Source organism: Arsukibacterium sp. UBA5043, from assembly GCA_002415085.1.
Classification (GTDB): Bacteria; Pseudomonadota; Gammaproteobacteria; order Enterobacterales; family Alteromonadaceae; genus Alishewanella.
In genome coordinates this window covers 57,672-153,465 of sequence record DIBV01000011.1, presented here as the reverse complement: position 1 = coordinate 153,465, position 95,794 = coordinate 57,672, and the positions used below count along the sequence as shown (strand labels likewise).

Genomic DNA, 95,794 nt, shown 5'->3' with positions numbered 1-95,794 from the left:
TCAAACTCAGTGTCTGCGGCTAAGTCGCTACCAGCGACATCGACAGACCAACTGCCATCGGCCTGCACGGTAGTGGTGTAAGTGGTGCCGTTGATGATCATGCTCACCACATCACCCGGGGCAATATCGCCGCCAGTGGCTGTGCCAGTAACCGTGATGGTGCCAGCTACTTCTGCGGCATTAACGATATCATCCGCGGTGATGTTATTGACATTAATGGTGCCGGCTTCAGCAGCTAAATCAACGGTATGCGTTGAGTTTGTGGTTGATTCAACGGTATTACCCAAAGCATCAGATGAGCTGACGACCACATCAAATTCGGTATCAGCGGCTAAGTCGCTCCCAGCGACATCCACACTCCAGCTGCCATCGGCTTGCACGGTAGTGGTGTAAGTAGTGCCATTAATGATCATGGTGACCACATCGCCCGGGGCAATGTCGCCGCCAGTGGCTGAGCCAGTAACCGCGATGGTACCGGCCGCTTCAGTCGCGTTGACGATATCGTCGGCGGTAATATTATTCACCGTCACGGTGCCGGCATCGGCAATAACATCAACAGTATGGCTTGACGAGCTTGTTGTATTAACAGGATTGCCAGAGCCATCGTTAGACGTCACCACCACATCAAAATCAGTATCAGCGGCTAAGTCGCTACCAGCGACATCCACAGACCAGCTGCCATCGGCCTGTACGGTAGTGATATAAGTGGTGCCATTGATCACCAGGGTGACCAGATCACCAGCAACAATAATACTGCCGCTGGCTGTGCCCGTAACGGTAATGGTTGCTGCCGCTTCTGCAGCATTAATAATGTCATCTGCCGTAATGTTATCGACCTGAACAATGGCTGGCTGCACCACAGCTGCATCGTCAGCAGCAATGGCTGCGGCTACTGGGGCCTCGGCAAGTGGTTCAGTTGCGGCAAAGGTGCCAGGTGCCAGCAAAGTGGCATCATTTAGCTCAACAACACGGGTTAGCCTGACAAAGCTGTTGCCGCTATTTTCAGTCGAGCCGCCACCACCTGCAGCAGTGGCTTCTAATTGCTCCAGTAAATCGCCTTCTTCATCTAATATAGCCAGAATCCCTTCAGCCGAATTCAGATCAACAACCGAGTCTTCTGCTGCAACGTCGGTTTGTAACCAGCTGTCAGAAATGACAATGGTCTGATTTTCAGCGATTACCGTGGTTTCATTAAGGTATGCCAATACCACCGAGCCGTCTTCACTGGTAATAAGGGTATCACCAGGCATCAGAATATCGCCTTGCTGCAGAATCTTTACTTCACCATCAGCAGATTTTACTTCAACAATACCTTCAACAACTTGAGCTACGATTTTTGACATAATAAGCAATATCCATAAATTAACCACTTCAACGGCTATTTTAAGGAATCAGGTGAACTAAAACTATTGGACCTGGGTACAGTTTATAAGAATAAAGATGAATCGGGATTGTTAACAGCAGTAGCCAGCATACTTCGCAATAGGATATAATTTGCACACTTTAGCAGTTTGTTATTTAAAGGACACAAATAGAGTGAAAGCTGTACTTACCTTGAAGGGATTTCAATTTTTTGTTTTGATGTTGCTCATCACCATTTCAACACCTGTTTATTCTGCTGCAACCGTGCAGGAAGCAGCAAAAACAGCGATTGAAAAAAATCCTGATGTGCTGGCGAAGTGGCATGAGTTTCTGGCCTCGGGTCAAAATGTTAATGCCGCACGTGCAGGTTACAAGCCAACGGTTGATGGCACCGTGGGATACCAATATCAAAAACAGAATTACGGTTTTGTCAGAGAATATGAAGGTGCCTATGCCAGGCTTTCTCTCACCCAGATGCTTTATGACGGTAGTCGCACCCGCTCAGAAGTAAATCGATTCACTAACTTTCAGTTAGTTGCCTATTTTAATTTGCTGGAAACGGCTGAAATTGTTGCGTTAGAGGCCTATCGTGCTTATCAGGATGTGTTAGCTCAGCGCAAGCTGGTTGCTCTGGCTCAGGACAATTTAAATAAACATTTTGAAGTGTATCGTCAAATCGAAAGCAGTGCTAAAGCGGGTGTAGCGAAACTGGCTGATTTAGAACAAATAAGCGGTCGCGTCTCGTTAGCGCAAAGTAATGTTATTACCGAAACTTCAAACCTGCATGACGTTACCACCCGTTATTTAAGAGTGGTGGGACAGTTACCTGCCGACGTAATGAGCGAGGTGGTGATAGCTGATGTTCTGCCAGATTCAGTAACCCAGACATTACGCCAGGCCTATCAGGGTAGCCCTGCCTACCACGCTGCCCTTAGAAATATTAAAGCGGCGGAGTTTGCAGCAAAAGCTGAGAAATCTAATTTCAAGCCGTCTGTTAATCTGGTGGGTAGCTATGGTTATCAAAACTACTCAGATATTGGGCTCAGAACGGATGAGAACGAAGCCCGGGTGGGTATCGAAATTAAGTACAACTTTTATAATGGTGGCCGTGACTCTGCAACGTTAAAACGTGCTTATTCTGAAATCAACCTTGCTCAGGAATTGCGAGATCAAGCCTGTTTAAATATCCGGCAAACCATTCAGATTTCTTACAATGACAGTAACAAGTTGTTCGAACAGTTACCGCTGTTAAATCAACACCGTTTATCGTCCGACAAAGTACGAACGGCTTACAAACAACAATTTGATATTGGGCAGCGATCGCTGCTGGATGTGCTGGATTCTGAAAACGAATATTTCCAGGCCAGCAGAGCGTACCTTGCGGCCAGTTTTAGCTTAAGTGTTGCCAAAGCCAGAACATTGGCTGGCATGGGAACCCTACTCAACACCCTGGGGTTAACGTCAGATAGCTGGCCGTCGTTAACTGAGCTTGGCGCTGAAAAGCTTACCGTTGACCCAGATACTGCGTGTCCGGCAATTAATGTTTATGACAGCCTGCAAATGCACAACGATGCCGATAACGACTCGGTAAAAGATACCGCAGATTATTGTCCTAACACGCCACAAACCGATAAAGTGGACGCCAGAGGCTGTTCAATTTTCACTGAAAAAATGGTGAATTTTACTTTAGAGATAAAGTTTGATCACGACTCCAGTGTTATTAACACCGAAAGCATGTCTGACCTTGCCGACTTTGCTACTTTTTTGCAGCGCTACCCAAATACTACTACTGAAATTCACGGCCATACTTCAGCGCAGGGTGCGGTATGGTATAACAATATATTATCGCAACAGCGCGCTGATGCCGTAAAAGCAATGCTGGTAGCACAATTTAATATTGATGAGGCGCGTATTGCTACTAAAGGTTTTGGCTCGAGCAGAAGATTGTCAGAAGCAGACACCGACACTGCTCATAATTTAAATCGCCGGATAGAGGCCGTCGTACGCGCAAAGGATGAGAGTCCAGTGCTGCGAGATGAGTAATACACCACGGATACAGGAAGCAGCCCATTGATACCAGATAACCAACATACCGGTGGGCCGCTTTTTGAAGCATTACTTTATATATGTGAGTTTCACCAGCATCCGGTTAGTCCGGCGGCGTTGATCAGTGGTTTACCACTGACAGATAACATGCTCACCCCAGCCGTGTTTAACCGCGCGGCCGAGCGGGCTAAATTCGCTTCTACCATTTTGCAGCGACCGTTACAGCAGCTTAATGCTGCTTTGTTGCCGGCCATTATAACATTGCACGACAACAAAGCCTGTATCGTTCACCAGATAGACCACAATACAAAACAGGCGGCAATCAGCTACCCCGAGCTGCCTAATAGTGTGATAACCGTCAGCCTTGAACAACTTAATGCAGACTATGCCGGTTCAGTATTTTATGTGCGGCCAAAAACAGATGCCGAGCAGAAAACCAACCATTTTAAATTGCCGGCTCATTTGCATTGGTTCTGGGGAGTAATTCAGCAAAATCGGGCACTGTACCGCGATGTATTGCTTGCTGCTATTCTGATCAATCTGTTTGCGCTGTCGATGCCGATGTTTGTGATGAACGTGTATGACAGAGTGGTGCCTAACCTGGCGACTCATACCTTGTGGGTATTGGCATCAGGCATTATCTTAGTGCTGCTGGCAGATTTAGTCTTAAAATTACTCCGACATCATTTTGTCGATTTAGCCGCTAGTAAAACCGATGTCATGATGTCCTCAGCTATTATGGACAAAGTGTTGTCGATGAAGCTGAAAAACCGGCCACAGTCTACCGGTGCTTTTGCTTCTATTGTGCAGTCTTTTGAAGCCGTAAGAAGTTTTATCGGCTCGCTAACCATTGTTGCGCTGGCCGATTTACCCTTTGTATTATTGTACTGTGTGGTCATTGCCATTATTAGCCCGCCTTTGCTGTTACCGATTATTGCCGGTGCGTTAATTTCTCTTGTTTACGCTTACTTTTCCCAGCGCAAGCTCAAGTTTCTGTCAGACGAGTCAGCCAGGTCGGCGGCCGAGCGCAATAGCACTTTAATTGAAGCCATAGGTTCACTGGAAACGGCCAAATCCAGCAACGTTAAAACTAACATTCAGTATAAGTGGGAGCAACTCTCGTTAAGTTGTGCCCACAATAGTGCGAAAATGCGCGCCGTATCGGCATCGGTCAGTAATTTCACGGCCTTTATTCAGCAATTAGTTGGCGTTGCGGTCATTATTACCGGGGTATATTTGCTAATTGATGGCAACCTGACCCAGGGTAGTCTGATTGCGGTTTTTTTACTGTCATCACGCGCACTGGCGCCGGTTAGTCAGGCAGCCGGACTGTTAGCCCAATTTCACTACGCCTCATCGGCTTATGACAATCTTGACATATTGATGCAGTATCCATCAGAGCAGGATGCCAGTCAGAACACCATCAGCAAGCCACTGCTGCAGGGTAAAATAGAATTTAAGCGGGTTAGCTTCAGTTATCAGGATGACGATTTACCGTCGTTAAATAATGTCAGCTTCTGCATCGAGCCCGGCGAGCATGTCGCAATACTGGGCCGCAATGGTTCAGGTAAATCAACCTTAGAAAAACTGATTCTGGGCCTGCACGAGCCAACAGAAGGTCAGGTACTGCTGGATGATATCGATATCAGTCAGTTAGATGTTCATCAGGTGAGAAACAATATCGGTTATGTGCCGCAGGACATTTCTCTGTTCAGTGGTACGCTGCGTCATAACATCGAATTGGCGTCCCCGCCAAAAAGTGCCGAACATTTTCTGAATATTTGTAATATCTCCGGCCTGAGCCAATTGCTTAATCAACACCCGGCTGGCTTTGAAATGCAGGTAGGCGAAAGAGGCCAGAATCTGTCGGGCGGCCAGAAGCAAATCGTCTCTATTGCCCGCGCGTTATATAACGACCCGCCAATACTGCTGCTGGATGAACCCACCGCAGCACTAGATCACAGCAGTGAAGAAGCGTTTCGTAAGCATTTAGGCAGCTATGCGCAGGGAAAAACCATGCTACTGATAACGCACCGCAGCCCGCTGTTATCCCTGGCAAACCGGATTATCGTTATTGATAACGGTAAAATTATTGCAGATGGCCCGAAAGACACTGTAATGGAAGCGCTGCGCCAGGGCAGAATCAAGGGTAGCAGCGTATGAGCAACACTGGCCTGAAATATTCTAAAGACTGGGTAACCGAGGCTGAATGGGCTCGTATTGCGCAATCCCCCTTATCGGCACGTCGGCTGTTGTACGCTATCGCTTTGGCGGTGGTGCTGTTGTTGGTCTGGGCTGGATTTGCCCCGCTGGACGAAATAGCCAGAGGTGATGGTAAGGTGGTTACCTCACAGCAGTTGCAAACCATCCAGTCGCTGGACGGTGGTCTGGTTACCCAAATTATGGTGCAGGAGGGGCAGGTTGTCGAAGCCGGTCAGGTGCTGTTAACTGTCGATGCCACCCGCTCATCGTCTAATCTGGCCGAAAACAGAGCGCAGTTTTATGCGCTGGAGGCGGAAGTGGTCAGACTGATTGCCCTGACCAATGAAACCGAGCCGCAGTTTCCTGAGCATCTGCAAACACAGGCGCCGGAGCGCTTAGCGCATGAAATACAGCTATACCGGAATAGTCTGGCGGAATTAAACGAGCAACTGGCGGTACAGGCAGAACAACAGCAGCAACGGCAACAGGAAGTATTGGAAGCCCGGGCGGCGCTCTTGCAATACAGCCAAACCTTAGCGCTAACCAATCAGGAACTGACTGTCACCAAGCCGTTACTTGCCTCTGGTGCGGTCTCAGATATCGACATATTGCGTCTGGAGCGTGATGTAGCCAGGGCCCGCGGCGAAATGAAGCGGGCAGAAGCCAATGTAGCCAGAGCAGAGTCTGCGTTGCAGGAAGCCCGGAATAAACTGAAAGAAATTAAGCTGACGGTGCTTAACCGCTGGCGCAATCAGTTATCGGAGTCGCGGGCCAGATTGGCTGCTCTGGCAGAGTTACAAACCGGGCTGGTGGACATGGTGCAGCAAGCCGAGGTTAAATCACCGATGCGCGGCACTATTCAGCGGCTGCACATTAACACGGTAGGCGGGGTATTAACGCCGGGGCGGGATATTATGGATATCGTGCCGCTGAATGATACCTTACTGATTGAGGCCCGGATTTCGCCAAGAGACATTGCCTTTATTCAGCGCGGCCAGCAAGCTACTATCCGGATAAGTGCCTATGATTTTGCCATTTTTGGCGGCTTGCAAGCGACGGTCAGTCATATCAGTGCTGACACCGTTACCGATGAAAAAGACAACACCTATTACGTGGTCAGGTTAAGCACGGCCAGTCAGAAACTGGACGACAAACTCACCATTATACCCGGGATGACGGTGCAGGTAGATATTGTTACCGGTAAGCGCACAGTATTGTCGTATTTACTTAAACCTTTGCTCAGAGCAAAAAGCAACGCGATGACAGAGAGGTAGCAGACAGATGACACAGGTGGTTATTTATACTGCGCCCGGTTTTACCGCATCCAGCTGGCATTCGGCATTTGGTCAGGCTGTAATTTATACGTTTCCGGCTGTTGCCAGCAGCACCATGCAGCCGGGTGCTGTGGTGTTAATCCATAGTGGCCGTAGCGATTGGCAATCTCTGGTGCAACAACATAGCGCCAGTAAGCTGGTTATTGTGATTAGCCAGCACGTTACCATTACCGAATTGCAGCTCGCGTTAACCTTAGGTGGCAAAGGCTATATGGATGCCGGCAGCAGCAGTATTAACTTTGTGCAGGCTGTAAATACGGTAAACAGTGGTGCGCTGTGGATCCCGGCTTCGTTGCTTAATCAGTTAAATCAATTTTTATCCAAAGTTATTCCATCGCAGCATAGCTGGCAATCTTTTGAAAGCCGGCTGTCGAAACGGGAGTATGAGGTAGCCAGCCTTGCCCGCCGTGGGCTGAGTAATAAAACGATCGCCGAAAATTTGTTTATTACAGAAAGAACAGTGAAGCAACACCTTACCGCAACCTTTGCTAAGCTGGGTATTAAAGACAGATTACAACTGATAATGCTTCTTTAGAGGATGGCTCTGATGTACGTTAAACGCGCCAGTGATAATGAAATAGTGGCTTTAAGCACCGAGCAATCTGCAGATTATCCAGAGTTTATATCAAATAATGATCCGGGGTTACTGCGTTTTATGCAGCAAAATATTCCGGCGTACGAACTGGCTAACAAAGAGCTGAGCCACAGCAAAAAACTGCAACATTCCGATGCCGAGTTAGCGCGGGTGCTGGAAGATTTGGTGGAGCTGCTTACCGCCAGTGGTACGATAAAATTTACCGAATTACCCATGGCGGCGCAGATGAAGTTGTTAAACCGGAAAACCTTACGCCATGACATGAAAACATTGAACTTGCTGGATGAAGACGCCGACGACAGCATCATGCCCTGAGCCCTTCTCAGGCGATGCCGGGGCCGGTCAGACCATCGAATCCCAGTTGATGCAAGCCTGTAATGTCTTTTGGTGACACCACACCCTCGGCAATCACCAATAAACCCAAGGTATGGGCCAGTTTAATTAAACCCGCCAATAGCTTAGCCGCCTCGTTAGTCTGGTAACGCAGCACAATGGCAGAATCAATTTTCAGATAATCAATGCCTAACTTTTCCAGGTCCTGAATATCGTTGATAGCATAACCACATTTTTGCAGGCCAACACTCACTGCCAGTGCTTTTAACGCTGAGCCGAAACTCATAAACAGCAGCTGATGCTTAACCACCAGCCGCTCATCAAATTCCAGTGACAAGCGCTGACACACCGTTTTTGGCACCGTCTGCAATAAAGTAAGCAGCTGATAATGCACGGCGACATTGGTCAGGGTCTGATCCGATATATTCAGCGCCAGGTGCAAGCTTGGATCCGCGGTTAGCTGAGTCAGGGCGCGGCTAAGCATAATGCTGTCTAACTGGCTGGTAAACTGGTATCGCCTTGCCCAGCCCAGGATCTGGCCTGCCGATAACCATTGTTGATTAATATTTACCCGTAACATGGCTTCCTGGTGCAATAAGCTGCCATCACGCCGTAACACCGGGTACAGCTTTGGCATAATACGGTCTGTATCGATGGCTTGTTTAATGGCTTTAAGCCAGGCTGTGGCGTCGGCCAGGGTGTCATATGGCTGAGGTTGTTGCAGGGTTTTACTTTGCGTTGGTGGCGTCGATTCCACTTCAACCAGCATCGCGTCTAGTTGCGACAACGTTTGCTGGCGGCTGCTCACCGCATCCAGCGACAGGCCTACCAGTAATACCGGGGCAGTAGTATGGCTGCTATCCAGCGGGCATTCTGCATTCAGCTGGTCTACCAGCTGCTGACACATCGTTGCGGTAGTGGTTATCTGTTCTGATACCACAAAAAAGTCGCTACCGTTTAACCTGCTGACTAAACGGACCCCTTGGTATTGCTGGACAACGGTAACCAGCTGTTTTAGCCAGTTGTCAGTTTCGTTGCGGCCAAATTGCAGATTAATGCCTTGCAGGTTGGTTACCCTAAGCAAAAATACATTGCTTATTTCGCTACGCTCGGTGTTATTAAAGTAACCTTCCAGCCAGCTGGCACAGTAGGCCCGGTTAAAGGCGCCGGTTACCGGGTCAAGCTCATACTGGCGTTGCAGCTGATCAAGTTGCTTTTGCTCCTGCTCCAGCATCGAGCGCACCCGGCCGGTCAGGCGGTTCATTGCGGCAACCAGCCGTTTCAGCTCAAACGTCGCCGGTTCGTCACTGGTAATAAATTGGCGGTTACCCAGTGCCTCGGCATGAGTTACGGCCTGGTTAAGAGGCCGGCGAACCCGGTTTAGTAAAATACTGCCGGCAACCCCACAGCCGATGGCAATAATCAGAAAGCCCAACGCCAGATCTTTGGTTATTTGCCACAATGCCACCAGGCTATAATCGGTCTGGCTTTCCAGCTCTATGCTGCCAAACCGCTGCCAGCCATCCTGAATTTGGGCAATACCGGGTTTTATCTCAAAATTCAGCAGGCTGATAAACCATTGCGGCGCTTTTACCGGTTGCGCCGTTAAACTGAATTCAGCCAGGATATTGCCGGTCACATCCCTAACGGCAATACGCCGGTAATAACCGGTGTCGAACTGGGCAGCGAGCATCAGCTCAATGGTCGTCAGATCTTTTTCCATCTGCGACAACGTCAACGCCATGCCGGTGGCATTATCGATGTTTTTTACCTGTAGCTGCTCGGCCAGATAACTTTTAGTCTGGTAGGCACTGATAAAAAAACTACTGCCAAAGGCCAGTAACACGATAACAATAATTGCAATCCACAATTGCTTAATCAGCGACATTCGCTACCCCTTAACCCTGTTATTGCAGGCATCATAATATCACTCCCTGCCGTTCTAATCGTTGCACAAGATCACGCCATCTGGATAACCGCGCGGTCGCACTTTGTCTGGATTTCTGATTACCACTGCCAGCCCATAACCCGGTAGAGTTAAAACTAAATACCGGGGTAAGGTCGGTTCGGGCAGAGGCTGGCAAAATATTCTGAATTAAACTATCTATAATAAGCGGTTCAGCATCGGTATCCGGGTAGTACGCAAGCACCATATGCGCCTGGCTTAAACCACTATTTTCAGGGCCAACCCGCGCCCGCACATACACCAGCCGCAACTGGGCATCGGGTATGCCCAGCGCCCGCAAACTGATATAGCTGGTAATGGCCCAGTCTTCGCAGTCACCCTGCTGGCGGCTGAACAGTTCGGCCGGGCTGGCCCAATAATCCTCAACACCATACAACGTGCTGTCCGGCATATAAGTTAAAGACTGGTGCAAAAATGTATTTACGGCGCTAAGCTGACCATTGATGTCCAGCGATGAGGCTGAAATTAACAGTGCTTGCCATTGAGAAGACACGGAAACCGGCGCAGCAGCTTGCTGTCCGATGTAGCGCTCGAACAGATTAAAGTTTATCAGAAGCGCCTTTTCGACAGCATAAATGTGCTGCATAACTGCAATCAATACGATGCACCAAAAAGGCCATGCAAATTTTTTTAGTGCCCGCAATGGCATTTAGCAATCAGCCCAGTACCCGTTAACAATGCTCAAGATAAGTGAAAAGCCCTGCCAGCTCAACGAATTTATCAGCTTAGTTAAGCGGTGTGTCACCCGGTGGAGGCGAGAGAATGTTGCGGCCAGCTGATGGTGCTGATATCGGCGATAAAAAAAGCGAAATAATCAGGGGTACCAAAGTGATTACCGGCTTCAACATGAGTGGGCAGGCGGTAGCCGCCAAAGTCACGAAAATTAGATACATAGCCGCCAAAAGGTTGCAGGGTATAACGACGCTGCGGGTTGGCATTGCTCCAGCGCATAAAGCTTACCTGCAGTGGCTGGCCATTCTCAGCTACAGTTAAATCTACCAACTGCTCCAGCCCCAGATGGGTTACCGTTAAGCGGGCACTGTGTTCAGTCAGGTGCGCCCATTTCACTCCCGGCCCGGGCAGTACTGCAGCGGGGGTCCAGAATATGGCCTCTGCCACATAGCGACCAAATGCCGAACGGCGCTGGTCCAGGTTGGCACCCACCCGCGCCACGGGCAGCAATTCCTGCAACCAGAACCGGCTCCAGCTGGCACTGTCGGAGCCGGATATTCTAAGCAGCTGACGCCTTGCCTGCATTTGCCAGACAAAGCCGCCCGGAAACGCCAAGGTTTGTCTGGCCTGCATATTCAGATAGTCAGGCCGCTTGCCATTGCCCAGACTAAACTGGCCGGTCATAGCAATATTGGCCACAGTATACAGCGGGGTACCCGGTGTTATGCTAAATTGGAAAAAGCGTTTCGCAGCCTCTGGTAAGTCTTGCAGCATCACCGGGTGAAAATGGCCAGGGTGGGGTGGATGCTGAGCAATAAGTTTTTGGATCAGTTGTTTATCTGCCCGATAGTCAAGCAGCCGCAGGCATAGTAACCCGGCAATAAATAAAATGATAACAACCGCCGTTGCTATCACTATGAGATCAGATATCGAAGCCATATCAGCTAACCTTGATGCCGTAGGTTCTGGCGGTGGGTTGTATATAAGTTGCCGTTATACATCAGGATGCTTAAGCATAGCAGAGGTTAACGACATCAGCTTGATCCAGCGCAGTAATGAGGCTTAATCAATAGCTAATGTCTGCTGGTTGTCGGTTGGGAAGCCTTTGCTGGCCAGCCATTCGAAAGCCTGGTCAGGGTGCTCAAATTTCTGCACCTTAAACCGACCTGCAATATCCTTTATCATTCGGTCCAGCTGGAATTCTTTCACGATACTTGGCCAGTAAACATGGGCGGAATAGCGCAAGCCACGCTCAATCTTCCAGCTAACCAGGTCTTTTATAACTGGTTCAATGCCAGGCACCCCTAACTGCCAGCTATCAAGCAGAATAATACTCGCCCAGTCTTCGCCCAGTAGCGGTTTGGCAACCGCTTTCAGCTCCCGGGCAAAATCTTCCGCGTTCTGTTGGCTCCAGCTGCCTTGTACCTTGGCAATTAATACTTTGTTATCCAGCCAGATTTTAAATTTAGGGTTATATTTCATTGCAACCGCACTCTCTGCTAAAGACAGTAGCTATTAAAGACAGTATCTTTTAAAGATAGTTATAGCGTAGCAGGCATTGCTTAGTCACGTATGGCATTTGCTGGCTTTACCCGCGTGTCATACAAATACTGCAACGCTTCGGATATGGTCATATCGTCGTTTTCAGAAAGGTAACGCTCAACCTGCTTATGGACAAATATCACGGCCTGCTTATGCTGCCTGGCAAAATCGGTGCACTGTTTTTTCAGTTGCTGATTAAATTCTTTCTCGGCAACGTCTTTATGTATGGCCTGAATGGCCAGCTCAAAGTTATTGTCGTTCTCGGCAAAGCGTTCTTTTAAGCTGTTTTTTGGTACGCGGTAGGCTCTACTGGCAAATTCCAGCGCTTCGCGAAAGGTGCTGAATCGCTCACCAAATACATCAAAGTAGCGGGGAGCAGTGTGTTGCACATTGTGTTCTATACCCGCCGCTTCAAAGTCGAAACCCGGGTAGCTAAGCCGCTCGGTAGTTTCCGCGCCTAGCTTCAAGCCTGCCTCAATACTATGGCGCAGGCTAAAATCCAGCGCCGCCAACTCCGCTTCGGTCCACATTTCATAAATCGTTAGCGCTTTGGCATATTTTTTAGCCAGCTTGTCGGCGGCATATCTGCGCCGCTCATCCAGCGTACCGGCCTTGCAGGCTTTCAGGTGGTCATTGCACTCAGTACAGCACGGCACCTGTAAAAACTCACTCGGCTCGCGGGTAGCCAGGTAAAACTCCAGGTATTGCGGCGGCGGCGCATAGTCATGCGTGCTGGCAATACAACCGCAGTAAAAGCAGGTATTAAAGTCGTTGCGGTAGGTGGGAACCAGCAGGTGGTAGTGGGGGGCGGCAGTCATAGTACAATACTTAGTTAATTTTGCTTCAGGGATTTAAATATCAAAATTGGCGGTAGTCTGCGCTAAAAAGGCTGGCGTGTAAACGCCATGCGTTTTGTCTGTGATATTACCGATGATGGCGGCGGTCGAACAGGTGTTAGAGTGGCAAAGTCAGGTGCTTGAACAGCCGTGATGTTGATGAGGTATCCATTTCATTAAGTCATGTCTGTTTACTGGTGGTTGAAATGTGGACAATTCCGGGCAGATGAAAGCCGCCAGCCAGTGCAACATATTCCGATGAATTGTAATTACTATAGCGAAAAACGGTAGCAATATAAAAATATTGATATAAATCATGCATTTAATTTTGGTCCGGTTTTTGCTGTAGTTAAGGCTGGTAAAGCGGTAACTGCAAATGCTGGGCAGTTACGGTAATTTTTATTTGTTTAATCAGCAAGGAGAACCCCATGGAAAATAAAACACCCCGTTGGTTAACGTTGGTAATGGTTGCACTGTTTAGTACCGCTGTGGCGTCTTGTGCCACTATGGAAGGTGCCGGCGAAGATATTGAAAGTGCTGGTGAGGCGATTCAGGACGAAGCTGAAGAGAATAATTAAGATTATTACCCTGCTCAGCCGGTTTAGACATTGGTCTAAGCCGGCTTATTACTGTTGAGAAGTGATTTTTTTACTTGGTGCCACTTGCCACTATTTTTGCTAAATCCTCAGCCAGCGACTGCGTTGGTTTCTCTATTATCCTACCGAGTTCCTGGCCATGTTGGTCGAGTACAATAATAGTGGAGGTGTAGCGCAAGTTGTATTGGCTGTGCAACTGCTGCGGGTGTTGTTTTTGCTGGTTTACTGCCTCTAGCTGCAAACTGCTAAGCTCGACTTCTGATTGCTGCAGCAATTTAAGCAGGCGCGGTATTTCCCGTTCGCTGTCATGACACCAACTACCAAATAGTGCCACTACTTGTAAGCCCTCAAGGCTTTGCATCTGAGCCAGTTCGCCAGCCGACGGCTGATAAGCGGCATATTCGCTGGCGAATAACGGATAGCGCGCCAGTAACAGCTCGCTGTGGATACTGCCATAGGCATCGCTGGCTCGCGCCGGGCTGGGCGGTGTTGCCGGGCTTGGCGCCAGGCCCGGCACTGCACCCTGAGTACTAAGCGGGGCAAGGGCCAGCAGGGCAATAATTATAATGGCATAGTTCATTGAGGATGCGCTTAGAGCAGAGAATAATCAGTTGCTTATAGTAGTGAACCGCAGCGACTTATACAATGATTGGTTTACAACACGCCTACAACCATGCAACTGCCCAGGATCCGCTTTGCCAATTTAAAAAACAGATTTTGTTCAAAAAAAATACGTAACATATGTTCCTATATTTCTTTAGTACTGGTATGATGTGCTCGTTTAGTAAGCGCTAATTATCATAATGTTTGAGGGATCAAGATGTCATTAGTTTCTGTACGTACTTTATTAGGCGCTGCCACCTTGTTGGCTGCCAGTTTTAGCAGCCATGCCACGTTAATTGTGAACGGCGACTTTGAACAAAATTTTGTTACCAGCAATAATTGGGCTAATTTTGCCAGCACTGCGGTAGCGGGTTGGCAGGGTAGTGATATTGAAATATGGAACGCTTTTAACTCAGTCACCGCGCCCAGTGGTAATAATTTTATTGAATTAAATTCTAATGACAAAAGCAAAATAAATGGTAAATGGACTATTTTCCAGACCTTTGCTACTGAAGTTGGCCGTGAATATAATCTGAGCTTTTTCTACCGCGCACGCAGCAAAGATACCGAAGCGTTTTCAGTATCGGTAGCTGATGTAAGCTGGAATATGACTGACCATGTCGTTGCTGGCTGGAGTTATTTCTTCAATAGCTTTACTGCTACCGCCAACACGTCTACGTTGAGTTTTACCGCTACAAGTGGTGGAACTGTGGGTAACTTTATTGATGATGTAGCCGTTACTGCTGCACCTGGCCGCGACATCGCAGTTGATGTACCGGCACCGGCAACGCTGGCTGCTTTTGGGTTTGGTTTGCTGGCGTTAGTGGGTGGCCGCCGGTTACGCCGCAATAAAACTAAAGCAAGTTAATTACCAGCCGTGCTGGATAAAAACGCCAACCTTCGGGTTGGCGTTTTGCATTGTGGCTACCGGCTACTTTCATTGTCATAAGGCTGCAATAATTATTACTTATTCTGCCAAGCTGCAAGGATGTCATACACTGCCATGGACAAGGTTGGTTATAGTAGTTAGCTAACGCAAAGAGTATCCAGCTTGGGTTTAAGTGATTATCATCGTGACGAGTTACGTCATATTCTGGCCAATAAGCGGCTAACACCATTATTTCAGCCCATTGTGCGTTTAAGTGACGGCAAAAACCTCGGTTTTGAAGCCTTGATCCGCGGCCCGTCGAACAGTGCGCTGCACTCACCTGGCAACCTGTTTAAAACTGCCATTAGCTATAATCTGCTGGAGCCGCTTGAGTTGCTATGTCGCGAGTTGAGCATTAATGCCTTTGCCAAAGCCGGCGCAGAGGGCCTGCTGTTTCTGAATGTAAACCCGCTTTTGCTGTTGACCTCTGATCATCCATCAGGCCTGACCAAAAAAATGATTGAAGCGGCCGGCCTGGCACCAGAGCAAATTGTTATTGAGTTGTCCGAGCAGTTTCAGGTTGAAGACACCGAATTGTTTATCAATGCGGTAAAGCATTATCGTGAGTTTGGATTTAAAATAGCCATTGATGATTTAGGCAGCGGTTTCTCTGGTTTGAGGCTGTGGTCAGAGTTGCAGCCGGATATTGTTAAAATTGATCGCTACTTCATCGATCAGCTGCATCAGGACCCGATAAAAAAAGCCTTCGTAAAAAATATTATTGAAATTGCCAAAGACACTGGCTCAAGCATCATTGCCGAGGGCATTGAAACCAGCGAAGAACTGCAGATGTGTCGTGAGTTGGGTGCTGAGTATGGTCAGGGCTATTTGCTCGGCAGGCCGCACAGTGAATTTCAGGATAGCCCGATGGCACTGGCGCCTCTGTTGCAAAGTAATCCGCTTAAGTTAAACCAGGCGCTGGATCCGGTTATTACTTTGACCCCTGCAGTAGCAATGAGTACCCTGGCGGTCGATGTTGCTGAGCTCTTTGCCAACGATAGAAATCTCAACTGTATTGCAGTGGTAGATAACCAGCAATTTCCTGTGGGGGTAGTAAGCCGCAGCGTACTTAACGAGAAGTTTTCCCACACTTTTGGCCGGGCCTTGTATCAGCGTAAGGCCATTAGTTACTGTATGGAAAAAGTGCCATTGTTGGTTGAAAAAACCATGTCAATTGATGATGTTAGCAGTTTAATTAGCGAAGATGCTGATGACGCTGGCCTGCATTTCCTGGTGACTGATAATGAACGCTATTACGGTTTTGGATCGGTGCGCAAAGTACTGAAACAAATCAGTGAAAACAAAGTGTTTTTTGCCCGCTACACTAACCCGCTTACCTTACTGCCCGGTAATGTGCCGCTGAACCTGCATATCGACACCCTGTTGCAACAGAACAAGATGTTTAGTGTGGCATATATTGATATCGATTTTTTTAAACCCTACAACGATATTTATGGTTACAGCAAAGGCGATTTAGTTATTGAGCTGCTGGCAAAAATTATTCAGGCTGAAGTACCGCCGGGCGAGGCCTTTATTTATCACATTGGCGGGGACGATTTTATTGTGGTGTTTTCCGCCGCCAGTAAGCTGGAGGTGCTGGCCCGGATCCAGGCCAGCTTTAATGAAAGAATTCAGTACTACTACAGCAGTGAGCACCTTACCGCTGGGGGCTGCAGCGCAGTCGACCGGCTGGGTCAGCCACTGTTTTATCCACTTATATCGTTGTCGATTGGCCTAGTAGAGCCAGATCCACAGCTGTGCTCCAGCCAGCATGATGTATCAGAACTGGCCAGCAGCGCCAAACGCGAAGCCAAAAAAATCAGTGGCTCCAGTATTTTTCATAGCCGCCGCCGTGGCCCTGTTCAGCTTTGCCAGCACCAGTCAGGGACTTAATTCGGTCCATTTGTGCAGCAGTGATTGCTGAATGGTGGCAGAGGTTAATATTTGGCATAAATACGCCAGAAAATCCTCGTCGGGGTCCCGTTTGGGCTCAATTGTTTCGTAGTTGGGAATAGCAGCCCACCATGCCGGGTATTCGACACTGAAATTACCTTCGGCAGAGGTAATTTCAAACTGAGTGGTACGATTTTCAGGGTTGTGCTGATAACAGATATTCAGCTTATCGGCGCCAAAATGCCATATTTTGCTGTCGATCTGCAATTTAAGCTGCTTATCTTCGGCATATAACGCAATATTGTGCCCGGCGACATGATGCAGAATGCCCGTGGTCAGAGCATCATCAATTTCAGCAGTAATATTACCGGTTAAAGGTTCAAAATTAACCTGGGTGTTTTTATTAAAAGGCATTGTCAGGATCATTGCTGAGTCCATTCTTTAACTGACATGCCTTAGAGCTTAAACCGAAAAGAAGCCAAGGGGTAGTTTACGAAATAAATAACTGCCGCTTTATGGCTATATTATCTCGCTGTTTTTTGCTCACTGATGTCATTAAAAAAAGCGGCATAAGCCAATAGCTGTTGCTGCGGATTGTAAATAGCGTTGATGGTTAACCGCTGTGGGTATATTTCACCCGTTTTTCGCTTGTTCCATATTTCCCCCTGCCAAAAGCCATTGAGTATTAATGGTTGCCACATTGCGTGATAAAAGCTCGCGCTATGCACACCTGAACTAAGTATTTTTGGCGTTTTGCCAATGGCTTCGCTGGCAGTGTAGCCGGTCAGGCTGGTAAAACGCGGATTAACCCACCGAATAATACCCTGACAATCGGTTACCATTACGGCATCTAATGCCGGGTTCAGCAATTCGGGGGCCAGCGTGGCAATAGTTAAAGGGGGCATGTCAGCTATTTTTTTTACCGGCTATTTTGTTCTGGTTGGTTACTACTGTAAGGTAAAATCAGGGGCGGAGTTTTGATCTGACGCATATGCAAGTTATGAAAAAGGCCGGTATTGCCGGCCTTTGATTTCGGTTAGGTTACAGCTTGAGCCTGTTAGCCGTTGTAGCTGATGTGCTGATGAAAACGTACTGTTAAATCCTGCTTTTCCGGGTTTACATGCAGTTTTTCAGCAAAACTTCTCAGCCCCGCTTCTACCTGATTCATAAAGCGACCATAGCCAGTTTCTGTCATGTCGTCATTGCCGGCCACTATTAAAATATGTACCGCTTCTACCAGATTATCGCCTTGCCAGTCGCTGATGAACTGTTGAGCATTATTGGCGGGGTCAAAGCCCAGTAATTGCAGCTCAGGTGTGGTTTCCGGTTTATCAAATTTACTGTTGCGCACCAGCGGAGTTAAGCCGTTACCGATAATGGCTACCCGGTTTAAATCTTTTGCCTGAATCGACGCTTTCAGATGCTGCTCCAGTTGCTGGTACAGCGGGCTGTAGTCAAGGCTATCATTCGCGACATACTGCTGTTTCAGCGCCCGGCTTAGCGGCAGGGTAAGGTGGACATAGGTCAGGGCACTGTGCTCTGGCAGGCTAAGCTTGCGGGTGGCATAGCGTCCGGCGATAGCCCGTAACTTGAAGCCATAGCTTTCCCGATCGCCTTTTTGTTTTGCCAGCAAATCGTACGACAAATGCTGGTGATCACGAATTTTAATCTTCAGGTTTTGCTCAGGTAACTGCGGTTGTAATTGTTGCAATAGCTGTAACACCCGGCCATGAAAATCTGCTGCATTGGCGCGGATATCGTTACCGGTAGCTAAAAACAATAAGCGGATTTTTCGCGCCTGATAACCCTGGCGGCTAAACAGGTTTTGCGCTTCGTGATAGGCCGGATTATAGAAAAACAGAATTTGCTCAGCAGTCTGAAATACATGAGCTTCGGTGTGAAAGCGCACCACGGGTAATTTGTCAGTGGCAATCAAATGGACGTTATGCAGATTCAGACTATCAGCCAGGCTAAACAGTTGCTGGCTTAACTGCTGATAGCACGCCTGCTCGCTGCTGTAATGCTGGTAAAATTCCGGAGTCGCTTTTATCTCAGCCAGAATATACTGGTTAGATTTCGCCGTGGCCGGAAGGTACACTTTATGTTGGGTGCTGATTGGCATGAAAACTCCTGTTATGTCTGCAACGTGCGCATTATACCCTGATACGCTGTAATAAACCGAATAATGGCAGATATTGTGCGCATTTTTTGCGTCAGATCAATGGCTATGGTGCCACTTCAGCGCAGAACGAATAGCGGCGCGGCTTGCCGCCGCAGTGTCGGGCCTTTGCTCAGTTACAACACACCGGGATTTAGCTGCCAGATACTGAAATTAAGCACCGCGGCAAAACTTACCCAGAGCAGATAGGGCACCAATAACAAGCCGGCCAGCTTGTTATAGCGCCAGAAACATAATGCGGTTGCAATAATAAGCGCCAGCAGAACCAGTATATTGGCAAACGCCAATGCCCCCAGGTACCAGGCAAAAAACAGCCAGCTCCATAACGCATTCACCACCAGCTGAATGAAATACAGCCATAAAACAGCTTTGCTATGAGGGCTGCTGCGCCAAACCAGCCAGGCAGCAATGGCCATCAGGGTATACAGCGCGGTCCATACCGGGCCAAATAACCAGGCGGGCGGTGCGAAGCCGGGTAGTTGCAGTTCGCGGTAAAAGGTAGCTGCATTTATTGAGCCCAGGGCGCCAATGCCGGCGGCCAGATAGGTTAAGGCCAGAATTGCCAGCAGCATCAGGGTTTGACGCAATACTATTGTCAGGTGCATGGTGGCGATCTCCACATAATTGCAGTTAATGGCCAGATTTACGCGCAACACTAAGTTTAGATCAGCCTGCAGGCTTTGCATTAGCTTGAGCGGGCGCCAAGTTAGTGGCGGGCGGCCGCCTGCTGACAGAGCTGACGCAACACCTGTAATGCAGCGCTGTCCTGATTGCGGCTATGAGCCAGCACCAGAGTGCGCTCGAGTTGCAGACCATGGATCGGGCGCAGACTAACGTCTGTTCGTTGGCGCAGACTGTCCAGATCGGGTACCAGGGCGCAGCCAACGCCGGCAGAAACTAAGCCAAGCGCATATTCAATGGTTTGAATGTCGGCCCGGATATCAGGTTGAATATCCCGTTGCACTAATTCAGGATAAAACGCGGCCCAGGCATCACAGGGGAGACGTTTAATCAGCGGCAAGCCGGCGAAATCCTCGAGCGCTATCTGCAGTTGCAGGCTTAGCGGCCAGGCGGGCGGTAAAGCCAGCAGATAACGGTCTTGCCAGATAGGTTGCAGCACTTCGCCGGTTTTAAGCTGTTGCGGCGTAATAATCCGGGCGTCACAGGGTTGGTCGGGCTCGACCAGATGCAGCTCCAGCCCTTCTACCTGCTGACTGAACTCACGCAGCAGCGCACTCATTCGCTCCACACCCAATGCTTTAATTAAGCCAAGCCGGAATTGCACCCGGTTAACCGGAGCATGAAACGATGCCTTCAGTGATTTTAGCTGGCTGAGCAGTTTGCCAGCGTGGCCATACAGCTTATCGCCATCCTCTGTCGGGGTTACTCCTTTTGATAAGCGGATAAATAACTTCACGCCCAGCTCCAGCTCCAGCTGGCGCAGGGCTGCTGACAGGGATGGCTGCGCCACACAACACTGGCGGGCGGCGCCGCTGATACTGCCTTGTTCATATACTGCGACAAAGTAGCTAAGTTGGCGTATATCCATAGTTTTAAGCTATATCAGATACAGGATTAATATATTTTAACTTTATATCAGGCCGCAGTAGAGTGAGCAACAGACATTAATTTACAACGTCAGACTATTTGACCCGCATGAGGTAACGCTATGGCCCGCCCTGTATTTGATTGGCAAGATCCGTTTCAATTGTCGGCAATGTTAAGCGAAGAAGAACGGATGATCCGCGATACGGCTCACCAGTATTGTCAGCAAAAATTACAGCCGCGGGTATTGCTGGCTAATCGCAACGAACATTTTCACCGCGAAATTATGACCGAACTGGGCGAACTGGGTCTGCTGGGCGCCACCTTGCCGGAAAAATATGGCTGTTCGGCAGTGAACTATGTTTGCTATGGCCTGGTGGCACGCGAAGTGGAGCGGGTAGACAGCGGCTATCGCAGCGCAATGAGTGTGCAGTCATCCCTGGTGATGCATCCTATTTATGAATATGGCACCGAAGCGCAGCGCCAGAAATATCTACCAAAACTGGCGACCGGCGAATGGGTAGGTTGTTTTGGTTTAACCGAGCCTGATGCCGGCTCTGATCCGGCCGGTATGCGCACCGTGGCGAAGAAAACTGCCAATGGTTATATTCTCAACGGCAGCAAAATGTGGATCACCAACTCACCGATTGCCGACGTGTTTGTGGTATGGGCCAAGCTGGACGGTGAAATTCGCGGCTTTGTGCTGGAAAAAGGCATGAAAGGCTTAAGCGCGCCGAAAATTGACGGTAAATTTTCGCTAAGGGCGTCGATTACCGGCGAAATTGTAATGGACAATGTGGAAGTGCCTGAGGATGCGATTTTTCCGGAGATCCGTGGTTTAAAAGGCCCCTTTGGCTGTCTGAATAAAGCCCGGTATGGCATTGCCTGGGGAGCGCTGGGCGCTGCTGAGTTCTGCTGGCATGCCGCACGCCAGTATACCCTTGACCGCAGCCAGTTTGGCCGGCCGTTGGCGCAAACCCAGCTTATTCAGAAAAAACTGGCTGATATGCAAACCGAAATCAGTATTGGCTTGCTGGGCTGTCTGCAGGCGGGGCGGTTAATGGATGCCGGCCAGCTGGCGCCGGAAACCATTTCACTGATTAAACGTAATTCCTGCGGTAAGGCACTGGATATTGCGCGCATGTCCCGCGATATGCATGGCGGTAATGGTATCGCCGATGAGTATCATGTTATCCGCCATCTGATGAACTTAGAGGCTGTGAACACCTACGAGGGTACTCATGACGTGCATGCCCTGATCCTGGGGCGGGCGCAAACCGGTTTACAGGCTTTCAGTTAATCGTGGCCGGGGATTTTCACCCGTGGTTGCAGCAGTTTCTACAGCAGATAGACAGCGCCACTGTTGCTGATAACCGCCTGCCACCCGCCAGTAGTTTACAGCAGGGGCTGAGCGACACTGAACTGCACCGACTATGGCACAGCCAATTAAGCAGTCGCTTACTGGATTTACAGTCACGCCTGTTGCAGGCAAAAGGCCAGAGCTTTTATACCATTGGTAGCGCCGGGCACGAGGGCAATGCCGCTGTGGCAGCCGCGCTGCGTCTAACCGACCCGGCTTTTTTGCATTATCGCAGTGGTGCTTTTTTTATCGAGCGGAGTAAGCAGTTGCCGGGCAGCACGCCGCTGTACGATATGTTGTTGTCGTTTTGCGCGTCGAGCGACGATCCGATTTCCGGAGGCCGGCACAAGGTGCTGGGCAGTCTGGCGCTGAATATTCCGCCGCAAACCAGTACCATTGCTTCGCAACTGCCAAAAGCCGTGGGCGCAGCCTTTGCCATCGATTTAAGTAGACGGCTGGGCCAGAGCGGCAACTGGCCAGCCGATGCGATTGTGATGTGCAGTTTTGGTGATGCCTCGGTAAACCACTCTACGGCTCAGGGTGCTATTAATGCGGCCTGTTGGGCGGCCTATCAGCAAGTGCCATTGCCGATGTTATTTGTCTGCGAAGATAATGGCCTGGGTATTTCCACCCCTACGCCGCAGGGCTGGATAGAGCAAAGTCTGGCCGACAGGTCTGAGCTGCGTTATTTTGCTGCTGATGGCCGCGATTTGGCGCAAACTTTCGCCGTTGCACGCAAAGCCGCACATTATGTACGCAGCAAGCGCCGGCCGGCACTGCTGCATTTATCTACCGTAAGGTTATTTGGCCACGCTGGCGCCGATACTGAAACGGCCTATCGCAATAAAAACCTGATCGCAACTGAGCTGACCCTGGACCCGCTGCTGGCCAGCACTGCCACTGTGCTGGCGCGCGGTATTTTAAACCGCAAGCAACTGTATGATGCGGTAACAACGCTTGCTCACCAGATAAGCCGGGTTGCGGCTGTGGCCAGCAGTAAACCCAAACTGCAAACCGCCGCCGGGGTAATGGCAGCGATAGCACCGCTACGGCCGGCTTTACCTGCGCCGCCGCTGCCAGCAAGTGCGATTCGCAGCGCGTTGTTCGATTTTGACAAACATAATCTGGCCAAACCGCAACATCTGGCAAAACTGCTGAACTGGACCTTGCATGATTTATTCGCGCAATATAGCAATACTCTGCTTTTTGGCGAAGATGTCGCTAAAAAGGGTGGTGTTTATGGTGTTTCGCAGCACCTGATTCAGGCATTTGGTGGCAATCGGGTGATTAACACCCTGCTGGATGAGCAAAGTATTCTGGGGATGGCGATTGGCTTAGCGCAACAAGGCTTTTTACCGATAGCCGAAATTCAGTTTCTGGCGTATGTGCATAATGCCGAAGATCAAATACGCGGGGAAGCCGCCACTCTGCCTTTTTTCTCTAATGGCCAGTATCACAACGCGATGGTGATCCGGATCGCCGGCCTGGCTTATCAACGAGGTTTTGGCGGTCATTTTCATAACGATAATTCGTTTGCAGTATTTCGGGATATTCCGGGCATTGTTGTGCTATGCCCGTCAAACGGGGCTGATGCTGCCCTGCTGTTACGTCAGGCAGTACAACTGGCGTATGAGCAAAAACGGCTGGTGATATTTTTAGAACCTATCGCCTTGTACATGACCCGCGATTTACTTGCCCCGGGTGATGGCCGCTGGCTGAACGATTACCCACCGCCCGACACGCCCTTACCGGCACTGGGTGAGCCGGCCGTCTTTAACCAGGGGCCTAGCCAGACCCCGGCAACCAAACCGCAGCTGACGATTATCAGCTATGGCAACGGCTATTACTTAAGCCGGCAGGCCGCAGCAGAGCTGGAACACGCCGGCTATACCCTGCGGCTGCTTGATATCCGCTGTCTGGTCCCATTACACCTTGACGCTATTATTGCCGCGCTGGCTGATTGTGAGCAGGTATTAATTGTCGATGAGTGCCGCAAACGCGGCTCGCTCAGCGAAGAGCTGTATACCGGATTGTCCGAGGCGCGTCCGGGTTACTATAAGTTGAGCCGGATTGCCGCAGAAGACAGCTTTATTCCGCTGGGCGCCGCTGCCTATGCGGTTTTGCCGTCGAAGCAGCAGATTGTCGATAAAGTGCAGCAGTTGCTAAGCGGAGAACATCCAAGATGAGCCAAAAAAAAACCGCGTTGGTAGTGTGCCCGGGTCGCGGCAGTTATAACCGGGCGGAGCTGGGCTATATTCAGCAGCATATGACCGCCAATAGTCCGTTTTTGTCCCAGCTGACCGGCTTCGATGCGCTACGCAGCGAGTTGGGTTTGCCAACGGTTACTGAGCTCGATACTGCCAGCAATTTCAGCAGTGGCCTGCACCTGAAAGCAGAAAACGCTGCCGCGTTAATTTTTGCCGCCGGCCTGGCAGATTTTTCCCGGATCAACCGCGATAAATTCGATATTGTGGCGGTTACCGGTAACTCCATGGGCTGGTACACGGCACTCGGTTGTGCCGGAGTATGGCAAGGGCCTGACAGCATGCAACTGGTAACCGCTATGGCGCAACTGACTGCCAGTGCCGCCGGGGCCCAGTTTATCTATCCGTTGATAAACAGCGACTGGCAACCTGACCTTGATAAGCAAGCACAGTTGGCTGAGCAATTGTATCGGCATCAGGGCGCGTTGTTTATGTCGATAGCCTATGGCGGTTACGCTGTGCTGGCCGGCACCCAGAGTGCTGTGCAGCAAGCCATGCAGGCACTGCCACCATGCGACGACAGGTTTCCATTATTATTGCCTGGCCATGCGGCATTTCACAGCCCGTTGATGCAGCCGGCGGCAGATCAGGCACTAACCCGGTTTGGCGAGCAATCCTTTGCTGTACCGCAGCTGCCATTGGTGGATGGGCGGGGCGTTATCTGGCATCGACAACTGGCTCAGTCGGCGGCACTGAAAACTTATACCTTAAACCAGCAGGTGTGCGACACTTTTTATTTCAATCGTGCTGTGCAGGTGGCGGTGAAAGAATTTGCTCCTGAGCACATTATATTGCTCGGGCCGGGCAATGGTCTTGGCAGCGCCGTCGCGCAGAGCCTGATTGGCATAAACTGGCAGGGCCTGGCCAGCAAACAGGACTTTAGCGTCACTCAGCAAACTGCGCTGCCCTATGTGCTTAGCATGGGCCTGCCGGAACAACGCCAGCTGGTGGTGTAACGCCACTATCCACTCCCATCACGCTCTACCAGCACGCTTCGCCGTTAAAACAGCGCGTTTTAGCGCAATGCGTTATTTTTCACTTGATAACATACACTGGTGTATGTATATTGCCAGGCTAATCTGGCCAGCATGCCCGGCGACTAAAAATGTCGTCAGCTTCAGCCAAGTAAAAATACAGGATACGCAATGCAAGTAATAAAACCGTGGGCAAAATCACTGGCCATGTTGGCGGCCGGTACCGTGTTAGTGCTAACCGGCTGCAGCGAGCCGCCTGCAGCGTCAGGCCCGGGCCAGCAGATACCTGAAGTCGCGGTCGTTACTCTGAATACCAGTACAGTGGCGCTTAGTACAGAGCTGCCTGGCCGCACGACCGATTTTCGGCAAGCTGAAATCCGGCCCCAGGTTAGTGGTATTTTACAACAGCGCTTGTTTACTGAAGGACAGCAGGTAGAAGCCGGTCAGTTACTGTATAAAATTGACCCTGCAACCTATCAGGCGGCACTTAATAGTGCTGAGGCAGCGGTTAGTAGTGCAAAAGCTTTGCAGCATAACGCCCGCTTAAAGGCCGACAGAATAAACGGCTTGCTTGGCAGTAAGGTGATTAGCCAACAGGATGCCGATGACGCCAATGCGTTACTGATGCAGGCGGATGCAGCGGTTGCCAGTGCAGAGGCGGCAAGGTTAACGGCGCAGATAAATTTAAATTACACCGATATTAAAGCGCCGATAGCCGGCCAGATTGGCCGCTCTATGGTCACCGAAGGCGCGTTGCTTACTGCGAATCAGGCACAGGGCCTGGCAACGATTCGCCAGCTCGACCCCATTTATGTTGATTTAACCCAGTCGAGCAACGAGCTGATAAAACTGAAGCGCCAGATACGGGCCAGTGGTGACAGAGAGCAGGTTACCGCAGAGCTACTGCTTGATGACGGCAGCAGCTATAGTCAGCCAGGCAGCTTGCAATTTTCTGAAGTAAACGTTGACCCGGGCACCGGCATGGTGACTTTACGGGCGGTATTTCCTAATAACAACGGTGATTTGCTGCCAGGCATGTTTGTGCGGGCTCGCTTGCACCATGGCAACAATACTCAGGCGATATTAGTACCACAAAAGGCAGTAAGCCGCACACCCAAAGGTGATGCCACGGTAATGCTGGTAAATAAAGATAACCAGGTAGAGCTGCGGCCAATTACCTTAGGCGGCAGCTTCGATCAGCACTGGCTGGTAACCAGTGGCCTGACTATTGGTGAGCAGGTTATTGTAGCGGGTTTGCAAAAGATCCGGCCGGGTGCGACGGTTAGTGTGGTTAGCGCTACGGACGAGGAGTAACCCATGGCTAATTTTTTTATCAGCAGGCCTATTTTTGCCTGGGTTATCGCCATTGTTATTATGCTGGCCGGTTTACTGGCGATTAAACAACTGCCGGTTGAGCAGTACCCGCGGATAGCGCCACCGGCAATCAGTATCAGTGCCTCATATCGGGGCGCCTCGGCCCAGACGGCAGAATTTGCGGTTACTCAGGTGATTGAGCAGGCGATGAATGGCCTGGATAACCTGATGTATATGTCGGCGAATTCTGACTCGTCCGGCAATGTCAGCCTGACCCTGACCTTTGAGACCGGCACCGATGCCGATATTGCTCAGGTGCAGGTACAAAATAAACTGCAACAAGCGCTGCCGTTGCTACCACAGGAAGTACAGCAAAATGGCGTGCGGGTAGCAAAGTCCAGTGGTGGCTTTCTGATGGTTGTAGGCTTTATCTCAGAAGATGGCAGCCTGGCCCGGGATGATATTGCCGATTTTGTGGTGGCCAATATTAAAGACCCGTTAAGCCGTACCAACGGTGTAGGTAATGTGCAGGTATTTGGCAGCCAATATGCAATGCGGATCTGGCTCGATGCCGATAAACTAAACCAGTTTCAGTTAACCCCGGCTGATGTGACGGCGGCATTACAAGTACAGAATAATCAGGTTACGGCAGGCCAGTTAGGTGGCGCGCCGGCATTGCCCGGCCAGCAGTACAATGCGGCGATCCTGGCTCAGACCCGGCTGACCTCGGCTGAAGAGTTCGGCCAGATATTGCTGAAAGTAAACAGCGACGGTGCCATGGTTAAGCTGCGCGATGTGGCGCGGGTTGAACTGGGCGGCGAAGATTATTCTATTATTGCCCGCTACAACGGCAAAATGGCCACCGGCTTAGCGATAGAGCTGGCCACCGGCGCCAACGCATTGGATACTGCAGCAGCAGTAAAAACCAAACTGGCCGAGTTAGAGCCGTATTTTCCACAGGGCTTAACCGCCGTTATTCCTTATGACACCACGCCCTTTGTTGAAGTATCAATAAGCTCAGTGGTGCAAACCCTGATTGAAGCCATTATTCTGGTATTTCTGGTGATGTACTTGTTTTTACAGAACTTCCGGGCGACGTTAATACCGACCCTGGCGGTGCCGGTAGTGCTGCTGGGGACCTTTGGCGTGATGGCCGCCTTTGGTTTTACCATTAATACCCTGACCATGTTTGGTATGGTGCTGGCCATCGGCCTGCTGGTAGATGATGCCATAGTCGTGGTAGAAAACGTTGAGCGGGTAATGAGTGAGGAAAGCCTGGGCCCGGTTGAAGCAACCCGTAAATCAATGGGTCAGATCACCGGCGCCCTGGTGGGCATTGGCCTGGTATTATCGGCGGTATTTGTGCCAATGGCTTTTTTTGGTGGCGCCACCGGTGCTATCTATCAGCAGTTTTCCATTACCATCGTTACCGCAATGGCGCTGTCGGTGCTGGTAGCGGTTATTTTTACCCCGGCTTTGTGTGCCACCATGCTGAAACCTGTTGCTGGCGATCACCAGGCAAAACGCGGCTTTTTTGGCTGGTTTAACCGCGGCTTTGAGCGCAGTAACCAAAGCTACCAGCGCGGTGTGGCCGGTATGCTGGCCCGACCGAAACGCTCGATGCTGGTGTACGGTGTTATTGTGCTGGTAATGGCACTGATGTTTATCCGCCTGCCGACCTCGTTTTTGCCGGAAGAAGATCAGGGTGTATTTTTAAGTATGGTCCAGTTGCCCACCGGTGCCAGCCAAGAGCGGACCGAGGCGGTAATGGATAAAGTCGCTGCCCACTATGCCACTGAACAGGCTGTGGAATCGGTCTTTACCGTGTCGGGTTTCAGCTTTGCCGGTAGCGGCCAGAATATGGGCCTGGCGTTTGTCCGGTTAAAGGACTGGGACCAGCGTGGCCCGGCTGATAGCGTGCAGGCGGTAATAGGCCGGGCCTGGGGCTTTTTCGGTACGGTAAAAGAGGCGCAGATTTTTGCCTTTAACCTGCCACCGATTGCCGAGCTTGGCCGGGCAACCGGCTTTTCATTGTTTTTACAGGATCGCGGCGGCCTGGGCCATGAGGCGCTGTTAAATGCCCGCAACCAGTTGCTGGGAATGGCGGCACAGCAACCCAACCTGCTTGGCGTGCGGCCCAACGGCATGGAAGATGCGCCCCAACTGCAAATTAATGTTGATCAGTTAAAAGCCCAGGCACTGGGTGTGGCGCTGAGCGATATCAACCAGACATTGTCGATTGGCTGGGGCTCGACCTATGTTAATGACTTTACTGATCGCGGCCGGGTGAAAAAGGTGTTTGTGCAGGCAGAACCTGAGTTTCGGATGACCCCGGAAGATATTCAGCGCTGGCATGTCCGCAACCGCGATGGCGAGATGGTTAGTTTCAGCTCTTTCGCCAGCAGTGACTGGGTATACGGGCCGCAGCGGCTGGAACGCTATAATGGCGTGTCGGCGATGGAAATTCAGGGTGAGCCGGCGCCCGGCACCAGCTCGGGTGATGCCATGGCAACCATGGAGCAACTAATTAGTCAGCTCCCCGCTGGTATCGGCTTTGAGTGGACCGCAACCTCTTATCAGGAAAAACTGTCTGGCTCACAAGCCCCGGCGCTGTATGCCCTGTCTATTCTGGTGGTGTTTTTATGTCTGGCGGCGCTGTATGAAAGCTGGAGTGTGCCTTTTGCGGTTATTTTAGTGGTGCCATTGGGGATTATCGGCGCCCTTACGGCTGCTTATCTGCGCGGTATGGGCAACGATGTCTATTTTCAGGTCGGGCTGTTGACAACGATGGGCCTGGCCTCGAAAAACGCGATTTTAATTGTTGAGTTCGCCCGTGAGCTGCAGCAGCAGGGTAAAGAGCTCACCGCGGCAATTCTGGAAGCGGTGCGCCTGCGCTTGCGGCCGATAATTATGACGTCGATGGCGTTTTCACTGGGGGTATTGCCGCTGGCAATCAGCTCCGGTGCTGGCTCGGCCAGTCGCAATGCCATTGGTACCGGCGTGCTCGGTGGCATGATCTCGGCCACAGTGCTGGCGGTGTTCTTAGTGCCGGTATTTTATCTGGTGATAATGAAAGTGTTTGCCAAAAAGACTACAGCGGTTAGCTGAGTCAGGCTTGAAATGTTAGTACCTTTGCCAGCTGAACCGTTTTGCAATTACGGCCAGCTGGTTTTTTTATGCCTTTTTCAGGCCCTGCAACATAGTATCAATCAGCGCCGGGGCATGTTGCATCAGGTCACACTGCTGCGGTTTTAACAAGAAATGGCTGATGATACCGCCGACATACATATGCATGGCATTAGCGGCCAGCCGAGGAGTAATACCGTCGCGCAAGGTGCCTGCGGCCGCAGCCCGCTCAAATGCCCGCTGCATCACGGCGACGGTCTGGGTATCTAATTCATCTTGTTTGGTTACCGCGGGGTTTAACTCATCAATATATTCGCAGCGGTGAAAAATAATCGTCAGAACCCGCCGTTTCTGCTCACTACTGGCAATCAGCTGTAAGCCATTGCTAAACAGCTGCTGTAGCTGACTGAACGGATCAGCGGCAAGGTTATTATCTATTTCCGTTAGCATTGTTTGAAACGGCAGCCGGACCCGCTCCATCATGGCATTAAATAAATCGGCTTTATTCTGAAAATGCCAGTAAATTGCGCCGCGGGTGACATTAGCTGCTACCGCAATTTTTTCCAGCGTAGTGCGGGACACTCCCTGCTCAAAAAACAGCAGTTCTGCAGCATCAAGAATGGCAGCGCGGGTGCTTTCTGCTTCGGCTTTAGTACGTCTGGGCATAGTTAATTTACTGTCAGAAGTTTAAAAAATAGCGTTTGCGAATTCTAACAGATCTGGCGCAGATGGGGGCAGTTTTATGCCTGCAGCGGCAGGGTTACATAGAATGTTGTTCCCTTGCCAGGTTCAGAGACAAAGGAAATATCGCCGTCCATTGCGTGCATTAATTCCTGTGACAAGGCCAGCCCCAGCCCCGTGCCGCCTTGCTCTCTGGTATTGCTGGCATTTTCCTGGGCAAAACGCTGAAATATCCGTTGCTGAAATGCAACCGTAATACCCGGGCCGTTATCGCTAATAACAATGGCTATATCGGTGTTTTGCTGTTGCAGGCTGATGTTCACCTCGTCCTGTTCGGGCGAAAATTTAATGGCGTTAGACAGCACATTCGCTAAAACCTGCAGTAAGCGGTTTTCATCGACCAGGGCGATGGTGGCCATATTTTCGGCTGGCGGTATATAGCGTAAGCTTATCTGCCGCTTAAGGCCATAGGGAGAGTTCTCTGTAACAGCACGCTGAGTAATGACCGCAATATCATGCGGTTGCATGGACAAGACCATCTGGCTGGCTGCCAGCTTTTCCAAATCCAGTAAATCGTTAATCAGCAGGGTCAGCCGCTGGCTGTTACTGTTAGCAATTTGCAATAAGTGCTGTTTTTTAGCCGGTTTGGCGTCAAGGGCGCCAGACAATGCCAGATTGAGGGCACCGCTGATTGAAGTAAGGGGGGTGCGTAATTCATGGCTGACAGTAGAGATAAACTGGTCTTTCATTAAATCAAGCTGTTGCAGTTCCTGATAGGCCTGTTGTTGTTTTTTTAAACTGTGTTCAAGCTCAGTGGTCCGTTCTGCAACGGCTTCTTCCAGCAGCGCATTAACCTGATGTACCTTGTTGATATGAGATTTGATGATATAACTTAACAGGCCGATAATGACCAGTGCAAATAGCAGCTGAACTGTTTTGCGCTGCCACCAGTGAGGTTGCACCTCAATTTTTAACCGGGTTATTTCGCCACTGAAAAGTTGCTGATTATTACTTGCTTGCATAAACAGGGTATAGGTACCTGGTGCCAGCTTAGTAAAGGACGCAACATTGCCGTTGTTAAGTTGTTGCCAGCTTTCGTCATAACCACTGAGTTTATATAAATAACGATTGCGGACGGGGTTATTAAAATCGAAACTGGCGAAGTGAAATGCTATTCTGGAGACCTCAGCAGGTACAGATATTGACTCAATAGGGCTTAACAGACCACTGGCAGTAGCCGGTTTTTGATCAAAGGTTACTCTGGTTATGGCCTGGGCAACCGCTGACAGTGGTGGCAGCAGCCTGCTGGGTGTCACTAATTCTAAACCTGCGTCAGAACCAAAATAAAGCTGGTTGTCGTCTTCCGCCACAGCAGCAAACATCATTTCATTGCTGTTTAAACCATCAATCTGGTCAAAATAAGCAATAGTGCCATCAGGCTTAATCAAATCAAGGCCGACGGTGCTCATTACCCAGATATTATTCAGTTTGTCGGTATGCGCACCAACCAGCGATTTACCCGAAAGACCACTAGTGGTAGCAATGAGCTGAACGGCACCGTTATTTTGGTTAACGCGTAGTAAACCCTGTTCAGAGCATATCACAACACTATTGTCGGGAGCATGAGCAAGACAGGTGAGCTGACCGGTAAAGTCTGGCGACAGTAGCGACGAGTTGCTTAATGTTTTTATTGGTACAATTGACAGAGTTTGCCGGTCTATTAAATACAAACCGCTAAGCCGGCTTGCCAGCCAGATATAATCGGGGGTAACCAACATCGCCTGGATGGCGTCGCCTATCATAGTCTGGCTTATATCGGCTAAAAAATGACTGACCGCCCCGGTCTGGTTATCAAACAATAAAACACCATTGTTCCAAATGTTAATAATGGTTTTATTGTCATCGGTAAATTGGATATCTCGGGCATTTTGCTGTGCCATGCCTGATGCGGTGTATGGGGTGGCAAAGCGGATAAACTGGCCACTGATATCGCTGATGGCATTGCCGCTGGTATCGTCGCTGGTTTCATAATACCGGAAAATACCATTGTCGCTGCCGACCCAGATAACATCGTCAGGGGCGCGCCGAATTACATTTACTCTGCCAGGCAGGTCATATTGTTGTACCTGCTTTGACCTATGAGAATAACGACTGACGCTGCCATGCTGACCAAACCAAAGTTGGTCTGCTTCCGCCAGCAAACTTAATACCGGGGCCGTAATGCTGTTTTGCAGTGTTGCCAGTGCCGCATCGGCGGTATTCTGAAACGCATTGCGCTGGCGTGTTTTAAAAAATAGGCCACTTTCCCGGGTACCAACCCAGGTGACCTGACTTTTATCAATAAAAAAAGTCCGGACATTAATATGCTCCAGCTCAACATAATCTTGCAGACGTTTTACAAAAGTTCGCTTTACCGGATCAACTGAATAAATGCCATTGAAAGTACCAATCAGTAAATTACCTTCAACGCTGGTGCTTAGCGCATTAATTACCGGCAGTATTTGCTGATCAGGTAACCTTACCCGCATAAAGCGCTGCTGTGCGGGCTGGTAGACAAATAAGCCGCGGCTGGTGCCAAGCCATACCTCATTACCTACCACCTGTAATGCCCGGATTTCGTTATCAGTACCGCTATTGCCATGTGGATACAACGGTTTGCCAAACCCTTTGTCATCCTGCCAGCTTAGTAAACCAGCGGAGGTGGCAATCCATAGCGTTTGATCGGGGGTCTGGGCAAAATCCCAAATTCGTCTGCTGGGTAAGTTATCACTTGTCTGATCGATGCGGCTAAAACCATTTTTTTCATCATAACGGTTTATTCCCTTGGTGGTGCCAACCCATACGCGCTGCTGCTGATCAGTAAATAACTTCTGCACAAATGGGCTGGCCAGGGCATCAGATGCGCCGTCAAACAGCTCAATGGTACCGCTATCAGCATGAATTTTAGCCAGGCCATAACCCCAGCTGCCTGCCCACAAGTTGTTCTGGCTGTCGAAGGTAATGGCATCAATATCCGGTACTGATTTCAGCTTGGTCAGGGTTTTGTTTAACAGTGGCTGTTGCTGAAACTGATAACCGTCAAATTGCATTAAACCGGTATTGGTTGATGCCAGCCAGAGGTAACCGTTACGGTCCTGGGTAATACTGTAAATACCTACATTGGGTAAGTTATTGTCTATTAATATTTTTTCAAAATAAGTGGCAGCAGCCGCCCCGGTAGTTAACCAATAGCAACCGAGGCAAATATAGACCAGAGCTGTGATAAGTCGCTTCAGAATTACAGATAACAAACTGTACTACCGCTGAACCTGAGATAGTCTCAGTGTGTTTGATGGAACAGCTGAAAGCAAGGTTGAAAATGCAAAATCAGGGTGCTGTTGGATAATTAAGCAGTAGCGACGCTGAAATGGGGGATTTAAACGGTGAACCCGCCAGGGCGCTGGCGGGCTATATTTATCGGTAACAGTGCAACCTAAAACGTATAGTTCAGGCCGACAGTCATTAATGACACATCAGACTCAACCAGGCCGTCGTCTTCATCTTCCAGATCGGGCAGTACATTGTACTCGGCTACCAGACTTAAACTGTTGGTCAGGTGAAAGTTGGCGCCTGCGCCATAAATAAAGCCACTTTCGGTGGTCGACTCTGAGCCGGTTAAACCGGGAATATCGTAGGCGAAATTGTATTTGGTTTCACCATAACCTGCGGTGGCAAACAGGGAGAAACGATCTCCCAATGGTATAGAGCCTTTAGCCATCAATGCCATATGGCGGTCTATTTCATAACGGGCTGAATCGTCGTTATCAAAAATTTCTTCATCTTCTACGCCAATAGCATAGCGGGCTTCCAGCGCCAGAAAACTGGTAAGTTGCAAACCAGCATTGACTCCGGCTACCCCAAATTTAACATCGGTATCGGCAAAATCGGATTCCAGTTCTACTTTATGCTGACCGTAGTGGCCGCCCAGATAAAAGCCCTTGTCGTAGCTTTGGGCAGCGGCAGCTGCGGAGAAGAAGGTCCCTGCGAGTAGGGTGGTTGCTAGTAGTTTACGCATAGTGACTCCTTAATTGCGATTAAGACGAGTAAAGTCACTAACAGGTATAGCAAGGACCAGATGAATCAAATATTAATCCTATGTAATCGTTTGTAATTATTTGCCGCTTATTTAATGACGAAATCAAAATACTGATCAGTATATACCGGCGGCTGATGAGTAAAATGCCACCATTCCATGCTGTACACCTTAAAACCGGCCTGCAGCATAATGGTTTCAAGCAGCTGGCGGTTAGCCTGCTGGGCGTTGCTGATGGTAGGGTGGCCGACATTGGATACCGGGTCAAACATATCAAACGGTGAGCCCATATCCAGCGGCTGCCAGTTGCCCGCTTCATCTTTGGCTGCCAGGGTTAAATCAAGGGTACTGCCGCGGCTATGGCCGGACTTTTGTGCAATATATTCGCCAATCAGCTGATCTTTGCCAAGGTTAGGGTAATATTCGGCTTTGGTGCTGGTATCGGCTAAATCGTTGGCCCAGCGCATAAAGTGGTTAACCGCCCGTTGTGGTCGGTAACAGTCATAAATGTACAGGGTTAAACCTTTAGCCGCGGCCAATTGCTGGGCTGTTACCAGCGCATTAGCCGCGTTTTGCTGCAAATAGCATTTATTGGCCTGATAGCCATCCACCTGACTACCAACAAAGTTGTTACTGCCAAGGTACGCCATATGAATTTGGGCATCGGGTATCAGCGATGAAACCTCGGTAAAGTCGGCTGGTACTGATGGCTCAGCAGCAAGCGGTAACGGGCTGGTCAGAGCCAGCAGGGTGGTAAGCAGAGCCATTTTCATCATCGTTATCCTCGTTAGATCATTAGTACACCGGCAACCAAAAAGCTGAGTAAGGCGATAGCACCACACACCAGCGCATAGGGCAGCTGGGTTTTCACATGTTCCAGTAAATCACAGCCAGCAGCAACCGAGCTTACTGCGGTGCTGTCGGAAATAGGCGAGCAGTGATCGCCAAACACCCCACCGCTTAATATCGCCGCCAGAATAAGTTGTGGCGGTAGGCCGAGCAGGCTGACCATTGGCATACCAATCGGAATAAGAATGGCAAAGGTGCCCCAGCTGGTACCGGTGGTAAAGGAGATTAATGCACCGGCTAAAAACAGCAGCGCCGGAATAAGCACCTGCGGCAGGTTCTGATCAACTATGCTGGCAATAAAGGTACCGGTGCCCAGCAGTTTTAAGCTGGACCCGAGCGACAACGATAACAACACGATGGTTACCAGCGGCAGGAGTTCACTAATGCCCTTAAAGCCGATATCCACCAGTTGCTGATGTTTAAAACGGCGGCTTAGCAGCATCATGGCATACACCACCACGCAGGCCAGTGCGGTGGCATATAACACCGACTTAGAACCTGAGCCCTGCACCAGCTGGCCATTGCCGGTTAACAGCATAAAGCCCAGCATGGCACCGACCAGGGTTACCAGTGGCACTAACATATAAGATGGATGGCTGGGTGCAGTCTCAATTTCGCTGTGGTGCGATAAGGTATGCAGCTGCTGCTCTGAGGTACGCATCGGCCCGTATACCTTGCCACTGATAATGGTGTACAGCACTACCACTAAGGTGATCAGGGCATAGAAATTAAGCGGGATAGTGCCAATTAAAATAGCCACCGGGCTCTCTGGTAAATCATAGGTGCTAAGCAGCCCCAGAATATAAGCGCCCCAGCCATTGAGTAAAATAATAATGCAAATCGGCGCACTGGTGCTGTCGATAATATAGGCCAGCCGGGCCCGGCTCATTTTAAATTTATCAAACAGGCCACGCGAGCTAATACCGGCAGTCAGCGAGCTTAAATTCGATTCAATAAAGGTGACACTACTGATGAAAAAAGTCAGTAAGCCGGCCTGGCGGCCATTGCGGGCAATACCTTTATTAACCAGCATCGCCACCGTGGCCGACACCCCGCCAGAGTAGCGCATATAGGCCAGTAAGCCGCCAACTAAGAGCGAAAACATTAAAATGCGGGCGTTGTCACTATCGCCGGTAACGGCAATAATCCGCTCCAGAGTCTGAATACTGCCATCCAGCAGTAAACCAGCGCCAAAGCTCTGGCCATTTTGCAGAAAAATCAGCAGCTCTGAGGTACATAGTGATAACATCAAGGCCAGAATCACTTCTTTGCGCCACAGTACCACGGCAATGGCGACAAGCGCCGGAAGCAGGGTTAACCAGTCAGCCACCTTAGGCTCCTTTTTATTATTTTTATACAACTAATTTATACAGTTACTTTTATACAGATAAGCATGCCAGCGGGCAAGCCGGCTACTGGCGTTTTGGCCGTTTTCTGCTTTACTTAGCTAACTTTAAAATAAGTCGAATCTAAATTATCTGATTATCAATTTTTATTAACCTGAAGTTTGCCTTCGTGGTTCGGTAAGCAGTAAGCCGGTGAATAGCAGCATCAATAACAGGGAGTGTCGGTTATGCGTTTTGTTAAATATGCGGTGGTGCTGTTGCTATTTTGCAGTTTTGTGGCTGAGGCTACCTTAGTTCGCCGTGGTGGTCGGGGAGCTGAAACCTCGACCAACCCGCAGAGTTATGGTTTGTACGATAACAGTTACCTCAGTACCGGTTATTTAGTGCAAGGTGCACCTGCTATAAACACTGTTAACTTTACCATCGGGGATTTAGAGTTATTAGCGGTGCCGCGGGATTGCTGGCTGATTACCGACTTATTGCCACCACCTGAGTTCTGGCAGGAAGACCCTTGTTACTATGAGTTTGAACTTGGCGAGCAGCTGGATTTTGAAGGTGCGTTGCTGTGGGATTTTCCGGCGGCTTATGCCGCTGAATTTCGCTGGACTTTACGCCAGGGCGAACAAAGCTGGGATTTTATTAGCGATCGCAGCGATAGCTTTAGCCCGGCTGCGCTGATGCCAGCTGAGCTAATGCCTGGTCAATACTGGCTGACCTTTACCAGTACCTTTTACTCAGGAGCTGATCAGGACTTTTATTACCGTCAGGCACGTGATGAATGTTATCCGGTTTTTATCGATGATGGTGATGACAACTGTTACTACTATCTTGGTCGCAAGGCAGATGTTCTGAGCTTTAGTTCGCCGGAAGAGTGGGTATTTATTCTTGAGCCCACAGCTGTGCAAGTTCCCGTGCCGGCAACGCTTAGCTTATTTGCCGGTCTGCTGTGGTTTTGCCGCCGCCAGATCCTTTTCGGCTTGCGCGAGCGCTAACTGGCGCTGTTCAGCCAGTTCCGCTTCCAGTCGCTGGCGCAGTGGCGCCAGCAGTTTTTCTGAGATTGTGTTAAAAATAGGGTCATCAAAAGTCCACCATTCACGCCAGCCATAGGCCATGGCTTGCTGCAGTTGTTCCACTGCCAGTTCATTATTGCCCTGCAACGCCGCTAGTCGCGCTGCTAGATGATTTAGTTCACTTTCCCTTAAGTCGTTCTGCATGGCTTTACGCAGTAGTAGCTGGCAGCGGGCAAGCAATAACTCGGTCAGCTGCTGTTCATGTTGTTGCTGCAAGGCCCAGGCTATCTCAATCGCCGGGCTGCACATTGGCATACTGTAAAGCTCTTCATCGCTAAACATTGTGTTAATTTGAATCAGTAGATCAATGGCAATATGCTGCTCGCCAACTAACATTTGGTACCAGGCGGCCGAAAAAGTTAGCCAGTAGTCATTTGGTTGGGCAGCCATACGAAACTCCATTTCGCTGAATAAAGCTTGATAATTTCCCTGACGGAGCATGTTATTGGGATCATTCTTCAGCTCGGGGTGGCCAGCTGCCAAATTGAGAGTTAGCAATAAAGATTGATAATTTTGCTTATAAAAAAGGTTATCTGAAGATAACTGCCAGGCCTGCTGCCAATGGTGCAGACTGTCAGCCAAATGCCCCTGATGAAAGGCTGTGAGTGCGAGACCAGCATGGCCCAATGGTGATTCAGGGAAGTCCTGTAATAACTGATTAAAGGTTCCACCAGCCTTAGCAAACTGGCCGCGGATTGCCTGTTCATAGCCGCGGTTATACAGCACCGCCACCGATACAGGATCTAATTCATAAGCCCGCTGCAGCGCATGCAACGATTCGGCATAACGGCCCTGCTGTTTTAACAATAGATACTGCCACATATGCGCTATTGCCAGGTTAGGGTTAAGCGCTATGGCCTGCTGATAAGCGGCCAGCGCTGGCTCCAATTGTTGCTGTAACTCCAGCATTTTGCCTTTAATCGTAAAGGCTTCGGCCAGCTGCGGCGCGCGGGTAAGTGCTTTATCGAGATACTCAGCAGCCAATTCTGTGGCAATATCCACTTTTAAAATACCAAATTCCTTTTTACCATCGCTTAGCAGCAACAAGGTATCAGCCAGGCCGACATAGGCCAGCGCGTATTCCGGATCCTGGCCGATGGCTTGCTCAAATAACTGGCGGGCCTGTTGCATCGCTTCACTGGTTTGCAGCCGGTATTGCTCGCGGGCTTTTAAATAGCTGATATAGGCATCGGCACTCTGGGTGCTGGCATTGGCCGATAAATCTTTTAGCGATGAGGCGTCAGTTAAGCTTGCCTGCAGCGCATTAGCGACGGTGCGGGCGACTTCAGTTTCCAGCGAAAATATATTTTTCAGCTCGCGGCTAAGCTGCTGGGTCCATAAAGTCTGGCCGTTTTGGCCATCGAGCAGCTGCAAGCGAATGTGCAGTTGCTGGCCGGTAGTACTGATAGTGCCGGTCAGCAATGCAGCGACCTGCAGTCGGCTGGCAATGTCGGTTGGGCTTAATTGCTGGCGGCTGAGTACCTGGCCGGAGCTGGCTGCGGCTACCGTTAAACCGGGGCTGCGGGCAAGCTGGCTGCTGATTTCTTCGGCCAGGCTGTTAGCCAATAATGCCAGCTCAGGGCTCTTTACCAACGGCGCCAGTTCAGGGCTGTTTTCAGTTGGATTTATAGCGGTAAAAGGCAGCACGGCAATCGAGTTGGTCATCAGGCTCAGTGGCTCGGGTATCGCTGCCGGCCGGCTAAGTAAATAATACTGATACCCGAGCAGGGCGCTGCAAAGAGCAATTAGCAGAAGGCTGCTAAGCTGCTTAGCGCCAAAAGCCGGCGGCGGGCCATCAGTAGCGGCAATTAACTGCAGCCGGCCGTGCTGAACCTGATAAAACCAGGCCAGATAGCACACTAACGGCACTGCCACGACCAGACTAATGGCGATAATACGACCGGGCAGCGGCGGCAGCTGCAGCAGCTGAGAAACCACTGCCACCACCTGCAGCGCCAGCCAGACAATAATCAGGTACGCCAGTACGGTGGTTAACACCTTACGCTGGCGCAATTGCTGATAACACTGGCGGGGACTGAACACTGATATTATCCGGGTTAATTTAGCATTGGCTAAGCTTAGCTTACTGTCGCTAAATATGCCCTGTACGGCCGGCTATGTTATGGTTAACATTTGGCCCCAGTCACTTTGTGAAAAAAGAGGATGCCATGTTAAAGCACGTATCATTATGGTTAGCATTAACTGCTGTGTTATCAGGCCTGGCCAGCGCAGCGGATTACAGCAAATTTACCACGCCGGGCCTGGCCAAAGCACAGATAACTCATAGCGATATCGCGCCGCTAATTAGTTATTATCAGCAACAAAACTGGCTGGAGGTGACCGAGCTTGGCCGCTCGGTGGAGCAGCGGCCGGTTTATCTGCTGAAAATTGGCCACGGTGAGCGCAAAGTATTGGCCTGGTCACAAATGCATGGTGATGAGCCAACCGCCACAGCCGCCATTTTTGATTTGCTGGCCATTATTGATGCCCAGCAGCAACAACATGCGGCAACCGGTAAAGGCGGCCCGGCCTGGCTGGATGAGATTAGTTTGTATCTGATCCCGATGCTTAACCCGGATGGCGCTGAGCGCAACAGCCGCTATAACGCGCTGGGCATTGACGTTAACCGTGATGCGCTGGCGCTGCAGACCCCGGAAGGCCAGTTACTGATGCAGGCAGCCAAAAAAATCAAACCACATTATGGCTTTAACCTGCATGATCAGAATCGCTACCACGGCGCCGGGGATAATAAAAAGCCCGCCACCATCTCTTTACTGGCACCGGCTTATAACGAGGCCCGGCAGATTAACCCCAGCCGCCATGCGGCAATGCAGCTGATAAGCGCGGTAAAGCCACTGCTGGATAAGGCGATACCTGAGCAGCTGGGCCGCTATGATGATGAGTATTCAATGCGCTCGTTCGGTGATACGTTTTCCGGCATGGGGATCAGTACCGTGCTGGTGGAAGCAGGGGGTAATTACAATGATCCGTTTCGCCAGCTGGCCCGTCAGCTAAATGTGCAGTTGTATTTACGCTGGCTGGAATTGATTAGCAGTGGCAGCTACCGTGATTACGATTTAAGCGGTTATAACAGCATACCGATGAACAACAGTGGCGGTATGAAAGATTTAATTATCAGCAATATCAATTTGCCCAAGGTTGATGGCAAAGGTGTGCTGGCGCGGGTCGATTTAGCCTTTACTGCCGGTGGCAATGGCCGCGGTAGTGCGGGCCTGGATGAAATAGGTGACGCCCGTATTTATGGCGCATATCACAGCCTGGATGCCAGTGGTATGGCGTACCAAGCCGGTAAGGCGTATCCGCTGGTTAAACCGCTACAGTTAACTACCGATAATTACCTTAAGCTGCTGGCTGACGGCTACAGCCATTTCAGCGGCGATGCAGGCCTGCTCAGCAATAACTCCGGCCTGCCGGTGGCAATAAATCCGCGCGGTGTAAACGGACCATGGCCGCAGCGGCATGCCAGCACGACCTTTTTACTCAGTAAAGATAACAAGGTGCAGCTTGCGGTGATTAATGGCCGGCTGATCAGGCTGGCGGATGGCAGCCTGATCGATCCGTTTGGCGGCAATTAAATCTGCACGACTGTTTAAGTTTTTCTGGTTCAGCATTGCTGGTTCAGCTTTTCTGACCATTTAAACGCTGCTGCCAGGCCAGTAGCGCGGCCAGCAATTTGCGGACATTGCCCTGAATTTTCTCGTCAATTAAATCGCCGTCGGTATCAAAGGCGCCGCTGAAGGCATTGGCAAATACCTCGGGTTGATTCAGCGGGTGCAGGTTCAGATAAACACAGACCTGACGTAAGTGATACTGAGCGCGGCTGGAGCCCATACCGGCGGCTGAACCCATAATGGCGACCGGTTTGCCGCTTAATAAATGATTGTCAGGCTCGCGTGAGGCCCAGTCCAGCGCATTTTTCAGTGCCGGTGCCAGCGAATAGTTGTATTCGGGGCAGGCCAGTAATAAGGCATCAGCCTCTGCCATTTGCTGCTGCAGGGTTTGCACTGCCGGCGGTTTTGCACCAAGGTCAGCATTATAAAATGGCACCTCCATTAAATCGGCCAGGTGGATTTTCATGCCGTCCGGGCAGTTAGCCATCGCGTAGCGCACCAGCCCCCGGTTAGTTGATTTCGCCCGCAGGCTGCCGCAAATGGCTAACACATTTATACTCATCTTCACTCCTTTTTATGCATACCGGTTTTTATACAGGCCGGCTTTCAGTGTAGTTCATCCGGGCCGGATGTCTGTTTTAAGTTCAGGCTGGGTAAAGTTGGCGGCGCGAAAATGGCCGCGATACCGTCGCTTTCCGATACTACTATCTATTGCTACTATTTTTCGACACGGAGCTTGTTATGCGTTACTCAGTTAGTCTGCCTGGCAGCAGATACCATTTTAAAAATATGTTTTACCTGTTTTGTGCCGCGACAGGCATGTTTATGCTGACCGCTTGCCAGCCAGAATCAACCCGCCCGGCCAGTGAGCCGGCCCGGCAACAGTCGCCAACGCCGGCCGATACCAGTCAGAATGCGCTGGACTGGCCTGGTAGCTATCAGGGGGTGATCCCTTGTGCCGATTGCCCAGGAATTAAACTGACGTTGCAACTGCAGGCCGATCAGCGTTATCAGTTGGCGCGGTATTATCAGGAGCGGGCCGATGAGCCGGAGCAGACAGAAGGCGAGTTTAGCTGGAGCAGCGATGGCCGGCAGATCACGCTGGACGATGCCGCCGGTACGCAATTTCTGGTCGGTGAAAACCGGCTACTACTGCTGGACCCGCAGGGGCAAAAAATTGAAGGCGAGCTGGCGGCACAGTACTGGCTGGATAAGCAGGATGACACTACGCCGGCAGATGCTGACAGCGTAATTATTGCTGGCAAATGGCAACTGACTGAACTGCAGCAACAGCAGGTAGATACCGATAACAAGGTGTTTTTACAGTTTGATCCGGCTGGCCGGGTAACCGGCTATACCGGTTGCAACAGCCTGACCGGCCCCTATCAGTTGCATGGCAGTCAGCTGAGTTTCGGGCCGCTGGCGACAACGCGCAAAGCCTGTCTGGAAGAGACCGTTGAACCGCAACTACTGGATGCATTAAGCAAGGTAGATAACATCAGCATTGCCGCTGATGAGCTGAGACTGAACCGGGCCAGAATGGCGCCGCTGGCCCGTTTTAGCCGGGTGCCGACAGCCGCTGAGTAGTGACTGCTCAGTCTGCCGCAGCCAGTTTATCAGGGGTAGAGCAAATAAGGCTGGCGTTTGGCCGCGAACTCGTGAAGTGCGCTTTGCCAGCTGGCGCGGATTTGCTGCTCGGTCAGCCCCTGCTCAATTTGCTGGCGTAAGGAATCACCGCCAGCCAGTTTATCCATAAAGCCGGGCGAGCTGAAAAATGTCACATTATTGGCCGCAAATAAGTTGTGCCAGGTAATTAAATAACTTAAATCCAAGCCGCCGGCATTCACCTGGCTTAGGTCCTGGCCTTGGCTGGGTGTGTCTTTTAATGGCGGGTTCATCGCCGCGCCAGGAGTGGCTACCGGGGTAAAGCTGAAATCGCCGATGCTGAACTTATCATAGCCCAGCACCTGAAACGGCATAGCGGTGCCACGACCAACACTTAGCGGGGTGGCTTCAAAAAACCCAAGTGACGGATACAGGGCAATGGCCTGGTCATTGGGCAAATTCGGGCTGGGCGGTACCGGCAGACTGTAGGCTATATCGCGTTGATAATTCGCCACCGGGATCACGGTCAGCTGCAGCTGTTCAGCCTGGTTAATCCAGCGCTCGCCTTTAATCATCATTGCCAGCTCACCAACGGTCATACCGTGTAGTAACGGTATCGGGTGCATACCAACAAAAGACTGAAAGGCTAAATCCAGCACCGGGCCATCCAGATAGCGGCCATTCGGGTTGGGGCGGTCGAGTACCAGCATGGCGACATTATGCTCAGCAGCGGCCTGCATCAGGTAATGCATTGAGCTGATATAAGTGTAATAACGCACACCAACATCCTGAATATCGAAAATAACCAGATCCAGCGCCTGCATTTGTGCTGCGCTCGGCGCCTTGCTGGCGCCATACAGCGATAGCAGCGGAATACCGGTTTTGCTGTCGATGCCAGAGCTGACTTTTGCCCCGGCATCATGATCGCCCCGAAAGCCATGCTCGGGCGCAAAAATGCTGACTATGTTCACGTTATTGGCCAGCAGCACGTCTACCAGATGCTCGCTACCGATACGTGAGGTCTGATTTACCAGCAGGCCCACTCTTTTGCCCTGCAACAACGGCAGATAGGCTGCCAGTTGCTCTGCGCCGGGGGTGATCCTGGCCGGTGTTTCGGGGGCTGCGGCAGTCGACGGTTCAGCGGCAGAGAGCACAGCCGGATTCGGCTGACACCCGGCCAGCCACAGCATTGCCAGTGCAGTTAGCAGACGCCTCATTTTGCTGTCTCCAGCGCTTTACTAACAAAACCGTTGTTATCGGCCAGGGCCTGCTGGCAGCTGGCTAAATCCTGGCCGGTCAGGATCAGTAAAATAGCCAGCTTGGCACTCATCCCGGCCTGCAGCAACGCAGCGTTGGCCGTTGCGCTGTCACAGTCAGTGGCCTGCATCACAATCCGTACGGCGCGGGTTTCCAATTTCTGATTGCTGGCATGTAAATCAACCATCAGGTTCTGATACACCTTGCCGCTGCGCACCATGGCGGCGGTGCTTAGCATATTCAGCAGCATTTTCTGGGCGGTGCCGGCTTTCATCCGGGTAGAGCCGGTTAGCACTTCCGGGCCTACTTCGGCACAAATGGCAATATCTGCTGCGGCCAGAATGGGGCCGCTGGCATTACAGCTGATGGCAACGGAAGTGGCACCCAGCTTGCGGCCATAAGCCAGTGCACCCAGCACATAGGGTGTGCGACCACTGGCGGCAATGCCCACCAGTACATCATCCGGACCAAAGTTAATGGCAGCCAGTTCTTCCACTGCCAGCTGTGGGCTGTCTTCTGCGCCTTCTACAGCCTGCTGAATAGCTTTGCTGCCACCGGCAATCAGGCCGATTACCTGGTTAGCCGGTACGCTGAAGGTTGGCGGGCATTCTGCGGCGTCCAGAATACCCAGCCGGCCACTGGTGCCGGCACCAACATAGATTAAGCGGCCGCCAACGGAAAATGCCTGCACTATGGCATCAACTGCCCGGGCGACCTGCGGTAAACAGGGGGTAATGGCGGAAGCAATAGTCTGATCGGCCTGATTAATCAGGCTGACGATGGCCAGGCTGTTCAGCTTATCCAGCTCGGCGGAAGCGGGGTTACGTGCCTCGGTACTCATGCCGGCCAGCTGTTGCAGTAATTCAGATTGACTCATCAGACACTCACTTTGAAAATTCAGGATTATAAATCAGACCGGACTGATCCGGGCCAGTTGCCTGGCTGCCAGAATAAGGCCGCCGTCCAGTGCATCACCGCGAGGAGCTTGTAACAGCTTGCCGATATCTGCGCTTAGCAGCGACTGACTGCTGGCGGCCAGGCCGCCGAGCATTACTACCGGTAACTGGCGTTCGCCACGGCAACAATGAATAAGTTTACTAATGGCAGCCGCTTGCTGGCGTAGGATCTGTTGGGCCAGCGGGCAGCTTTGGTGGCTGAACACCAGCGGCGCCAGCGCGGCAAAATCTGTAGCAAGGGCCTGCTTTAACCAGGGCAGCACCGTACTGACATTATCGCCACAATGCTGGCTAAGGGCCCGGGTGAGCGGGCTGGTCAGGCCCTCGTCACTGTCCAGTTGCCAGAGCAGCTGGCGCACGGCCAGTTTACCCAGCCAGGCACCACCGCCTTCATCGCCGATATTAAAACCCCAGCCGCCGGTCTGCTGCTCGCTGCCATTCTGGTCCAGCCGCATCGCTACCGAGCCAGTACCCAGTGCCACCATCACCACCGGCTGGCCGTTGTTGGCGCCATACAAGGAGGTGCGGGCGTCGGTAGTCAGTTGCCAGGCGGCGAAATCAAGCTGCAATTGCTGGCAAAAGGCGCTGTGCAATTGCGGATTACCGGCACCGGCCAGACCAATACAGGCCATGACCTGATGCAGGCCAATACCGGCCTGCTGGCATAATTGTAAACTCAGCTGGCGTACCGTGCTGATGGCCAGCTCCAGGTTATTGGACAACTGGGCAGGGCCGCCGGCAGCCTGCCACTGCTGGTCACTGAGTGAATGCTGCAGTCTGGCCAGGGTTTTACTGCCGCCACCATCTACCGCCAGTAAATACATTTAATGCTCCGGATTATTAGCTAGTGTTGTTGACACCGTGGGACGGGGCGCACCACTCAGGCAAACCAGCCAGGCAACCAGGGTGCCCAGGCACAATTGCCAGGTAAAGCCCAGATCCCAGGCTGCCAGCGTCGGACTGATCAACCGTAAAAGGTACGGCTGCATTAACAGGGTAACCGTGAACCCGGCCAGTAGGGCCGCGGTAACACTTATGCTGTTGCCTCTGTTGCTGAACAGCGCGGTAAAAAATACTCCCAGCAACCCACTGTATGAAAATACCATTACACTCAACGCAAACGCCAGTAACGGCATAGCAGAATACTGCTGCCAGTAAAAACACAAAATGGCCATCGCCGACAAGGTTACTGCGGTTAATAACATGGCCCACTGACCTGCGCGCACATAATGCCGCTCTGTGATTGCAGCCTGGCGCTGCTGGCGCCAGGGCTTATAAATATCCGCCACCAGTACCGATGCCATCGAATTTAGACCGGAGGTGATAGTTGATAACGCTGCGGCAATCACGCCCACCACTACCAGGCCACGCAAACCGGATGGCATCTCGTTTAATACATAATACATAAAGACGGTAATTTGTTCACCGCTAAAGCTGCCGTTGTAACTGGTGCTATTGGCGAAGACATCGGGCCGCTGATAATAAATATACAGCAGTAAACCAATCACAATAAATACCAGCATTACCGGGATCACCAGCAGTGCCGAGGATAGCAGGGCTTTGGCGCCACCGGCAGCCGTTTTACAGGTTAGCACCCGCTGAGTCATATCCTGATCCAGACCAAAGGCGGCAATATTTAACAGCACAAAACCAGTTAGCGCCGACCAGACCGTAAACACGCCGCTGCTGCTAAAATCGGGTCTGAAATCAAATAGTAATAATTTAGAGGTGCCGTCGGCCAGTGGCTCACTGAGTACAGAATATAAGCTGGCCAGATCCAGTTGCAGGCTGCTATACAGATAGCCGAGCACCACCAGTGCCGCTGTGACATAAACCGCGCATTGCATCGCATCAGTATAAATAACCGAGCGAATACCACCGGCCATGGTACAAGCCAGACCTACCATGGCCAGCAGGATGATGGCGATGATTACACTGCTGGCATCGATATTACTGAATAACAGCATGGCAACCGCCAGTGCCGCCATGTACAGCCGGGCGCCACTGGCGAAAACCCGGCCAAATAAATACATTTTACCGGCATGGTTTTTAGCGGTGGCATTAAAGCGGCTTTCCAGCAGTTCGTATACAGTGGTGACTTTTAGCTGATAATAACGAGGGATCAGCCATTTTATTACCAGTAAACTGGCAATAATGGCGCCGATGTTGGTGGCCAGATAGGTTAAATTACCCCGAAAACCCATGTCGGGGCCGCCCAGAAAGGTTGCCGCAGATTGCGAGGTCGCCAACACCGAAATTGCTACCAGAAAAGGCGGCATATTGTTACCACCGAGAAAGTAGTCACTGCTGGTATCGGCCCGGCGCCGGTTTACCCAGACCGCCAGTGTCGCCAGTAGCAGAAAATACCCAAAAAATACCGTCCAGTCTAACAACGTCAGTTGCATGGCAGAATTCCCAAAGCCTGATTTTATTTTTAATTTTGCTACCTGCCGCTACTGGCGGGCAGGTTGTTTTTTTGTTTTACTGCAAGCCCATAGCTGGACAAGTATTACCTTAACATAAGCGGAGTAAACAGTGTGTCAGATCAGCAAAATTGGTGGCAACGGTTACGGTGGGGAAAATGGATGTTATCGGGCGTGCTATCAGGAGTGCTGGTAATGAGCAGCCAGGCGCAGCCAAAGGCTGACCATGCAACCGCAGCGACGGTACGCCAGATGCTCGGCCAGAAGCTGATGCTCGATTTGCGCTATTACTGCACGGAGCCTGTGGCTGCTGGCAAATGTCGTACGCCGCTAACCAGTCTGCCACCACAGTTGGCCAAGCTGATTAGCCAGTATGATATTGGTGGGGTAATTTTATTTGCTGAAAACCTGCAGCACACACAGCAGATTATTGGTCTGAACCGGCAGTTGCAGCAAGCCGCAGCCCAATCTGCGTTAAAACAGCCGTTATTTATCAGTATTGATCAGGAAGGCGGCCGGGTCGCCCGCCTGCCGCGGCAACTGGCCACGTCGTTCAGTGGCAATATGGCTATCGGCGCCACCTATCCTGAACATGGTAATCATTTTGCCGAACTGGCCGGCACGGTAATGGCCGACGAGCTGCTGGCTCTGGGCATTAATGTTAACTTTGCACCTACCGTTGATGTCAATGTTAACCCGGATAACCCGGTGATTAATGTCCGGGCTTTTGCCGAAAACCCCGCTGTCGTGGCAGAGCTGGGCGGCGCCATGACTGCAGCCATGCAGCAACGTGGGGTTATTGCGGCGCTGAAACATTTTCCGGGCCATGGTGATACCCATGTCGACAGTCATTTAGGCCTGCCAAGAGTAGAGCATAGCCGCGAGCAGATTGATCAGGTCGATTTACTGCCGTTTACTGACATCATTAACAAGCAACAGCCGGGCATGATTATGACCGCCCATATTCAGTACCCTGCGCTCGACAGCAGTACCTTTACTGCCAAAGATGGCCAGCAGATGCTGAAGCCGGCTACCTTATCGCGGGCAATCCTGCAAGATTTACTGCGAGAACAGCTCGGTTACCAGGGCCTTATTGTTACCGATGCGCTGGATATGGCCGGCATCAGCCATTTTTTCAGCCCGCATGACGCCGTTATTGCTACCTTTGCCGCCGGCGCGGATATCGCGCTGATGCCGGTGAAACTGCAAAACCCGGCGGAACTGGCAAACTTAGCCGCATTACTGGATGCGCTGGAGCAAGCGGTATTCAGTGGCCAGCTCGACCGTGCCGAGCTGAGCGCTTCCTATCAGCGGATTATCAGGCTGAAACAGCAGTATCCGCTATTGCCAGAGGGTTCTGCCAAGCAGCAGCTGGCAAAGGCAGATAATGTGCTCGGCAGCCCGGCACATCGTCAGGCTGAACTGGCACTGGCTCAGGCAGCGATTACCCGTATTGCACTGATGGGCAAGACTGAACAAGCCAGCATGCCATTGCTTACGGATAAGCAAGTATTGCTGATTATGCCAGACGCTAATAAAGCTGCAGCGCTAAGCCTGGCGCTGCAGCAGCAAAGCCCGCAGCCGCTGACCATTACCAGCCTGAGTTTACTGCAGGACGATTTGACCGGCGCAGCGGCTCTGTTGGCACAGGCCGAGGTAGTGATCAGTGGCTTTATCACGCCAATGCCGTCGCTGGCAGAAATTGGCGGCATGGACGATGTCAGTGCGCTTGGGCCATTAGCGGCCCGTTATCAGCGCCAGCAACAGGATTTTCTGGCGTTGCTGCGCCAGCTGGCGCAGTTACAAACCCCGCATGTGTTTATCAGCCTGCGCGCGCCTTATGATGCCGCCAGTTATGGCCAGTATGCCGATGTCAGCCTGGCCAGCTATGCCTATAACAGCGATGATAGCGCCATTGCCGCTGGTGATCCTGGGGCGACGTATACCGCGCTGGCCCGGGTATTGCTCGGTCAGGTTAAGCCAACCGGTCAGTTACCGGTAACCGTGAAACCGCTCGCAGCTGAGCGGCCTGAAGCCGATAAACAGCACCAAACCCCCTGATGATAAGCTGGCTGAAAGCCCATTGCGATGCCATATTGGCCAGTGTGCCTGCACAACGATTGCTGGCGCTGGATGCGCTGCGGGGCTTAACCATTACCGGGATGATTCTGGTTAATAACCCGGGCAGCTGGAATTATGTGTACGGGCCGCTGCGCCATGCGCAGTGGCACGGCTGGACGGTGACGGATCTGATTTTCCCCTTTTTTATCGTGATTGTTGGCATGTCGTTGCAGTTCAGCCTGCAGCGGCAACACAATCAGGGTAAAAACAGCCTGCCCAAATCGCAGCTGATCCGCCATGCTGCCACGCGAAGCCTTAAACTGTTTGGCCTGGGGCTGTTTCTGGCTTTGTTTTATTTTAATTTTGCTGATCCGGCTTACAGTTATATTGAACAGAAACTGCTGAACCTGCGCTGGCTTGGCGTGCTACAGCGGATTGGCCTGGTGTACTTCGCTACGATGCTGATTGTGCTGTACTGTGGTACCCGGGGCCGGCTGGCCTGGCTGGGCGGGCTTTGTCTGGTGTACCTGCTGGCCATGTGGTACCTGCCTTATCAGGACAGCCAGGGTAATACTTTCAGTGGCCTGCTGTTATCTGGCAATAGTTTTGCCGCCTGGCTTGATCATACTGTGCTGGGGGTTAACCATTTGTATTACCGGACGGCGACGCCGTTTGCTTTTGACCCTGAGGGTATCTGGTCAACGTTGCCTGCTACAGCCAGTTGTTTAAGCGGGGTGTTGCTGGCGCAGTGGCTTCAGACCGACCGCAGCCTGGCGCACAAAGTCCGTGGTTTACTGCTGGCCGGTGTGATAGCGGTATGGCTGGCCGAATTGTGGCATTTTTCCCTGCCAATTAATAAAAGCTTATGGACCCCTAGTTTTGTGCTGCTAAGCAGCGGTTATTGCGCGATTGCGCTCTCGGCATGTATCTGGTTGTGTGATATTAAACGCTGGCGACGCTGGAGCGCGCCTTTCGTGGTGTTTGGTGCCAATGCGATTTTGTTCTTTATGCTGGCCGGGATAATAGCGCGGGCCTTGGTCATGATCCCGGTAGGGGATGGTTTGCTCAAAGGTTGGCTATTCAGCCGGCTTTTTCAGCCGTTATTGGGTAATTTAAATGGCTCTCTGGCCTTTGCGCTGGTGTTTCTGGGGCTATCTTATTTGTTAATGCACTGGTGTTATCGGCGGGGCCTGATTTTCAGGGTGTGACAGCAGCGAACGGTGATGCCCGGGCATGTGCCGGCCTTGCATGGCATTTGCAATTTGCGGCCCCTGCAGTAAGCTCAATAGCAGAATAGTAACTAAGTGAAGGATTTATGCCTCGTATTACCCTGTTGCTGACTTTGCTGATGTTAACTGTGCAAGGCTTTCTGCCAACAATGGTTACCGCTGCTGAAACCAGTCAGCTGAACAACCGGCAACTGGTAGTGGGTATTTACCAGAACCCACCGAAAATAACGGTAAGCGCCGGTGGCATGCCAACCGGTATTTTTGGCGATTTGCTGACGCAAATTGCCATGCAGGAGAAATGGCAGTTAAAGCCGGTGAGTTGTGACTGGGCATACTGCCTTGAATTGCTGAATAGTGGCGATATCGATATTTTGCCTGACGTCGCGTTCAGTAAGGAGCGGGCGCAGGTAATGAGTTTTCATCAAACGCCTGCGCTATATAGCTGGTCGCGCTTATACAGCCTGGCCGACAACCAAATAGCAAACTTGTCAGATTTAGCCGGCCAGCAGGTTGCGGTGCTGCAGGGCAGTTCCCAGTATCTTTTTCTGCAAAATTACAGCCAGCAGCATCAGCTGGACATTAAATTACAGGGGGTTAAATCGTTACAGGCAGCGTTTAATCTGGTTGCTGCCGGCCAGGCCGATGTGGCGGTAGCAAATCATTTATTCGGTGAGGTTCGCGCTGCTGAATTTGAACTGCAGGCTAATCCGCTGCGTTTCGATCCGGTTGAATTGTTTTATGCTTCGGCTCATGGCCGTAATTTGCAGACCTTAGCTACTATCGATCGATATTTGCGACAATGGCAGGCTGAACCTCAGTCGTATTATTTTCAAACGATCAATCGCTGGAGCAAGCCCGGCCTTGCCGCAAACGCCAACGTTTCCAGGTTGTTGCTATGGTCGGGAATCAGTGGCGTATTATTCATACTGATTATTGCAGCACTGTTTTGGTATCAACGCCGCAGTATCTTGCAACTGAACCGGCTTCGGCTCAGTGAGGATCGGCTGACAACTATCCTCAATAGTGTTGACGCTCATATTTATATTAAAGACAAACGGTCACGCTATCAGTATGTTAATCATAAAATTGCAGCATTATTTGGCCGCTCGCCTGAGCAAATTGTCGGACATACCGACGATATGTTTTTTGATGCGAAAACGGTCAGCCGCTTGCAGGTTAACGATGAGCGGGTGCTTAGCGGCGGCGAACGGATTGTTGAAGAAGAGGCCAATACCACGATAAATGACAATAAAGAGCGGGTTTTTTTGTCAGTAAAATTACCGCTGCGCCATGCCAATGGTGAAATTTATGCTTTATGCGGTATTTCCACTGACGTGACCGAACATAAACAAAATCAGGCGGCGATTCACCAACTGGCGTTTTATGATGCGCTAACCTCTTTGCCCAACCGCCGCTTATTGCTGGAACGGCTGGAACAAGCGTTTAGTCTGGCAGGCAGGGTGTCTTCGCAGGGGGCCGTGCTGTTTATCGATTTGGACCATTTTAAAGATTTAAATGATACCCTGGGCCACGCCGTAGGTGATGAGTTGCTAAGCCAGGCTGCCAGACGGCTTAGCGATCAGCTACGTAAAAGCGATACCCTGGCGCGGTTTGGGGGTGATGAATTTGTTATTTTGCTACCAGAGTTGCAGCCCCGGGCCGATTTAGCCGGGCAACGGGTAGAATTACTGGCGATGAAACTGATGGATATATTAAGCCAGCCGTTTCAATTGGCTGAGCACGCTTACACGATCAGCGCCAGTATCGGCATTGCCATGTTCAGCGATGCCGACACCGTAAACGAACTACTGCAACGGGCAGATTTGGCCATGTATGATGCCAAAAACCAGGGCCGCTGCCGTTATTCTTTTTATAACAGTAAATTACAAGCCAGGGTACTTGCGCGTTCTGCAATGCTTAATGGTTTGCGCCAGGCGCTGACTGAGCAACAGTTTAGTCTGCATTTTCAACTGCAATATCACCGCGAAGGGCACGTAGTCGGAGCTGAAGTGCTGCTGCGCTGGAATGATCCTGAGTTGGGTTCGGTATCGCCGGCTGAATTTATTCCACTGGCCGAAGATTGTGGCTTAATTTTACCGATCGGCGCCTGGGTATTGCAGCAAAGTTGCCAGCAACTGGCCGACTGGCAACATGATGAGCAACGATCAGGCTGGCATCTGGCGGTAAATCTAAGTGTGCGCCAGCTGCATGATCCGAATTTTGTTGAACTGGTACGCGACACCTTATATCACAGTGGCGCTAATCCAAAAAACCTGGTACTGGAACTGACAGAAACCCAGTTATTACAGGATATCGAGGCGGTCATTCTGAAAATGCAGCAATTGGGTGCGCTTGGCATACGATTTTCACTGGATGATTTTGGAACCGGCTATTCATCACTGAGTTATTTAAAACGACTGCCACTTAACCAGTTGAAAATAGATGGCAGCTTTGTCCGGGATTTACTGGTTGACCCCAGTGATGTCGCCATTATCAGAACTATTCTGGCACTGGGCAATAGTCTGGAACTGGAGGTTATTGCCGAAGGCGTGGAGACGGTTGCACAATACCAGGCGTTATGTAAATTGGGATGCCAACAGTTTCAGGGGTATTTACTGGGCCGACCGGCGCCCGTTGCCCAGTTAAGCGGCCAAGCACAGCGGCCAGGCTGAAAAGAGAACCAATACCAGGCGTAGTTATTGCGGCCTCACGTTAAGACCAGAGCGCCAACCTTCCCAGAAACAGCTGGCCATGTTGCGATAATAACCAGATAAGTAAAATGCCATTGCCGACAATCACCAGTAAAAACTCTCTCTGGAATAAAAACTTACGCTTTTTATGTGACAATTTTTTCTGAGCCAGCAGGGCGCCGGGCCAGCCACCTATCAAACTGAACAGCTGTAAACTTTGTTCCGGTAAACGCTGACGCTGGCGGGCTTTAGCAGCAGCTTTATCGGCACGATACAGCCAGTAAGTAAACAGGCTTGCTTCAATATACAAAATTGGCAGCACATAAGGCAGGGTGCCGAACAACAGCGCAATAACCACCAGTACCAGAAAAGCGCAACGAAAATACAATGCCACATCCTGGGTATAATCCAGATCAACAACTTCATGTTCTGGCAACGGTGGCGATGAGGCTGAGGCACTGATAACCTCAAGCTTGACGGCAAGTGGCCGGCCTTGTTTATCCTGACTCAGGTCGAATTGCAGGCGACAGCCCTCCGCCGGGCGGATTTTGCTGTCGGTAAAATCACGAATATGGAAAAACACTTGTCGGGTGTCATGATCAGGTACGACGAAGCCGAAACCTTTATCGTCGCGCCAGTGCACTACTTTTCCTGTCAGCGGCATGGCCAGTCACCAAACTACATGTGTTGCGATTAACCGAGTGTATCAGAAGTTTGCTTAACGGTGGTTTAACTGGCCTGCAAAGTTTGGCGTTGCTTAGCGGGCAATGCTAAGGCGCATAGATAAATCGATTGCCTGCACATGCTTGGTCAGGGCACCGCTGGAAATAAAATCGACGCCGCTGGCTGCCAGTTCACTTAATCGCCCGGCAGTAATATTACCCGACACTTCAAGCTTTGCCTGGCCATTATTCATCAATACTGCCTGGTTAATATCAGCCAAACTAAAGTTATCCAGCATAATAATGTCGGCTTCAGCGTTTAACGCCTGCTGTAACTCATCCAGGTTTTCAGTTTCAACTTCAACCGGCTTACCCGGGAAATTCTGGCGGGCATGAGCCACTGCAGCATCAATAGAGCCGGCGGCAGCAATATGATTCTCTTTGATAAGAAACGCATCAAATAACCCCAGACGATGATTTACTCCGCCGCCGCACTGTACTGCATATTTTTGAGCAAACCGCAGCCCCGGCAGAGTTTTCCGGGTATCGAGTAACCTGGTGCGGCTGTTAGCCAGCAAGCTCGCGTAGTGGGCAGTGACGGTTGCCGTGCCGCTGAGTAACTGTAAAAAGTTCAGCGCGCTGCGCTCGCCCGTTAACAGTAACCGGGCCGGGCCTGTCAGCTGGCACAATAAACTGTCAGGCGCCACGTGGTCGCCATCGGCGACCTGCCAACGGATGCTGACCTGGCCAGCGCCTTCTCCTTGGGTTGTAGCCACCCGGTTAAGCTGGGCAAACACTTCATCAACCCAGGCGGTACCGCATACTACACAAGGTTCGCGGCTGATAATGGTAGCGGTAGCCTGTTGCGAGGCTGGGATCAGGCTGGCGGTGATATCGCCTTCGTCCAGCGGTAGAAACCCCAGGTCTTCGGCCAGCGCGGCTTGTACGGTGCGGGTGATTTCCATGGCCAGAAGTGGATGATGGCTTACTGCTGTGGCTTGGTCTGTCATATTAATTTCGCTGAATTAGGGTCAATTGGTTACCTTGCTGGCGGAATTCTAACTGGTTTAACGCACTCATGCCTAATAAAATCTCGGTACCGCCAAGGTTAGGTACTACGCTGGCACTTACCTGTTGCAGGACGATATCACCCAGTTGCAGTGATGCGATCTCGCTTAAGTAGGCGATGGTGATGCCATTGGCAGTGGCTACCTGTATTTGCCTGCCGCGGGGCAAGCCCAGTTTCTCAGCCGTACTTTGAGCAATGGCGACGGTAGTGGCACCCGTATCGAGCATAAAGTCGACTGGTTGGCCATTAAGCAGCGCGGTACCAATATAGTGGCCGGCCCGGTTACGGAGTAACACTGTGCTGATTTCGCCACCACTGCCCTGAATGCTTTGTAATTGCTGGTTTGGGTTACGTTTGCCGGCCAGATAATCCTGAAAAAACAAGAACAGCATGACCAGCAGTAATAGCCAGGCCAGCCAGCTAAACGCTTTAGCAAAAGGGGTTCGTTGTTCGGGTGCTTGCATTCGCGCTCCTCAACCTTGACAATAGCGTTCTAGCTTAATCACAGTACAGGCTAAAGGCAAAAATTCTGATGAAAACCCTTGCTCTGCCCGTTTGCCCCCCGATGCATCAACGCCCGTGTACTCATTTTGATGATCGCCCGCATGCTGAGGAAGTAAGCTTATTAGTTATTCACAATATCAGTTTGCCGGCAGGTAACTTTGCCACGGCACCGCAGCAGGGGTGCCCGGTTGATAGCTTATTTTGCGGCACTCTTGATTGCAGCATTGACCCAAGCTTCAGCTCGTTACAGGAGGTACGGGTAGCGGCCCATTGCGTGATCTGGCGCGATGGCACAATTTTTCAGTATGTGCCCTTTGCGAACAGAGCCTGGCATGCCGGCAAAAGTGAATTTGCTGGTCGGGCCAACTGCAACGACTTTTCGATTGGGATAGAGTTAGAAGGCAGCGATGATTTACCGTATACTGAGCAGCAGTACCAAAGCCTGATAGCCCTGAGCCATTATTTGCTGGCGCGCTATAAGGATATAACACCGGAGCGGGTTGTTGGCCATTGTGACATCGCTCCCGGTCGCAAAACGGATCCGGGGCCGGCGTTTGACTGGCCGTATTATCGGGCCGCAATTCTAGCCGCAATAAAGGAGAGCAGGGAATGACGTTAATCAGCATGTTGTTGGCACTAATTATTGAGCGGCTGGCCGTGCGCCACGATGCCTGGCAGGCCCACCGTTACGTCAGAGCATATTTAAGGTTTAGTTTAAAAACCCCGCTGGCGGGTTTAGCCCGGCATCAACTGGGCCAGTACCTTTGGCTGGTGCTGCCTGGGGCTGTGGTTGCGCTGTTATTATGTTTAATTGATAACCGTCTGCTAAGCCTTATTGTCAACACTCTGGTATTGCTGATAGGTATCGGCTGCTGGCATTATCGGCAATTGTACAAACAGTATCTGAACGCGCAGGAGCGGGGCGACGACGAGGCCGCTTATCTGGTGATGCAGCAAATTCGTACTGAATCAGGTAGTGATATTGAGCAAAACAGTTATGGTCAAACTCTGATTTGGCTCAATTTTCGTTACTATGCGGCTACCGTATTCTGGTTTTTATTGCTCGGCGCCTTTGGGGTGATCACTTATGCTTTGGTGCGTCAGTTGCAGGAGCCAAGAACCCTGAATGAAAGCACCACAGCAGCTGACAGCGAACAAAACGCGACAGCCTATAGCAAATTGCAAACCGATACCGATGGACCTGACGCTGTATATTACCTGACGTTTTGGGCACAATGGTTTCCTACCCGATTATTTGGTTTAGGTTTTGCGCTGGTCGGCTATTTCTCCCGGGCATCGAATGCATTACTGGCTTACTTTATGGACTTTACCACCAATAACGAACAGGTACTGACCGAAGTGGCTATGGCAGCCGAACCGCAGGAGGCGGAGCAATTGAATACGCTGGACGAAAGTAGTGCCTTGGTGCAGTTGGGTAAGCGCAATATGTTATTTTTTCTGGCACTGGTTGCGATATTGACTTTAAGCGGCTGGTTGCACTGAGATGGCCCAGTCTGCTGAACAGCTGCTGCCCTATATCGCGGCAACCTTTGATCAAATGCCCTTTAACCGCTTACTCGGCTTGCAGGTAAGTCGCTTTGCTGACGATGAAGTTGAGGTACGGTTCCCATGGGCGGAGCAACTGGTTGGCAACCCTATCCAACAGATTTTGCATGGCGGTGTCATTGCCACGGTGCTGGATGTCGCCGGCGGTATGATGGCGGTGGCGAGCGCCCTGGGACGGTTTAGCGAAATAGAGCAAGCTGAATTGGTACAACGGTTTGGTAAAATGAGTACCATCGATATTCGCACTGATTACTTAAGACCGGGCCGTGGCGCAGAATTTATTGCTACGGCCCGGGTAATCCGCGCCGGCAATAAAGTGGCAGTATGCCGGATGGAATTGCACAACGAACAAGGCGTGCATATTGCACTGGGCACCGGTACATATCTGGTTGGTTAACCAGCCGTTTTTGGGATTAAACAATGTCGTTAAGCAGGGAGCAAAAACTCGGTGGTGCTTTCGCTGCCAGCGCTTACAGCCTTTGGGGCATTGCCCCGCTTTATTTTAAGCAAATTGATTTTATTGCCGCCACTGAAATTCTGGTGCACCGGGTTGTCTGGTCGTGTCTGTTGTTGCTATTGGTACTGTTGGCCCTGAAGCAAGGCGCGCAGCTAATCAGACTGTTGCGTCAGCCAAAGCTGTTGTTATGGCTGTTATTTACCGCGTTAATTCTGGGAGTGAACTGGGGCTTATTTATCTGGGCAGTAAACAGTGATCATATGCTTGATGCCAGCCTCGGCTATTACATTAACCCTTTACTGAATGTGCTGCTGGGTATGTTATTTCTGGGGGAACGGCTAAGAGTACTGCAGTGGCTGGCGCTGGGTCTGGCGGCAACCGGCGTGATAATACAGCTGGTTATTTTTGGCTCAATTCCCTGGTTGGCGCTGGCGCTGGCTGGTTCATTTGCGGTGTATGGATTACTGCGTAAAAAACTGGCGGTAGAGGCATTAACGGGCTTGTTTGTTGAGTCATTGTTGTTGCTGCCAGTGGCATTGCTATACTGGTGGCACTATGCCGACAGTAGCGCGGCAAATATGCTGAATAATTCTACTGCGCTTAACCTTTTGCTGGTGGCGGCTGCCTTTGTGACCACGATTCCGTTACTGTGTTTTATTGCCGGAGCCCGCCGATTGCAGTTATCGACTATGGGGTTTTTTCAGTATATTGGCCCCAGTTTGATGTTTGTATTTGGTGTCTGGCTTTATCATGAGCCATTGCAAATGGCCAATATAATTACCTTTGGTTTTATCTGGCTGGCTTTGTTTATTTACAGCGTAGATGCCTGGCGGCATCTTCGCTACCAGCGCAAGCTGTTGCGCAGTGCAGTATGTTAAATCCGCTTATACGTAATCTTTGGTTCAGTTGCAGGAGCATAATATGCCAGGCCCGCTAGACTTAATTGCTGTTATCTGGTTTTTTATCTTGTGGATAGGCTATACCCTGTTTGCCAAACGTAAAGCCAAAAAAGTGAGTTGTTTGTCGTTTGAACTGCGACGTAAACGGACTGACTGGATGCAGAAAATGTTAACCCGCGACAACAAAATGGCTGACGTCGGACTGATTTCTACCCTGGAACGTAACGTCACGTTTTTTGCCTCAAGTTCGTTGCTTATTTTAGCCGGTTTACTGACCGCAATGTCATCAGCTGAAAAACTCAGTGTAATGTTGTCAAATCTGGTGCCCTGGGCAAATTATACCGAGGGTTCGGTACAGCTGAAGCTATTACTGATGACCTTTATTTTCGTTTTTGCTTTTTTTCAGTTCACCTGGTCGTTGCGCCAGTACGGTTTTTGCGGCGTGTTAATCGGCGCGGCGCCAGACGGCCGTAACTTAAATGAAGAGGATCAGGCGTTGTATGCAAACCGGGCGGCTAAAGTAATAGACCAGGCAGGTCATTCGTTTAATTATGGCCTGCGCTCGATTTATTTTTCGCTATCCGCACTGTCGTGGTTTATCGACCCGGTTTTATTTATGATAACTTCAGTGGTAGTTATGATAGTGATGAAGCAGCGCGAATTTCATTCTAAAGTGCTAAAAGCACTGCAGGAATGTTAAACCCTGAGAGCTGAAACTAGAAAAAGGGGTCGGAGTGAATAAATTATTCACTCCGACCCCTTTTTATGCTTTTTGGGCTTAGCGCCGTTCAAAGGCTTTGACTACCCGGGATACGCCCTCGACATGGCGGGCAATTTCTACCGCTTTATCTGCTTCCGGGCCCTGCACCAGGCCCATCAGAAACACTTCAGCATTTTCAGTTACCACCTTAATATTCAAGCCAGCCACATCGTCATCGGTTAGTAGTTGGGTTTTCACTTTGGTGGTGATCCAGCCATCGCGGGTACGGGTGGTTAACGAGGTACTGTTACCCAGCCGGATCTGATTATGAATATCCCGTACCCCCGGGGTGTCTTTAATCAGTTGTTCAGCCTGCTGTTTTATCGTTGCGTTACTGACCTGGCCGGTTAACAAAACAACGCCATTGTAGCTGGTAACATTAATATTGCTGGTATCCGGTATGCTTTCCGCGGTGCCTAATGTTCTTCTGGCACGAATGACAATACTGTTGTCGTCGAGCTGGGAACCAAGGGTACGACGGTCGTTCGCGGCGCTGGCCGCAGTAGCACCACCTGCAACGACAGCCGCCGCACAGCCCTGAAGCATAATCACGGTGGCAGTCAGTGCAACAAGTTTACTGATGTTCATAGTTCTCCCTGCTGTGGAAACAGCGTAGTGTCGATAAGCTCGCAAATACAATGTAGTAAAAAGGTATAGCATTCGAATACTCTGGCCGGCCGGTGGGCGGGTACTTTTAACTCGACATCCTGCTGATTTAACAAGCCAGCAAGATCACTGTCGTTATCAATCGTCAGCGCCACGACTTTCATATCACTGGTTACCGCTGCTTCGACCGCTTTAATTAAGCTTTGTTCGGAACCGGTCAGTGAAATAACCAGCAGCACATCTGCGGCGTTGCCAATGGCCCGTACCTGGCGCGCCAGAAAATCCTGGTTAATATGGTTGTTCGGATGCAGGCTCGAAATATCGTCCTGCAGCGCCAAAGCAGGCAAACAGGGGCGCTCTGTTTCAAACTGATCCAATAGCAGCTGGGCAAAGTGGCAGGCCAGAGACTGGCTGGCACCCGCTCCGCAGCATAACACTTTGCCGCCGCTGATCAGGCTATTAACGATAACCAGCGCGCTGTTTTCAATCGGTTCGGCCAGCGCTTCACTGGTGGCGATCATCGTTTGAATATTTTCACTGAAAAGTTGTCGGATATGTTCCTGCATTACCCTGTCCTGTTAACTGAATGCATTTTGCAGCCAGTTGTAATGAAACGGCTCACGCCCTTCAATTGCTAATACATCAATCCGGCATGGCTGATTCTGGCCACCATGCTGCTGCAAATACCAGCGCACAGCCCTGAGCAGTTTCTGCTGCTTGGCAACTGTTACTGCGGCGAGGGCACCGCCGTATGCATTGCTGGCGCGGTATTTTACTTCAATAAACACCAGTTGCTTATCCTGGCGCATCACTAAATCTATTTCGCCGGCTTTGCACTGAAAATTACAGCAAACCAGACTCAGCCCCTGCTGCTGCAAGTAGTCCAGCGCCAGTTGCTCGTAATATTGCCCTTTATCGTTCATGATAAGTGGCTCATGCTCAGGGTTCCTGCACGGAAATCAGCCGGTTATTGCGGTAACTGGCCCAGCTTAATCGCCGCACAATACTGCCATTTTGGTCCAGGCTAAGCTGGCCGGTCAACCCGGGAAATACCAGTGCTGGTAAATGCTGTTGTTGTTTTAATCTGGCAATAAGCGCGTAAGCGTCATGGCCCATGGCGAACAACCGTTGCAATATTTCGTCCTGATCGGTAAATAACTGCTGATATTGCTCGCGCAATTTTACGCTGCTTTGTTCGCCAAGCATCCACGGCATTTCGGTAAAGGTCAGGCCGTTTAGATCGCGTTGTTCATTGCTATCGAGGCTGGCACTAAAACTACGTGAACTGGCGTACACCGGCAAACGTGGTGCGATCTGGTTAACGGATACATCTACATAAGGCTTAAACAACCGGGTTTGTATCGGGTCAGCCAGCAAATAGATAGCATCGATATCCAGCCGGCTATGCGGCTCAGCTTCCAGTTTGATTTTGCTGCTGACTAAACTGCTGATGCTACGAATACGGTTCTGGCTGATATCGGTTTCCAGCAGGTCATTGATAATGGTCTCCAGCTCTGCTTTAGCGCTAAACTGATAAAGCTCGGGGGCAGGATGGCCCATCGCCTGCCACTGCCCGGCAAAATGCTGTTGCATCCGCTGGCTGATATTGTTTCTGGCACTAATCACAACAGGGCGTTGGTAATTTTTTTGCTGGAAAAGTTCTGCCATCTGACTCGCTTCATCTTCCAGACTTAACGCGTAAAAGAAATGATTGTCCCGCTTGGGTTGTGCCGGATCACGGCTGTTTAAAAACAAGGTGGGCCAGGGCCAGTCAGCTTGCTGGCTGATGAGATCAACCTGATCCCGCAGCAATGGGCCGATCACAAAATCGACCATCTGTTGTTTTAAGCGTAAGGTTATTTGCTCCGGGCTCTGCTGACTATCAATAAATATCAGCTGAGTTGAAGCTTGCTGTGCACTGGCGGCACTGATTAAGCCATATTGCAATGCTTTGGCATGGGCCCGGAAGTTACCGGTTAACGGCAGCAGCACGCCAATCCGGCTGGGTTGATAGGGTGTTAAAGAGAGCAGTTGCTGCAATGCCTCGGGCAAGGCATCAGGGCCAGGCATTTGAGGGTAGCGCTGATGCCACGCAGCCAGTGCCTGCTGCAATGCGTCTTGCTGACCAATATGCTGCCGGCTAAGCTCAGCCAGGTTAAGCCAGGCTTGCTGGCGGTTTGTGGCATTGGTCCGCAAAGTGGCAAGGTTGGCGGGGCTTAGCGCCGTAAGTTGCTGCCAGAGTAAATTCCACAGTTCCGGATAATTGGTGGTACTTTGCTGTTGCTGGTCCAGTTGCAACAACCAGCGACTGGCAGCCAGGCTGCGCTGTTGTTTGGCGTAAAACTGTGCACCATGCCATAAATATTCGCTTAAATCTGCCGTGGGAAGTGCATCAAGCGGGGTCTGATCAAGTAATACACTGGCGCGCTCCAGTTCGTTATTGGCCAGATAGGCTTGCAGCAGCAGCACGATATTGCGCTGACGCACTACAGAGTATTCACTATTGGCCAGCGTATGCGTTATTGCCAGCGCCAGAGGGTACTGTTGCTGTATTAATGCAGCCCTGGCCGCCCGCAGTAAATGTATTTGTCTGGCTTCACCCTGATAATCACGTGCTTTCTGATACAAATCTGCGGCAGATTCAATTTTTGTTGCCGGCACTTGCTGCTGTGGCGCATCAGCAGGGCGCTCGATGGTGGTTTGAGGTTGCTGGGCACAGCTGGCTAACAGGCCGCACAGACTTAAAAATAGCAGTGGCTTTAATTTGCTGGAATTCACGTTGCACAGTACCATTAGGCTTTTAATAGGGCTATCTTACTTAGACTGTCCGCCAAGCTCAATTAAATAGCGAAATATGACGAAACAAACCGGAATTTTATACGTTGTTGCGACCCCGATAGGCAATTTAGCAGATATCAGCGAGCGCGCTGTCGCTACCTTAAAGCAGGTTAGCTGTATCGCGGCTGAAGATACCCGCCATACTGGCAAATTGCTGGCGCATTTAGGGGTGCAAACCCGTACCCTGGCGCTGCATGACCATAATGAAAAGCAACGTGCAGCCAGCATTATCGCCCGTTGTCAGGCCGGAGAGGACTTAGCGCTGGTATCCGATGCCGGAACACCGCTAATCAGCGACCCCGGTTATAGTTTAGTCAGGCAATGTCGCGAGGCGGGAGTAAAGGTGGTGCCAATACCCGGGCCCTGCGCTGTTATCACCGCATTGTGTGCGGCAGGTCTGCCAACCGACAAATTTTTGTTTATTGGTTTTCTGGCGGCGAAAAGCACACAGCGTCAGGCCCAGCTTGCTGCCTTACCGGCCGATGTCGGCACTATAGTGTGTTATGAGACGGCGCGGCGTATTCAGGCATGTCTGGATGATGTTGCGCTAATACTCGGCGCCGATCGCGAGCTGGTACTGGCCAAAGAACTGACCAAAACCTTTGAAGCCTTTTGCCATGGCAACGCAGCAACTATTCAGGCCTGGCTGAACGAAGATCCGCAGCGTTGTCAGGGTGAAATGGTATTGATGATCGCATCAGCACCTGCCAGAGCTGCCAGCGATATTAGTGAGCAGGTGCAGCAAACCTTAAAAACTCTGCTGGCTGAGTTGCCGGTTAAACAAGCCGCGGCACTGACTGCGCAAATTCACAATGAAAAGAAAAACGCCCTTTATAAGCTGGCATTGGAATGGGCTGGTGAAAGTTGACGATTCGGGTATAATCCGCGCTGAGTTGGCCAAGACAATCGCTGCTTGCGTAAGCAAGGGGAGGAAAGTCCGGGCTCCACAGGGCAGGGTGCCAGGTAACGCCTGGGGGGCGTGAGCCTACGACCAGTGCAACAGAGAGCAAACCGCCGATGGCCCGCGCAAGTGGGATCAGGTAAGGGTGAAAGGGTGCGGTAAGAGCGCACCGCGCGACTGGCAACAGTTCGTGGCACGGTAAACTCCACCCGGAGCAAGATCAAATAGGCCCTCTATGGCGCGGCCCGCGTTGAGGGCGGGTAGATTGCTTGAGGCTTAGGGTGACCTAAGCCCTAGAGGAATGATTGTCACTCTGGCAACAGAGCACAGAACCCGGCTTAATGGCTAACTCACCTAATGAATAAAAAACCGCGCTAAGGTCAGGCCTTCAGCGCGGTTTTTTTATAGATATTTTTTAATCACAGTAACTGCCGGAAAAAAGCCCGCGCAAGGCGGGCAAAAGGTACCAGGAACAACGTGGGTTAGAAATCGATACCGACAGACAACTGAATTCGACGTGGGTTGTAGTAACGGGTCGGTTCACCATAGGTAGTCGAGGACGCCACCTGCTGAATGCGGTAACCCGTTTGACGATCAAACACGTTGAAGATATCTGCCCGGAATTTAAGCAGATATTTTTCGGCAAAGGTAAAGTTTTGGGTGTAGCTTAAGTCTAACTGCCAATGACTTGCGCTACGCCGGCTGCCAGCAGGTTCGCTGTACCGGATTGTACTGCTGCTGTAACCATAGTAAGAGCCATCCCAGGTTTCCCACGGTTGGCCAGACTGGTACACAAAGTAGGCACCAATATTGGCGTTCCAGTCAGTGGTGTAGTAGCCAAACGCTTTTAGTAAATGCGGTTTATCACCGGCCAGTTTACCTTGCTTCAGATCCCATGAATAGCGACCCGGGCCATCACCATAGTTAGATGAGCCTATAAAAATATTTTGATCGGTATTGCCGGTGGTGTTGTCCTGGTCAAAGTTACCGGTATACTGGCTCCATACATAAGAAGCGTTGAAATAGGTCCGGTCGCCGAAGTATTCCGCCTCTACGCTGACTTCCCAGTATTCAGTTTTGCCTTCGTCCACTTCAGCTATTACATAGGTGCCGCCTGAGGCATTGCCAATTCCGTCCATCCGTTCTGCTAAATCAGGAATAAACAAGCCCTTGGCCGCAATGTGCGCCGGTACCCCGGCTGCCTGGCTGCTATCCGGGTAAGCCGCAATCCGACCATTGTTAGGCATATCCTCCCAGAAATTTTTACCTTCCCGGTAGCGGGTATGTCCACGTAGCTGGAAGCGGTCAGTTATTGCTTTAGTGGTACCTATGGTGATTTCATCAATCCGATGCGGATCCATGTTATCAGCAAACAGTTTGCCGGATGAGCCACTGGCTGCGCCGGCGTCCAGGAAGTTACCATCTTCGTCAAAATATACCCTCAGAGATTGCTGGGTATTGCGATCCCACGACGCTGCGCGGGCCAACGAACTGGCTTCAGGGTTGTAACTGGCAAAATTAGCAAATACGGTGTTCTGACCATCATATTTCCAGTTGACACCGAGGCGCGGTTGAATCATGTCCTGCCAGTCAACTTTGTACATTTGGTACTTCTCGCCCCTGGCTAACTCCCAGCCGGAACCATTGGCAGAATTTGGGCTCAAGCCTTGGCCAAAATAGGTATCCTGACTGATTAACACACCAATGTTGTAAGTAAAGTCACCGTGTTCGATGGTATCGTTAATTTCCAGGTTCCAGGATTCTGAAGAGGAATTGATAGCAGAAACTGTTTCACCTGTTTCATTAACAAAGCTCATTTGCTCTGTGGTTGCAATGTAATATACCGAGGTCGGATCTAAATCAGCCACTGCACTTTCAAGGGCTAAATCGCGGCCGCCGTTATAGCTGATTAACCCCCAGCCATTTGATAAACGACTCAGTTCTTCTTCTGCCTCAGAGTATTTCAGTCCAATATGAATTGAATGGACTAACTCATCGCCAATGATCTGATGATCCAGCGCAATTTCAAAACTATCCCTGAAGAAGTTCTGATTGTTATATTGATAGTACGCTCCTACCGCTCCGCCACCTGTTGCCACGCCATTTTCCTGATAACCATACTGATCTATCAATTGTTGTGCACCGCTATTGAAGCGTGCTGCATCGGGATCGGTTGCAGGCAATAAATCCGGCACATTGAAATAACCCATCTGATCCAGATTAGCCACATCAAGATTGCCGCCCAGTTCCGGCACAACGGCTAATTCAACATCGGGTTTACCGCCGGTTTTGTAATCAAATTTGTTGATATTGAAACTAACTGTGGTGTAGTCACCTAAAATATAGGAACCGTCAAAGGTAAAGATTTTTTGAGTAGCCTGCGAGCCGGCTGACACACTGTCGCTTTCAAATTCACCGATACTCTCGCCACTGCCTTCGCGATCTGAATCACGGTAACTTGCGTTTAACAGCCAGTCTGCTGTCGGTGCCCAGGTTAACTTGCCAAAATATTCATCCCGGACACTTTTAAAGTTTTTGGCTGGTCCATAAGCCGTAACTTTACTGTCGCCGGTTACTTCAGGGCGATAATAAGAACCATAAAAAAACAATTGATCCTGAACTATTGGCCCTGCCAGACTGGCGGTAATCCAGCTGCGGTCTGTATCCTGTATGGTGCCGGCTTCAGGTGAGGCCGAAAAATTACTATTTTGTAGTTTGTACTCCAGGCTGCCTTTAAACTCGTTGGTACCTGATTTTGACTGGGTATTGATGGCAAAACCGCCTGAACGGTTAAAACCTATTGCTTTAGCGCCGCCCCGCTCCATCGACACCATTTCTATATCATGTGTTGAGGGTTCGGATGCCAGATTACCAAACAGCGGCATAGAAACATCGACCCCATCGAAGCCGTATTTGTTATGCGCACCTGAACCACCAGCAGAGGGACCCAGAGTCCCGTTCTCGGTATATTGCACGCCAGGAATTACTTTTAGCAGGTCACGAAAGGTTTGCCCTACCGGTAGCGCTTCTACGACGTCAGCTCCCAGAGTATTACTTAGTGAAGAGTTACCAACCTGCGCGAAGAATGGTGAACCAACAATCTGGATAACTTCAACACCGGATGAAGAAGACAACGCCACATTTACAGTGGACAACTGATCAAGTAATACTTCAACTTCCATGGTTTTGACCGCGCCATCAGCAGCAGTTATTGTCAGGGTATAACGCCCTGGTACCAGTGATGGCAGATTAAAACTGCCATCGGCGCGTGTTTCCACGGTTCGGGGTTTTGGCATTACCGGGCTCGTTGCAACGACGGTAACACCGGAGACTGAACTGGTGCTCTGTTCCGCAGTAACTTTACCGCGAATACCGCCCACTTGCTGCGCTGCGACAGGGGCACAAGTCAGGATACCTGCCAGTACAACAGCTGTAACCGAAGCGGGGGAGCGAAAAGCGAATTGGGTGGCTTGCGCCAGTCTGTTTTTTATAAATGTAAGCTCGTTATACTTCATCAGTATCTCTCCTGGAGTTGCGTATTGTAGCTGTCCGTAACAGGGTTCTGCTTGCCCTTTTTAATACCCGTTTATTTTTATAGTGCGAGGTGTTTGTTTTCTGCACAAAATTAACATAGCAATAATTTTTTGGTTTTGAAAATAATTTATGCTAAAAATTACTAATAATTGGAATATTTGATTCTATTTGCAGCTATTATAAAAGTCAGTCAGCATTTTTTCACGGCTGATAAGAGGGAAAAATGAAGCTACGCCATTGTTTAATAGTACTTTTATATTTAGGTAGCGGGTGTTTTCAAGGAACCACGTATGCTGAGTCAGATATTCCTATGTTAAAAACCGATCATCTTACAGCTGACTACTGGCTGACAAAGGTTGCCGATGCCAACAGGCTGTTGCTAACGCAAAGCGAGATCAGTGCCAGAAATAAAAATACGTTTGCCAGCCAGCCAGAAATGACCGAGCTGGCCAGCCTGCCCGCTAGCCTAAATGCCGCCGCCTTAAATGCCATTATTCGTCAAGCCAGCGCCAGCCCGGCCCAGCCACGATTTTATGCTGATGGCACTGCGGTTAGCGCTGAGCAATGGCGGGCCTACCAGCACAACCTGAATACCGATTCAGTGCAGCCGGACAATCCGGTCAGATTTGCGCTGGTAGTAAAGCGTACCGATTTACGCAGTTTGCCCACAGCAGATCGGGTGCATAACGAAACCATGGCACTGGATTTAGACCGCTTTCAGGAAACGGCGCTGTTTCCTGGAGAAGCAGTAGGGGTGCTGCACCAAAGCCAGGACAAAAACTGGCTGTTGGTTCAAAATTATCATTATACTGGTTGGGTGCAGGCCCGGGATATTGCGCTGGGTACCCGGCAACAGGTATTAGATTACGGTACGCTGCAGCCATTTCTGGTAGTGACCGGCGCCCGGGTTTTTACCAGTTTTACCCCTGAGAACCCTGCAATATCTCAGTTGCTGCTGGATATGGGCATCCGCTTACCACTCCTAAGCACAGCTGAAACCGGTCATAACGTACATGGCCAGAACCCGCATGCCAGCCATATCGTTCAACTGCCAGTCAGAAACCTTGATGGCAGCCTTAGTTTTACGCCAGCCCTTATTGCCCGCCAGCAGGATGTCAGTGTCGGATATCTGCCTTACACCACCGCTAATATTCTGCAACAGGCTTTTAAGTTTCTGGGTGATCGCTACGGCTGGGGTCATGATTATGACAGTCGCGATTGTACAGGCTTCATTATTGAAATTTATCGTAGCTTTGGCTTACTGATGCCAAGAAACTCCGGCCAGCAGGGTGAAGGTAGCTATGGTCAGAACATTCGCTTTTCCAGCCAAAGCAGCCATGCTGACAAACTGGCGGCGATTGATAACGCGCAGGTGGGGGATTTAATTTACCGGCCGGGCCACGTGATGTTGTATTTAGGCGATGACAATGGCGAGCCTTTTGTGATCCATTCAGTACATGAGCTGGCGTATTTTACTCACCGCAAAAATTCTGACGCGGATAGTAGTGCAGCTGCAACTCAGCCTGCGTTATACCAGGGTATTTTAAATGGGGTGGCGGTAACGCCGTTAACCCCGCTGCAGCTAACGGCTGACAGCAGTTATCTGGATAAAATATACGCGATTAAATCGTTGCGTTAACCGAGGCATCTATGAAAATTACCGATATCCGGCTGGGCATGTTAACCATACCTTTGAAAACACCGTTTAAAACGGCGCTGCGCACCGTGCAGCAAATTGAAGATGTGGTGGTCATGATAGAAACCGATACCGGCCATACCGGCTACGGTGAAGCTCCGGCCACTGCGGTGATTACCGGCGATATACATGGCTCAATCATAGATGCCATTAACAGCGTACTAAAACCTAAGCTGATAGGGCAGCAGATTGCCGATTTAAACCATATTATCCGGCTGATTCAGGGTGCGATAATGAAAAATTATAGCGCCAAAGCCGCGGTAGAAATGGCGGTTTACGATTTATTCGCGCAGCTGTATAAAGCACCTTTATATAAAATACTGGGCGGTGGCGTACCAAAAATAACTACTGACATTACCATCAGTGTCGATTACATCGACAAAATGGTCGCTGACTCGTTAAGTGCTATTGACCGTGGTTTCGAAACCCTTAAGGTTAAAGTAGGTAAAGATATCGGGGTAGATATAGAGCGGGTTAAAGCCATTTATGCCGCTGTGGCCGGCAAAGCTTTAATCCGACTCGATGCCAATCAGGGCTGGACCGCTAAAGAAGCGGTATATGCACTACGCAAGCTGGAAGATGCCGGCGTTCGGCTTGAATTGGTAGAGCAACCAGTAAAAGCCTACGATTTAGAAGGATTAAAATATATTACTGAGCGGGTACATACCCCGGTAATGGCAGATGAGAGCAGTTTTGGTCCGCGAGAAGTGATTGAACTGATTAAAATGCGCGCCGCCGATATTATCAATATTAAACTGATGAAAACCGGCGGTATCGCCAATGCCATCAAAATTGCTGATATTTGCTCGTTCTACGATATGCAGTGCATGATAGGTTGTATGCTGGAGGGCAGTATCAGTGTCGCGGCCGCGGTGCATGTGGCGGTGGCAAAATCCGACGTTATTACCAAAATTGATTTAGATGGTCCGTCGCTTTGTGCCTTTGACCCGGTGCGCAGCAGCGTGAATTTTAATGATGCTGACATCACCATAGGCAATGCACCGGGCTTAGGTATCACCGCGATTGAAGGCCTGAAAATGCTACCCTGATTACACTGTTATCTGAACAAAATGGCGTTGACCCATGCCAGTTCAGTAGTCAGGGCTTTTCCAGCAAGCCTAATAACTCTGTGCTTTCGGTCAGCGCTAAATCATTGTTCTGCCAGTGGCAAAGCTGCAAATACAGCATATGACATAAATGCTGCTGCGCCAGCTGGGTTAACAGCGGGTTTAAGCGAATGTCTTCCTCAGCACTGAGGGTAAATAAGGTAATATCGGCGGCCAGGCTTTGAGCATTGGTTTTATAGCTGGTCAGTGAAATAATTTTCAGCTGGCGGCTTTTGGCATAATGCTCCAGTTTCAGCAAGTCACTGTTCTGGCCGGAATCGGACACCAGCAACAACACACTGGTGTCGGTTAAACTGCGGGCCAGCTGCAATGCTAACGCCGGATCGGCATGATGCAGCGCCAGCTTACCCAGCTGCAACAACCGAAATTGCATATCTGCTACCACTATGGCTGACTTGGCAAAACCGGCCAGCAATATTTTATCAGCACTTTGTAATAAACGGGCCGCCTGCAACAGGGTTTTCTCATCATTAATGGTTAGTAAGGTGCGCAAATGTTGCTGCAGACTAAACTGCAGCTGCTCGCCAATGCCCAGTAAACTGCCATCTTCATTATTTTTATCTGCCTGATCCCGGTTCATGGTGCTGGCAGTAACCACCGCTTCATTTATTGCCAGCTTTAGATCAGGGTAGCCTTTGTAGCCCAGTTTCTGACAAAACTTCACCACACTGGATTGACTGATCCCTACCGCATCGGCCAGTTGCTGCGATGAGTAGTCGCGCAGCATATGGGCATTATCCAGAATAAATTCGGCCAGCTTGCGCTCAATAACCGACATCTGATCAAGCATGCCACGGATCTTCAGTAAACTCAGCATAGGCGATGGTCTTAGGCTCAGCTGGCACCGTTGCCAGCTATAAAAAAATAATTATGCGATATGTAAATTTATATTGAATAATTTATTCAGCAATAGCAAGTTTTCCGGTAAAAAAGCCGGCGGTGCAGAATATATTTTCATTTCACTGCCAGGTTGTTAAAAGCTACTCCAGCACTTTTCCCCACCAAAATCATCAACTTCAACCGGGCATCTGTTTTTAGCGGATCTATATCGATCAGCCACGGCTGTTTTTACCTTGACATTGGTTAAAGCTGAGCCCTAAACTGTATCGTTGTGGGGATTTGTGGGTAATTGTGGATCATTTTGGGATTTTCCAACCGATTCATGCTGGCGCTGCGCTGAAATTCGCAGCCAGATTAACCAGGCAGATAATAAGTTATGTTTCGTGGCTCGTTTACACTGACATTGGACGATAAGGGACGGTTAGCGCTACCTGCGCGGTACCGGGAGATCCTGCTGTCTGAAAATCAGGGCCATCTGATCTGTACCATCGACCTGCATGATCCCTGCTTATTATTGTATCCGCTGGCTGACTGGGAAGAAATAGAAGAAAAATTGAAGTCCCTGTCCAGTCTTAACCCTCAGGAGCGTCGCTTGCAGCGGTTATTACTGGGAAATGCCACTGACTGCGATATGGATAAAAATGGCCGTATATTAGTGCCGGCGCCGCTGCGCCAGCATGCTGGGCTGTCGAAAAATATCCGGCTGGTAGGGCAGTTAAACAAATTCGAAATCTGGGACGAAGCCGCCTGGCATGAACGCTTAAATGCGGATATTGAGCTGGAACAAGCTCAGGCTGGCACCGTTGAATTATCTGAACGATTACAGGACTTTGTACTGTAAATGACAAGCCAAGCCCATATCTCTGTCTTGCTTAAAGAAGCAATCGATGGACTCGCCATTAAAACCGACGGAATTTACCTGGACGGCACCTTTGGTCGTGGCGGTCACAGCAGAGAAATACTTAATTTACTTGGTCCGAACGGCCGCTTATTCGCCATAGACCGCGATCCCTCCGCCATTGCAGCTGCAGCCCCACTGCAAGCCGATGCGCGTTTTCACATCACCCATACCCCCTTTGCCGCCCTGGCAACCGTAGCTGAGCAACAACAGCTCAGCGGTAAATTAGATGGTATTTTGCTGGATTTAGGTGTGTCTTCGCCACAACTGGATGATGCTGACCGTGGCTTTAGCTTTATGCGTGACGGCCCGCTCGACATGCGAATGGACCCCAGTAGCGGCATGTCTGCAGCACAGTGGCTGGCCACTGCTGATGTTGAAGATATCAGCTTTGTGCTGCGGGAGTATGGCGAAGAGCGCTTTGCCTGGCGGATTGCTCAGGCCATAGTGGCGGCCAGAGTGGAAACCCCCTTCACCCGTACCGCGCAGCTGGCAAAATTGATTAGTGACAGTGTGCCTAAAAGCCATAAAGAGAAAAAGCACCCTGCTACCCGCAGTTTTCAGGCTATCCGCATTTACGTTAACAGCGAGCTGGAGCAGGTTAATCTTGCTTTGCACGCCGCTATGGCCGTGCTGAAGCCTGGCGGCAGACTGGTTGTGATCAGCTTTCATTCACTGGAAGACCGGCTGGTAAAACAGTTTATGCGCCGCTATTCCAAAGGTGAGCCGGTACCACGTGGCATGCCCTTGACGGATGCTCAGCTAAACAAGGCGATACCGCTAAAACTGATTGGCAAAGCCATTATGCCCTCTGAGGCCGAGTTGACGGCTAACCCGCGAGCTCGCAGCGCCGTGCTGCGTATTGCCGAAAAGCAAGCCATAGCAGAGGAACAGCCGCTATGAGCCAAATTCAGCTGGAACGTTTAATTAGTCAGGACTGGCGCCAGCATAAGCTGGCAGGGGTGTTGCTGCTGGCATGTATTGCCTCAGCGCTGGCCGTGGTGTATCTGGCCCATTTAAACCGCCAGCTGACCATCGCTCAGGATACGTACTATCAACAGCGGGATCAGCTTGATACCCAATGGCGCAACTTATTGCTCGAACAACGCTCGCTGGCTGAACACAGCCGGGTTGAAGATATTGCCAGGCGCCGCCTGAATATGCAGCGACCCAGCGGCGAGCGGGATATTATGGTGAGGCCGCAATGACCGCCAAACCTCGTAAAAGCCAGGCCAAAGCCCGCCAGTATCCGTCAGTGATGAGCTGGCGTTTTGCCTTTGTTATGGTGATGATAACGTCGGTGTTTATCGCTTTACTGGCGCGCGCTGCCTGGTTACAGGTTATTGAGCCTGACATGCTGGTAAGCCAGGGTGATCGGCGCAGTTTGCGGGTAGAAGCCGATACCGTCATGCGTGGCATGGTGTTCGATCGCCATGGCGAAGCCCTGGCAGTTAGTGTGCCGGTTGAGGCCATTTGGGCTGATCCAAAAATTGTTATTGAGCGCAATGCCCCGGGTGATGAACGCCGCTGGCACGCGCTAGCTGACATTATGCAAATGACCCCGCAGCAGCTGCTAAGCCGGGTGGGTGATGATCCGAAGCGCCGCTTTGTCTATTTGCAGCGCCAGGTAAATCCGGCGGTGGTGGATTACGTTAAAAAACTAAAGGTACCGGGTATTTACTTCCGTCAGGAGTCAAAACGTTACTATCCGGCAGGTGAAGTGACTGGCCAGCTAATTGGCTTTACTAACGTTGATGACGTTGGGGTGGAAGGCATCGAAAAACGGTTTGATGCACTGCTTACCGGTACCGCCGGGCGTAAAGTATTCCGTAAAGATGCCAAAGGCCGGGAAATTGAAGTACTGGAACGACAAGACGCCACGGCACCCGCCAATTTACAACTGAGTATTGACCAGCGCATTCAGACCGTTGCCTACCGTGAGCTGAAAAAAGCGGTGTTATCGCATGGCGCGACGTCCGGCTCGGCCGTGGTCGTTGACGTGGCAACGGGTGAAGTGCTGGCCATGGTAAACAGTCCGTCGTTTAACCCGAATAATCGGCGCAATACACCGGTCCACCGCTTCCGTAACCGGGCAATTACCGATACTTTTGAGCCAGGTTCTACCATGAAACCACTGGCGGTGCTTAGCGCACTGGAATTTGGCACTGCAACCCTGGACACCATAGTCGATACTCACCCGGGCACGATGCGGATTGGTGGCAGCTGGGTCCGCGATCCCAACAATTATAAAAAGCTGGACTTAACCGGCATTATTCAGAAATCCAGCAATATGGGTGTGGCGAAACTGGTACTGGAAATGCCGCACCAACATGTGGTGGGTTTATACAACAATATGGGACTTGGTGAAGACACCGGTCTGGGCCTGGCGGGTGAAAGCAGCGGTATTTTCAGTTATCGGCAGCGTTGGTCCGATTTTGAACGCGCCACCTTCTCCTACGGCTATGGCTTATCCGTTACTGCAGTGCAATTGGCCCGGGCCTACGCCACGATGGCTAATGGCGGCATTAACCGGCCGCTGAGCATTATTAAAAACAACGAGCCCGATCCTGGCCAGCGGGTACTGGCACAAAAGCATGCGCTCGCTATGCTGGAAATGATGGAAGCTAATATTGGCCCAGGTGGCACTGCAACCCGGGCTCAGGTTCATGGCTACCGGGTTGGCGGTAAAACAGGTACTGCCCGCAAAGCGATTGCCGGTGGCTATGGTGATGACTATATTGCATCCTTTGCCGGGGTAGGCCCGATTTCTAATCCAAGCATTGTTACGGTAGTGGTAATTAACGAGCCAGCCGGCGATTTTTATCACGGTGGTGAAATTGCGGCCCCGGTTTTTGCCAGTATTATGGGCGCCGCCTTGCAACTGTTGAATGTGACCCCTGATGCCGACACCGGCCCGGCGCTGATCAGCCGCACAGGAGGACGCAATGGCGATTAACCAGTTACATTTATGGTTGCCTGAACTTATGTCAAAACTGGCCGATCGACCGCTGCGCCAGTTGCAGCTCGATAGTCGCCAGGTGGTCACTGATGATGTATTTGTGGCGCTGCCCGGTACCCGTGCGCACGGTAATCAGTATATTGAGCAGGCATTAGCTCAGGGCGCTGCGCTGGTTTTAACTGACAAGCTTGATGAACAACGTCAGGAACTGAACAATGAACGGATCGTCGTGCTGGCCGATTTAGTAAGCCGGATGCCGCAATTGGCCGCCCGTTTTTATCAGCAACCGCAAAAGCAGCTGCAACTGGTAGGCATTACCGGTACCAACGGTAAGTCGAGTACCAGTTGCTTTGTTAATCAGCTTGCCGAGCAGTGTGATACCCCAGCAGCGGTAATTGGCACCCTGGGTTACGGCCAATGGCAGCAGCTGACACCGCTGCTCAACACCACCCCCCACTATATTGAATTGCAGCGCATTCTGGCAGCGCTGGTAGAGCAACAGTGCCAATTGGTTGCAATGGAAGTATCGTCCCATGCCCTGGTGCAACAACGGGTGGCGGGTATCCATTTCCAGGTTGCGGTGTTTACTAATTTAAGCCGGGATCATCTCGATTATCATGGCAGCATGGCAGAATATGGCCAGGCAAAAAGCCTTTTATTTCAGCCTGATATGAGCCGCTGTGCCGTATTGAATGTGTCTGATCCGCTGGGCAAAGCACTGGCTAGCCGTAACGACATTCCGGTCTGGGTTTACGGTAAAGCCGAAGATTGTCAGGGCCACAGCCGTTTCCTGGGCTATCACCAGTTAAGTGCCACCGAACAGGGCTTTGCATGTTTATTAAGCAGTCAGGCGGGTGAGCATAAACTGCACTTGCCGCTGCTGGGTGAATTTAATATTCAGAACGCGCTGGCAGCCATCAGTAGTTTACTGGCACTGGGCTACGACTTAACTGAATTACTGCATGCAGCCAGCAGTTTGCAACCACTGGCTGGGCGCATGGAACAGTTTACGTTCAGCCATGGTGTTACCGTTGTCGTTGACTACGCCCATACCCCGGATGCATTGCAGCAGGCGTTACAAGCATTACGTCTGCACTGTACCGGTCGTTTGTGGTGTGTGTTTGGCTGCGGTGGCAATCGTGACAAAGGCAAGCGGCCGTTGATGGGCCAGCTGGCGCAGCAGTATGCAGATCACACTATTGTTACCTCCGATAATCCACGCAGTGAAGTGCCGATGCAGATTTGCCAGGATATTGCTGCCGGCATGCAGGATGCGGATAATTTCCGGATAGAGCCAGACCGGAAACTGGCTATTAAGCTGGCACTGGTTAGTGCTCAGCCAGGAGATGTGGTCCTGCTGGCCGGCAAAGGCCACGAAACGACGCAGACCATTGGGCACGAGCAACATCATTATGATGAGCGTGCTTACGTGCGGCAACTTATGTCGGAGATGACATTATGATAACGCTAAGCTGTGCAGAAATAGCCACCCTGTTACAGGGACAATTAATTGGCGCTAATCAGCCAATCAGCAGTGTCAGCACAGATAGCCGAACGATAAGTGCGGGGGCGTTATTTATTGCCCTGAAGGGCCCGAATTACGATGGAAGCCGTTTTGTTACCGATGTTATCGAGAAGGGCGCGGCAGCGATTATCGTAGAACGAGCACTGGATTGTGAACTTACCCAGATTGTGGTTGCGGATACCCGTCTGGCGCTGGGGCAACTGGGTGCGGCCATTAAAGCGCGCGTTCAGCCCAAAACCATCGCCGTCACCGGCAGTGCGGGTAAAACCACGGTGAAAGAAATGCTGGCGGCAATATTAAGCCGCTGTGGTCAGGTGCTGGCAACCGAAGGCAATTTCAATAACGATATCGGCGTACCGCTAACGTTACTGCGCTTAACGACAGAGCACCAGTTCGCAGTGATGGAACTGGGCGCCAACCATGCTGGCGAAATTGCGTACACCACCTCTTTGGTCAAGCCCGATGTCGCGATCATTACTAATGCTGCCGCCTCACATCTGGAAGGCTTTGGTGATACCTACGGTGTGGCCAGAGCAAAAGGCGAAATATTCTCTGGCTTGCCCGCTGGGGGCATTGCCATTATGCAACACGACAGTGAGTTCACCGACTATTGGCGTAACCGTTGTAAAGATCTGAAAATTATCAGCTTTGCCAGTGATTTTAAAACCGGCAGTACACCAGATAGCGCAAGTGCAAAGCGCCATAGCGCCGACATCCGCGCTGAGCAAATTAGTTTAAATGCTCAGGGTTGTGCTCAATTTAACCTGATCTACGAAAATGAACAAATACTGATGCAGCTTAACCTGCCTGGCAAACACAATGTGGCTAATGCTCTGGCCGCTGCAGCGGCTGCGCTGGCGGTAGGCGCCAAGCTGACTGACGTACAGCAGGGACTGGCGCAAATGGCCGGGGTAAAAGGGCGTACCAATGTCATTGAACTTAGCAAGCAGATTAAGCTGATCGACGATAGCTACAATGCCAATGTCGAGTCAGTAAAGGCGGCGATTGATTTGCTGGCCAGTTATCCGGGCTACCGGGTACTGCTGCTGGGCGATATGGCTGAACTGGGTGCTAATGCCCGTTTGTACCACGAAGAGATTGGTTTATATGCCAAAGATGCCGGTATTAATCTGTTATTCACCCTGGGTGTGTTATCACAGAGCGCCAGTGACTTGTTCAATGGACAAGGCGCGCATTTCAGCTCGCGGCAGTCGATGTTAGATCGGCTGAACCCGCTAATTACAACCCAGCAAAGTGTCACCATACTCGTTAAGGGCTCTCGTAGTGCGAAAATGGAGTTAGTTGTGCAGGACTTGCTAGAAAGATGTCAGCAGGAGCGTAGCCCATGCTAGTTTGGTTAGCCGAATATTTAACCCAGTACATTAGCTTTTTTAATGTGTTCAGTTATCTGACCTTCCGGTCGATTCTGGGCGTGTTAACGTCATTATTTTTAAGCCTGTATTTTGGCCCAATCCTGATTGCCAGATTGCAGAAAATGCAAATTGGCCAGGTAGTGCGTAATGATGGCCCGGAAAGTCACTTCTCAAAGAAGGGCACTCCCACCATGGGTGGCCTGCTGATCTTAGGCTCTATTCTGGTCAGCACGTTGTTGTGGGCCAATTTGAGCAACAAATATATCTGGGTTGTGCTGTTCGTGCTGGTCAGTTTCGGCGCTATTGGTTTTATTGACGATTATCGCAAAGTGATCCGCAAAGACCCGAAAGGGCTGATCGCCCGCTGGAAGTATTTCTGGCAGTCAGTTTTTGCCATTGTTACCGCATTATTTTTATATATGACCGCAGAGCGCCCGGCAGAAACGGCGTTATTGCTGCCGTTTTTAAAAGATGTGATGCCGCAGCTGGGCCTGCTGTTTCTGGCACTGAGTTACTTTGTCATTGTTGGTACCAGTAATGCGGTTAATTTAACCGACGGCCTTGATGGCCTGGCGATAGTGCCTACCATAATGGTGGCCGGTGCTTTTGCCATTATTGCCTATGCCAGCGGTAACGTGAATTTCGCTGGTTACCTGAATATCCCATATCTGCCTTATGCCAGCGAGCTGGTGGTGCTGTGCGCCGCAATGATCGGTGCCGGCCTTGGTTTTCTGTGGTTTAACACTTATCCGGCTCAGGTATTTATGGGCGATGTGGGCTCCCTGGCACTGGGCGCAGTACTGGGCGTGATTGCTATTTTAGTCCGCCAGGAAATTGTACTGTTTATTATGGGCGGTATTTTTGTGATGGAGACCGTTTCGGTGATATTGCAGGTGGGCTCGTACAAGTTGCGGGGCCAGCGGATTTTCCGGATGGCACCCATTCATCATCATTACGAATTAAAAGGCTGGCCGGAGCCGCGGGTTATTGTCCGCTTCTGGATATTATCGATCATTTTTGTGCTGGTGGGTCTGGCGACCCTGAAACTGAGATAACTGATGCAAACGAACCTTAACGCCAAACGCATAGCGGTAGTGGGGCTGGGCCTGTCGGGTCTGGCCACAGTGCGCTTTTTGCTGGCGCAAGGGGTTAAACCGGTACTGATGGACAGCCGCAGCAAGCCCGCCGGACTGGAACAGATAGCTGCCGATAAAGTGGATGGTATTTATCTGGGCGAGTTTGACGCCAACCGCCTGGCACAAATGGATATGATTATCATTAGTCCGGGCCTGGCAACCACTCACCCTGCTATCCGCTTTGCCAAAGGCCAGGGCGTAGAAGTGCTGGGCGATATTGAGCTGTTTGCCCGCTTTAATCAAAAACCGGTTATCGCCATCACCGGCTCTAATGGCAAGTCGACCGTCACAACCCTGGTTACTGAAATGCTGCGGCAAAGCGGTATAAAGGCAGTGGCGGCTGGCAATATTGGCTTGCCGGTACTTGACGCGCTGCGCCAGCAGGATACAGAAATCTTTGTGTTGGAATTATCAAGCTTTCAGCTCGACAGCACCAGCAGCTTGCAAAGCCGGGCCAGTTGTTTGCTAAATGTCAGTGCGGATCATCTGGATCGCTATACCGATATGGCGGCCTACACGGCATCAAAACAACGAGTTTATCAACACACTGAACTGGCTGTGTATAATCAGGCTGACCCGTTAACTTACCCTGCGGACAACCCTGATAACGCGGTGCCATTAGCCATCAGTTTGGATAATACTGACTATGGTATTACTGAAGTGGCAGGCCAACTGTGGCTGAACGTTGCTGGTGAACCGTTATTACCAGTGAACCAATTGGCAATAACAGGCAGCCACAACCAATTCAATGCCTTGGCTGCGGCTGCGCTGGCACTTAGTGCAGGCGCCAGCCGTAAAGCCATTGCCAGCACGCTTCGTCAGTTTACCGGCCTGGCCCATCGATGCCAGTTGGTGCTGGCCCATAACGGTGTGCGCTGGGTAAATGATTCAAAAGCAACAAATATTGGGGCCACACTGGCCGCTATTGCCGGTTTGCGCTCTGAAGTAACAGGCAAGCTTATTCTGATTGCCGGTGGCGACGCAAAAGGTGCAGATTTAAGCGAACTGCGCCCGGTATTGGCACGCGATGTCAGCCATGTAATCACACTGGGGCAAGATGGCCCGGCCATTGCCGCACTGCATTCGCACGCTACCCAGGTAAAAGATTTAACGGCAGCAGTAAAACAGGCGGCCAAACTGGCAAAAAATGGTGACATGGTCTTGTTATCACCAGCCTGCGCCAGCCTGGATATGTTTAAAAGCTATGCCGAGCGCGGTGAGTTATTTGCCCGGGCTGTCAGGGAGCTGAAATTATGAAGCAGCTTACTTTAACCGGCTGGCAAAACCCGTGGCAAACCGTCAGCGCTCTGTGGCAGCGCGACGATAATGCGGCCTATGACCAACTATTTTTAACCTTGCTGATGTTGATCCTGGCAATTGGGGTGGTAATGGTAACCAGCGCCTCAATGCCAGTTGCCGAGCGGTTGTTTAATAACCCGCTGCATTTCACTATTCGTCATTTGGTGTATCTGGGCATAGGCCTGACGATGGCGGTGCTGGTGTTACGGGTGCCGGTAAGCTGGTGGCATCGCGGTAACATGTGGTTATTGTTGCTGGGAATTTTGCTGTTGGTGGCGGTGTTGCTGTTTGGTCGCAACGTCAATGGCAGTACCCGCTGGTTATCATTGGGCCCCATCGGTCTGCAAGCAGCTGAGCCGGCCAAGTTATTCTTTTTTGTTTACCTTGCCAGCTATCTGGTGCGCCGGCATGAAGAGGTAAGAGACAACCTGAAAGGTTTCCTGAAACCGCTGGCGGTATTATTTTTGTTTGCGGTATTGCTGCTGATGCAGCCTGATTTAGGCACCGTTATTGTGATGTTTGCCACTGCGGTGGCACTGCTGTTTTTAGCCGGCGCAAAAATATGGCAGTTTCTGTGTTTACTGGCCACCGGCCTGCTGGCCATTGGCGTGTTAATCGTATACAGCGAATACCGCTGGAAACGGGTTACCGCCTTTCTGGATCCCTGGGCTGATCCTTTTGGCAGTGGCTACCAGTTAACCCAATCGTTAATGGCATTTGGCCGCGGTGGCTGGTTTGGTCAGGGCCTGGGTAACAGTATTCAGAAACTCGAATATCTGCCTGAAGCGCATACCGACTTTATTCTGGCAGTTATTGCCGAAGAAACCGGTTTTGTGGGTGTGGCAATATTAATGACCCTGATCTTTGTGCTGGTCTACCGGGCGCTGTGGATTGGCCAGCGGGCATTATCGAAACAATTAAGCTTTCATGGCTTTATGGCTTACGCCCTGGCGATCTGGATTGGTTTCCAGGCGTCAGTCAATGTCGGGGTGGCGACCGGGGCACTGCCAACCAAAGGCTTAACCCTGCCATTTGTCAGCTCTGGCGGCAGTAGTCTGGTGATTATGTTAATTGCCACGGGGCTGTTATTACGAATTGATTTTGAAGTGCGGCTCAAAGGCAAACAGGCACTAAGCGGAGGCAAACATGGCTAAACCGCTGGCGTTGATTATGGCCGGTGGCACCGGCGGCCACATTTTCCCGGCACAGGCAGTTGCCAGCGCGCTCGCTGCCGACGGCTGGGATATCGCCTGGCTTGGCAGCACTGATCGGATGGAAGCAAAGCTGGTGCCGGGCTTCGGCTGGCCGTTTTATGGTATTAACGTTGCCGGGCTGCGCGGTAAAGGCCTTGCCAGTAAATTACGAGCACCCTGGATGATCGGCAAAGCGCTGTGGCAGGCGATCAGGGTTTGTCGTCAGCTTAAGCCAACCATTACCCTGGGCTTTGGCGGTTATGCCAGTGGCCCGGGTGGGCTGGCCAGCTGGTTACATGGTACGCCCTTGTTCATTCACGAACAAAATGCGGTGGCTGGCAGTACGAATAAGCTATTGGCACGGTTTGCCAGATACATTTTAGTGGCGTTTGACAGTGCTTTTAAAGGCAATAGCAAACGAAAACTGGTTGGTAACCCTATCCGGGCAGAGTTATTAGCGTGCCGTGCCAACCGGCCGGCAAGTGCCAGCCTGAATATTCTGATTGTAGGTGGCAGCCTGGGCGCGCAAGCGTTAAATAACGCCTTGCCGGAGCAGTTGGCTGAGCTGGCAAAAACCGGAGCTGTGGCCGTACGCCACCAGACCGGGGCCGCCATGTTACATCAGGTAGACCTGGCATATCAGCCATTACGTGCCAGCGGCAGTGTTGCCGAGGTCAGCGCCTTTATCGACGATATGGCCGCAGCCTACCGCTGGGCAGATGTATTAATTTGCCGTGCCGGCGCGCTGACAGTAAGCGAAGTGGCCGCCGTTGGCGTAGCGGCCATTTTTGTGCCGTTGCCGGGTGCCATTGATGACCACCAAACGGCTAATGCCCGGGTACTGGCCGACCAGAACGCTGCGGTTTTACTGTCGCAGCAACAATTACAACAACAGGGGGTACAGGCTATTTTATCGCCCTGGTTAACCGATAAAACGTCGCTACAGCAAATAGCTCAGCGTGCCAGCGCTCTGGCAACAACGGATGCGGCGGCTCGTATTGCCGCACTGTGCCGGCAAGTAACAGGACAAGTAGTATGATTACCACGCTGCAACATAAGAAACAGGCCATGCGCCGGGTAGAGCGGATCCATTTCGTCGGGATTGGCGGTGCCGGTATGGGCGGTATTGCTGAAGTATTGCTAAACGAAGGTTACAAAGTAACGGGCTCGGACCTGGCAGCCAATCCGGTCGTAGAACGGCTGGTCGCGCTGGGAGCTGAAGTGAAATTTGGCCATCATGCCAGCCAGGTAGATGGCGCCAGTGTGGTGGTGGTATCCAGTGCTATTAAAGCCGCCAACCCTGAGGTGGCCTCGGCTCTGGCGCAGCGTATTCCGGTGGTGCGCCGCGCTGAAATGCTGGGCGAACTGATGCGCTTTCGCCACGGTATTGCCATTGCCGGAACCCATGGCAAAACGACAACCACTAGTTTGCTGGCGTCTATCTTTGCCGAAGCCGGTACCGACCCAACGTTTGTGATTGGTGGCTTACTTAATTCAGCGGGCTCGAACGCCCGTTTAGGTGCCGGTCATTATTTAATTGCTGAAGCCGATGAAAGTGATGCCTCTTTTCTGCATTTACAGCCTATGGCCACGGTAATTACCAATATTGAAGCCGACCACATGGACACCTACGAGGGTGATTTCGAAAAGCTGAAAGATACCTATCTGGAGTTTTGTCACAACCTGCCATTTTATGGCATGGCAGTATTATGTATCGACGACAAAGTACTGCGCGGCCTTATTCCGTCTATTGGCCGTACCGTGCTGACGTATGGTTTCAGCGACGATGCAGATTATAAAATTACCGAATTCAGTCAGCAGGGCACCCGTAGCTTTTTTGTTATTACCGATCCGGCCGGCAACCAGCGCCAAGTACAGTTAAATTTACCTGGCAAACACAATGCATTAAATGCCACGGCGGCGTTCGCACTGGCCGCCGATGAAGGGATCAGCGAGCAGGCCATTCTGACCGCTCTGGGTAAATTTGAAGGCATTGGCCGGCGGTTTCAGCAATATGGCGAGTTTGATACCGGTCGCGGCAAAGCATTGTTAATTGACGACTATGGCCATCATCCGACCGAAGTGGCTGCAACCATAGCGGCAGTGCGCAGCGCCTGGCCAGAGCGGCGCTTGGTGATGGCGTATCAGCCTCACCGGTTTAGCCGCACCCGCGATTTATATGAAGATTTTACCCAGGTGTTATCCAGTGTCGATAAGTTACTGCTGCTGGAGGTGTACTCTGCTGGCGAAGCACCGATAGCGGGCGCCGACAGTCGTAATTTATGTCGCTCAATCCGTGCCCGGGGGCAGCTGGAACCGGTTTATGTCGCCGAACCCAAAGCATTGGCAGGGGCCCTGGCCGAAGTGTTAGAAGATGGTGACGTGGTGCTGACCCAGGGGGCCGGCAACATTGGCACTCTGGTAAAAGAGCTGGCAATGGCAAAATTAGACATTAATCAGTTAAAGCAATTGTCGGAGGGCGGGCTATGAGCAACGTCATCAACAACTTTGGCAAGGTGGCAGTGATGTTTGGCGGTTATTCAGCTGAACGTGAGGTGTCGTTGCGTTCGGGTAAGGCCGTGCTGAGTGCGCTGCAGCAGGCAGGTATTAATGCAGTGGCCTTCGATCCGGCGGAGCAACCTTTAACGGCTTTGGTAGGTGAGGTTAAAGCAGAACGGGTATTTGTTGTATTGCATGGCCGCGGTGGGGAAGACGGCACTATGCAGGGCGCCTTGCAATTACTGGGCGTGCCTTACACTGGCAGCGGTGTGCTGGGCTCAGCGCTGGCGATGGATAAAATTCGTTGCAAGCGGTTATTTTTGGCGCAAAACCTGCCAACGGCGCCGTTTGCGGTAGTACACGACGCTACTATCGATTATGCCGAATTATTGGCAGAACTGGGTGGCAAAGTCATGGTTAAACCGGCCAATGAGGGCTCCAGTATTGGCATGAGTGCCGCCAACACTGCAGCAGAGCTGGAACAGGCCATTGCCGCTGCGCTTAAATACGACAGCGAAATTCTGGTCGAGCGCTGGATTAACGGCCGTGAATTTACCATCGCTATTCTGGGTGACACAGTATTGCCGATTGTCGAAATGCGTACCCCAAGGGCCTTTTACGATTACGAGGCAAAATATCAGGCTAACAGCACCGAATACTTGTGCCCGGCGCCGTTAACTGCCGAGCAAACTACGGCAATGCAAGCCGATGCCCTGGCGGCGTTTAAAGCGGTTGGCGCTTCAGGCTGGGGCCGGGTTGATCTTATGCTAAACCAGCAGGGCGAGCACTTTTTGCTGGAAGTGAACACCGTACCCGGCATGACCGAAAAATCCTTGGTGCCAATGGCAGCAAAAGCGGCGGGGTTAAGTTTTGCCGAGCTGGTGTTGACGATTTTGCAGCAAACGCTTAATGGCACAACAGATGCTGGCCAAGCAGCATTAAATACCAAAGCACAGGAGCAATAGCATGAGCTTACGCCAGGTATATCAGCAACTAAACCACAGGCCCGGCTTCGTCGGTGGCGTGTTGTTTTTTGTGCTGGCCCTGGCACTACTGACCTGGGGCGGTATTCAGGTTCATAGCTGGCTGCAAAGTCAGCAGGGCGCACCGATTAAACAGGTGCGGTTATACGGTGATTTTCAGCATATTCAGCAGCAGGTATTACAACAACAGTTGCAGCAGGAATATGTGGGTAATTTTTTTCGGGTAAACGTTGATCAGGTGCAGCAGTTCCTGCAGCAACAACCCTGGGTGTATCAGGCAGCCGTGCGCAAACAATGGCCTGATACCCTGGTGGTGGTTGTGACAGAACAGCAGCCGGTCGCAATCTGGAATCAGCAGCACTTGCTCAATAATAAAGGGGAGTTATTTATCGCCCCGCTAAGCGAGCTGGTTCCGGCCTTGCCAAAGCTTCACGGTCCGGATGGCAGTGAGCAGGATGCCCTGACAATGTTTCGCCATATGCAAAATTTGCTGCAATTAAATCAGTTTCACGCTGAGCAACTGTGGTTAACCGAACGGTTCTCCTGGCGTTTGCAGCTGCAAGGTGGTCTGGCGCTGAAACTGGGGCGGCAGGACACGATGAAACGGTTACAACGCTTTATTGAATTGTACCCGACGATGCAAAACCATCGGGAACAGGAATTAGCTGAAGTCGATTTGCGCTATGACACCGGCATTGCCGTGCGTTATGCCAATACGGAGCCAAAGAGAAAAGCATGACAAAGTCGATAGAACGAGATCTGATCGTAGGGCTGGATATCGGTACTGCACAGATTAAAGCGGTAGTAGGCGAAATCACCCCCGATAACCGACTGAGTATTGTCGGGGTAGGTACCCATGCCTCGCGGGGCATGGATAAGGGCGGCGTTAATGATCTAAATCTGGTGGTGCAGGCCGTACAGCGTGCCATTAACGAAGCCGAGCTGATGGCTGATTGTCAGATTTCGTCTGTTTATCTTGGCATTACCGGTAAACATATTCGTTGCCAGAACGAAAGCGGCATGGTGCCAATTAACGATACTGAAGTCACTGCCGACGATGTTGCCAGTGTGATTCATGCGGCAAAATCAGTGCCTATCTCGGCCGAGCGGCGCATGTTGCACGTGTTACCGCAAGAGTTCTCAGTTGATATGCAGGAAGGCATTAAAAGTCCGGTCGGCATGTCAGGGGTAAGAATGGAGGCGAAGGCCCACATTATTACCTGTGCCAACGATATGGCAAAAAATATTGAAAAGTGTGTTGAACGCTGCGGCTTACAGGTTGACCAACTTATTTTCTCGTCACTGGCGTCAAGCTATGCGGTATTAACCGACGATGAAAAAGAGCTGGGAGTGTGTGTGGTCGACATGGGAGGCGGCACCATTGATTTATCTATTTATACCAATGGTGCGCTACGCCACACCGCGGTAATTCCGGTAGCCGGTAATCAGGTTACCAGTGATATCGCCAAAATTTTCCGCACACCGATAAGCCACGCGGAAGATATTAAGGTGCAGTACGCCTGCGCTTTGCGCAGCATGGTAGGTAAAGAAGAAAGTATTGAAGTGCCCAGTGTCGGTGGCAGGCCGGCGCGTTCTATGTCGCGCCATACCCTGGCCGAAGTAATAGAACCCCGCTACCACGAGTTGTTCGAGTTGGTTCTGGAAGAAATTCGCAGCTCTGGCCTGGAAGAGCAAATTGCTGCCGGTTTAGTGTTAACCGGTGGTACTGCCAAGATGGAAGGGGCAGTGGAATTTGCCGAAGACGTGTTTCAGATGCCGGTGCGGGTTGGCCAGCCAATGCATGTCAGCGGTTTAAAAGAGTATGTACAAGACCCGGCCTACGCCAGCGTAGTCGGGCTATTGCTGTACGGCAAGGATGTTCGGGCCCAGCAGAAAAATGCGGCGCAAAACCGCGATCCAGTTAGCAGCTTGCTGAAGAAAATCAGCAGTTGGTTCAAAGGTGAGTTTTAAAGAGCGTAAAAACGGAGAGAGAGCTATGTTTGAGTTAATGGAAAACCACAGCCAAGAAGCTGTAATTAAAGTAATAGGTGTTGGCGGCGGTGGCGGCAATGCTGTCGAATATATGGTCGCCAGCAATATCGAGGGTGTTGAATTTGTGGCGGCAAACACTGACGCCCAGGCCCTGCGTAATTCTTCAGCAAACGTTACCCTGCAATTAGGTGCCGGCGTAACCAAAGGCTTAGGTGCGGGCGCTAACCCGGAAATCGGCCGTCGTTCAGCCGAAGAAGATCGCGAAACCATCAAGAAAACCCTGCAGGGTGCTGATATGATCTTTATCGCAGCCGGCATGGGCGGTGGCACCGGCACTGGTGCCGCGCCAATCGTGGCTGAAGTCGCGCGTGAACTGGGTATTTTAACGGTAGCAGTAGTCACCAAGCCGTTCCCGTTCGAAGGTAAAAAACGCACTGCTTATGCCGATGAAGGTATTCTGGAACTGAGCAAGTATGTTGATTCACTGATCACAATTCCTAATGACAAGCTGTTAAAAGTACTGGGCAAAGGCACCAGCCTGCTGGATGCGTTTAAAGCGGCGAACAATGTGTTATTAGGCGCGGTACAGGGCATTGCAGAATTAATTACCCGGCCAGGATTGATCAACGTCGACTTTGCCGACGTACGTACAGTGATGTCTGAAATGGGCACTGCCATGATGGGCACCGGCCGCGCTTCAGGCCCTGATCGTGCTGAAGAAGCTGCTGAACAGGCTATTTCCAGCCCGCTGCTGGAAGATATCGATTTGTCAGGTGCCAAGGGTATTTTAGTTAATATCACTGCCGGCCTGGATATCAGCATTGAAGAGTTTGAAATTGTTGGTAACGCGGTAAAAGCGTTTGCGTCGGAAAACGCCACAGTGGTAGTGGGTGCAGTTATCGATCCGGAAATGCATGATGAGCTGCGGGTCACGGTTGTTGCTACCGGTATCGGTGCTGATCGCCGGCCAGATATCAGCCTGGTGCCAAGCCACCGCGCTGAACCGGTTCAGGCTTATGTACAGCAGGGTAACACTATGCGCCATGCAGCACCGGCAGCAAATCCGCATAAAGAAGAAGCGGTTCAGACTAAAGCGCAGCCAGAAAGCAAAGGCGGTATTGATATCTTCGATATCCCGGCGTTTTTGCGTAAGCAGGCAGACTAACTGCCTGTAGTGGCCGGCTGTGACAAGCCTGGCGCACAGCTGGAGAAGCATAAATAATATTAGCAACAGTTTAAGTTAAGCTGCTGTTCAGCTGATATTGGCCAACATAGCTGTCGTATGCATTAGCCGATACATTGGTAATGTTAACGAAATTATGCTAAGCTTCGCCGCCATTTTGTGATTGCTTAAATTTTGAGCAGGAATAAATATTATGATTAGACAACGTACCGTCGCTAAAACAGTCAGTACTATTGGTGTTGGGTTACACAAGGGTGAAAAGGTTACGCTCACTCTCCGGCCTGCACCTGATAACACGGGCATTATGTTCCGTCGTGTTGACCTGGATCCGATAGTAGACTTTAAAGTTACCCCAGAAATGGTAGGTGACACGGTAATGTGTACGTGTTTGATCAATGAGCAGGGTGTGCGCCTGTCTACTACCGAGCATTTAATGGCGGCTATTGCTGGCCTGGGTATCGATAACCTGATTATTGAAGTTGATTCAGCTGAAATTCCGATTATGGATGGCAGTGCCAACCCGTTTGTTTATCTGCTGCTGGAAGCTGGTATTAGCGAGCAAAAACTCGCGAAGAAATTTATCCGGATTAAACGCTCCGTGCGGGTTGAAGATGGCGATAAGTGGGCCGAAATTAAGCCCCATAACGGCTTTAAAATTGACTTCGCAATTGATTTTGACCACCCGGTTATTGCTGAAACCACTCAGCGGATGCAGATGGACTTCTCGGCAGCTGGCTTTATCAAAGATATCAGCCGTGCCCGTACTTTTGGCTTTTTGCATGATATCGAATATCTGCGGGCCAATAACCTGGCGTTAGGCGGCAGTTTCGACAATGCTGTGGTACTGGATGAGTTCCGGGTATTAAACCAGGATGGTCTGCGCTACGAAGACGAATTTATCAAGCACAAAATTCTCGATGCCATCGGTGATTTATATATGGCAGGTTACAGCGTACTCGGCGAGTTTGTCTCGTATAAAACCGGCCACGCCTTAAATAACCAGCTGTTATGCGCCGTATTAGCCGAGCAGGAAAACTGGGAATTTGTCAGCTTTGAAGACAAAGCCCAGATGCCTATCTCCTACCTGGCACCACAACTGGCCTAATTGCAGTTTTAAGAAAAAACCGACTTTATGTCGGTTTTTTTGTTCCCAAAAAAACCGAAAAAGGGTCAGAGTGATTTAAATGAAATTTTTACTACGCCTTTTGACAAAGGGGAAATTAGGGGGTTACGTTACTTTGCCAATAGCCGGGACAGGGCTTGTTTTACTTTGTCGTCACTGTGTTCCAGTGCCTGTTGCAGTGACGCGCGGGCGCTGTCCGATAAATCAGATTGTTTAGTATTAGCAGGCGCTTTGGCCGGGGTTTTTATTGCCGGTCGGGCAATCTGGCCATGCGGTGACACTTCAATATCAATTCCGGCTAAATCAGGCAAGATTTTTTGCCTGAAATTGTCTAGAATGGCATCGCGCTGCATCTTTAACCGGTTAGCCCAGCCTGGCGATTGACATAAAATAACCGCCCGCCCGGCATTAATGCTCGACACCTGACAAAAGCTCAGTTGCTCCAGTTGCAAAATATGGCATAGCTCGGCGTTTAATTTGCGAACAAGTTCATACTGTTGCTGCATGGTGGCCAGAGAGCTCTGGCCAAACAGCTTAGTTAAATCTTCGGGTTTATGACTATAGCGTTTCATCAACAGCGCACTTATTAGGGCTTCACAGCAGGCCGGATAAGTGTAACAGGTTTTATCGGTGCTGCTACAGTTAGCCGGGCTTGAAACTCACCGCGGCTGGCACCATATCCTGCCAATAGCCGATTTGCCGGCAGGCAGTAACTTACAACGACAATAAATAACTGGCCTGGCCAGGGCTGCAAAGCAGTTTTAACTTAAATGGTATCTGGATAATGTTTGGAAAATTTTTCGCCAAATTAGTTGGCAGCCGTAACGACCGCTTCTTGAAAAAACAACAGAAACAGGTGCAGCAGGTTAATGCTCTGGAAGCTGAATACCAGGCCTTATCTGATGAGGCGTTAAAGCAAAAAACCGCCGAGTTTAAACAGCGGATTGAACAAGGCGCCAGTTTAGAAGATATCCTGCCCGAAGCCTTTGCTACAGTGCGTGAAGCCAGTACCCGGGTATTTAAAATGCGCCACTTCGATGTACAGTTGTTGGGTGGTATTGTGCTGCACCAGGGCCGTATTTCTGAAATGCGAACCGGTGAAGGTAAAACTCTTACCGCTACCCTGCCGGCATACTTAAATGCACTAAGCGGCAAGAGCGTGCATGTCATTACCGTTAACGACTACCTGGCCAGGCGAGATGCTGAAACCAATGAACCACTGTTCAGCTTTTTAGGCTTAACTGTTGGTGTAAACGTGCCAGGTTTGGCCCATCAGGCCAAGCAGCAGGCGTATCAGGCCGACATTACTTACGGTACCAACAACGAATTTGGTTTCGATTACCTGCGCGACAATATGGCGTTTTCGCCACAAGATCGGGTACAGCGGGATTTAGCTTTTGCCATTATCGATGAAGTTGACTCGATATTAATTGATGAAGCCCGTACCCCGCTGATTATTTCCGGCCCGGCTGAAGACAGTTCAGAGCTGTATAAGAAAATTAATACTCTGGTACCGCAGCTGGAAAAGCAGGAAAAGGAAGACGAAGAAGGCAACCATGGCGACGGCCACTTTACCGTTGATGAAAAAGCCCGTCAGGTTTACTTAACCGAACAAGGCCAGATTAAAGTAGAAGACATGCTACGTGAAGCTGGCATGATCGAACAGGACGATACCTTATTCTCTGCTGCCAATATCACCCTGTTACACCATGTATATGCGGCGCTACGTGCGCACCAGTTGTTTAAGCGCGACGTTGACTACGTGGTAAAAGAAGGTGAAATCGTTATTGTTGACGAACATACCGGCCGTACCATGGAAGGCCGACGCTGGTCTGAAGGTTTGCACCAGGCGGTAGAAGCCAAAGAAGGGGTACGGATCCAGAACGAGAACCAGACCCTGGCTTCAATTACCTTCCAGAATTACTTCCGGTTATACAACAAACTGGCCGGGATGACTGGTACAGCCGATACTGAAGCATTTGAATTCCAGCAAATTTATGGTCTGGAAACTATCGTGGTGCCAACTAACCGGCCTATGGTTCGTAACGATATGGCCGATCTGGTTTATCTGACAGCAGAAGATAAATATAACGCCATCATTGAAGACATTATTAAAGCTCGCGACGCCAAACGGCCAGTGCTGGTCGGTACTGCCTCTATCGAGAGCTCTGAGTATCTGTCTGGCTTACTAAACAAAGCTAAAATTAAGCATCAGGTATTAAACGCAAAGTTTCACGCCAATGAAGCACAGATTATTGCTGATGCCGGCCGTCCTGGTACGGTAACGATTGCTACCAACATGGCCGGTCGGGGTACCGATATTGTACTGGGTGGTAGCTTACAGTCTGAATTAGCCGCGCTAAGCGAGAAAACCGACGACGCAGTTGCCAAAATTACCACCGACTGGCAACAGCGGCATGACGAAGTTATTGCTGCGGGTGGTTTGCATATTATTGGTACAGAGCGGCATGAATCACGACGGATTGATAACCAGCTTCGTGGCCGCTCCGGCCGGCAGGGCGATCCGGGTTCATCGCGCTTTTACTTGTCGCTGGACGATACTTTAATGCGTATTTTCGCCTCAGACCGGATGGCGGGTATGATGCGCCGCCTCGGGATGGAAAAAGGTGAAGCGATCGAACACCCATGGGTCAGCCGGGCTATTGAAAATGCCCAGCGTAAAGTGGAAGCCCGCAACTTCGATATCCGTAAGCAATTACTGGAATTTGATGACGTGGCAAACGATCAACGTAAAGTAGTATACGAACAACGTAACGAGCTACTGGATGCGACTGATATCAGCGAAACGGTCAGTGCGATTCGTGAAGACGTGGTTGATTCGGTGATAAGCGAGTATATTCCGCCGCAGTCACTGGACGAAATGTGGGATATTCCGGGACTAGAGCAGCGTTTAAAGGCCGACTTCGGTCTCGAGTTACCGGTAAGCCAGTGGCTGGCCGATGATAAAAAGCTGTTTGAAGAAAAACTGCGCGATAAAATTCAGCTGGAATTTAGCGAAGGCTATAAGCATAAAGAGCAAATGGTTGGGGTGGAAGTACTGCGCCAGTTTGAAAAGGCCATTATGTTGCAAAGCCTCGATACCCACTGGAAAGAACATTTAGCGGCAATGGATCATCTGCGTCAGGGTATAAACCTGCGGGGCTACGCCCAGAAAAATCCGAAACAGGAATACAAGCGTGAAGCGTTTGAACTGTTCTCAAACATGCTGGACGAGCTGAAAACCGATGTTATTGGTATTTTAAGCCGGGTACAGGTAAAAGCGGCAGAAGATGTTGAGGCAGTGGAAGAGCAGCGTCGTAAGGCCGATGCCGTACCGCATAATTATCAGCATGCTGAAGCCAGTCAGATGGGTGGTGACGCTTCGGCGAATGCCGCGCCAGCAGGCGCAGCACCAGCGGGTGTAATGCCAACGCCGGTAGTACGCGAAGGTGATAAAGTGGGCCGCAACGACCCATGTCCGTGTGGCTCTGGCAAAAAATACAAACAGTGTCATGGCAAACTTAGCTAAAGCGGCAAGGGCAATGACAGGTAGCCAAAGCCAGCAACAGCCTCTACCGCAGCTGCACGTAGCGGTAGGGGTTATTCTTAAGCAACAAGAGCAGCGGCAACATCAGCACCAGCAGCAGGTATTGCTGGCGCTGCGCAATGCCAAGCAACATCAGGGTGACAAATGGGAGTTTCCCGGCGGAAAGGTTGAAGTGGGTGAAACCGTTGCAGCTGCATTATCCAGGGAGCTAAAAGAAGAGCTGGCCATCACGGTCACCCAGGCCGAACCCTTTATGGTATTAAAGCATACTTATCCCGAGCGGCAGGTTACTCTGGATATTTGGCTAGTAACCGACTTTAGCGGTAAGCCAGAGGGGCTGGAAGGCCAACCACTGCAATGGGTTAATATCGCCGACTTAGCCAGTATCACCTTTCCTGATGCGAATCAGCCGATAGTTACGCATCTTCAGCAGCGGTTTTTATAACGGCTGCCGGCTTTCACATTAGCGCTCATTCCTCAGCTGTTATTTGCCGCTAAACTGGTCAACGCATCGCTAAAGCCCCGCAGTGAAAACTTCAGCTCACGTGGCGATTGCTCGCTAACAAACAGTTTAACCGTGTACGCGGCGTTGTCGTGTAATTGTTGTACTAGTGCCGGTGTTAACTGCAGCAGTACTTTACAGCCATCTGGCAGGCATACAGTTACCGGCGCCCGATGCTTATTATCGCCAATATCAATGGCCACACCCGGTGGCAGATAGATCCCCAGTGGCAAATTAAGCTGCAATACCGGATCGCTGCTATCACTAACATACGAAATCTGGCTGGAGTAAATAATGTTAGGCTGTTCTGGGTTTTGCAGGCCCTGGGCAATTACGCACCGGGTATTGCATACCGTTCGCCAGTCACCAAATACTGTGACGTCGTTTTTAGTGTTGTCGGCCGAAACCAGAGTTGTCAGCAGCATGGCTGTTACGGAGAAAAGTGGGGTGATTAATTTAAAATTTGCCATAATTTTATTCCATTAAAAAGGCTATTCGGGCTGTGCCTGGCACTTATAAAAAAAGCCCTGCGCTAAGGCAAGGCTTTATACAGGCTTACTGCGTTAGTAGCTTATAGCTTAGCATAGCGTTTGCGACGGGCAAACAAGGCTACTAAACCACCAGCAAATAACAGCATACTGGCGGGTGCCGGTACAGCTACCGGGTCATCAGGGTCAATAATTACGGTACCACCTACACCAGAAAAGCCAAAAATATAAGTAGGTGTAATGGCACCATCATCATCTGCAAAGCCATCCTGATTAACATCTGAACCAGACCAGCCTAATGAATAGACTTCTGCACCGACGCTGGCTAACGCGCTTAACGCTGCATTACGGTTATCTGCGCCACCATAATAAATTTCAAAGGTGTAGCTTTCGCCAGTCAGCAAGGCACCAAAATCAAAGTCAAAGTTAGCACCAATATCGTTCGGGCCAGCTGCCGTAAAATCTCCGCTGTTACCAAAGTTAGGTGAACAGGTTTCCAACGGATTAGAGCTGCAGAAACCATTGTCGTTGGCACCTAATACCGCACTTGCACCAGCGGTACCGCCGATGGTTACAAACTCATCAAAAGGCGTTGGCGAAGTATCCCAGTCGAAGGTTCGACGATACAACAAATTGGCAATATCGGCGCCGCTTATGTTTTCGATGGTTACGGCCACCCGAAACAGGTTGTCGGTTTCTGTTGCCAGGGCAAAGTCATGCGTTATCTGCAGCAGGCCACCCATGGTGGTTACCGACGTTGCAGTAGTGGCAGTACTGTCAAAACTGACCAGGCTAAGGCCTGCTGTGCCAGCGGCGTTGTTGGCATAGCCTGAAGTATCACCAGCTGCTACGCCCCATCCTTCACATTCACAACCATGGAAAGTCGATTCATACTCAACGCCTTCACTGATATAACGCAAACCAACACCGGTGATACCGGTCACATCTGCATTACCACCTGCGACATTAAGCTGGCCCAGATCACCAACACCCAAAGCAACATTGCCGTCGGTAATAATCATTGAGGCCTGGCTTACTCCTGCCATACCCAGCAATGCAATAGCTGAGGCTATCTTTAAAAATTTCATAGGTTTCATCCTGAAAGTTATTCAACACAATTTCTGTACAGCGACGTTTAATGTACAAAGGCACTCATGTACAAAGACACTTTCGTACAGCGCTACTTTTGTACAATAAACGCTATTCAGCACAAAATATGCCACTCTCTAACATGTTGATATATCGGGCTATAAACCTGTACCCATTACCAAAATGTAAAGAATTGTGACGAGATAAAGTTAAATAAAATCAGAACGCATTGGACTAATTCTTGAAAAACTGATTATCTTGAGAAATAAACTCCTGCTCCAGCTCTTCCAGATACTGCTCGGATAAATCCGCATCTATCGGCGCTTTGTCAGGAATACGATGGTTTTCGGCAGCCCAGTCACCTAAATCAATTAATTTGCAGCGCTCTGAACAGAACGGCCGGAAAGCGGAGCTTGCATCCCATACTACAGCAGTGCTGCAAGTAGGGCATTTTACAGTGGTTGGCATAATAATAACTCTGGATTAAACCTTAAAAACGGCGGTTAGTATAGCAGATAAGTAAGATGCTAAAAGGGCTGCCAATAAGCGTGAGTCTGATTGTACTAAACAAACCGTTGAAGCCCTGGACGGGCCGAACAATGTGCCTGGAGCGCATTTGAACAGCTTCGCTGGCCCGCAAAACTTCACGAATGAAGTTTATAAAAGGAACCTACAGGGACGTATTTATGGCGTGTTTTGTTGGAAATCAGGCTCGACCTGCAGAGCTAAACTTTCGGGCTAACAACAAGCCAGTTGAAATTGCTGTGATTTAGCAGCAGCACTGCGGGCACTGTCGGCATCCAGCTGCATAAAACGAATAGCATAGCGGTACTTATTGCCGCTTACCGTGGGGTAGGTGCCTTCACCGGCCGGGTATTTAATCCGCAGTAATTCAAATTGCTCGGCATTTTGCTGGTAAAAACCATTATCGGCAACGATGTTCTGGTAATGACTGCGCTCACGAATAAAGCTTAAAACATAACGAATAGCCTGTTCGGCCAGCGC

General features: G+C 50.6%; 82 protein-coding genes and 1 other RNA gene (1 of these 83 running past the window's edge). 46 read left to right on the top strand and 37 right to left on the bottom strand.

Going from position 1 to position 95,794, the window contains the following annotated elements:
* Positions 1–1,343 (bottom strand): retention module-containing protein (locus B2Q61_RS11095; protein ID WP_290622811.1); only part of this gene is annotated, 1,343 nt, incomplete at its 3' end.
* A 211-nt stretch (positions 1,344–1,554) separates the two neighbouring features.
* Between B2Q61_RS11095 and B2Q61_RS11090 the strand changes: the two genes are divergently transcribed.
* The 5 genes from B2Q61_RS11090 to B2Q61_RS11070 are packed head-to-tail and all read left to right on the top strand — an operon-like array spanning position 1,555 to position 7,854.
* Positions 1,555–3,405 carry a TolC family outer membrane protein gene (locus tag B2Q61_RS11090; RefSeq protein WP_290622110.1) on the top strand — a complete coding sequence of 617 codons (1,851 nt, stop codon included), beginning with the start codon at positions 1,555–1,557 and terminating at the stop codon, positions 3,403–3,405.
* A gap of 27 nt (positions 3,406–3,432) precedes the next feature.
* Positions 3,433–5,571, top strand: a complete 2,139-nt coding sequence (locus B2Q61_RS11085; RefSeq protein ID WP_290615330.1) for a type I secretion system permease/ATPase — start codon at positions 3,433–3,435, stop codon at positions 5,569–5,571.
* On the top strand, positions 5,568–6,884 hold the full coding sequence (locus B2Q61_RS11080) for an HlyD family type I secretion periplasmic adaptor subunit (RefSeq protein ID WP_290615331.1): 1,317 nt from the start codon (positions 5,568–5,570) through the stop codon (positions 6,882–6,884). Before B2Q61_RS11085 ends, B2Q61_RS11080 begins: the two co-directional genes overlap by 4 nt.
* Positions 6,885–6,891: 7 nt before the next feature.
* Positions 6,892–7,479: a response regulator transcription factor gene (locus B2Q61_RS11075; RefSeq protein ID WP_290615332.1), complete on the top strand. Its 588-nt coding sequence runs from the start codon at positions 6,892–6,894 to the stop codon at positions 7,477–7,479.
* 12 nt (positions 7,480–7,491) lie between these two features.
* Positions 7,492–7,854, top strand: coding sequence for a tryptophan synthase subunit beta like protein (locus B2Q61_RS11070; protein ID WP_290615333.1), 363 nt, complete (start codon positions 7,492–7,494; stop codon positions 7,852–7,854).
* Positions 7,855–7,861: 7 nt separating this feature from the next.
* On the opposite strand, the gene B2Q61_RS11065 is transcribed toward B2Q61_RS11070, so the two are convergent.
* From B2Q61_RS11065 to B2Q61_RS11045, 5 genes are all read right to left on the bottom strand, one after another.
* On the bottom strand, positions 7,862–9,760 hold the full coding sequence (locus B2Q61_RS11065) for a bifunctional diguanylate cyclase/phosphodiesterase (RefSeq protein WP_290615334.1): 1,899 nt from the start codon (positions 9,758–9,760) through the stop codon (positions 7,862–7,864).
* Between the two features lie 31 nt (positions 9,761–9,791).
* Entirely contained in the window at positions 9,792–10,424 is a 633-nt protein-coding gene (locus tag B2Q61_RS11060; protein ID WP_290615335.1) for a transglutaminase-like cysteine peptidase, read from the bottom strand.
* 155 nt (positions 10,425–10,579) lie between these two features.
* Complete coding sequence (locus B2Q61_RS11055) at positions 10,580–11,449, bottom strand: DUF6544 family protein (RefSeq protein WP_290615336.1); 870 nt, start codon at positions 11,447–11,449, stop codon at positions 10,580–10,582.
* 123 nt (positions 11,450–11,572) lie between these two features.
* A complete protein-coding gene (locus B2Q61_RS11050; RefSeq protein WP_290615337.1) occupies positions 11,573–11,992 on the bottom strand; it encodes a hypothetical protein in 420 nt (139 codons plus the stop codon).
* Between the two features lie 80 nt (positions 11,993–12,072).
* Entirely contained in the window at positions 12,073–12,870 is a 798-nt protein-coding gene (locus B2Q61_RS11045) for a hypothetical protein (protein ID WP_290615338.1), read from the bottom strand.
* 446 nt (positions 12,871–13,316) lie between these two features.
* On the opposite strand from B2Q61_RS11045, the gene B2Q61_RS11040 reads away from it, so the two are divergent.
* The gene (locus tag B2Q61_RS11040) at positions 13,317–13,466 is read left to right on the top strand and encodes an entericidin A/B family lipoprotein (protein ID WP_290615339.1); all 150 of its coding nucleotides are present in this window, start codon (positions 13,317–13,319) and stop codon (positions 13,464–13,466) included.
* A 70-nt stretch (positions 13,467–13,536) separates the two neighbouring features.
* On the opposite strand, the gene B2Q61_RS11035 is transcribed toward B2Q61_RS11040, so the two are convergent.
* Complete coding sequence (locus B2Q61_RS11035; protein WP_290615340.1) at positions 13,537–14,064, bottom strand: TlpA family protein disulfide reductase; 528 nt, start codon at positions 14,062–14,064, stop codon at positions 13,537–13,539.
* Positions 14,065–14,304: 240 nt separating this feature from the next.
* Between B2Q61_RS11035 and B2Q61_RS11030 the strand changes: the two genes are divergently transcribed.
* On the top strand, positions 14,305–14,955 hold the full coding sequence (locus tag B2Q61_RS11030; protein ID WP_290615341.1) for a DUF642 domain-containing protein: 651 nt from the start codon (positions 14,305–14,307) through the stop codon (positions 14,953–14,955).
* Positions 14,956–15,138: 183 nt separating this feature from the next.
* On the top strand, positions 15,139–16,908 hold the full coding sequence (locus B2Q61_RS11025; RefSeq protein WP_290615342.1) for a GGDEF domain-containing protein: 1,770 nt from the start codon (positions 15,139–15,141) through the stop codon (positions 16,906–16,908).
* Here B2Q61_RS11025 and B2Q61_RS11020 read toward each other — a convergent pair.
* The 5 genes from B2Q61_RS11020 to B2Q61_RS11000 form a co-directional block, all read right to left on the bottom strand.
* The gene (locus B2Q61_RS11020; RefSeq protein ID WP_290615343.1) at positions 16,897–17,334 is read right to left on the bottom strand and encodes a hypothetical protein; all 438 of its coding nucleotides are present in this window, start codon (positions 17,332–17,334) and stop codon (positions 16,897–16,899) included. The genes B2Q61_RS11025 and B2Q61_RS11020 overlap by 12 nt on opposite strands.
* A 98-nt stretch (positions 17,335–17,432) precedes the next feature.
* Positions 17,433–17,813, bottom strand: a complete 381-nt coding sequence (locus B2Q61_RS11015; protein WP_290615344.1) for a PAS domain-containing protein — start codon at positions 17,811–17,813, stop codon at positions 17,433–17,435.
* A 152-nt stretch (positions 17,814–17,965) separates the two neighbouring features.
* Complete coding sequence (locus B2Q61_RS11010) at positions 17,966–19,030, bottom strand: DUF3083 family protein (RefSeq protein ID WP_290615345.1); 1,065 nt, start codon at positions 19,028–19,030, stop codon at positions 17,966–17,968.
* Positions 19,031–19,203: 173 nt separating this feature from the next.
* Positions 19,204–19,773, bottom strand: coding sequence for a TspO/MBR family protein (locus B2Q61_RS11005; RefSeq protein ID WP_290615346.1), 570 nt, complete (start codon positions 19,771–19,773; stop codon positions 19,204–19,206).
* A 20-nt stretch (positions 19,774–19,793) separates the two neighbouring features.
* Positions 19,794–20,636: a LysR family transcriptional regulator gene (locus B2Q61_RS11000; RefSeq protein ID WP_290615347.1), complete on the bottom strand. Its 843-nt coding sequence runs from the start codon at positions 20,634–20,636 to the stop codon at positions 19,794–19,796.
* A 120-nt stretch (positions 20,637–20,756) separates the two neighbouring features.
* On the opposite strand from B2Q61_RS11000, the gene B2Q61_RS10995 reads away from it, so the two are divergent.
* The 5 genes from B2Q61_RS10995 (at position 20,757) to B2Q61_RS10975 (ending at position 29,652) form a co-directional block, all read left to right on the top strand.
* Positions 20,757–21,932, top strand: a complete 1,176-nt coding sequence (locus B2Q61_RS10995; protein ID WP_290615348.1) for an acyl-CoA dehydrogenase — start codon at positions 20,757–20,759, stop codon at positions 21,930–21,932.
* A 2-nt stretch (positions 21,933–21,934) separates the two neighbouring features.
* Complete coding sequence (locus tag B2Q61_RS10990; protein WP_290615349.1) at positions 21,935–24,178, top strand: thiamine pyrophosphate-dependent enzyme; 2,244 nt, start codon at positions 21,935–21,937, stop codon at positions 24,176–24,178.
* Entirely contained in the window at positions 24,175–25,212 is a 1,038-nt protein-coding gene (locus tag B2Q61_RS10985) for a malonyl CoA-ACP transacylase (RefSeq protein WP_290615350.1), read from the top strand. Before B2Q61_RS10990 ends, B2Q61_RS10985 begins: the two co-directional genes overlap by 4 nt.
* Before the next feature lie 189 nt (positions 25,213–25,401).
* Complete coding sequence (locus B2Q61_RS10980) at positions 25,402–26,544, top strand: efflux RND transporter periplasmic adaptor subunit (protein WP_290615351.1); 1,143 nt, start codon at positions 25,402–25,404, stop codon at positions 26,542–26,544.
* 3 nt (positions 26,545–26,547) lie between these two features.
* On the top strand, positions 26,548–29,652 hold the full coding sequence (locus tag B2Q61_RS10975; protein ID WP_290615352.1) for an efflux RND transporter permease subunit: 3,105 nt from the start codon (positions 26,548–26,550) through the stop codon (positions 29,650–29,652).
* Between the two features lie 66 nt (positions 29,653–29,718).
* On the opposite strand, the gene B2Q61_RS10970 is transcribed toward B2Q61_RS10975, so the two are convergent.
* The 5 genes from B2Q61_RS10970 to B2Q61_RS10950 form a co-directional block, all read right to left on the bottom strand.
* The gene (locus tag B2Q61_RS10970; RefSeq protein ID WP_290615353.1) at positions 29,719–30,336 is read right to left on the bottom strand and encodes a TetR family transcriptional regulator; all 618 of its coding nucleotides are present in this window, start codon (positions 30,334–30,336) and stop codon (positions 29,719–29,721) included.
* Positions 30,337–30,410: 74 nt separating this feature from the next.
* Complete coding sequence (locus tag B2Q61_RS10965; protein WP_290615354.1) at positions 30,411–33,641, bottom strand: sensor histidine kinase; 3,231 nt, start codon at positions 33,639–33,641, stop codon at positions 30,411–30,413.
* Between the two features lie 182 nt (positions 33,642–33,823).
* Positions 33,824–34,405 carry a porin family protein gene (locus B2Q61_RS10960; RefSeq protein WP_290615355.1) on the bottom strand — a complete coding sequence of 194 codons (582 nt, stop codon included), beginning with the start codon at positions 34,403–34,405 and terminating at the stop codon, positions 33,824–33,826.
* Between the two features lie 107 nt (positions 34,406–34,512).
* Positions 34,513–35,199: a M15 family metallopeptidase gene (locus tag B2Q61_RS10955; protein ID WP_290615356.1), complete on the bottom strand. Its 687-nt coding sequence runs from the start codon at positions 35,197–35,199 to the stop codon at positions 34,513–34,515.
* A gap of 11 nt (positions 35,200–35,210) precedes the next feature.
* On the bottom strand, positions 35,211–36,602 hold the full coding sequence (locus tag B2Q61_RS10950; RefSeq protein ID WP_290615357.1) for a Na+/H+ antiporter NhaC family protein: 1,392 nt from the start codon (positions 36,600–36,602) through the stop codon (positions 35,211–35,213).
* Between the two features lie 243 nt (positions 36,603–36,845).
* Here B2Q61_RS10950 and B2Q61_RS10945 point away from each other — a divergent pair, with 243 nt between their 5' ends.
* The gene (locus B2Q61_RS10945) at positions 36,846–37,610 is read left to right on the top strand and encodes a hypothetical protein (RefSeq protein WP_290615358.1); all 765 of its coding nucleotides are present in this window, start codon (positions 36,846–36,848) and stop codon (positions 37,608–37,610) included.
* Here the strand turns inward: B2Q61_RS10945 and B2Q61_RS10940 are convergent.
* Entirely contained in the window at positions 37,548–39,731 is a 2,184-nt protein-coding gene (locus B2Q61_RS10940; protein WP_290615359.1) for a tetratricopeptide repeat protein, read from the bottom strand. The genes B2Q61_RS10945 and B2Q61_RS10940 overlap by 63 nt on opposite strands.
* A gap of 125 nt (positions 39,732–39,856) precedes the next feature.
* On the opposite strand from B2Q61_RS10940, the gene B2Q61_RS10935 reads away from it, so the two are divergent.
* Entirely contained in the window at positions 39,857–41,284 is a 1,428-nt protein-coding gene (locus B2Q61_RS10935; RefSeq protein ID WP_290615360.1) for a M14 family zinc carboxypeptidase, read from the top strand.
* Between the two features lie 43 nt (positions 41,285–41,327).
* On the opposite strand, the gene B2Q61_RS10930 is transcribed toward B2Q61_RS10935, so the two are convergent.
* Positions 41,328–41,882, bottom strand: a complete 555-nt coding sequence (locus B2Q61_RS10930) for an NADPH-dependent FMN reductase (protein WP_290615361.1) — start codon at positions 41,880–41,882, stop codon at positions 41,328–41,330.
* A 179-nt stretch (positions 41,883–42,061) separates the two neighbouring features.
* Here B2Q61_RS10930 and B2Q61_RS10925 point away from each other — a divergent pair, with 179 nt between their 5' ends.
* The gene (locus B2Q61_RS10925) at positions 42,062–42,907 is read left to right on the top strand and encodes an META domain-containing protein (RefSeq protein WP_290615362.1); all 846 of its coding nucleotides are present in this window, start codon (positions 42,062–42,064) and stop codon (positions 42,905–42,907) included.
* A gap of 29 nt (positions 42,908–42,936) precedes the next feature.
* Here the strand turns inward: B2Q61_RS10925 and B2Q61_RS10920 are convergent, their stop codons facing one another.
* From B2Q61_RS10920 to B2Q61_RS10905, 4 genes are read right to left on the bottom strand one after another with little or no spacing between them, the layout of a single operon-like run.
* Entirely contained in the window at positions 42,937–44,142 is a 1,206-nt protein-coding gene (locus B2Q61_RS10920) for an exo-beta-N-acetylmuramidase NamZ family protein (RefSeq protein ID WP_290615363.1), read from the bottom strand.
* A complete protein-coding gene (gene murQ, locus B2Q61_RS10915) occupies positions 44,139–45,059 on the bottom strand; it encodes an N-acetylmuramic acid 6-phosphate etherase (protein WP_290615364.1) in 921 nt (306 codons plus the stop codon). Before murQ ends, B2Q61_RS10920 begins: the two co-directional genes overlap by 4 nt.
* A 33-nt stretch (positions 45,060–45,092) precedes the next feature.
* Positions 45,093–45,962, bottom strand: a complete 870-nt coding sequence (locus tag B2Q61_RS10910; protein ID WP_290615365.1) for a BadF/BadG/BcrA/BcrD ATPase family protein — start codon at positions 45,960–45,962, stop codon at positions 45,093–45,095.
* Entirely contained in the window at positions 45,963–47,543 is a 1,581-nt protein-coding gene (locus B2Q61_RS10905; protein ID WP_290615366.1) for a sodium:solute symporter, read from the bottom strand. It abuts the gene before it with no gap.
* Positions 47,544–47,675: 132 nt separating this feature from the next.
* On the opposite strand from B2Q61_RS10905, the gene B2Q61_RS10900 reads away from it, so the two are divergent.
* The 3 genes from B2Q61_RS10900 (at position 47,676) to B2Q61_RS10890 (ending at position 53,523) form a co-directional block, all read left to right on the top strand.
* Positions 47,676–49,622 carry a glycoside hydrolase family 3 protein gene (locus tag B2Q61_RS10900; protein ID WP_290622809.1) on the top strand — a complete coding sequence of 649 codons (1,947 nt, stop codon included), beginning with the start codon at positions 47,676–47,678 and terminating at the stop codon, positions 49,620–49,622.
* Complete coding sequence (locus B2Q61_RS10895; protein ID WP_290615368.1) at positions 49,622–50,830, top strand: acyltransferase family protein; 1,209 nt, start codon at positions 49,622–49,624, stop codon at positions 50,828–50,830. Before B2Q61_RS10900 ends, B2Q61_RS10895 begins: the two co-directional genes overlap by 1 nt.
* A gap of 107 nt (positions 50,831–50,937) precedes the next feature.
* Positions 50,938–53,523, top strand: coding sequence for an EAL domain-containing protein (locus tag B2Q61_RS10890; RefSeq protein WP_290615369.1), 2,586 nt, complete (start codon positions 50,938–50,940; stop codon positions 53,521–53,523).
* Positions 53,524–53,563: 40 nt separating this feature from the next.
* Here B2Q61_RS10890 and B2Q61_RS10885 read toward each other — a convergent pair whose 3' ends face one another.
* The 3 genes from B2Q61_RS10885 to B2Q61_RS10875 all read right to left on the bottom strand — a co-directional run bounded on the left by B2Q61_RS10885 (position 53,564) and on the right by B2Q61_RS10875 (position 55,736).
* Positions 53,564–54,205: a cold shock and DUF1294 domain-containing protein gene (locus B2Q61_RS10885; RefSeq protein WP_290615370.1), complete on the bottom strand. Its 642-nt coding sequence runs from the start codon at positions 54,203–54,205 to the stop codon at positions 53,564–53,566.
* A gap of 93 nt (positions 54,206–54,298) precedes the next feature.
* The gene (nadC, locus tag B2Q61_RS10880; RefSeq protein ID WP_290615371.1) at positions 54,299–55,213 is read right to left on the bottom strand and encodes a carboxylating nicotinate-nucleotide diphosphorylase; all 915 of its coding nucleotides are present in this window, start codon (positions 55,211–55,213) and stop codon (positions 54,299–54,301) included.
* A gap of 1 nt (position 55,214) precedes the next feature.
* Entirely contained in the window at positions 55,215–55,736 is a 522-nt protein-coding gene (locus B2Q61_RS10875; protein ID WP_290615372.1) for a retropepsin-like aspartic protease family protein, read from the bottom strand.
* Positions 55,737–55,804: 68 nt separating this feature from the next.
* On the opposite strand from B2Q61_RS10875, the gene ampD reads away from it, so the two are divergent.
* From ampD to B2Q61_RS10850, 5 genes are read left to right on the top strand one after another with little or no spacing between them, the layout of a single operon-like run.
* On the top strand, positions 55,805–56,389 hold the full coding sequence (gene ampD / locus B2Q61_RS10870) for a 1,6-anhydro-N-acetylmuramyl-L-alanine amidase AmpD (protein WP_290615373.1): 585 nt from the start codon (positions 55,805–55,807) through the stop codon (positions 56,387–56,389).
* Positions 56,386–57,279 (top strand): regulatory signaling modulator protein AmpE, encoded by an 894-nt coding sequence (ampE, locus tag B2Q61_RS10865; RefSeq protein ID WP_290615374.1) that lies wholly within the window; start codon positions 56,386–56,388, stop codon positions 57,277–57,279. The genes ampD and ampE overlap by 4 nt, the downstream gene beginning before the upstream one ends.
* 1 nt (position 57,280) lies before the next feature.
* Positions 57,281–57,739, top strand: a complete 459-nt coding sequence (locus B2Q61_RS10860) for a thioesterase family protein (protein WP_290610427.1) — start codon at positions 57,281–57,283, stop codon at positions 57,737–57,739.
* A 23-nt stretch (positions 57,740–57,762) separates the two neighbouring features.
* Entirely contained in the window at positions 57,763–58,677 is a 915-nt protein-coding gene (gene rarD / locus B2Q61_RS10855) for an EamA family transporter RarD (protein ID WP_290615375.1), read from the top strand.
* A gap of 43 nt (positions 58,678–58,720) precedes the next feature.
* On the top strand, positions 58,721–59,398 hold the full coding sequence (locus B2Q61_RS10850) for a DUF599 domain-containing protein (RefSeq protein WP_290615376.1): 678 nt from the start codon (positions 58,721–58,723) through the stop codon (positions 59,396–59,398).
* 78 nt (positions 59,399–59,476) lie between these two features.
* On the opposite strand, the gene dolP is transcribed toward B2Q61_RS10850, so the two are convergent.
* Genes dolP through B2Q61_RS10830 form a run of 4 tightly spaced genes read right to left on the bottom strand, consistent with a single transcriptional unit; the run spans position 59,477 to position 62,842 of the window.
* Positions 59,477–60,046, bottom strand: coding sequence for a division/outer membrane stress-associated lipid-binding lipoprotein (dolP, locus tag B2Q61_RS10845; RefSeq protein WP_290615377.1), 570 nt, complete (start codon positions 60,044–60,046; stop codon positions 59,477–59,479).
* Positions 60,043–60,630, bottom strand: a complete 588-nt coding sequence (locus B2Q61_RS10840) for an SIS domain-containing protein (RefSeq protein ID WP_290615378.1) — start codon at positions 60,628–60,630, stop codon at positions 60,043–60,045. The genes dolP and B2Q61_RS10840 overlap by 4 nt, the downstream gene beginning before the upstream one ends.
* Positions 60,631–60,642: 12 nt before the next feature.
* Entirely contained in the window at positions 60,643–60,987 is a 345-nt protein-coding gene (locus tag B2Q61_RS10835) for a YraN family protein (protein ID WP_290615379.1), read from the bottom strand.
* Positions 60,988–61,003: 16 nt separating this feature from the next.
* On the bottom strand, positions 61,004–62,842 hold the full coding sequence (locus tag B2Q61_RS10830; RefSeq protein WP_290615380.1) for a penicillin-binding protein activator: 1,839 nt from the start codon (positions 62,840–62,842) through the stop codon (positions 61,004–61,006).
* A gap of 76 nt (positions 62,843–62,918) precedes the next feature.
* Here B2Q61_RS10830 and rsmI point away from each other — a divergent pair, with 76 nt between their 5' ends.
* Positions 62,919–63,770 carry a 16S rRNA (cytidine(1402)-2'-O)-methyltransferase gene (gene rsmI, locus B2Q61_RS10825; protein ID WP_290615381.1) on the top strand — a complete coding sequence of 284 codons (852 nt, stop codon included), beginning with the start codon at positions 62,919–62,921 and terminating at the stop codon, positions 63,768–63,770.
* 21 nt (positions 63,771–63,791) lie between these two features.
* Positions 63,792–64,160: RNase P RNA component class A (gene rnpB / locus B2Q61_RS10820), an RNA gene on the top strand.
* A 125-nt stretch (positions 64,161–64,285) separates the two neighbouring features.
* Here rnpB and B2Q61_RS10815 read toward each other — a convergent pair.
* On the bottom strand, positions 64,286–67,318 hold the full coding sequence (locus tag B2Q61_RS10815) for a TonB-dependent receptor (RefSeq protein WP_290615382.1): 3,033 nt from the start codon (positions 67,316–67,318) through the stop codon (positions 64,286–64,288).
* 329 nt (positions 67,319–67,647) lie between these two features.
* On the opposite strand from B2Q61_RS10815, the gene B2Q61_RS10810 reads away from it, so the two are divergent.
* Both B2Q61_RS10810 and B2Q61_RS10805 read left to right on the top strand, forming a co-directional pair.
* Entirely contained in the window at positions 67,648–68,976 is a 1,329-nt protein-coding gene (locus B2Q61_RS10810; protein WP_290615383.1) for an SH3 domain-containing protein, read from the top strand.
* Positions 68,977–68,987: 11 nt separating this feature from the next.
* Positions 68,988–70,082: a dipeptide epimerase gene (locus B2Q61_RS10805; protein WP_290615384.1), complete on the top strand. Its 1,095-nt coding sequence runs from the start codon at positions 68,988–68,990 to the stop codon at positions 70,080–70,082.
* Between the two features lie 49 nt (positions 70,083–70,131).
* Here the strand turns inward: B2Q61_RS10805 and B2Q61_RS10800 are convergent, their stop codons facing one another.
* The gene (locus B2Q61_RS10800) at positions 70,132–70,977 is read right to left on the bottom strand and encodes a MurR/RpiR family transcriptional regulator (RefSeq protein WP_290615385.1); all 846 of its coding nucleotides are present in this window, start codon (positions 70,975–70,977) and stop codon (positions 70,132–70,134) included.
* Positions 70,978–71,376: 399 nt separating this feature from the next.
* On the opposite strand from B2Q61_RS10800, the gene mraZ reads away from it, so the two are divergent.
* The 16 genes from mraZ (at position 71,377) to lpxC (ending at position 89,145) form a co-directional block, all read left to right on the top strand.
* A complete protein-coding gene (gene mraZ, locus B2Q61_RS10795; RefSeq protein ID WP_290615386.1) occupies positions 71,377–71,841 on the top strand; it encodes a division/cell wall cluster transcriptional repressor MraZ in 465 nt (154 codons plus the stop codon).
* On the top strand, positions 71,842–72,801 hold the full coding sequence (rsmH, locus tag B2Q61_RS10790) for a 16S rRNA (cytosine(1402)-N(4))-methyltransferase RsmH (RefSeq protein ID WP_290615387.1): 960 nt from the start codon (positions 71,842–71,844) through the stop codon (positions 72,799–72,801).
* Positions 72,798–73,106 (top strand): cell division protein FtsL, encoded by a 309-nt coding sequence (gene ftsL, locus B2Q61_RS10785; RefSeq protein WP_290615388.1) that lies wholly within the window; start codon positions 72,798–72,800, stop codon positions 73,104–73,106. Before rsmH ends, ftsL begins: the two co-directional genes overlap by 4 nt.
* Positions 73,103–74,854 carry a penicillin-binding transpeptidase domain-containing protein gene (locus tag B2Q61_RS10780; RefSeq protein WP_290615389.1) on the top strand — a complete coding sequence of 584 codons (1,752 nt, stop codon included), beginning with the start codon at positions 73,103–73,105 and terminating at the stop codon, positions 74,852–74,854. Before ftsL ends, B2Q61_RS10780 begins: the two co-directional genes overlap by 4 nt.
* Complete coding sequence (locus tag B2Q61_RS10775; RefSeq protein WP_290615390.1) at positions 74,844–76,319, top strand: UDP-N-acetylmuramoyl-L-alanyl-D-glutamate--2,6-diaminopimelate ligase; 1,476 nt, start codon at positions 74,844–74,846, stop codon at positions 76,317–76,319. The genes B2Q61_RS10780 and B2Q61_RS10775 overlap by 11 nt, the downstream gene beginning before the upstream one ends.
* On the top strand, positions 76,316–77,734 hold the full coding sequence (locus B2Q61_RS10770; RefSeq protein ID WP_290615391.1) for a UDP-N-acetylmuramoyl-tripeptide--D-alanyl-D-alanine ligase: 1,419 nt from the start codon (positions 76,316–76,318) through the stop codon (positions 77,732–77,734). The genes B2Q61_RS10775 and B2Q61_RS10770 overlap by 4 nt, the downstream gene beginning before the upstream one ends.
* A complete protein-coding gene (gene mraY, locus B2Q61_RS10765; protein WP_290615392.1) occupies positions 77,728–78,810 on the top strand; it encodes a phospho-N-acetylmuramoyl-pentapeptide-transferase in 1,083 nt (360 codons plus the stop codon). Before B2Q61_RS10770 ends, mraY begins: the two co-directional genes overlap by 7 nt.
* Positions 78,811–78,813: 3 nt before the next feature.
* Positions 78,814–80,148, top strand: coding sequence for a UDP-N-acetylmuramoyl-L-alanine--D-glutamate ligase (gene murD / locus B2Q61_RS10760; RefSeq protein ID WP_290615393.1), 1,335 nt, complete (start codon positions 78,814–78,816; stop codon positions 80,146–80,148).
* A complete protein-coding gene (gene ftsW, locus B2Q61_RS10755) occupies positions 80,145–81,344 on the top strand; it encodes a cell division protein FtsW (protein ID WP_290615394.1) in 1,200 nt (399 codons plus the stop codon). The genes murD and ftsW overlap by 4 nt, the downstream gene beginning before the upstream one ends.
* Entirely contained in the window at positions 81,337–82,422 is a 1,086-nt protein-coding gene (gene murG, locus B2Q61_RS10750) for an undecaprenyldiphospho-muramoylpentapeptide beta-N-acetylglucosaminyltransferase (RefSeq protein WP_290615395.1), read from the top strand. Before ftsW ends, murG begins: the two co-directional genes overlap by 8 nt.
* Complete coding sequence (gene murC, locus B2Q61_RS10745) at positions 82,419–83,873, top strand: UDP-N-acetylmuramate--L-alanine ligase (protein WP_290615396.1); 1,455 nt, start codon at positions 82,419–82,421, stop codon at positions 83,871–83,873. The genes murG and murC overlap by 4 nt, the downstream gene beginning before the upstream one ends.
* Positions 83,870–84,847 carry a D-alanine--D-alanine ligase gene (locus tag B2Q61_RS10740; protein ID WP_290615397.1) on the top strand — a complete coding sequence of 326 codons (978 nt, stop codon included), beginning with the start codon at positions 83,870–83,872 and terminating at the stop codon, positions 84,845–84,847. The genes murC and B2Q61_RS10740 overlap by 4 nt, the downstream gene beginning before the upstream one ends.
* Before the next feature lies 1 nt (position 84,848).
* Positions 84,849–85,604, top strand: a complete 756-nt coding sequence (locus B2Q61_RS10735; RefSeq protein ID WP_290615398.1) for a cell division protein FtsQ/DivIB — start codon at positions 84,849–84,851, stop codon at positions 85,602–85,604.
* On the top strand, positions 85,601–86,836 hold the full coding sequence (gene ftsA / locus B2Q61_RS10730; RefSeq protein WP_290615399.1) for a cell division protein FtsA: 1,236 nt from the start codon (positions 85,601–85,603) through the stop codon (positions 86,834–86,836). The genes B2Q61_RS10735 and ftsA overlap by 4 nt, the downstream gene beginning before the upstream one ends.
* 25 nt (positions 86,837–86,861) lie before the next feature.
* Entirely contained in the window at positions 86,862–88,022 is a 1,161-nt protein-coding gene (gene ftsZ / locus B2Q61_RS10725) for a cell division protein FtsZ (protein WP_290615400.1), read from the top strand.
* Between the two features lie 211 nt (positions 88,023–88,233).
* Complete coding sequence (lpxC, locus tag B2Q61_RS10720; protein ID WP_290615401.1) at positions 88,234–89,145, top strand: UDP-3-O-acyl-N-acetylglucosamine deacetylase; 912 nt, start codon at positions 88,234–88,236, stop codon at positions 89,143–89,145.
* Positions 89,146–89,273: 128 nt separating this feature from the next.
* On the opposite strand, the gene B2Q61_RS10715 is transcribed toward lpxC, so the two are convergent.
* A complete protein-coding gene (locus tag B2Q61_RS10715) occupies positions 89,274–89,735 on the bottom strand; it encodes a DciA family protein (RefSeq protein WP_290615402.1) in 462 nt (153 codons plus the stop codon).
* A gap of 212 nt (positions 89,736–89,947) precedes the next feature.
* Between B2Q61_RS10715 and secA the strand changes: the two genes are divergently transcribed.
* Both secA and mutT read left to right on the top strand, forming a co-directional pair.
* Entirely contained in the window at positions 89,948–92,692 is a 2,745-nt protein-coding gene (gene secA / locus B2Q61_RS10710) for a preprotein translocase subunit SecA (RefSeq protein WP_290615403.1), read from the top strand.
* A 13-nt stretch (positions 92,693–92,705) separates the two neighbouring features.
* Positions 92,706–93,155: an 8-oxo-dGTP diphosphatase MutT gene (gene mutT / locus B2Q61_RS10705; protein ID WP_290615404.1), complete on the top strand. Its 450-nt coding sequence runs from the start codon at positions 92,706–92,708 to the stop codon at positions 93,153–93,155.
* A 32-nt stretch (positions 93,156–93,187) separates the two neighbouring features.
* Here mutT and B2Q61_RS10700 read toward each other — a convergent pair whose 3' ends face one another.
* The 4 genes from B2Q61_RS10700 to zapD form a co-directional block, all read right to left on the bottom strand.
* Positions 93,188–93,682, bottom strand: coding sequence for an invasion associated locus B family protein (locus B2Q61_RS10700; RefSeq protein WP_290615405.1), 495 nt, complete (start codon positions 93,680–93,682; stop codon positions 93,188–93,190).
* Between the two features lie 101 nt (positions 93,683–93,783).
* Positions 93,784–94,788, bottom strand: a complete 1,005-nt coding sequence (locus B2Q61_RS10695; RefSeq protein ID WP_290615406.1) for a PEP-CTERM sorting domain-containing protein — start codon at positions 94,786–94,788, stop codon at positions 93,784–93,786.
* 235 nt (positions 94,789–95,023) lie between these two features.
* Positions 95,024–95,257 (bottom strand): DNA gyrase inhibitor YacG, encoded by a 234-nt coding sequence (yacG, locus tag B2Q61_RS10690; protein ID WP_349678775.1) that lies wholly within the window; start codon positions 95,255–95,257, stop codon positions 95,024–95,026.
* 270 nt (positions 95,258–95,527) lie between these two features.
* Positions 95,528–95,794, bottom strand: partial view of a cell division protein ZapD gene (zapD, locus tag B2Q61_RS10685; RefSeq protein WP_290615407.1) — the 3' end only. Its footprint extends 489 nt past the window's final position; the window shows 267 of its 756 coding nt (coding positions 490–756); its start codon lies off the right edge, out of view — the gene reads right to left on this strand; the stop codon is at positions 95,528–95,530.

What these genes read in the sequence shown, in the direction of transcription:
- B2Q61_RS11035 (WP_290615340.1), bottom strand. Translation starts at nt 14,064, where the DNA reads ATGAACTATGCCATTATAATTATTGCCCTGCTGGCCCTTGCCCCGCTT.
- B2Q61_RS10920 (WP_290615363.1), bottom strand. Translation starts at nt 44,142, where the DNA reads ATGAGGCGTCTGCTAACTGCACTGGCAATGCTGTGGCTGGCCGGGTGT.
- B2Q61_RS10800 (WP_290615385.1), bottom strand. Translation starts at nt 70,977, where the DNA reads ATGCTGAGTTTACTGAAGATCCGTGGCATGCTTGATCAGATGTCGGTT.
- ampD (WP_290615373.1), top strand. Translation starts at nt 55,805, where the DNA reads ATGAAAACCCTTGCTCTGCCCGTTTGCCCCCCGATGCATCAACGCCCG.
- B2Q61_RS10925 (WP_290615362.1), top strand. Translation starts at nt 42,062, where the DNA reads ATGCGTTACTCAGTTAGTCTGCCTGGCAGCAGATACCATTTTAAAAAT.
- B2Q61_RS11055 (WP_290615336.1), bottom strand. Translation starts at nt 11,449, where the DNA reads ATGGCTTCGATATCTGATCTCATAGTGATAGCAACGGCGGTTGTTATC.
- B2Q61_RS11070 (WP_290615333.1), top strand. Translation starts at nt 7,492, where the DNA reads ATGTACGTTAAACGCGCCAGTGATAATGAAATAGTGGCTTTAAGCACC.
- B2Q61_RS11015 (WP_290615344.1), bottom strand. Translation starts at nt 17,813, where the DNA reads ATGCCCCCTTTAACTATTGCCACGCTGGCCCCCGAATTGCTGAACCCG.
- B2Q61_RS10970 (WP_290615353.1), bottom strand. Translation starts at nt 30,336, where the DNA reads ATGCCCAGACGTACTAAAGCCGAAGCAGAAAGCACCCGCGCTGCCATT.
- mutT (WP_290615404.1), top strand. Translation starts at nt 92,706, where the DNA reads ATGACAGGTAGCCAAAGCCAGCAACAGCCTCTACCGCAGCTGCACGTA.
- B2Q61_RS10815 (WP_290615382.1), bottom strand. Translation starts at nt 67,318, where the DNA reads ATGAAGTATAACGAGCTTACATTTATAAAAAACAGACTGGCGCAAGCC.
- ftsA (WP_290615399.1), top strand. Translation starts at nt 85,601, where the DNA reads ATGACAAAGTCGATAGAACGAGATCTGATCGTAGGGCTGGATATCGGT.
- B2Q61_RS10945 (WP_290615358.1), top strand. Translation starts at nt 36,846, where the DNA reads ATGCGTTTTGTTAAATATGCGGTGGTGCTGTTGCTATTTTGCAGTTTT.
- B2Q61_RS10780 (WP_290615389.1), top strand. Translation starts at nt 73,103, where the DNA reads ATGACCGCCAAACCTCGTAAAAGCCAGGCCAAAGCCCGCCAGTATCCG.
- dolP (WP_290615377.1), bottom strand. Translation starts at nt 60,046, where the DNA reads ATGAACATCAGTAAACTTGTTGCACTGACTGCCACCGTGATTATGCTT.
- B2Q61_RS10935 (WP_290615360.1), top strand. Translation starts at nt 39,857, where the DNA reads ATGTTAAAGCACGTATCATTATGGTTAGCATTAACTGCTGTGTTATCA.
- B2Q61_RS11020 (WP_290615343.1), bottom strand. Translation starts at nt 17,334, where the DNA reads ATGATCCTGACAATGCCTTTTAATAAAAACACCCAGGTTAATTTTGAA.
- B2Q61_RS10770 (WP_290615391.1), top strand. Translation starts at nt 76,316, where the DNA reads ATGATAACGCTAAGCTGTGCAGAAATAGCCACCCTGTTACAGGGACAA.
- B2Q61_RS10910 (WP_290615365.1), bottom strand. Translation starts at nt 45,962, where the DNA reads ATGTATTTACTGGCGGTAGATGGTGGCGGCAGTAAAACCCTGGCCAGA.
- ftsW (WP_290615394.1), top strand. Translation starts at nt 80,145, where the DNA reads ATGAAGCAGCTTACTTTAACCGGCTGGCAAAACCCGTGGCAAACCGTC.
- B2Q61_RS10975 (WP_290615352.1), top strand. Translation starts at nt 26,548, where the DNA reads ATGGCTAATTTTTTTATCAGCAGGCCTATTTTTGCCTGGGTTATCGCC.
- rsmH (WP_290615387.1), top strand. Translation starts at nt 71,842, where the DNA reads ATGACAAGCCAAGCCCATATCTCTGTCTTGCTTAAAGAAGCAATCGAT.
- mraY (WP_290615392.1), top strand. Translation starts at nt 77,728, where the DNA reads ATGCTAGTTTGGTTAGCCGAATATTTAACCCAGTACATTAGCTTTTTT.
- B2Q61_RS11060 (WP_290615335.1), bottom strand. Translation starts at nt 10,424, where the DNA reads ATGCAGCACATTTATGCTGTCGAAAAGGCGCTTCTGATAAACTTTAAT.
- B2Q61_RS10930 (WP_290615361.1), bottom strand. Translation starts at nt 41,882, where the DNA reads ATGAGTATAAATGTGTTAGCCATTTGCGGCAGCCTGCGGGCGAAATCA.
- yacG (WP_349678775.1), bottom strand. Translation starts at nt 95,257, where the DNA reads ATGCCAACCACTGTAAAATGCCCTACTTGCAGCACTGCTGTAGTATGG.
- B2Q61_RS10775 (WP_290615390.1), top strand. Translation starts at nt 74,844, where the DNA reads ATGGCGATTAACCAGTTACATTTATGGTTGCCTGAACTTATGTCAAAA.
- ampE (WP_290615374.1), top strand. Translation starts at nt 56,386, where the DNA reads ATGACGTTAATCAGCATGTTGTTGGCACTAATTATTGAGCGGCTGGCC.
- murD (WP_290615393.1), top strand. Translation starts at nt 78,814, where the DNA reads ATGCAAACGAACCTTAACGCCAAACGCATAGCGGTAGTGGGGCTGGGC.
- B2Q61_RS10955 (WP_290615356.1), bottom strand. Translation starts at nt 35,199, where the DNA reads ATGATGAAAATGGCTCTGCTTACCACCCTGCTGGCTCTGACCAGCCCG.
- ftsL (WP_290615388.1), top strand. Translation starts at nt 72,798, where the DNA reads ATGAGCCAAATTCAGCTGGAACGTTTAATTAGTCAGGACTGGCGCCAG.
- B2Q61_RS10715 (WP_290615402.1), bottom strand. Translation starts at nt 89,735, where the DNA reads ATGAAACGCTATAGTCATAAACCCGAAGATTTAACTAAGCTGTTTGGC.
- B2Q61_RS10700 (WP_290615405.1), bottom strand. Translation starts at nt 93,682, where the DNA reads ATGGCAAATTTTAAATTAATCACCCCACTTTTCTCCGTAACAGCCATG.
- murC (WP_290615396.1), top strand. Translation starts at nt 82,419, where the DNA reads ATGATTACCACGCTGCAACATAAGAAACAGGCCATGCGCCGGGTAGAG.
- B2Q61_RS10960 (WP_290615355.1), bottom strand. Translation starts at nt 34,405, where the DNA reads ATGCGTAAACTACTAGCAACCACCCTACTCGCAGGGACCTTCTTCTCC.
- B2Q61_RS10995 (WP_290615348.1), top strand. Translation starts at nt 20,757, where the DNA reads ATGGCCCGCCCTGTATTTGATTGGCAAGATCCGTTTCAATTGTCGGCA.
- B2Q61_RS10835 (WP_290615379.1), bottom strand. Translation starts at nt 60,987, where the DNA reads ATGAACGATAAAGGGCAATATTACGAGCAACTGGCGCTGGACTACTTG.
- B2Q61_RS11005 (WP_290615346.1), bottom strand. Translation starts at nt 19,773, where the DNA reads ATGCAAAGCCTGCAGGCTGATCTAAACTTAGTGTTGCGCGTAAATCTG.
- B2Q61_RS10890 (WP_290615369.1), top strand. Translation starts at nt 50,938, where the DNA reads ATGCCTCGTATTACCCTGTTGCTGACTTTGCTGATGTTAACTGTGCAA.
- B2Q61_RS10840 (WP_290615378.1), bottom strand. Translation starts at nt 60,630, where the DNA reads ATGCAGGAACATATCCGACAACTTTTCAGTGAAAATATTCAAACGATG.
- rarD (WP_290615375.1), top strand. Translation starts at nt 57,763, where the DNA reads ATGTCGTTAAGCAGGGAGCAAAAACTCGGTGGTGCTTTCGCTGCCAGC.
- B2Q61_RS10805 (WP_290615384.1), top strand. Translation starts at nt 68,988, where the DNA reads ATGAAAATTACCGATATCCGGCTGGGCATGTTAACCATACCTTTGAAA.
- B2Q61_RS10860 (WP_290610427.1), top strand. Translation starts at nt 57,281, where the DNA reads ATGGCCCAGTCTGCTGAACAGCTGCTGCCCTATATCGCGGCAACCTTT.
- B2Q61_RS10905 (WP_290615366.1), bottom strand. Translation starts at nt 47,543, where the DNA reads ATGCAACTGACGTTGTTAGACTGGACGGTATTTTTTGGGTATTTTCTG.
- lpxC (WP_290615401.1), top strand. Translation starts at nt 88,234, where the DNA reads ATGATTAGACAACGTACCGTCGCTAAAACAGTCAGTACTATTGGTGTT.
- B2Q61_RS11065 (WP_290615334.1), bottom strand. Translation starts at nt 9,760, where the DNA reads ATGTCGCTGATTAAGCAATTGTGGATTGCAATTATTGTTATCGTGTTA.
- B2Q61_RS10985 (WP_290615350.1), top strand. Translation starts at nt 24,175, where the DNA reads ATGAGCCAAAAAAAAACCGCGTTGGTAGTGTGCCCGGGTCGCGGCAGT.
- ftsZ (WP_290615400.1), top strand. Translation starts at nt 86,862, where the DNA reads ATGTTTGAGTTAATGGAAAACCACAGCCAAGAAGCTGTAATTAAAGTA.
- mraZ (WP_290615386.1), top strand. Translation starts at nt 71,377, where the DNA reads ATGTTTCGTGGCTCGTTTACACTGACATTGGACGATAAGGGACGGTTA.
- B2Q61_RS11030 (WP_290615341.1), top strand. Translation starts at nt 14,305, where the DNA reads ATGTCATTAGTTTCTGTACGTACTTTATTAGGCGCTGCCACCTTGTTG.
- B2Q61_RS10980 (WP_290615351.1), top strand. Translation starts at nt 25,402, where the DNA reads ATGCAAGTAATAAAACCGTGGGCAAAATCACTGGCCATGTTGGCGGCC.
- B2Q61_RS11045 (WP_290615338.1), bottom strand. Translation starts at nt 12,870, where the DNA reads ATGACTGCCGCCCCCCACTACCACCTGCTGGTTCCCACCTACCGCAAC.
- B2Q61_RS11050 (WP_290615337.1), bottom strand. Translation starts at nt 11,992, where the DNA reads ATGAAATATAACCCTAAATTTAAAATCTGGCTGGATAACAAAGTATTA.
- B2Q61_RS11075 (WP_290615332.1), top strand. Translation starts at nt 6,892, where the DNA reads ATGACACAGGTGGTTATTTATACTGCGCCCGGTTTTACCGCATCCAGC.
- B2Q61_RS10695 (WP_290615406.1), bottom strand. Translation starts at nt 94,788, where the DNA reads ATGAAATTTTTAAAGATAGCCTCAGCTATTGCATTGCTGGGTATGGCA.
- B2Q61_RS10740 (WP_290615397.1), top strand. Translation starts at nt 83,870, where the DNA reads ATGAGCAACGTCATCAACAACTTTGGCAAGGTGGCAGTGATGTTTGGC.
- B2Q61_RS10885 (WP_290615370.1), bottom strand. Translation starts at nt 54,205, where the DNA reads ATGCCGCTGACAGGAAAAGTAGTGCACTGGCGCGACGATAAAGGTTTC.
- B2Q61_RS10875 (WP_290615372.1), bottom strand. Translation starts at nt 55,736, where the DNA reads ATGCAAGCACCCGAACAACGAACCCCTTTTGCTAAAGCGTTTAGCTGG.
- B2Q61_RS10810 (WP_290615383.1), top strand. Translation starts at nt 67,648, where the DNA reads ATGTTAAAAACCGATCATCTTACAGCTGACTACTGGCTGACAAAGGTT.
- murQ (WP_290615364.1), bottom strand. Translation starts at nt 45,059, where the DNA reads ATGAGTCAATCTGAATTACTGCAACAGCTGGCCGGCATGAGTACCGAG.
- B2Q61_RS11040 (WP_290615339.1), top strand. Translation starts at nt 13,317, where the DNA reads ATGGAAAATAAAACACCCCGTTGGTTAACGTTGGTAATGGTTGCACTG.
- rsmI (WP_290615381.1), top strand. Translation starts at nt 62,919, where the DNA reads ATGACGAAACAAACCGGAATTTTATACGTTGTTGCGACCCCGATAGGC.
- secA (WP_290615403.1), top strand. Translation starts at nt 89,948, where the DNA reads ATGTTTGGAAAATTTTTCGCCAAATTAGTTGGCAGCCGTAACGACCGC.
- B2Q61_RS11080 (WP_290615331.1), top strand. Translation starts at nt 5,568, where the DNA reads ATGAGCAACACTGGCCTGAAATATTCTAAAGACTGGGTAACCGAGGCT.
- B2Q61_RS10735 (WP_290615398.1), top strand. Translation starts at nt 84,849, where the DNA reads ATGAGCTTACGCCAGGTATATCAGCAACTAAACCACAGGCCCGGCTTC.
- murG (WP_290615395.1), top strand. Translation starts at nt 81,337, where the DNA reads ATGGCTAAACCGCTGGCGTTGATTATGGCCGGTGGCACCGGCGGCCAC.
- B2Q61_RS11000 (WP_290615347.1), bottom strand. Translation starts at nt 20,636, where the DNA reads ATGGATATACGCCAACTTAGCTACTTTGTCGCAGTATATGAACAAGGC.
- B2Q61_RS10850 (WP_290615376.1), top strand. Translation starts at nt 58,721, where the DNA reads ATGCCAGGCCCGCTAGACTTAATTGCTGTTATCTGGTTTTTTATCTTG.
- nadC (WP_290615371.1), bottom strand. Translation starts at nt 55,213, where the DNA reads ATGACAGACCAAGCCACAGCAGTAAGCCATCATCCACTTCTGGCCATG.
- B2Q61_RS10895 (WP_290615368.1), top strand. Translation starts at nt 49,622, where the DNA reads ATGATAAGCTGGCTGAAAGCCCATTGCGATGCCATATTGGCCAGTGTG.
- B2Q61_RS11010 (WP_290615345.1), bottom strand. Translation starts at nt 19,030, where the DNA reads ATGCCAATCAGCACCCAACATAAAGTGTACCTTCCGGCCACGGCGAAA.